This is a genomic window from Microbispora sp. H10885 (assembly GCF_014161415.1).
GTDB classification, from domain to species: Bacteria; Actinomycetota; Actinomycetes; order Streptosporangiales; family Streptosporangiaceae; genus Microbispora; species Microbispora triticiradicis.
Genome location: NZ_JABBWY010000004.1, coordinates 459,653 through 572,784, shown reverse-complemented (window position 1 = coordinate 572,784; position 113,132 = coordinate 459,653). Strand labels below are relative to the sequence as shown.

Below are 113,132 nucleotides of genomic sequence, written 5' to 3'. Positions count from 1 at the left end.
CGCCTGGTCGCCATCCCGTCCGTCGCGTTCCCCGGCCACGCCGAGGCCCCGGTCCTGGAGGCCGCGGCGCTCGTGGAGCGCCTGCTGCGCGCGGCCGGCCTCCCCCACGTCAGGCAGATTCCGGTCGAGGGCAGCTTCCCCGCCGTGTTCGCCGAGGCGCCCGCCCCCGACGGCGCCCCGACCGTGCTGCTGTACGCGCACTACGACGTGCAGCCCTCGGGCGACCTCGCCCTGTGGCGCACCCCGCCCTTCGAGCCCACGATCGTCGACGGAGCCGTGTACGGCCGTGGCGTCGCCGACGACAAGAGCGGCGTCATCATGCACGTCGCCGCGCTGCGCGCCTTCGGCGGCCGGTTCCCGGTCGGCGTGAAGGTCATCGTGGAGGGCCAGGAGGAGTACGCCGGGGAGCGTCTGGAGGACTTCGTCGCGGCCAACCCCGAACTGCTGCGCGCGGACGCCATGGTCATCGCCGACGTCGGCAACCCCGAGGTGGGCGACCCCGCCCTCACGACCTCGCTGCGGGGCATGGCCGCGTTCACGATCGAGGTCCGCACGCTCGCCGAGGCCCTGCACAGCGGCGCCTTCGGCGGCGCCGCCCCCGACGCGCTGGCCGCGCTCATGCGCATGCTGAGCGCGATGCACGACGACAACGGCGTGGTACGCGTGCCGGGCCTGGAGCCCGGCGCCTTCCCCGGCGAGGCACTGGCGGAGGAGGAGTTCCGCGGTCTCGCCGGTGTGCTCGACGGCGTCTCGCTCGTCGGGGACGGCTCACTCGCCGACCGCCTGTGGGCGTCGTACGCGATCACGGTGACCGGGCTGGACGTGCCGACCGTGAGCGGCGCGATCAACGCGGTCCAGGCCGTCGCCCGGGCCCGCGTCACGATCCGCATCCCGGCGAGCGGGAGCGCCAGGCAGGCGCTGGACGACGTGATGGCCTTCCTGGAGAAGGTCGCGCCCTGGGGCGTCAAGGTCTCCTTCGGCGACTTCGTCACCGGCTCCGGGTTCCAGATCGAACCGGGCGGCCCGGCCATGAACGCCGCCGAGCGGGCGCTGGAGCGGGCGTTCGGGCGGCCGCCGCGGCAGGTCGGCCAGGGCGGGTCGATCCCGCTGGTCGCGGCCCTCGCCCGGCAGTTCCCCCAGGCCGAGATCCTGCTCTACGGCGCGGAGGACGACGGCGCCTCGATCCACGCCCCGAACGAGCGGCTGGTGCTGGAGGAACTGCGGCGGACCATCGTCACCGAGGCCCTCTTCCTCGCCGACTACGGCGGCTGGCACGGCGCTTCCTGACCACGGCGCTTTCTGACCACGGTCGGTAGCGCGGGTGCGGGAAGGCCCGGCGGCTGAGGGGGGCCGCCGGGCCTTCCGTTTCCCTCGCATTCCCTCGCACGTGCCTCCTCGCACGTGCCGGAACGTCCTACTGGTAGTGGATGTCTGAGGCGCTGTAGAGGCAGTTCGTCCCGTCGGCGCCGCTGCCGATCTCCGTGGGCTCGCTGCCCTTGGGCACGCCCTTGTACTTCAGGCAGACGATCATCTTGTGGTTCGGGTCGTTCTTGATCGTGATGTTCGAGAAGCGCGCGGTGTCGCCCCAGTTGGTGTTGATGCCCGCGAGCGCCTTGCCGGGGTAGGTCGCCACGATGTTCGACATCTGCACGTGCCGCTGGTAGGAGTTCGTGCAGTTGCCGCAGGCGCGGTAGAGCTTGCCGAAGTTGTCCACCTGGAAGTTCCTGATGACCATGGTGCCCGGCCCGTTGTGCTGGAACACCTTGTCGGAGGCGCTCCTCGCCCCACCGCCGTCGATGGTCATGACCTGCGACGACGAACTGCCCAGCAGGGTCGCGGCGTCCTCGCCGACGTCCTCCCACCAGACGTTCTGCAGGGTGCAGCTGCCCAGGCAGTGGACGCCGTCCGCGCCGGGAGAACCGATGATCACGTTCTTGAGCGTCGCGCCGTTGGCCAGCTCGAAGATGGGCTTCTGGCTCTCGCTCTGCCCGCCGTCACCCATGGCGCCACTCGCGTAGTAGCGCCTCAGGTTGCCGTCCATCGTGCCGGAGACGCTGATCGTGCTGGTGACCGCCTGCGATCCGTTCGCGCTCGGCCAGCCGGACGGCGGCGTCGGGTTGCTCGTGGGGGTCCCCGTGGGGGTGGAGGTCGGGGTGCTGGTGGGGGTCCCGCTCGGGGTGGAGCCGGTGGGCTGGAGGGTCCATTGTTTGGTGGCGACCGAGTCGCAGGAGTTCTGCTGGACGAGGGCGCCGGAGGTGGTGGAGTTGTCGGCGGTGTTGAGGCATTTGTCGCTGTTGGCGTTGACGATGCGGTAGGTGGATCCGGAGGCGGTGAGTTCCCAGGTTTGGGAGGTGGCGCCGGTGCAGGTTTCCTGTTGGACGGCTTTGCCGGCGGAGGTGGAGGCGCCGGTGACGCCGGCGCATTTGCCGCTGTTGCCGGCGGTGAGGCGGACGCCGCTGCCTTGGGCGGACAGGGTCCAGGTCTGGTTGGTCGTGCCGGTGCAGGCCGAGACGGTGAGTTGTACGCCGTCGGAGCCGCTGCTGCCGGGGACGGTGAGGCACAGGCCGCTGGCGCCGTTGACGATGCGGTAGGCGCCGGTGGTGGGTGCGGCGTTGGAGACGCCGGTGAACACGCCGCCGACCAGGGCGACGACCCCGGCGACGGCGCCGGCCACCCCGGCTGCGTTTCTGGTGCTCCTTCTCAAGGCCGAGCTCCTTGCGTGTCGTGCAGGACCCCTGACCGAGGGGATGAATCCTGGTCCCACGAGGAATTCATGGACGTGAACGACATTCATGAATCGGAACTGACTTCAAGTTACGGAGCACGCGGATACGGGTCAATGCACCGCACCGGGCATCTCACCGCCCGCTCCGGCCGCCCGCAGGTCTGACCAGGTGAGAGCCGAAGTGCCGCGGCCATCGCGGTGAAAGTTTCATGAAACACGCGTGTGACGCTCCCGGCGGGCGCGCCCCCGCAACGACCACCGGCCGCCGTCGTGGACACGACGGCGGCCGGTGTGCGGGAGGGCTCAGCGCGCGCCGGCGCCGGCCGTGACGACGGACTTGACGCTCGACGGGGTGTCGAGGGAGTAGGAGTAGGGGATGGAGGCCACGCTGCCGCCGGCGTCCCCGCTTCCCGAGCCGACCAGGTAGTTGTTGCGCGCCACGAGGTTGCCCGGGGCCGACGACCCCTCACCGCGGTGGTAGGGATCCTGCACGTTCTCGAAGTAGTTGCTCTCGACCAGCACACCCGCCCCCTCGGTGGAGGCGACGCCGTACCCGCTGTTGCGGTTGTAGTAGTTGTTGAAGACATGCACCGGGTTGCCGAAACGCACGCGCGGATGCCGCTGGGTGGTCCCGTCGAACCAGTTGTGGTGGTAGGTCACCCGAAGGTGCCCGCGGTCCTCCGCGCCGTTGTCGTCGCTGTGACCGAGCAGCATCGTCTTGTCGTGGTTGAAGAGGCGGTTCCACGACACGGTCACGAAGTCGCTGGCCCGCTTGACGTCGATGGCGCCGTCATAGCCGTGTGACAGTGTGTTGTGGTCGATCCACACGTTGGTCGAGTACTGCACGTTGATCGCGTCGTCGCTCCAGTCCCGGAAGATCAGGTTCCGGATGATCACGTTCTTGGCCTCCGACACGTTCAGGCCGCAGCCGACGATCGTGGCCCCGGAGGCGCCGACGATCGTCTTGTTCGACCCCACCCTGAGCATGCCCGAGCACGAGATCGTGCCGGACACCCGGACCACGGAGGCGGTGGTCCCCTGGATCGCGCTCGTCAGGGCCGAGGCGCTGCTGACCGTGACCGTGCCCGCGTTCCCGCCGCCGGTGGTTCCGCCGTTCTGAGTGGCCCATCCGACCAGGCCGCCGCCGTTGCCGCCCGGGGTCTGGGACGGGCTGGGCGACGGACTGGGCGACGGACTGGGCGACGGGGTGCGTGACGGACTCTGCGACGGGGAGGGCTGGCCGGACGGCGATCCGGTGACCCCGCCGGTGCAGGACACCCCGTTGAGGGTGAACGCGGTGGGCACGGGGTTGGACGAGCCCGACGTCCCCTGGAAGCCGATCGAGGTGCTGCCACCGGTGCCGATCGACCCGTTGTAGGAGAGGTTCGTCGCGGTGACACCGGCGCCGCTCTGCGCGTACGTGGCGCCCCAGCCGCTGCTCACCGTCTGGCCGGCCCCGAAAGACCAGCCGAGGGTCCAGTTGGACAGCGGGTCGCCGAGGTTGGTGATCGCGATGTCCGCGACGAACCCGCCGTCCCACTGCGAGGCGACCTTGTAGTCGACCCGGCAGCCCGAGGCGGCGTTCGCCGCCGAGGAGGTCACCCCGACGAGCCCGGCGGCGGCCGCGGCCACCGCGGTGACCGCTCCAAGCAACGCCGCGTGATGTCTGCGCACGGACATCTTCCTGTCCCCTTTCGACCCAAGGATGATGAGGACACCGGTCCAGCCGACCGGCGTTCGAGCAGGCAGCGCCGAGAGGAGGCGCGCGGATCCCAGGCGGCGACCTCGTTCGGCTACATGGATGCGGTTTACATACGGGTGGTGGTGGCGTGAACGTAACCACGAGGACGGGACGGGTCAACGAAGCGCTTCGACAGCGCGGCCGCATCCCGCGAACTGCCTGACAGGGGGCCTCATCGGCCGGAGCGCGCACCTGAAAGTTGCAGGTTCGAGACGCGAAGCCGCGCCCGGCCGCGTACGGGAACATGACCGTGGTGTTAGCGGGGCGAGATGATCGGCAACTAAGGTGATCCGCCGTTCGTCGGGATTAGTACCGGTATCCCGTTGACATGAAGGAGATCCGTGTATCCCCCACCGCAGCAGAAGCGCCGCCGCAGCGTGGCCCCGTTCATCGTCGCGGTCATCGTGGCGGGAGCGCTCATCGTCGGCCTGAAGACGGTGTTCGGCGGGATGCCCGACGTCGGGAAAGCCTTCCGCGGCGACGCGGGCGGCGACTCGGCCGGACGCGCCTGCGGGGACGACGGGATCACCCTGACCGTCTCCGCCTCCAGCGACAAGGCCGAACTGCTCCGCACGATGGCCAGAAGCTACAGCGGCCACGAGGTGGACGGCCGGTGCGTGGATGTCGTGGTGAGCTCCAAGGCGTCCGGTGACGCGATGCAGGCGCTGGCGCGCGGCTGGAACGCGCGGCAGGACGGGCCGAAGCCGGACGTGTGGGCGCCCGCGTCCGCCGGGTGGGTCGCCCTCCTGCGGCACCGCGTCGAGGGCGGCGACCGGCAGTCGCCGGCCTCCGCCGACAACCCCACGATCGCCAAGTCGCCGCTGGTCATCGCGATGCCCAAGCCGATGGCGCAGGCGCTCGGCTGGCCGTCGAAGAAGATCGGCTGGTCGGACGTCCTCGATCTCGCCGACGACCCGAAGGGCTGGGCGAAGTACGACCATCCCGAGTGGGGCCGGTTCCGCCTCGGCAAGACGAACCCGAACTTCTCCACCTCGGGCCTCAACGCGACCGTCGGGGCCTACTTCGCCGCCACCGGGCTGTCGGGCGACCTCACGGAGCGGGACGTCACCGGGGCGAAGGCCCGCGACTTCGTCAAGGGCGTCGAGCGGTCCATCGTGCACTACGGCGACACCACGCTGACCTTCCTGACGAACCTCCAGCGCGCCGACGACGCGGGAACGGCCATGTCCTACATCTCCGCGGTGACCGTGGAGGAGAAGTCGGTGTGGGACTACAACCAGGGCAACCCGACCGGCGACCCGAAGACGCTCGGCGACCACGCGAAGCCGAAGGTCCCGCTGGTGGCGATCTATCCCAAGGAGGGCACGCTCTTCTCCGACCATCCGTACGCCGTGCTGTCCTGGGCGGACGCGGCGAAGAAGGCCGCGGCGGCCGACTTCCTGAAGTACCTGAAGGCGTCCGACCAGCAGAAGGAGTTCGCGAAGTACGCGTTCCGGTCGTTCGACGGCAAGCCGACCGGCCACATCACGGCCGCCGACGGCCTCGACCCCAAGCAGCCGGCGACCACGCTGAGCACCCCGACCCCGCAGGTGCTCGACCGGATGCTGCGAAGCTGGGCGGAGCTGCGCAAGCCCGCCAACGTGCTGATGGTGATGGACGTCTCCGGCTCGATGGGCGCCGACGTCTCCGGCACCGGCAAGACCAAGCTCGACCTCGCGAAGCAGGCCGCGGTCAACGCGCTGCCCCAGTTCGGCCCGAACGACCGCGTCGGCCTGTGGATGTTCTCCCTCAAGCAGGACGGCGAGAAGGACTACCGCGAGCTCGTCCCCATGGGCAGGAACAACCAGTCGCGCCTCAAGAGCCGCATCCAGGGTCTGATCCCCAGCGGCGGCACGGGCCTGTACGACACCGCCCTCGCGTCGTACCAGGAGGTGCTGCGGCACCAGAGCGGCGACGCCATCAACGCGGTCGTGTTCCTGACCGACGGCAAGAACGAGGACAACAACTCCATCTCCCTCGACGACCTGCTGCCGCAGCTGCGTCAGGAGACCGGCCAGGACACGGTGCGCATGTTCACCATCGCGTACGGCGGCGACGCCGACCTCGACGTGCTGCGGCGCATCTCGCAGAGCACCGACGCGGCGGCCTACGATTCCCGCAAGCCCGTGAGCATCGACCAGGTGTTCACCGCCGTCATCTCCAACTTCTGACGATCTCCGACTTCTGACCGGGAGCCCCCTTGTCCCGCTTCACCGAGGAACTGCGCGACCCCTGGGCGCTGCTCCTGGGCGCCACGGCCGCCGGCGCGGCCTGGGCGGTCGACGTCCATCCGGCGGGGGCGGCCGTCGCCGGCGTGGCGGTGTGGCTCACCAAGGCCTTCGCCTCCGCGTGGCAGTCCACGGGAGACGAGAGCCGCCCCGAACCGCAGGAGCCGCCGGTCGCACGCGGCAGCGTGGAGGAGGCCTGGCTGCGGCGGGCCGAGCGCGCCGCCGGGTCGTTCGCCGACCTGGCCGGCTCGATGCGCGGGCAGATCCTGCTCGACCGGATCGCGGACATGCGCCCGCAGGTGGACGACACGGTCGGCACGTTGCGGCGGCTGGCCGGGCACGCCTCCGTCACCGGGTCCGCCCTCGCCCGTTTCGACCCCCGTTTCCTCGACCAGGAACGCGCCCGGCTCACGCAGGCCCGCCGTACGGCACGTCAGGAGGTCGCGGGCGAGCTCGACCGGTCGATCGCCGCGCTGGACGCGCAGCGTGAGGTGTACGGCCGGCTGTCGGGCGCGCGGGAGCGGGTGCTGGCCCGGCTGGAGTCCGGCGCCATCAGCCTGGAGGGCCTGGTCGCGCGGGCCGTCGAGATCTCCGCCATGACCGCGACCTCCGGCGGCGCGGACGGCGGCGGCCAGGCGCTGCACGACCTGACGACGGAGCTCGAACTCACCCGGCAGAGCCTGCACGAGGTCGAGGAGGCGACCCGCCGCGACCTCGGCCCCTGACGAAGGCTCAAAAGGGCGGTGCGAAGGGCGGCTCAGAGGGCGGCGCGAAGGGCGGCTCAGAGGGCGGCGAGGAGGCGGGCGAGTTCCTTCGGGCCCGCGTTGCCGCCCGTGCAGACGACGGCCACCCGCCGCCCGGCGAACTCCTCGCGCCGGGCCAGCAGCCCGGCCAGGGCGGCCGCTCCCGCTCCCTCGGCGAGCGTGTGGGCCTCGCCGAGCAGCATCCGCTGGGCCCGCAGGATCTCGTCGTCGCCGACCAGGACGAAATCGTCCAGCCGGTCCCGCATCACGGCCTGGGGCGTCGCGAACGCCGAGCCCGTGGCAAGGCCCTCCACGACGGTCTTGACCGGCCGGTTCACCAGGGCGTTCAGCCGCCACGAGTCGTGCGCGGCGGGGGCCTGCGCCGACTGGACGGCGATCACCCGGCAGCCGGGCGCGAGCGCGGCCGCGGCCAGGCACGCCGCCGCGGCTCCGGTGCCGCTGCCCACGGGCACGAACACCGCGTCCAGGTCCGGCCGGGCGGCGAACATCTCGGCGTAGAGCGTGCCGACCCCGGCGATGATGTCCGGCTCGTCGGCCGGGCCGATCAGCCTGCGCCCGGTGCGCTCGGCGAGATCGCGGGCGTGCCCGGCGGTCTCCACCATCGTCGCGCCCCGGACCTCGACGGTCGCCCCGAGCGCCTCGACCGCCGCTACTTTGGCCGGGTTCGGGTTGTCCGGCATCAGCACCGCGCAGGGCACGCCGTACAGGCGGGACGCGTACGCGATCGACTGGGCGTGGTTGCCGGTGGAGTACGTGACGACCCCGCGACCGCGGTCGGCCATCCGGGCCAGCAGCGTGATGCCGCCGCGCACCTTGAACGCTCCCGTGGGCTGCACGTTCTCGTGCTTGACGTACACCTCCACGCCGACCGCCGCGTTGAGCACCGGATAGGACCACATGGGCGTCTCAGGGAGTTGGTGGGCGATGAGCCGCCTGGCGTCCAAAATGTCGCGAATGCCTGTCATGCGTACCAGCGTGGCCCACGGCCCGATGTCAGGTCCAACTCATGTTCCGCGATGATTCCATCGACGGGATCGATGGGTTCAGATCCCGGCGAGGTAGCCGGTGAGCTCGGCGACGGACGACGTGTCGATCCCGATGTACCCGTCGGGCCGCACCAGGACGTACCCGGTCTCGCCGTAGGCGGCGCGGATGTGCCCGCCGTCGTCGAGGAGGTCCCGGCCGATCCGGTAGGCGGGCACTCCTCCGGGTACGGGTCCGGCGCCCAGGCACAGCAGGGTGGGCTGAGGGCCGCGGAACACGTCGAAGAGGCGGATCCGCCGGCCGTCTGCGGTCGCGCATGCCGCGTCCGGAGCGCGGTCACCGCCCCGCGCGCCCGCCGCCAGCGGGCCACCGCGGTAGGACAGGTCCAGCTGGCTCGTCCGCTCGTCGTGCTCGATCTTCCTGCCGTCCAGCAGTTCCGTGCTCAGCCCGAGGGCCCGGCGCGCGACCGGCCGCCGTTCCGCCTCGTAGGTGCCGAGAAGCGACTCGGGCGCTCCGGACAGTACGCGGGCCAGCTTCCAGCCCAGGTTGTAGGCGTCCTGCACGCTGGTGTTCAGCCCCTGGCTGCCCGCCGGGGAGTGCACGTGCGCGGCGTCTCCGGCGATGAACACGCGACCGGAGCGATAGCGCTCGGCGAGCCTGATGGCCACCCGGTACACCGAGGGGGCGGCGAGCCCGGTGACGGTGAGACCACGGCGGCCGGTCCGCTCTCTGAGCAGGCGCTGGAACCCCGCGAGCGTCAGATCCGGCCTCTCGTCCCGGGTGATCGGCGCGCTGAACCGGAAGCAGGCCGAATGGGGCACCGGCCACACGCTGGCCCTCACCTGCTTCCTGATCGGGTTGACCCAGACCTGCCAGGCGTCGCGGCGCAGCCCGCCGACCTCGACGTCGCCCAGTAGGAGGCGGGTGTCCTCGCGCGTCTCCCCGGCGAAGCCGATGCGCAGCGTCTTCCTGACGACGCTGCGTCCGCCGTCCGCGCCCACGAGATAACGGGACCGGATCGTCTCGCCGGAGCCCGTGACGGCGGTGACCTCGCCGGCGTTCTGGGTGAGCGCCGTCACCTCGGTCCCGTAGTCCACCTTCCCGCCGAGCTCGGTCAGCCGGTCGCGCAGGATCCGCTCCGTACGCCACTGCGGCTGGATGACGACCGACGGGTACGGCACGGCGGGAGACGGGGCCACGGGCTTGTGCGCGTGCTTCCTGAACACCGGCACCCTGCCGACGTACACGAGGAGGGGCGGATGCGCCCCGGCGGTCTCCAGGATCGGGCCGACGACGCCGAGATCGTCGAAGACCTCCAGGGTGCGTGGCTGCAGTCCGTTGCCGCGGGTGCCGACGGAGAAGCCCTCCGGCCTCTTGTCCAGGACCCGGACGGCCACACCGCGGCGGACCAGGTCGATGGCGAGCGTCAGTCCCGTCGGGCCGGCGCCCACGACGACGACGTCCGTGGTACTCGCGCCCGGAGCGGAGGACGGCCGGTTCACCGGCGGCCCGCCGTCACGGCGGGCGCCGCCGCCTGCTCGTCCTGCCAGGTGAAGGAGTGCGTGCCGGAGCCGGTCCGCTCGCGGCGGCCGTCCCCCAGACGCACCCGGGCGGTCGCGCCCGCGGGAATCGTGACCTCCAGCGTGACCGTCCCGCCGTCCCGCCGCCAGGAACTGGACGCGGCGCCGTACGGCGTCTCCACCGTCGCGGAAGCGTGGGTGAGGCCGCCTCCGGCCAGCGGGCGGACGCCGATGACGCGGTATCCGGGCTCGTCGGGTGTCAGGCCTGCGACATGTTCGGTGAGGAAACCCGCCACCGCGCCGTGGGCGTAGTGATTGTGGGACAGGGTGCCCCTGCCGTGCCTGTCGTATCCCTCCCAGGTCTCCCACACGGTGGTCGCGCCGCGTTCGACCTGTGCCAGCCACGAGGGGGGCGTGTCCTGCAGGAGCAGGGCGTAGGCCAGGTCGGGGCGTCCGCCGTCGGCGAGCACGGGAAGCAGCATGGACGTGCTGAGGAGGCCGGTGCCGGGATGCGCCCCGGCCCTCTGGACGAGCTCCACCAGACGGGCGAAGGCGGCCGGGCGCCGCTCCTCCTCCAGCAGGTCGAACGCCAGGGCGCGGACGTAGTCGTCCTGCCCGTCGGCGCCGACGCGGCCGTCGGGACGGACGAAGGCGGCCTGCCAGGCCGTGCGCACCCGCCGTGACAGCTCGGCGTAGTGCGCGGCGTCGGTGTCGTGGCCCAGCACCTCGGCGATCCGCGCCATCAGCCGCGTGGAGTGGGCGAAGTAGGCCGTGGCCACGACCGGGCGGTCGAACAGGAGGCGGCGGAGCTGAGTGGCCGTCCTGTGCTTCGGCCTGAACCACTCTCCCAGGTGGACACCCGAATCGAGAACGAACCTCTCGTGGCGCCCCACCCGCCTGCCGAACCAGCGCGCCCAGCCCGCCCGGGTGCGGGCGGTGCGTTCCAGGTGGCCGATCCAGCGGCGCATGGAGCCGTACTGGCGATCGAGGACGCGCTCGTCGCCGTAGTAGCGATAGAGGGTCCAGGGGAGCAGGACGCTCGCGTCGCCCCAGCCGACGGACCCGCGGACGACCCGGGCGAAGGCGGGAGGGCCGCCGCTGAAGACGGACGTCTCGCTGGGGATCATCGGCGGGATCCGCCCGTCCTCGAACTGCTCCAGGGCGAGGTTGCGCAGGTAACGGCGCAGGTAGGCGTGCGCGTCGACCAGGGTGGCGGCGGTGGGGGCGAACACCTGGGCGTCGCCGGTGTATCCGGACCGCTCCCGCGTGGGGCAGTCGGTGGCGGTGTCGGCGAAGTTGGCGCGCACGCTCCACAGGACGTTGCGGTGCAGCCGGTTCAGGCGTTCGTCCGAGGCGTGGAAGACGCCGGTCTGGGGCACCGCCGTGGACAGCACGAGGGCTTCGACGTCGTCCGGCGCCACGTCGTGGTCCAGGCCGTCGATCTCCAGGTAGCGGAAGCCCCGGGTGGTGAACCACGGCTGGTACCAGCTCCGCCCGCCGCCGAGCGTCACCTCGTCGCGCTGCTCGCTGACGGTGCCGTAGAGCACCACGTAGCCGGTGTCGAGTTCGCCGTCGGGAGCGAGCAGTTCGCTGTACGTCAGCCGCACCCGGACGCCGGAGGGCCCGGACAGCCGGACGCGGGCGACACCGGCGAGGTTCTGGCCGAAGTCCACCAGTTGCCGGCCCGAGGGAGAGCGCCAGATCCGCCGGGGACGGAGCCGGTCGATCAGCCGGACCCGTTCGACCTCCTCGGCCACCAGCCCGCGCGCCGCCGTGGGGAGCACCCGGGCCGGCCCCATCCGCGCCGGCGGCCGATCGCCCGTCAGCCAGTCGGCATCGGGGACGCGCAGGTCGACGCGCTCACCCGATTTCGGATCCGAACCCAGGATGCGCCCCGGTCCGGCGTGCCAGCTCCGATCGGTGACGACGACCACGCTGCTGCCGTCCGCCAGTTCCAGCTCGATCTGCGCGAAGCCGGCCAGTTGGTCGCCGTAGACCGCGCGGCGCTCCGCGACACCCAGATGACCGCGGTAACGCCCGTCCCCGACGGCCATCGCCACGATGTTGGCGCCGGCCCGGAAGTGCGCGGTGACGTCGTACGTCTGGTATTCGACGATGTGGTCGAGCGGTGTCCACCGGGGCACGAGGGCGTCACCCGTGACGTCCTGGCCGTTGACGAAGAAGCGATACCAGCCCAGCGCGCTCACGTACGCCCGGCCTCGCACCACCTCCGCGGGCAGTTCCGCCCTTCCTCGCAGGTAAAGCACGGCGTCGTCGCCACGCGGAGCCGGTGGGCCGCTGATCCAACCGGCTCGCCACCCGGACGGATCCAGCATGGCCGTCTCGAACCAGGCCGGCTCACTCCACGCGCCGCCGGCGCCCGAGTCGTCGGTCACCCGCACCCGCCAGAAGTAGCGGCGGCCCGACTCCAGCGCGGGCCCCGCGTAGACCGCGCCGAACGGCCGGTCATCGGCGATCCGGCCGGAGTCCCAGAGCACCCCGTCGTCGAATCCGTCGCGGGTGGCGACCTGGATCAGGTAGCCGGTCTGCCGGACATCCGCCCGAGCGGCGCTCAGCCGCCAGGAGAACTCCGGGGCAGGGGTGCCGAGGCCCAGCGGCAGGGTGCGGGCGTCGGTCTTCAGGTCATGGATCCGGAGCGGCACGATGCTCCCAAAGAATGCACAGCGGTCACGGGCAGGCACTTGCTGAAACGAACCGTCCACGAGCCTGGAAATCGGGTTCCGCACGGAAGCTAGCACAGGCCGCCCCCATTCCCAATACGCAGGCCTCGCCAATTGGATTCTGCAGGTATTTCAGCAGGAGATTCTGCGGATATTTCTGCGGGAAACGGCCGCCGGCCGATAAGCGAGCCGTTGACGACCTGGCAGGACACACCTAACATGCCGCGGATGAACAGGTATCTGCAGGACACGGAGCGGCCGGCGGACAGTCGCGAACACCCGGACCCCCCGCCCGTTCGAATTTCGAATGCAATTGCTCTCCGTATCGCGGACCGCACCTGGTATGCGGCCTGCGTACGCGACTATGATCCGGACCAGGGGCACACCGGAACCGATCACCTTCTGCTGCTCTACACGGAGGCCCCGCCACCGCCGAAAGGAATGCTGCCCGCCCTCCCGCCCGGCGACCTGCCTTTCCGGATTCATTCGGAATGCCTTTTCGGGGATGTCTTCTCGGGCGACCGGTGCGACTGCGGCGGGCAACTGGACGCCGCGAGGCGGGACATCGTCGCGCACGGGCATGGAATGATCTTCTACCTGCGTCAGGAAGGCCGGGGCATCGGCCTTTTCGACAAGGTACGTAGCCTGCTGCAGGACGGCGACACCTATCAGCGGAACCTCGCGGTGGGCGCCCAGGAGGACGCCCGGCGCTACGATCTGGCCGCCCGGGTCCTGCTCCACCTCGGCGTCGGGCGAGTCCGCCTGATGTCCGGGAATCCGGAGAAGGGCTCGGCCCTGACGCGGGCCGGAATCGAGGTGTCGCTGCACACCGAAATCGATCGGCCGCTCTCCCATGAGGCCGCGGGGGAGGTCAGCGCGAAGATGGCACGGGGATATTCGTACAGTTTCAGGGGCACGTTCGGCGGCACGGCGGAGACCTCGTGACAATCGCGCGTCACCCGCTTCCGGCCGTGACGTCCGCGGACGCGCGCCGTGACAGGAGCCGCGTCGCCGTCCTGCCGGTCGGCAGCTTCGAACAGCACGGGCCGTACCTGCCCCTGTCGACCGACACCGTGATCGCCCAGGCGATCGCCGACCGGATCTGCCTGGACTACGACCTGTTTCCTCTCCCTCCCGTCACCATCTCGTGCTCGCACGAACACTCCGCTTTCCCGGGGACGCTCAGTCTCCAGGCGACGACCCTGCACTCCGTGGTCTCGGACATCTGGAAATCGCTGGACCGGGACGGATGGACGGGACTCGTCATCGTGAACGGGCACGGCGGGAATCACGTTCTCTCGAATCTCGCCCAGGAACTGAACGCGGACGCCCCTCGTGTCGTGCTCTTCCCGACCGGCCCGGACCTGGAGGCCGCCGGCCGTGCGGCCGCACTGCAGGCGGAGGTGGGGAGGACCGACATGCACGCCGGGGAGTTCGAGGTCTCGCTCCTTCTGCACGTCGCGCCTCATCTCGTGCGCCCCGGCTACGAGGCCGCCGACTGGGAGACCGAGGAGTGGCGGTCCGGGCTGCACCTACGCGGGATCGAGCCCTACGCGCCGCAAGGGGTGATCGGCCGGCCCTCCGCGGCGTCCGCCGAGAAGGGCAGGGTGATCCTCGACAGTCTCAGCTCGTCATGCGGGCGCCTGCTGGCGTACCTTTCCGGCAACCCCGTCGGAAGGCGTTCGAGGAGACCGACAGACATGGCCGACAGATGACGATCGACGTCGTACGACTGCGTGTCCTCGTCGCGCTGGCCCGGGCGGGCACGGTGACGGCGGCGGCCCACGAGCTGCACTACTCGCAGTCGTCGGTGAGCCACCACCTCGCCCGGCTGGAGGCGGAGACCGGCGCCAAGCTGGTGCAGCGGGTGGGGCGCGGCGTCCGGCTGACGGAGGCGGGCCGCCTGCTCGCCGAACGCGGCGCCGAGATCCTCGGCCGTCTCGACGCGGCGTCCGCCGAGCTGTCCGCGCACGTCGGGCTGCGGGCCGGGCGCGTACGGCTGGCCGCCTTCCCCTCGGCCCTGGGCACGTTCGTCCCCGCCGCCGCCCAGCGGCTCGCCAGGGAGCATCCCGGGCTGGACCTCCGCCTGATGGAGGCCGAGCCGCCCGAGGCGCTGCGCCTGCTGCGGGCGGGCGAGGTCGACGTGGCCGTCGTCTTCCGGTACGGCGGGACCGGCCCCGAGGACGACGGCGTCCGGCTGGTCCACCTGCTCGACGATCCGAGCCTTCTCGTCACTCCCGGCCTTGTCTCTTCAGGGGCCGCCACGGGAAGCGAACTGGGCGCGGACCTGGCGGCGTACGCCGACGCCCCCTGGATCGCGGGCTGCGAGCGGTGCCGCGCCCATCTGCTCGCGCTGTGCGGCGAGGCGGGCTTCGAGCCGCGCGTCTCGTTCACGACGGACGACTACGTGGCCGTGCAGGCGATGGTCGCCGCCGGGCTGGGCGTGGCGGTCCTCCCCCGGCTGGCGCTGTCGGCCCATCGTCATCCGGACGTGCTGACCTCCGAGCTGCCGGGCCCGGCCCGCCGGGTCCACGCCGCCACGTACGGCGAGCCGCCCGACCCGCCCGCCACGGCGGCCCTGGTCGCCGCCCTGCTCCGGGCTCAGCTCGGCGCGGGCGACGGCGCCGGGGACGGCGTGGGGCCGTCGTTGTCCAGCTCCGTGGCGCTCCAGACGGCGGTCCCGGTGCCGGGCAGCTGACTGATCTTGGACAGGAACGTGGCGGTGCCGTTCGACGAGTCGGCGTCCTCCTCCGCGAAGACGAGGAGCGTCTGCCAGGTGCTCCACGTGTCCGCGGGGAAGAGCAGCCGGGGGCCGATCAGCAGATCGGAGTCACCGGACAGCCGCTCGCTGTCGACGGTCACCCAGCCGTACGACGGCCGGCCGCTGAGCCGTACGTGGATGACGGCCGAGCCGCCCTCGGGCACGGCGATGTGCGACGGCGAGACGATGACGCCCGGCGTGGGGGTGACGGTGGGGGTCGGCGACGGGCTCCACGAGGAACTGGAGATTGTTCCCTGAGCGGCGACGGCCGCACCCGGACCGGCGAGCCCGGCCGCGGCGGACGCCGTGGCCACGACGGCCGCGAGAACGGCCGCACGACGCAGGCGGGCGGGGGCGAGTCGCATCGACACCTCCACGAGGAAGACGCAGGACCATCCGGCGATCACCGGCGGTGCTCCCAGCGTCGTTTCTTCTCCGCGGCATGTACAGGAACCGCGGCCTGGCGCTCTCGTCCCACCGGCCGCCCAGCGCGCCGCCGGGCCGGTCCACCTGGGCGAACGCCGCCCGAGACGGTCGCAGGCGGCCGGGCGACGCGGCCGCGGGCCGGTGAAAGATTCAGCCGGCCCGGCGAAACTCCGCCGCGGCGTTCGGGCCTTCCGCACAGGCGGCGGCGAGTTCGTCCAGGGACAGGCCCAGCGCGGCGGCGAGCGCGGCGACCGTGAAGAAGGCCGGGGTCGGCGCGCGGCCGGTCTCGATCTTGCGCAGCGTCTCCGCCGACAGCCCGGCCGCCGCGGCGACCTCGATCATGCTGCGTTCGCCACGCGCCTGCCGGAGCAGGGCGCCGAACCGCTCCCCCCGCTGCCGCTCCTCGGAGGTCAGGGGCACTCTCACCATGACTGTGATACTAATACCGGGATACTTATACCGGTATAGTTATTGGTGCCACTTGGAGGGGTGCGTCATGGTGGAGATCAAGACCGACGCCGCGCTGGACGCGATGCGGGAGGCGGGGCGCGTCGTCGCCCGCGCGCTCGACGCCGCGCGCCGGACGGCGGCCGTCGGGATGCGGCTCAGGGAACTGGACGAGACGGCGCGGGAGGTGCTGCGCGAGGCGGGGGCGCGTTCGCCCTTCCTCGGCTACCGGCCGCACTTCGCGCCGAGCCCGTTCCCCGCGGTGATCTGCGTGTCCGTCAACGACGCCATCGTGCACGGCGTCCCGGGCGACTACCGGCTGCGTGACGGGGACGTCGTGGGCGTGGACTGCGGGGCGGAACTGGACGGCTGGACGGCCGACGCCGCCGTCACCTTCGTCGTCGGCACTCCCCGCACCGGTGACGTGGAGCTGATCGACACGACACGGCGGGCGCTCGACGCGGGGATCGCCGCCGCGACCGTCGGCAACCGCATCGGGGACATCTCCGCGGCGATCGACGCGGTCGCCCGCGACGCCGGGTACGGCATGCCGAGGGACTTCGGCGGCCACGGCATCGGCCGCCGGATGCACGAGGACCCGCCGGTGCCCAACCACGGCCGCCCCGGGCGGGGTTATCCGCTGCGGCACGGCCTGGCGCTGGCCATCGAGCCGATGTTCATCGCCGGCGGCCGGGACGGCTACCTCACGGCGGCGGACGGCTGGACGTTGCACACCACCGACGGCAGCCGGGCCGCCCACATGGAGCACACGATCGCGATCACCGAGGACGGCCCCCGGGTGCTCACCCTGCTCTGACGGGGCGCCTGGCCGGGCACTCTGACCGGGCGCTCTGACCGGGCGCTCGCGAAAAATCGGGATGCCCGCACGAGGGCGGCGTCCGTACGATCCGGACATGCCTACGCTGCCCGCACTCGCCCTCTTCGCCGCCGCCACGCTCGCCCTGCTCGTGGTGCCTGGACCCGCCGTGCTCTACATCGTCACCCGCAGCGTCGCGCAGGGCCGTACGGCGGGGCTGGTGTCCGTCCTCGGCGTCCACGCGGGCTCACTGGTGCACATCGCCGCCGCCGCGCTGGGGATCACCGCGCTGCTCGCCGCGTCGGCCACGGCGTTCGCCGTCGTCAAGTATCTCGGCGCCGCCTACCTCGTCTACCTGGGCGTACGCAAGCTGCTGCGGCGGTCGGAGACGGAGGCCGCCGAGGTCAGGGTCGCCTCGCGCAGCCGCCTGTTCGGCGAGGGGTTCGTGGTCAACGTGCTCAACCCGAAGACCGCGATGTTCTTCCTGGCGTTCCTGCCGCAGTTCGTCGATCCCGCGCGCGGGCCGGTGGCGCCGCAGGTGCTGGTGCTCGGGGCCGTCTGGGTGGCGCTCGGCATGGCCAGCGACGGCACGTACGCGCTGCTGGCCTCGGTGCTGGCCGGGCGGCTGCGGTCGTCGGCGCGGGCCCGGCGGCGGCTCGACCGGGGCAGCGGCGTCGTCTACCTCGGTCTCGGCGTCGTCGCCGCCCTGGCCCGCGAGGGCGCCGCGAAGGCCTGACCAGCAGGTCGTACGACCCGGGACATTTGTACTGCCGGAGTCGGGATCGGCGAATCTGTCCGGCGGAACCGGGTTCCGGGAGGCTTGAGGCGCGGGAAGACACCAGCGCCCACCCCCGGAGGAGCCGCGCCGATGACGCAGACCCTGACCTCCCCTGCCCCCGCGGCCTTGTCGCCGGACACCGCTCAGCCGCAGAGCAACCTCCGCCGGATGCTCGTCCCGCTGGCGCTGGACATCGCCGCGCCGCTCGCCTGCTACTACGTCCTGCACGGCGCGTTCGGGCTGAGCGAGGTCGCCGCGCTCGCCGTGAGCGGGGTGATCCCGGCCGTCCGGGTGATCGCCGGGATCGTCCGCGAACGGACCCTGAACGGCATGGCCGCGCTGACGCTCGTGGTCAACGTGGCGGGGATCGCGCTGAGCTTCCTCACCGGCGACGCCCGGATGATGATCGCCAAGGACTCCGGTCTCAGCGGAGTGCTCAGCCTGGCGATCCTGCTCTCGGCGTTCACGCGGCGGCCGGTGATGACCGCGGGCATGCGCCCGTTCGTCACGAAGGGGAACGCGGCGAAGGAGGCGGCCTGGGAGCGGCTCGCGGAGGGCTCGGCCCGGTTCCGCCGGGCCGAGCGGAGGTTCAGCGCGATCTGGGGCGGCGTGCTGCTCGCCGAGTGCGTGGTCCGGCTGGCCGGCGCGTTCACGCTGCCGGTCGCCACGATGATCTGGCTGTCCAACGTGCTGCTGATCGCCGCCATCGCGCTGGGGCTTGTGCTCGCGGGCGCGTTCGGTTCCGGGCCGATCATGGGGATGGTCGGCATCGAGGCCAGGAGTGGGCGATGAGAGGCAGAGGCATCAACTACGACACCGGTTTCCTCCCGGGCGGGCACACCTCGCGGGAGCGCTTCGACCCGGAGACGGTCCGGGAGGAGATGCGGGTCGTCGCAAGGGAGCTGAACTGCACCGCCGTACGCGTCACGGGGGGCGATCCGGAACGGATCGGCGTCGCCGCCCGGCACGCCGCCGACGCCGGGCTTGAGGTGTGGTTCTCGCCCTTCCCGTGCGAGCAGACGACGCGGGAGCTCGGGCCGTTCTTCGCCGAGTGCGCCGAACGGGCCGAGGACCTGCGGCGTGACGGCGCGGAGGTGGTGCTCGTCACCGGTTGCGAGCTAAGCTTCTTCGCGGCCGGGTTCCTGCCAGGGGAGGACTTCTTCGACCGCATCTCCCGGCTCGGCGGAGGGGACCCGGAGACGCTCGCGCGCTTCGCCGAGATCCCCGGGCTGCTCAACCCGTTCCTGGCGAAGACCGCCGAGGCGGCCCGGAAGGTGTTCGGCGGCCGGGTGACCTACGCCTCCGGAGACTGGGAGGACGTCGACTGGGGCCCGTTCGACGTCGTCGCGGTGAACGCCTACCGCGACGAGCGCACCGCGGGCACCTACCGCGAGGATCTCCGCTCCCGGTTCCGGCACGGCAGGCCGGTGGCCGTCACCGAGTTCGGCACGTGCGCCTACACAGGGGCAGGCGCACGTGGCGGCATGGCGTGGGCCATCGTCGACGACACGGCCCAGCCGCCCCGGCTGAACGGCGACTACCTCCGCGACGAGGGCGAGCAGGTCCGCTACCTGCGCGAACTTCTCACGGTGTTCGAGGAGGAGGGCGTGGACACCGCCTTCTGGTTCACCTTCGCCGGCTACAACCTGCCGCACCACCCGGATCCGCGCCGGGACCTCGACCTGGCCTCCTACGGGGTGGTCCGCGTCCTGGAGGACGGCCGCCGGGAGCCCAAGGAGGTCTTCGGGGCGCTCGCCGCCGCCTACGCCGCCTCCTGACCCACCTTGTGAGCGCGGCGGCCCTGGATCATGGCGTGGGTGCCGCTGGTACGCCAGGCGCGGCCGGTCGCGTCCAGCTCGGCCACGGTGTGCTCGGGCACGCCGACGAGCGCGTCCGACTTCAGCGTGCGAAGCGCGACGACCGGACCGGGGAAGTAGCCGGTGACCGCGGCGAACGGGGTGGCCGGGGGCCACATCCGGTCACCGGTCAGCCTGCGGTAGTTCAGGTCGCCCTTCATGATCGTCAGGTCGGCCGCCGCGAACTCGCCGCGCAGGTCGTCCGGCATGTCCGCGTACGGCAGCGGGGCGCACGCGAACGGATGCGCCCGCAGCGTGAGCCGCCCGTCCTCCGTCGCCGCCCAGAGCCGGGCGCCGGCCTCTCCCGCCCGGCCGGGGGCCGCGGCGAGCCGTCGCAGGCACGCGAGCACGTCGGACGGCGTGGCGTCGGACACGAAGTAGGGGACCGGCTTGACGTGCAGCGCGACCTCGCTCGCCTGCCCGTGGGCGAGGAGATGGTCGGCCAGCACGAGATCGGGCAGCAGCTCCCGCCCCGCGTTGTCGGCGACCAGGCAGATCCTCGCCGGGGCCAGGTCGCCGAGCAGCGCGCGGAGCAGGGGGCCGTCGTCCACGACCAGGCCGGTGGCCCGCTCGCCGCCGCCGGCGCCTGTGGCGCCGTGGGAGAGGTCCGCGCGGTTGCCCCAGAGTGAGCCGAGCAGGAGCGCCTCGGCCCGCTCGTCCGGGGACAGCGCGGCGGTCTCGTCGAGCGCGGCGAGCTCTCCGTCCACGTCCGGCCCGTCGAGCTCGGCCTGCTTCAGGGGGCCGAACGGGTCGACCCCCCGCCACGGGCCGTCGCCGAAGTATCCGGTGGCCTCAAGCAGCTTCCGGTAGAAGTAGCTCTCGGCCCACAGGAACGGCGCGTCGACCCAGCGGCCGCCGATCTTGCCACGGCCCCACTCGGCCCAGGCGGCGCCGTCGTGCGCGGACGGCTCCAGCGGCTCCATGACGTCGCGCTCGACCTCGCCGAGGAGCCGGTCGAGCGCGCGCCGCCGGTCCGGTGTGTACGGCAACGCCTCCCTGACCTGCTTGATGAGGACGGGATGCCGCTCCCGGAACACGCTCAGCGCGTACGAGCCCGGGACGTTGCCGAGGATCGGCGCGGCCTCCGGCGTCTCGTCCAGGGCATCGTCTCGGGCATCGTCCAAGGCACGGCTCATCCGGCGTCCTCCCCCGCTCGTGACACTCCACCGTCAGTAAAGCGCAGGGGGCCGCACGAGCCGCATCGCCCCCTCTGCTCACGCGTTAAAGTCAAATTTCATGACAATGTGGGATTGCGGCCATACCACTGTCGCCGTAGTTTCCCGGTATGGATCTGGAGATCCGCCACCTCAGGATCGTGCACGCGGTAGCCGAAGCCGGGAGCGTCACGAAGGCGGCCACCCGGCTAGGCCTCGCCCAACCATCCCTCACCGCCCAGCTCAAACGCATCGAACGCTCACTCGGAGGGCCGCTGTTCGAACGTGACCGCAACGGCGCCCGCCCCACTCCCCTCGGTGAGATGGTGCTGGCCCGCGCGCGGGTGCTGCTGCCCGCCGTACGCGACCTCCAGGAGGACGCCGTACGGTTCGCCAACACCTCGGTCAAACTGCCCGGCTACCGGCTCGGCGCCACGCACGGCCCCATACTCGGCGGGCTCGTCGAACGGCTGACCGCGGCGCAGCCCGGGATCCCGATCACCACCCGCACCTCCTGGTCGGCCGACGAGCTGACCGGGCTGGCCGCGGCCGGCCGGCTCGACTTCGTGCTCCTCGGCAGGTGCGGCGACAGCCCTCCGCCTCCGGCCGACGCGATGAGCTGGACCACGGTGGGCATGGACCCGGTCTTCGTGCTCCTGGGCGAGGAGCACCCCCTCGCCGGGGAGAAGGAACTGGAGCTGTCCCGCCTCGCCGACGAGCGCTGGGTGGTGGCCCCGGGGGACGGGTGCTTCTCCGACTGCTTCGCCACCGCCTGCGCGCGTGCCGGGTTCGTGCCCGAGTCCATCTACGAAACGGACGTGGGCACCTGCCTGCACCTGGTCGGCGTCGGCAAGGCCGTCGCCCTGTGCCAGGCCACGTTCCAGCTCACGTCCGGACTCGTGATGATGCCGCTGGCGGGGGCTCCGCTGGGCTGGCGGCACCTGCTCGGCTGGCACTCGGGATCGATCGGCGCGCGGGCCGCGCCGGTGGTGGCGGCCCAGGCACGAGCCGCGTACGCTGACGCCGTCAGGCGCAGCTCACGCTACGCGGACTGGCTCGTCACCAATCCTGACTATGGTGCCGTGCCGTGACATCCTTCGCGGAGGAGCTTTCCATAACGCCGTGATAGGGGCGAACTGATAGATCCGCGTGACGCGGATGGTCGGTTACGTTGACGGCACCCCCCGAAGACAAGGAGAGCCCCACATGCTCCGCAGACGCACGGTAACCGCCGCATGCGCCCTGGCCGTCACGGCCCTCGCCACGGTCGCCACCCCGGCCCTGGCCGAGCCGAGCAACTCCTCCGCCTCTTCCATCGGCACTCCGTCGCCCGGCATGATCGAGGCGATGCAGCGCGACCTCGGGCTCAGCGCCGACCAGGCCAACGCCCGCCTGGCCAACGAGGCCAAGGCCATGAACACCGACGCCAAGGTCCGGGCCACGCTCGGCGACGCCTACGCCGGATCCTGGGTCTCCGGCGTCACCTCCGACAGTCTGATCGTCGCCACCACCGACGCCTCGAAGGCGGGCGCCATCCTGTCCGCCGGCGCGCAGCCGACGGTCGTCTCCCGCAACCTGGGCGCCCTCGACGCCACCGCGGCCGCGCTGGACAAGGCCGCCGCCGGCGCGCCCGCCTCCGCCGCCTCCCTCTGGTACGTCGACGTGCGCACCAACAGCGTGGTCGTGCTGGCCTCCGACACCGCCGCGGCCGAGAAGCTCGTCACGGCCAGCGGCGCCGACAAGTCGGCCGTACGCGTCGAGCGGTCGGGCGAGGCGCCGCAGACCTTCTACGACGTCCGCGGCGGCGACGCCTACTACATCGGCAGCTCGGCCCGCTGCTCGATCGGCTTCTCCGTGCGCAAGGGCAGCACGCCCGGGTTCGTCGACGCCGGGCACTGCGCCACCGCCGGCAGCACCGTGTACGGCTACAACCACGTCCTCATGGGCACCTTCCAGGGCTACTCGTTCCCCGGCAACGACTACTCCTGGGCGGCGGTCAACAGCAACTGGACCGTCAGGCCCTGGGTGAACAACTACAGCGGCGGCAACGTCGTCGTGAAGGGCTCGTCCGTGGCCGCCGTCGGCTCCTCGATCTGCCGGTCCGGCTCGACCACCGGCTGGCACTGCGGCACCGTGCAGCAGCTCAACGCCAGCGTCCGCTACTCGCAGGGCACGGTCAGCGGGCTGACCCGCACCAACGTCTGCGCCGAGCCCGGCGACTCCGGCGGCTCGTTCATCTCCGGCAGCCAGGCCCAGGGCGTGACCTCCGGCGGCTCCGGCAACTGCTCCAGCGGCGGCACCACCTACTTCCAGCCTGTCAACGAGATCCTCTCCGTCTACGGCCTCACCCTGGTCACCGGCTGATCACCAGCTCAGGAAGGCTCCCCCGCCCGACCGGCGGGGGAGCCTTCCCGCGTTCCGCCGCCGCGCCAGACGGGCATCGGCCGCTCGCCGACGGCGACCTCGTAGGCCGCGCGGGCCAGCAGACGGGTCGAGTCGAGCGTCGGCAGGGCGGAGACCTCGGGCGTGATCAGCAACGGGATCTCGGTGCAGACGAGGGCGACCGCGTCGCAGCCGCGGGCGGCCAGCCGTTCGATGACCCGGAGGTACTCCCGGCGCGACGCCTCGCTGATCACGCCGTTCACCAGTTCCGTGAAGATGACCTTGTCGACCAGGTCGCGGTCACCGGCGTCCGGCAGTTCGGCGGCGATCCCGCGGGCGGCGAGCGCACGGGGATACAGCGGGCCGTCCATCGTGAACCTGGTGCCCAGGACGCCCACGCGCGTGCGCCCCTCGGCCGCCGCCTGGTCCGCGACGACCTCGGCGATGTGCAGGCCCGGCAGCGGCAGGTCCGGTCCCGGCGCCTCCAGAGCCAGGTGGGCGGTGTTGTCCGGGCAGACGAAGAAGTCGGCGCCGGCCCGCGCGAGCCGATCGGCGCTCCTGGCCAGGGTGGCGCGGACGGTCGCGTGGTCCCCCGCCTCCCAGGCGGGCATGCTGTAGCCGAAGGCGATGTAGTCCAGGGTGATGTCTGGATGCTCGTTGCGGCCGGTCCGGTGGAAGCCCTCCTCGCAGAACGTGAGGAAGCAGAGGGCGGCTCCTCCCGTGCTGTGCGCGAGAACGCCGAGATGCCTCACGACGGCTGCTCCGAATACTCGAACCGCTCCGGCCGCTCCGGCCGCTCCGGCCGCTCCGGCCGCATGAGCCAGCCGCCGACGAGGAGGAACGCGAGACCGACGATCAGCGAGACAAGCGGGATCGTGGTCTTCAGCAGCGCGATCTGGTTCATGTTGTCCCTGGCCGTGCGGACGAGCGAGCCGACCGTCTCCGGGGTGTAGGTCGCGGTGCCGACGAGGGCGGGGGTGCGCTCGACGCCGTCGCCGGTCTTCAGCACCTCGTGGCGCCGCTGCTCCTGCTTCACCGGCAGGCCGGTCTCGGGCTCGACCCAGAAGGTGGTCGTGCCGTCGTACACGCGCTCGGCCTGCTTGTCCCCCTTCCCCTTCATCCCGAGCACGGTGGCGGGCACCTTGAGCGTGTCGGTGACGGTCGGGGGGATCTTCTGCACGAACCGGTAGACCCGCAGCCCGTCCAGCACCTCCTCCCCGGCGAACTCCGCCGGGAAGGCCTGCTTGGCGGCGGGGTTGTAGACCGGGTAGGTCTTCTTCTCGACCCCGAAGGGGAACAGGAAGATCTGCCCCTGCAGCCGCACCGGCGTCTTGTCCACGTTGACCTGGCAGCAGTTGACCCCGGTGCCGTCGTACTTGTTGAAGGCGCTGCGGAACAGGCTGAAGGAGATGCCGCGGCGTTCGTTGGTGACGTCGTTGACGTTGGTGAACTGGTCCCACACGACGTGGTCGCCGGCCGACTCCGCCGTGTCGCCGCGGGTGGTCACGGTGATGGCGAGGTTCCCGGTGAGAACCTTCATGTCGGCGACGCTGAAGTAACGGGCGTTCGGCGCGCTCAGTTCCGTCGTGCTGTCCTGGTCCGCGGGCGCGTGCACGAGCCGGTCCGCCGCCCAGAAGCGGAGCAGCGGGGCCAGCACGACGAAGAACACCCCCAGCGCGAGGAGAACGAGTCCACCGGTCCGTCTCATCAAGTCCTCCGGGATCTCCCCAGTACGGCCTGGAACCTGTTATGCCGAATTCGTCTGGTTGGCCCGCGTATCGTAGTGCGGGCTCGTGACCGCCGCCAGCGACGGCCGCCAAATCGATAAGAACACGTTCTATTTACGGACGTCCGCGGCGCCGGGCCTGAGATACAGTGTGCCGATCGTACGCCTATGTGCCGGAGTGATCAGTTTTGACCGCCACGCAGGTCGACCTCGACACGCCCGCGGGACCGGTCCCCGGCGACGGCGGTCATCTGAACTCCCTCGACGGAATCCGGGCGGTCGCCGCGCTACTCGTGCTGACGCTGCACGTCGCCTCGGTCACCGGGGAGATGTACGGGGACACACAGTTCTCCTGGCTCGTCGCCCACGGCGACGTGGGCGTCGCGATCTTCTTCGTGCTCTCCGGCCTGCTTCTCTACCGCCCCTGGGCGGCCGCCCTCCTCGGCTCGGGGCGACGCCCCGACGTACGCGTATACCTGTGGCGGCGTGCGCTCCGCGTGCTTCCGGCCTACTGGGTGGCCGTGATCGCCGGGCTGGTCGCGTTCCATTCCGCGCGGCTGGGCTCGGTGCGGACGTGGGTCGAATGGCTCGGCCTGCTCTCGATCTACGATCCCGACCCGTGGTGGACCGGGACCGGCCCCGAGGGGCTCTACCAGATGTGGACCCTCCCGGTGGAGGCGACCTTCTACCTGGCGCTCCCGCTGTTCGGTGCGGGGGTCGCGTACCTCGCGACGCGCCGGGACGGTGACGTGGACCGGAGAGGTTCCCGCGCCCTGGTGGCGCTCGCCCTCCTCGGCTCGGTCTCGTTCGCCTACATCGCCCTGACCTTCTGGCCTGCCTGGAAGCCGACGATGGGCATGCACCTGCCGCGCTACCTGCTGTGGTTCTCCCTGGGCATGGCCATCTCCCTGCTCGCCGCCTGGGCGCAGGCGCGGCCGAGCGGCCGGGTGAGCGTGCTGTGCCGCGCCCTCGGGTCCTCCGCCGGCGCCTGCTGGCTGATCTCCGCGCTGACCTTCGTCGTCGCCAGCACCGAGCTGACCGGCCCCAGGACCCTGAGCGGGGACACGTTCTGGGCCTCGTGCTTCAAGACCGCGCTCTACGGGATCACGGCGGTCTTCCTCGTCGCGCCCCTGGCGCTCTCGGACGGACGGCCGAGCTTCGCCGACCGGGCCCTGGGCAACCCGGTGATGCGCTTCCTCGGCCGTGTCTCCTACAGCCTGTTCCTGTGGCACGTGCTGGTGATCGCCGCTCTCTACCGGCTCGCGGACATGAAGCCCCTAACGGGCGGGTTCTGGCCGGTGCTGCTCGTGGTCGTGCCCGTCTCGGTCCTGGTCGCCGTCCTGAGCCACTTCCTCGTCGAGCAGCCCGCCCGGCGACTCGGGCTTCAGCTCGGCCGCCGCGGGCGCCGCGAGCGCGACCAGTAGCGCCGCGACAACGGGAAGGCAGAGCAGTTGCGCGGCCCGCTGCTGCCAGGAGTCGCCCCACGAGAGGGTCGCCAGCACTCCGGCGGGCACGAGCAGTGACACCACCGACAGCGACACCACAGGCAGCGACACCACAGGCAGCGGCGACCGCAGGAGACGGCCGAGCACCGGTCTTCCCCACAGGGCGGCGAGAACGCAACCGGTGACCACCGCGAGGCCCGCGGGACCGGCGATCCACCACCCCGCCGCGGCCGCCGCCGCGGGCAGCAGCCGCCGGTCCACCGCCCCCGCCCGGGTCCGTACGGCCCGCGGGGCGCGCAGCCGGACCGGACGCGTCGCGAGGCACACCACCAGGAGCAGACCGGCGAGGCCCGCGACCAGCACGACGCGGTAGGCCCGGTCGGGCGTGTAGTCGAGCCGGACGACCCCCGACGTGCCCGCGGGGACCCGCCACGCCTGCCGCCAGCCGTCGATCCGCACGGCCGTCAGGGCGCGCCCCGCCACGGTGGCGGTCCAGCCCGGGTTGAAGTTCTCCCCCACCACCAGGTAGGCGTCGGCCTCCGCCGAGACGGACACTGTGCGGCGCGAGGCGCCCCAGGACTCGACCGAGACCCTTCCGGAGGGCTTCGAAACGGTGGGGGGTGCTGAGTCCGGTACGGCAGAGTCCGGTACAGCAGAGCCCAGCACGACGGAGTCCACCCGGAACGGGTCCAGCGGCACGGCCCGGATGCGGTTGGCGCCCGCGGCGACGCGCACCTCGCCGCAGGAGGTGAAGCGCAGCGGGCGCCCGGTCAGCACGTCACCGTAGACGCCCTCGACCCGGGTCGCGACCCGCTCGCCGCCGATCGTCAGAGCGGGCCCGAAGCCGCAGTCGAGCGTGAACGGAACCCCGGCGATGTCCGGCAGCGGCCGGACCCCGTCGACCAGCACGTCGGTGACCTGCAGCGGCGGGGCCGCCGGGGAGAACTGGATGCGCAGGCGGTCGGTCTTCACCGGGCGGAACCGCACCTCGCCCTCGTCGTCGAGCCAGCCGCCGCGCACGCTGCCGTCGCCCGCCGTGAGCAGCACCGACGTCCACGGGCGCGCTCCCCTGGGGCGCTGGACGACGATCCGGCCGACCGTCCTGGCCTTCGCCCACCGGATCGACAGCTCCGGATGGCGGTCGTTCTCGCCGCTGATCCAGGTGGTGCGCGCGTCGCCGTCGAAGGCCGACCTGGCCGCCGCCACCGGCTGGTCGACGGCCACACTCGACCCGCTCACCCGCGGAAATTCGGTCAGTCGCGCGTACCGGTCGATGGCGGCGGCGTCCCGCAGCACGGCCCGGCCGGTCAACGTCGGAGAGCCGGCGGCGGGGACGGTGACGGTGTGGTCGAAGGTGTAGCCCTCCTCTCCCTGCCGCTCCGCCGACGGCTGACACAGCCACCGGACCGGCCCGAGCACGCAGGGCGGCTCCTCTCCCGCCGCCCGCGTCATCACGTACGTCGTGGGCGTCCCGGCGGTCCGCCCGGACACGTCGGGCGACCGGTACGTCCGGCCGGGGGCGAGACCGGGAACGCTGATCTCCGCGATGCCGACCGAGCTGCCGAAGGGGGTGCCGGACGCGTCCTCCGGCTGGTCGGCCAGCCGCAGGACGCGCAGCCGCAGCCAGGACGACGGCCCGTCGGGCACCCGCAGGCTCTGGGCGTCACCGGTCTCCGACACATCCGTGAGGTCCTGCTCGACGCGGCCGGCCGCGGTCTCCACGGCGACCCGGACGGGCGGCGGCCCGAGGACCGGATCGGCGACGAACCGCACCCCGATCCGGGTGAGCCGCAGCGGCCGCTCGAAGTCGATCCTGATCCACTGGCCGAGCGGCCCGTCCGTGCCGCCCGACCGCCACATCGTCCAGGGGTTCCCGTCGAGGGCGGCGTACGGGAGACGGCCGGGCGACTGCGGCATGGCGATCGTTCCCGGGTCGGAGGCCGACGAGGAGGCCGACACTCCCGCTATGCCGGTGTAGGCGGCGGTGGCGGAGAACGGCGCCCAGCCCGGCTCCAGGTAGTCGTCCACGACCCCGGTCCTCGGCGGCGACTCCCCGTCGGCGAGCGTCGGCGAGACGCCCCTCCGGATGGTGCCGAAGTGCCGCTGCCTGCGGCGGAGCGAGTCGGTGACGACGGCCTCGCGGGCGTCGCCGGGGTCCGCGTTCAACACGGTGGGCCGCCCGCTCAGCAGGCCGTGGTCGGCCAGGTCGAGCAGCCCCTCCGGAGCGCCGTACACGCGCAGCAGGTCACCGGCCGGGAGCAGCGAGACGACGCCGGCGGCGCCGCCGACCTCGTACACCTCCAGCGCGGGGTAGGCCGGGTCCTGGCCCAGCACGGCGTCGTCCATGTCCCAGCTCGACCCGACGTCGGGGCCGAACGAGGCGACCCTGGAGATGCCGCCGGTGTCGGCGAGCGCCTGGTGCACGCGGGCGGGAAGGGTGCCCTCCATGGCGCGGCGGTCCAGGTCATTGCGCACCAGGAGGAACCGGACGCCGAGGCGGGCCAGCACCTCGCGCAGGCCCGGGGACCCGCGCCCGGCGGCCACCTGCCGGTCCACCGCGTCGAGCACCCTCGTGAGCCCGGTCGAGCCCGCCGCCCCGATCTGCCGCTCGGCCCAGCGCACCGTGAACAGCTGCTGCATGGGCTCGTCGAGCGGCCGTCCCCAGGTGTACTCCCCGAACGCGGACCCGGGCAGCGCCAGCACCGCCTGGTCGCCGGCCCGTCCGTTCAGCCATCGGGCGGCCTCGTGCCAGTAGCCGGGGATCTCCCGGAACGTCCCCGGCCCGGCCAGCCCGAGCTGGAGGACGGGCAGCGTGATCCCCGCCAGCGCGGCCACCACTCCGGCCATGAGGAGCCGCGCCCTGAACTGTTCCCTGAATTCGGGACGCCGTACGGCGGCGAGCGCGTGGGCGACGCCGAGGGCGAGCGGCAGCCGCACCACGGGGTCGAACTTGCGCAGGTTCCGCAGCGGCGCGAGGGGACCGTCGATCAGCTCGCGGACCGCCGGGGCGAGCGGCGGCTCCAGCGCGCCCAGGTGACCCGCCGACATGACGAGCAGCCCCGCGAGCAGCGTCAGCGTCAGGAACAGCCGGTGCGGGACGTCGGCCCGCAGCACGCCGGCCAGCCCGATCGCGGCCAGCAGGCACGTCGCTACGGCCGCCCAGGTCGCGTGCGTGAGCTCGAAGCCGACCGGCATTCCCGGGCCCGCACCACCCGTGATCGAGGCCACCCAGTCCGCGGTGCCGCGCAGGATGTTCGGCAGCGAGGTCACCTGGGTGGTCGTCGCCGCGCTCTCGGTGTAGGGCAGGAACGAGAACGCGTACCTGCCCATGAGCAGCAGCGGGACGGTCCACCACAGGGTCGCCGCGGCCACTCCCGCCAGCCACCAGGCCAGCAGCCGCACCCGCCGGACCTCCCGGTCGCGAGTGGCGACGAACAGCACCGGGACGACGAGGACCGCGCCCACCGCGACCGCGTTGACCCCGCCGCACAACGCCACCGCGAACGCCGAGCGGGCCGCGCAGACCACCCGGTTGCCGCCCCGCGCGGCGGTGACCAGAGGCAGCAGGATCCAGGGCAGCAGCGCCATCGGCTGCACCTCGGCCGACAGCACCCCGAGGTCGGACACCGCACGGGGCGCCAGCGCGAAGGCGAGCGCGGCGACGAGGCGGGTCTCCGGCGTCCCGATCCCGAGCCGGGCCGCGAGCCGGTTCATCCCGGTGAGGGCCGTCACGGCGAGCAGCGCCATCCACAGCCGCTGGACCACCCACCCGTCGAGCCCGAGCAGCTTCCCGCCCAGGAAGAACTGGCCCATCGGGAAGAGATAGCCGGAGACCTGGTTCTGCAACTGGCCGAACTGCGCCGGGTCCCACAGGCCGAGCGCCCGCCCGAGGAACGCCGCGGGCGCGACCGTCAAATCGATCTTCGTGTCGGCCAGCAGCTCACCGGGCCTGGTGCGGAACACGAGTGCGACGAGCAGGAGTGAGGCGGCCAGCAGACGCAGCCGGTTCCGCATCCGGGCGCTGCTCATGGGGCCGCTCGGGTGGCTGTCCGTGTGGCTGTCCGTGTGGCTGTCCGTGTGGCTGTCCGGCGGGCTGCTCATCGGCCCTTCCGTGGCGCGTCCGGCAGGAGCCCGGCGAACATCGCGGCGCTGCGGTCCCAGGTGAACCCGGCCGCCCAGGCGCGGCACTCCCGCGCGACGTCGGCCGCCCGCGCGGGGTCGGACAGCAGCGCGAGCGCCTCCGACGTCACCTTCGCCAGCGACCGGCCCTCCCCCGCCAGCCAGCCCGTACGCCCGTCGCGTACGGCGTCGCGCAGGCCGTCGACGTCGAAGGCGACCGTCGGCACGCCGAGCGCCGCCGCCTCCAGCACGCTCAGCCCCCAGCCCTCGCCCTGGGACGCGGACAGATGCGCCCAGGCCCGGCCGACGAGCCGCTCCTTCTCCTCCTCAGGGACGTGCCCGTGCAGCCGTACGACGTGGGTGAGCCCGCGCTCGGCCACCAGGGCGGTGAGGCGCCCGAGTTCGGGACCCCGGCCGACCAGGTCGACGGTGAGATCCGGCCACTCCGCGCGGAGCGTCTCGGCGAGGCCGACGACGAGCTCCATCCGCTTGTGGGGCACCATCCTCCCCACGCAGACGAGGGAGGGCCGCTCGGTCCGTTCGTGACGGGCCTGCCGGGGCGGGTGCCCGCCGTTGGGCACGACGGTGATCGGCCCCGTCCAGGCGAGCCTGCGCCGCATGGCCTCGACGGTGGACGGGGAGACCGCCACGCAGAGGTGCCGCCGGTAGACCCGGCGGGCCGCCGGGCCTTCGAGGAACCGTCCCAGCCGGGCGAGCCAGCCGGGGAAGTGCACGCCGAACTGCGCGTCGTGGACGTGGTGCACGACGCACAGCACCCGCACCGACCGCGGCACGAACAGCGGGGTGAAGAACGGGATCCCGTTCTGGCAGTCGATCACCACGTCGAACTCGCGGCGGTGACGCCACAGCCACGCCGCCGCGCGGGCGTACACGGTGAAGGTGCCGCCGCCGCGGACGATCCTGATCCCCGCCACGCTCTCGGCGGCCGCCTGCCCGGAGCCGCGCGCGGTGCGGAACGTGAGGTCCGCCCCCCGCTCCGCGAGCCGCCTGCCGATCTCCCAGGCGTACGCCTCGGCGCCCCCGGCCCGCTCGTGCCAGGGATCGCGCCAGTTGACGAGGGCGACACGCAGGCCGGCGCGGCAGGGGTCAGGCGGTGACGGAGGAAGCATGATCGGATGACGCGTGCTCGGAGGCTGTGTGATCAAAGGACAGGGAGAGACGGGGGCGGGCCGCGCGGCCGCCGGGCCGCGTCCTGACCCAGATGACCGCGATCTGCAGGAAGACCCCCCAGCTGTGCCGCCAGCACGAGAACGTCGAGCCGCCGACGTCCCTCCACGCCACCGGGATCTCCCGGACGCCGGCCCCGAGCAGGTGCACGTGGGCCAGCAGTTCCACGTCGAAGGCGAATCCGGTCGTGCGCAGCCGCCGGGCGGCCCGGCGGCCGAGGTCGCCGTGGAAGAACTTGAACCCGCACTGGGTGTCCCCGATGGGGCCGGTGACCCGGCGGGCCAGAGCCCGGAAGACCCAGGCGCCCAGCCTGCGCACCCGGCTGTGCCGCGCCTCGACGACCGAGCCCGGCGCGGCGCGGGAGCCGATGACCGCGGGCTGCCCGGCGCCGAGCAGCCGGACCACCGTGTCGAGGGCGGCGAGGTCGGTGGCCATGTCCACGTCGCAGAACCCGATGAGAGGTGCGGTGGTGGCGAGCAGCCCGGCCCGGACCGCCGCGCCCTTGCCGCGCGTCTCACAGCGGATCAGCCGGATCGGCGTCGTACGCGGGGGCAGTGCGCGCACGACGTCCGGCGTCGCGTCGGTGCTGGCGTTGTCCACGACGACGATCCGCGCGGGGTACGGCAGCGCGGCGAGTCTCTCGCACAGCTCCGTCAGTCCCCTGGCGATCCGCGCCTCCTCGTTGCGGGCGGGGACCACGATCTCCAGCAGGGGACGGGCCTCCTGCCGAGGCTGGGAAGCGGGCACGGCGGGGCGGTCAGCGGCTGCCGTAGTTGTACAGGGGTTTGTTCACCGGGCTCGGAGCCGTGTCGGCCACGTTGACCAGGCCCACCGTGGCACCCACGGCGAGCAGACCGCCGACGGCCACCGCCAGAAGCACGCGCATGGAAGGGCTCCTCACTCGACCGTTTCACCGACGTCTGACGATCGACGCCTGACGACACTAGAACCAGATTCTCTTACCATAAGGTAGATATACGAAAAAGAGACAAACCAGCCCAGGATAACGACGAAGGCCGGCGGGCCCGTATCCGGCGCCTGCTCAGGGGCGTCGACGGCGTACAGCGCGGCGTACCTGCCGGTGTAGACGGGCCGGGCGCCCCGGAGCCGCGAGTGGAACTCGTTCCAGTTCGATCGGTCGCCGTCGAGCACGACGAAGCGGAATCCGGCCCGCCGCAACCCCTCGGTCAGCGGAGCCCCCGACCGCACCAGCGGCGTCAGCTCCTGGGCACGCGGGTCCTCGGCGCCGACCACCCCGCCTCTCGCGCCGTCTCTCCCTCCGTCCCCCACCCGCACCATGTCGTTCCACACCACCCGCCGGGTCAGATATCGGGGCAGCGGGTCGAGCACCGAGCGCCGCGCGTTCCAGTCGTAGGCGCGGTACGCCTCCCACGGCAGCAGCAGCACGTCCCCCGGGACGGGGTCGGCGGCGACCCGGGCGCGCACCTCGTCGAAATCCCGCGGGTACGGCACCGCCGCGAGCCTGCCCAGACCACCCAAAGCCAGCGTGGGGAGCAGCAGCAGCGGCGCTCCCGCCGCCACCACGCTCGTCACCACACTGGCCACCGAACTCACCGGCGCTCCCCGTAAGCGGGCCGCGACCGCCCCGAGGCCGAGCGCCTGCGCCAGCGCGAGCGGAGCCACGTACTGCTGGGCGTCCCGGAGAACGGCGAACCCCGCCCAGTGCGTCACCAGCACGCGCAGGGCCGCCCGCCCCGCCTCGGTGACGCCCAGCGCGGCCACTGCGAACCCCGCCACCGCCGCCACCGCCAGACCCGGCCGCGCCGGAACCCCTCTCCCCAGGGCGAAACCGGTCAGCGTCACGACGACCGCCGCCAGGCGCAGGATCTGCGGCAGCGTCGCGCCGTACCCCGGTGGCACTGCCTCGGCGTTCCAGATCCCGGACAGCACGAGGAGGCTGCCGAGCGCCCCGAACGGCGTGTCCGCGCGGGCCGCGAACGCGTCGACGCCCGCCGGGTCGCCGGGCACCCCTCCCGGCCGCACCAGGCTCGGCACCAGCCAGGGCAGGCTCAGCACGACCCACGACACCGCGAACACGCGCAGTGGTCTCCAGGGTGTTCCGTTGCGGGCCCTGTCACGCGCGTACGCCGCCACGGGCGCGGCGGTCACGAGCGTGACGATCATCGCCATGAAGCCGCCGGCCGCCGCCGGCAGCAGCGCCACCACGATCGCCCGCCGCCCTCCGCCGGACACGGCGCGTACGACCCAGGGCAGCCCCGCGTACCCCAGCAGCAGCGCCCAGTGCCCGAGCAACAGCCGTTCGGCGACGAAGGGGTTCCAGGTGTAGAACACGGCGGCGGCCACCCGCGCGGTGGGCGGCCACCGCTCGGTCAGGGCCGCCATGCCGCAGCAGGCCAGCACGAAGATCCCCAGCAGGACGGCCTTCTGGACCAGCGCTCCGGGCAGGACGAGGCCGAGCGCCGCGACCAGCGCGTCGCTGGGGACGGCGCGGGGCAGCGTGCCGGACAGCCCGAAGGCCGCCGCGCCGAACCCCGGCTCCGGGACGAACACGAGGTCGTAGGCCAGCGTGAACCCGGGCCCGAGCACCGGGCCGAGAGCGAGCACGCCGACCAGCAACCCGCCCCAGATCGGCCAGCGGCGTCCGGCCGCGTCCCAGAAAGACATGTCTCCAGTTCCAGTAGCGGCCGGACGACGGGGACTACTTGCCCGGCTCGGGGTCGCGGGGCAGGCCCAGCAGGCGCTCGGCGATGATGTTCAGCTGCACCTCGGTCGTGCCACCGTAGATCGTCATCGCGCGGGTGGCGAGCACGGCCCGGTTCCAGTAGCCGGCGTCGCCGAGCCTCCAGTCGGCGGCGGTGACGGCGGCCGGGCCGATCAGCGACACCGCCGCCTCCGACACGTGCTGGGCGTGCGCGGTGGACAGCAGCTTGCGCACCGAGGCGTCGGCGCCCGGCTCGTCGCCCGCGAGCTGCCTGAGGGTCACCCGCAACGACAACGCGTTGATGGAGTGCGCCTCGCAGACGACCCCGGCGAGGTCCTGCCGTTCGGCGGGGGTGAGCTCGCGGCCGAGCCGGCCCGCTAGGCCGAGCAGGTCGGGCACCGACGCCCCGGTGCCGCCCGAGCCGGACGACAGGCTGACCCGCTCGTTCGACAACGTGTTCCTGGCCACCCGCCAGCCGTCGTTCACCTCTCCGACGACCATCTCGTCCGGCACGAAGACGTCGTCGAGGAACACCTCGTTGAACAGGTTCTCCCCGGTCATCTCGGTCAGCGGCCGTACGGTGACGCCGGGCGCCTTCATGTCCACCAGGAAGTAGGTGATGCCGTCGTGCTTGGGCCTGGAGGTGTCGGACCTCGCGATGCAGATGGCCCATTCGGCGACGTGCGCGACCGAGGTCCAGATCTTCTGCCCGGTGAGCCGCCAGCCGCCCTCGGCCCGCTCCGCCTTCATCTGCAGCGAGGCGAGGTCGGACCCCGCCTCGGGCTCGGAGAACAACTGGCACCAGACCAGCTCACCGCTCAGCGTGGCGGGCAGGAAGCGCTCCTGCTGCTCCGGCGTGCCGTACGTGACCAGCGACGGCACCACCCACGCGCCGATGATCATCTGTGGTGGCCTGATCCCGGCCGCCCTGACCTCCTGGTGGATGAGCACCTGCTCCAGCGGTGAGGCCGCGCGGCCCCAGGGGCGGGGCAGGTGCGGCATGACGAACCCGGCCTTCGCAAGGGCCCGCCGCTGCTCGGCGCCCTCCAGGGCGGCGATCCCGGCCAGTTCCGCCCGGATCGCCTCGCGCAACGGCCGCGACTCCTCGGGCAGGTCGATCTCCATCTCCCGGGTGACGCCCTTCAGCGCCAGGGCGGCCACCCGATCGGACCATTCGGAGGACGCGCCGAGCAGCGCGCGGATCGTCAGCGCGCGACGGTAGTACAGGTGCGCGTCGTGCTCGAAGGTGTAGCCGATGCCCCCGAAGATCTGGATTGCGTCCCTGGCGCACTGCACGGCGGCGTCGGGCGCCATGACCGCGGCGATCGCGGCGGCGTAGTCGCGCTCCGCGCCCTCGGCCCGGGTGGCGTCCCAAACCGTGGCGCGGGCCTGCTCCAACGCCACCAGCATGCGGGAGATCTTGTGCTTGACCCCCTGGAACTGGCCGATCGGCCGGCCGAACTGCACCCGCACCTTGGCGTAGTCGGCCGCGGCGGCTACGCACCAGGCGGCCACCCCCGCAGCGTCCGCGCCGAGGACGATCGCGGCCGCCGTGAGCACCTCGTTCCTGGTCAGACCGGTCAGCACGCGCTCGGCGGGCACCTCGAGCCCGGACACCTCGACCATCGCCACGCCGCGGGTGAGGTCGAGCGGCCGGACCACTGTGATCTTCGCCTGGGCGGCGTCGATCGCCACCCACTCCTCCCCGGTGTTCGTGGTCACCGGGAGCACCAGCACGTCGGCCACCCCCGCGCCGAGGACGTGCGCGGCGGTTCCGCTGATCGTGAGCCCGCCCCCCTCGCTCTCACCGGTCGCCTCACCGGTGATCTCTCCGGTGATCTCACTGTCGAGGGCCAGCGCGCCGGTCAGCGACCCGTCGGCGAGCCCGGGCAGCACATCCGCCCGCGCCTTTGCCTCGGAGGCGAGGATCGCGGCGCCGGCGAGGATGGTCGGCACCATCGGGCCGGGCATCATCCGCTCCGACAGCGCCTCGATCGCCACCGCCGCCTCCAGCAGGCCGTAGCCGGAGCCGCCGTACTCCTCGGGCAGGTGCAGCCCGAGCAGCCCCTGGCCGGCGAGGGCGGGCCAGAAGGCGGGACGCTCCTCCGCTCCCGGCTCGGCGCCCGGCTCCGCGCCCTGCTGGGCTCCAGGCCGAACTCCAGGCCGGGCTCCCGGCTGGGCGAGGACGCCGACCACGTTCCGTACGACGTCGGCGGGCACGGCCCGCTCGGCCCATCCGGTCACCGACTCGCGGAGCGCCTCATGCTCCTCGTTCAGCCCGATCGCCATGTGATCCTCCAGCTTCGACTCCGCGTAGAACCATATTCTAGAGGAATATTCGCCAACGGGTCCGGGGCCGGTCATGACCCGCCCGCACGGCGGCGCGCCGCCTTGCGGCCACGATCACCGCAGGTAGACAGGGGCTATGCAGCTCTCACGGAAGGTCCTCCGTACGGCCGCCGGCACGGCCGTGGCGGCGCTGGTCGTCGGAGGGTGCGCGCCGCGGACCCCCGGCGCCGAGACCACCCCGCCCCCTGCGGGGACGGCGCCGAGCACCCCACTCGCGCCCCCGCGGGCGGTGGAGCTCGAGTCGGCCTACGAGCAGGTCATCAAGAAGGTCCTTCCGTCGACCGTGCAGATCACCACCGGGCAGGCGCTGGGCTCCGGCATCGTCTACGACACGGAGGGACACATCCTGACGAACGCCCACGTCGTGGGTAACGCCACGGAGTTCCGGGTGACGCTGGCGACCGGCGGCAAGTCCAGAAAGGCCCGGCTCGTGAGCAGCTATCCGGCGGGCGACCTCGCGATGATCCGCGTGGAGGACGCCCACGGGCTGACACCCGCGACGTTCGGCCGCTCCGCGAACCTCAAGGTCGGGCAGATCGTGCTGGCCATGGGCAACCCCCTCGGCTTCTCCGGCAGCGTGACCGACGGCATCGTGTCGGCACTCGGCCGCACCGTGACGGGCGAACGGCACGCCGGCGGCGGAGCCGCGACCATCACCAACGCCGTGCAGACCTCCGCACCCATCAACCCCGGCAACAGCGGTGGCGCCCTGGTCGACCTGTCCGGGCAGGTCATCGGCATCCCCACGCTGGCCGCCGTCGACCCTCAGCAGGGCACCGCGCCCGGCCTCGGCTTCGCGATCCCGAGCGACACCGCGACCGACGTCGCCCGCCAGATCATCAGGTACGGCCGGGTCGTCAACACCCGCCGGGCCGCCCTCGGCGTACGGGTCGGCACCGCGGTCGACGCGAACGGCGACCCGATCGGCGTGGTGGTCGGCTCGGTGACCCCAGGAGGCGGCGCGGAGAAGGCGGGCATCCGCCCCGGTGACGTGATCGTGCGGGTCAACGGCACCGCGACCCCCACCGCCACCGCCCTGTCGCAGATCATGGCCACGCTCCGGCCGGGAGACAGCACGCGGGTCGAGATCCTGCACCCGGACGGCACCAGAAGCACGGTCTCGGCCGTGCTCAGCGAACTGCCCGCGGGGCAATAAGCCGTAATCCTGACAAAGTGGTGTGAGATACCGGGAAATCGCTTGGAGCGAGCCTCCGCGCGGTTGTTACGGTCGGGGGCGTGATCTCCCCCGAACTGACCCGGTTCATCGCCGGGCTGCCCAAGGCAGAGCTGCACGTTCACCACGTCGGCGCGGCGTCACCCCACATCGTGGCCGGCCTCGCGGCGCGCTACGAAGGCTCGACGCCCGTGCCCGCCGATCCCGCCCTGGTCGAGAAGTTCTACGACTTCCGCGACTTCGCTCATTTCCTCCAGGTCTATCTGCAGGTCGCGGACCTCATCAGGAAGCCCGAGGACCTGTGGACGCTCATCCACGGCGTCGGCGGCGACCTGGCCGCCCAGCGGGTGCGATATGCCGAGCTCACGATCACCCCGTATCCCCATCTGGCCCGCGGCTTCGCGCCCGAGGAGTTCTGCGAGGTGATCGAGGACGCCAGACGCCGGGCCGAGACGGACTTCGGCACCGTGCTGCGCTGGTGCTTCGACATTCCCGGCGACTTCGGGATCCCGGCCGCCGACCAGACTCTCTCCCTCGCACTGGACCAGCGGCCGGACGGGCTGGTGAGCTTCGGGCTCGGCGGTGGGGAGAACGGCGTGCCCAGGGCGCTGTTCGCACCGCACTTCGCCGCGGCCCGCGCCGCCGGGCTCCATTCGGTGCCGCACGCCGGTGAGGTCACCGACGCACAGTGCGTCTGGGACGCCGTACGGGATCTCGGTGCGGAGCGGATCGAGCACGGCATCCACAGCGTGCAGGACCCGGCGCTGCTGGAGCACCTGGCCGAGCACCAGATCACGCTGGACGTCTGCCTCACCTCCAACGTCCGGACGGGGGCCGTACCGGACCTGGCGCGGCACCCGCTGCCCACGCTGGTCGCGGCCGGGGTGCCGGTCACGGTCAACACCGACGACCCGCCCATGTTCGGCACCGATCTCAACCAGGAGTACGGCGTCGCGGCGGAACTGCTCTCGCTGGACGCCGACGGGGTGGCCGACCTGGCGCGCACCGCCGTCCGGGCGTCCTTCCTCGACGGCCCGGGCAAGTCGGCCCTGCTCAGGGACATCGACACCTACGTCGCTCAGAACTCGTCGGCGCCGCTCACCTGAGTGATCTCGAAGATGTGGCGAGAGGCGGCGCAGACGGTCTCCAGCACGTGGATCGGGAGATCGTCGGCCGAGTAGGCGGCGCGCACGATCCGGACCACCCACTCGCCGGGGCCGAGATCGAGCGTGACCGCCTCGTCCCCTTCCGCGGGCCGGGCGATCAGATGCTCCTCCGCCCGGCCGAAGCGGTGTCCCAGTGCCTCGATCGCCGCCTGAAGGCTGGGGCGCAGGAAACCGGGCTCCACCAGTGGCGTCCCCCCGAACAGGTCGAGCCGCAGGAAACTGGTGGCCACCCGCACCGGCACCTCGTCGGCGAGCAGCAGCTTGCGCCGGGCCAGCACCGGCGTCCCGGGCTCGACCCGCAGGCCCGCCGCCACATGCGCCGGCGCGGGCTCCGGCCCGACGTACAGCATCGTGCGGCCGGCCCGCACCCCCTGCCGCTCGGCCTCGGTCAGGAACAGCGAGGCCGAGGCCCGTACGGCGGGCTGCGACGGCAGTGACCTGCGCACCACCACCCGCGGCTCCCCCGCACGCTCCGCGCCCGGCTCTGCCAACCGCTCCCCCACCTGCTTCCCCTCCTGGCTCCTGACATGGGACTCCCTCCCACGCACGCCACGACTCTAGGCCCCTCCGCGCGGCCGCGCGGGCACCCGGGTGCCGGCGGCGAGGTGGTCCTGCAGGTCGGCGTGGCGGAACTGGTAGACCGGGCCGACCACCCGCAGCAGCCCCAGCCGGTGCGCGTCGTCCAGGAAGTCCATCAGGTCTCTCGGGCACTTCCCCTGTTCGGCCAGGTGCCGGCTGGTGATCAGGTACGCGGGCCACGCGCTGTGGCGGAGCATGGTGAGCCCGAACCCGAGCGCCATGAAGGCTCCGGACAGGACGCCGAGCCTGATCCCGAACCAGGGTCCGTTCGCCAGCCCGGCCACCAGTCCGGTGAACACCCCGCCCCCGGCTCCCGGCACCGCGGCGCACAGGACGGCGAGAGTACGACTCGCCCGCCAGGCGTGGTACGGCGTGGTCGCCGCCGTGAGAGGGGTGGGCTGCTGCATCCACTGGATGAGCACGAGGCCCGGGCCGAGCGCGAGGCCCGCCCAGATCCCGGCCTCTATCGCGAGTCCGGGCTGCGCGTCGGCCACGAGCGCCACGCCGGAGACGCTGACCATCCCGATCAGGATCCTGAGCAGGAGCACGATCGTGATCTGCCGTGCCAGATCCCGCACCCTGCCGCGGAACTCGACGCTGACGTGACCGGGTGTCCCGGTGAACCCGAGCAGGGTGGTGGTCATCACCCCCAGTCCCGCGCCGAAGCCCACCGGAAGGGTGACCAGCGGATGGAGCCCCGCGAACGCGGCGACCATGCCGAAGAGCACGCCGACGACCAGGCAGGTGGTGGTGGCCGCCCGCCTGCGCTCGTCGGCGTCGAGCACCAGCCCGCCCAGCCGCCACCAGGCCAGGTCGCGGGTGCCGTTCCTGGAGAGCACACGGGCCAGGTAGCTCAGGTGGCGGCGCGTCTGGCCGGCGTCCCACACATGCCTCGGCGTCAGTTCGGGCGGCCCGGCGCGGCCGGTCGGCGACGCACCGGGCGAACGCGCGGCGAGAAGCACCGGGATCAGGCCGTCCCACAGATGGCCCCGCAGTTCGTCGGGATCCTGCCCCAGCCGCCCGGTCAGCGGGGCCGGATCGGCCTGGGGGTCGATGTAGACGGCGCGCAGGAGCCACAGACCGAGAGGGGCTGCCGTCAGTTGTGACAACCCCTTCAGCTCTCCGGTACGCAGGCCGTCCAGGACGTTCTCCCAGACCGGGCCGGGCGCCGGCGGCAGGCAGGTGCGCAGGTACCCTTCGGCGTCGGCCGGGGTGAGCGGCGCCGGCGCGATGACGGCCGCGGACGGCAACGGCTGCTTCGCGTCCTCGACGGCCTCGGCCAGCTCCTCCGTACGGCTGGTGAGGATGTACGACTCGGCCGCGTCCAGGGAGGCGTTGAGCGCCCTGACGATCGCGGCCCGGTGCGGGCGGGGCAACTCGTCCAGGCCGTCCATGACGGGCAGGATGTGGCCGCCCCTGACGAGTTCGAGGGCGACCCCGGAGCCGAACTCCGCCGAGCCCAGCGCCTCGTAGTCGCGCTCCAGGCTCCTGGTCAGCCAGGAGTGCAGGTCCCCGGCCGCGGGATCCCAGCTCGACAGCGACAGCAGCACCGGCACGGGATCGGCCGGGTCGCGCCCCTTCCCCGTCAGTTCCAGCAGGAGCTGGATGGCCAGGGTGGTCTTGCCGGCACCGGGACCGCCGGTGATGACCAGACGACGACGCCGGAGCTTCAGGAAGTCTCCGGCCAGTTCCGCGACCGCGTTGCCGACGCCTTCGAGGCTCCCCTCGCCGATCAGGTGCCGGTGGTGCAGCAGGCCGGTGTCGTCGGTGAGCCGCCAGACCACCGGAATCGGGTCGGGCTCCAGTCCGCGGATCATCGATTCGGCCCGCCACGCGTTGCGCACCAGGGCGACGAGGGTGTCCTTGGCCGCGGACACCTGATCGGGACGGGCCGCACGGGGCGCGGCCCTGTTCCGCGCCCATCCCAGCACCGCCATCCCCGAGGTCACGGCGGCCAGCGCGACCGCCACCGCGTCGGCGACGTTCGGCGACTCCTTCGAGGACACGGCCCTGACCACCACGACGACGGCCGCGCCCAGGGCGGCCACGCTGAGCGCGGCGGCCGGGAGCACGATCCACGATCTGCGCCGGTTCACCCGCACATGATGGCGATCCCCTGGTGGACGGATCCGCCGATCGGCACTAACCGTTACCATCCGGATACTCCGGGCGGCAATTCGGCTGCCCGAAACACGGCCGGCCATCGCAGAAGTCGCCCGGACAACGCGAAGGCCCACGGGAGCGAGCATCCGCTCGCGGCCGTGGGCCCTCGTGTCCGGTGGAGGTGGCGGGAATCGAACCCGCGTCCTTCAACACCAAGACAGGACTTCTCCGGGTGCAGCCTGTTGTGCTTTTCTCAGCCCCGGCGATCACACAGGCGAGTCGCCGACGGGCTCAGTCACTGTTTGTTTTCCCGTACGGCCCCGTGACCGGGTCGGACGGTTGAGCCTCCTAGCGATGTCAGTTCCGGGCCGGAGGCACTCCCGGGCTGACAGAGGTTTTTCGCTGCTTAGGCGGCGAGAGCCAGGGAAGCCTGGCTCACCTCAGTGCTCTTCTTATTGGCACTTAATTGTCGCGGTCACAGTGTTGACGGGGTTATGTCCGCAGTCCCCGACCCGCTTCTCCTGACTTGCAATGCCGAAGTCGAAACCGGTCACCCCCTGGTCGAGATCTCAGGCTGAGAGCCGGACCCGAGAGCCCGGCAACACAAGCTTACTCATGACAACAGCCGCGACGCGACTTCGATTCCTCCCGCCGGAACCCGCCGCGCCTCACCGGGACCCGCCGGGACGCCGAGGCCCCCGGGGCGCGGCGTGACGCGGCGCCCCGGGGGCCGACCGGCAGGGTCGAGCCGGTCCGGATGGCAGGGCTCCCCCCGAGATGGAGCCCTGTCCTCATCACGACGACTGGGCCCGCAACCCCCCGAGCGGGTCCCAGTCACCTTGAAAGACGCCGGTCGGGCCCCCGATGGTTGCTCGCGCTCCCCGGTTTTTCTCAGGTAGGCACTGTCTCGGGTCAGCTCTGTCTCAGGTCTGCGGCTGGGCGCCCCGGAAGAAGCCTCCCGCGACCGCCGGAGCGGCCTGAAGGTCACCGCTTTCCACCAGGACGGCGAGCGCCACGTCCCCCTGCCAGCCGACGAACCACGACAGCCTCGTCCGCTCCTTCTTCTCCGCCTGGGTCACCTGGGCCGCCACTCCGTACACGGGTTCGCCGGGGGCGGTGGCGGGGGCCGCCGCGCCCGAGGTGACGCCGGCCCGCATGAGCGTGCGCAGCTTGGCCGTGACCGCCGGGTCGAGCGTGGCCGGCGTGACCGCGGCGGACCCGCCCGCCTCCTCCACCGCCGGGTCGGGGGCGGCGGGCGAGGTGACCAGTGTCGGGGGGCGCCAGGTGCCGGACTTGACGGCTCCCGCGACCAGGGCCATCGCGAGCGGGCTCACCTTGGCGCCCTGCCCGGCGATGATCTTCGCGACCGCCGCGTCGCCCTGGGCGGCGGGCACCGAGCCGCTGAAGGTCCGCAGCGGCAGCTTCCAGCCGGAGCCGATCCCGAACTGCTGCGCGCTGCGGCTGATCGCCTGGCCGTTGATCCGCCGGGCCAGCGACGCGAGCGCGGTGACGCAGCCCTGGGCGAAGTCGGTCTGGAAGCTGGGGACCGTCACTCCGTCCACACCGGGCTGCTGGAAGCGCGCCCCGCCCACCGTCCGGTCGGCGCTGCACGGCACCTTCTGCTTGGGGTCGAGGCCCGACCTGAGCAGTCCTTCGGCCACGACGATCGAGAAGGCGGTGCCGGCCGCGTACCTGCCCGCGAGCGCGTCCCGCTCCTGGTGAAGCTGGTTGGTGGAGACGGCGAGCACCTCGCCGGTGGACGCCTTGACGGCGACGAGAGCGGCCGGGCGGGACCCCGCGACGGCGGCGTCCCCGGCGCTCTGCAGACGGCTGTCGATCGTGGTGCGGACCGGCTCGTTCTCCCGCCCGGGCCACGCCTTGAGCTCCTTGACCTGCCGCCCGGTGGCGTTGTCCAGGATGACGACCCGGGTCTCGGTGGAGCCGGTGAGCTGGTCCTGGTAGGCCTTCTGCAGGCCGTCCCTCCCGAGGGTGTCGCCGGCCCGCTGCGGCCCGCCGAGCCGCTGCTCCGCCTCCGGGGTGATGGCCGTCACGACCCCGACGATCTGCGTCGGCGACTTGGGCGCCACCGGCGCGTTGTCGATCTCGAACCGCAGCCCGCCGATGGCCTCCAGCTTGGACTTGAGCTGGGCGAACTTCGTCCGGCCGAACGTCGCGAGCGGGACGAAGTCCTGCGGCGGCGACGACAGGATGCGGCTCAGCAGCCGGTCCTGGGCGAACCCGGTGATCTTCGACAACTGCTCGCACAGGTGGGCCGGGTCCTTGACCTCGGCCGGGGTGACCCCCGCGACGTGCAGCATCGTCTCGTCCTGCAGGGGCTCGCCCGCGCGGTCGAGGATGGGCCTACGGCCCTTGGGGACCGTGGCGACCGCGAGACGCTGCCCGGCGTGCAGGTCCGGGTGGATGACGCTCGGCGACCACCGCACCTTCCACTGGCCGCCGGCCAGGTGCAGGGGCAGGGTGCCGTCGTACTGCCAGAGGGGGTTGTTCTCCCCGAGGTCCACCTCGGCGTGGTAGGCGGCCTGCGCGGCCTCGCCGTCCTGGCTGATCCCCTTGAGGGAGAAGCGGACCGAGGCGGCGTCCAGCTGGAGGCGGGCGTCCTCCAGCGCCTTCCGTACGGCCGCCTGGTCGCCGTCGGCCCGCCGTGCGGCGGCCGCGTAGTCCCCGGTCTGCCAGCCGACGAGGAAGTCGCGCACCGCCTCGTGGGGCGACGGCTCCTCGAAACAGCCGGTGAGCAAGGGCGCGGTCAACCCCAGGGCGAGCGCGGCCCGTACCACTCTGGCGCGCACGGTCTAGCGGCCCCCCCGCCGGCGGACGGCGTTGGACATCGCCCGCGACATCTCCCGGCTGGCCTGCTTCTCCATCAGCGTCTGGCGCTTGTCGTAGTCCTTCTTGCCCCGGGCGATACCGATCTCGATCTTCGCCCGGCCGTCCTTGAAGTACATCGACAGCGGGATCAGGGTGAGGCCCTTCTCCTTGAGCGTCGCGTCGATCTTGCCGATCTCCTTGCGGTTCAGCAGGAGCTTGCGGGTGCGCCGGGCGGCGTGGTTGGTCCAGGTCCCCTGGCTGTACTCCGGGATGTACACGTTGATCAGCCAGGCCTCGCCGCCCTCGACCGAGGCGTAGCCGTCGGTCAGATTGGCCTTGCCCGCCCGCAGGGACTTGACCTCGGTGCCGGTCAGCACGAGCCCGGCCTCGTAGGTGTCCTCGATGAAGAAGTCGTGCCTGGCACGCTTGTTCTGGGCGATGAGCTTGCGCCCGGTCTCACGTGGCATAAGGGGAGCCTACCGTCGCCGAGAAGGGCGAAAACGAGCTACGGGAAGCTACGCGGTCCGCGGAACTCACACCCGCAGGTAGCGGCGCAGCGTGACGAACGACGCGAAGACACAGATCAGCACGCCGATGGCCATGGTGCCGGTGATCACACCGGCGACGGTGTCCCAGCCGAGGGGCGCCACCATGTACGTCTGGATCTCCTCGAAGATGAAGATCTTGACGAGGATCAGCAGGACGCCGGACAGGACGCCGCCGATCAGACCCGCGATCAACCCCTCCATCACGAAGGGAAGCTGGATGTAGATGTTGGACGCGCCGACCAGCCGCATGATCCCGGTCTCCCTGCGGCGGTTGTACGCCGACAGCCGCACGGTGTTGCCGATCAGCAGGGTGGCCGCGAAGACCATCAGGATCGCGATGCCGAGCGCCATGTTGCGCAGGGTGTCCATGAAGCCGAAGACCGACTGGAGCAGGTCGCGTTCGTTGACGACGTTGGAGACGCCGGGCTGCCCCTTGAGGTTGCTCGCGACGACCGCCGCCTTCTCCGGGTCCTTGAGCTTCACCCGGAAGGACTCCGGCATGTCCTCGACCTTGGTCACCGACAGCAGCAGCGTGTTGTTCTCGGTGTTCTGCCAGTTCTTGTACGCCTCGGCCTGAGTCTCGAACTTCACCGACTCGACCTCGGGCAGGCCCCGGATCGTCTGCTCCAGGCTGCCCTTCTCCTCCTGCGTGACCGCGCCCTTGTTCTTGCACGCGTCGAAGGGCGAGCCCTTCACACACAGGTAGACCGACAGCTCGACCTTGTCGCTCCAGAAGCCGGTGAGCTTCGAGACCTGAGAGTTGATCATCAGTCCGACGCCCAGCAGCGCCATGCCGACGGCCACGGTCACGATCACCGCGATGGTCATCGTGAGATTGCGCCGAAGGCCGATCCAGACCTCGGAGAAGATGAAGTTGGCCCGCATGGTCCCAGTTACTCCTAATACGCCTGGCCGTACACGCCGCGCGACTGGTCGCGGACGATCTTGCCGTCCTCGAGCTCGACCACGCGCTTGCGCATGGAGTCGACGATCGCCGCGTCGTGTGTCGCCATGAGGACGGTCGTGCCGGTCCTGTTGATTCGGTCGAGCACCTTCATGATGCCGATGCTCGTGGCGGGGTCGATGTTTCCGGTGGGCTCGTCCGCGAGCAGGATCATCGGCCGGTTGACGAACGCGCGGGCCATCGCGACCCGCTGCTGCTCGCCGCCGGACAGCTCCTCGGGCATCCGGTGGGCCTTGCCCTCCAGGCCGACGAGCTCGATGACCTCCGGCACGACCTTGCGGATGAACCGGCGCGGCTTGCCGATGACCTCCAGGGCGAACGCCACGTTCTCGTAGACGTTCTTGTTCGGCAGCAGCCGGAAGTCCTGGAACACGCAGCCGATGCGGCGGCGCAGGTGCGGCACCTTGAAGTTGGACAACTTCGCGAGATCCTTGCCGGCCACGTGGATCGAGCCGGAGTTGGGCCGCTCCTCCTTCAGGACCAGCCGGAGGAAGGTGGACTTCCCCGACCCTGACGGACCGACCAGGAACACGAACTCGCCCTTGTCGACATCCACGCTCACGTGGTCGAGGGCGGGCCGGTTTTGGTTCGCGTAGACCTTGGTGACATTATCGAAATGGATCACGGGCGCATCACGGCTAGCCAGTCTAGGGGGTGGGACGGCCGGTACGGGGGTCGCCGGTCACTTTGCTGTCGATCGACGTTCCGTTTGGCCGAAGGCCAGTCTAGGGGTAACACTGGCATGGAACGTCCATAACGGAAACAAAACGATTAGCCCTCGAGCGATGGGCCGGTAAAGCTGCTATGAGCTGCGAACATCTGATCTGCGCCGCCTGCGCGGGCCCCGTGGTGGAGGGCCGCTGCCCCGTCTGCCGCGAAGGCCGCGCCAAGCTGCACAACCACGGATTCCTGGGGCTGACGCCCCTGACCATCACGTTGATCGTGCTCCTCGTCCTGGCCCTGGTCGCGACGGTCGGACACGTCAGCGGTTATTAGAACCGCCGTCTCTACTGGGCGTCGCCGGCTTCCTGGCGGCGCATCCAGCGGATCTCGCCCTCGATGAACTCGTCGAGGTCGCCGTCCAGCACGGCGGAGGGGTTGCCCGCCTCCACCCCCGTGCGCAGGTCCTTCACGATCTGGTACGGGTGCAGCACGTAGTTGCGGATCTGCGTGCCCCATGACGTCGTCGACTCGCCGCGCAGCTCGTTCATCGCCGCGGCCTCCTCCTGGCGCTTGCGCTCCAGCAGCTTGGCCGAGAGGACGGCCATCGCCGTCGCGCGGTTCTGCAGCTGGGACCGCTCGTTCTGGCAGGAGACCACGATCCCGGTCGGGAGGTGGGTGATCCGCACGGCCGAGTCGGTCGTGTTGACGCCCTGGCCGCCCGGCCCGGACGACCGGTAGACGTCGATGCGCAGGTCGTCCTCGTTGATGTCGATGTGGTCGGTCTGCTCGACCACCGGGACGACGTCCACGCCCGCGAAGGAGGTCTGCCGGCGGCCCTGGTTGTCGAACGGGCTGATCCGGACCAGCCGGTGGGTGCCGTGCTCGCCCCTGAGCGTGCCGTACGCGTAGGGGGCCTTGACCGTGAAGGTCGCCGACTTGATGCCGGCCTCCTCGGCGTAGGAGGTCTCGTAGACCTCCGCCGGGTAGCCCTTGCGCTCGGCCCACCGCAGGTACATCCGCAGCAGCATCTGCGCCCAGTCGGCCGCGTCGACGCCGCCCGCCTGGGAGTTGATGGTCACCAGGGCCTCGCGGGCGTCGTACTCGCCCGCCAGGAGCGTGCGCACCTCCAGCGCGCCGACCTCGGCCCTGAGCGCGGCGAGTTCCTTGTCGGCCTCGGCCAGCGCGTCCTCGTCGCCCTCCTCGGCCGCGAGCTCGAACAGGACCGGGAGGTCCTCCAGACGGCGGCTCAGGCCGTCCACGCGGTTCACCTCGGCCTGGATGTGGGAGAGCCGGCTGGTGACGCGCTGGGCCTGGTCGGGGTCGTTCCACAGGTCGGGCGCGGCAGCCTGCTCCTCCAACTCGGCGATCTGCTTGCGCAGGGCGTCGAGGTCGAGCACGTCCTGGATGCCTCTCAGCGTGCCGCCAAGCTCGTTGATCTCTTCGGCTGGATCGATGACTGCCACGTCTGTAAAGGGTACGCGAACCGGAGACCCTGTCAGGCAGCGCGCCTCGGTAGCATGTGCATCGATCGCATCGGGAGGCTGGCGTGAACGGGGTCGTTCGGAGTGCGCTGGCCCTCGCCCTCCTGGCGTCCACGGTCCTCGCCTGCTCGGGCGGGGAGCCGCCGCGGGCCCCTGCCGCGGCCGTCTCCACCGTTCCGGGCGACGGGCACGACGGGCGTGGCGCGAGCCCCGCGCCGTCCCCCTCACCCTCGGCGTCGCCGAGCCCGCCCGCGGTGACGCTGAAGGACGCCTCACGGGCGCTCGACACGTTCCTGGAGACCGACGAGGTGCTCAGGGCGGCCCACGCCGACCGTTGGGCCTACCAGCTCACCCAGGACGGCCAGCGCCCGATCACGATCGCCGAGATCCGTACGCAGGGCGGCAGGCGGCCCGCCAGCTACCACTGGGACCACCGCACGGTGCTCGTGCCCCGGCAGAGCGGCGCGGCCCAGTGGTTCGCGGCCACCGCCGAACGGCACGGCGGGCCGGGCGGCGCCCGCACCGGCGTGTTCACCTTCGTCCGGCAGGGCCAGGACGGCCCGTGGCGCAACAGCTTCACGTCGCTGCTCAATCCCGGCGAGAAACCGCCCGCGGTCGAACTCGACGCGGAGGGGTACGCCATCGCCCTGGGGTCGCGCGACTCGTCGGTGGCGATCAGTCCCAACCTGATGGGCCCGCTGCACGCGACGGTCGCCGAGGAGGGCCCCAAGGGATACGCCTCCGGGCTGATCGCCCCCGGCCCGCAGACCACCGGCTTCTACGAAGAGATCGGCAGGACCAAGGCGAAGGCGAAGGCCGACGACTGCATGGCGTACGAGTCGATCTTCGCCTCCGCGCCGAACTACCCGATCTTCGCGCTGCGCACCCGCGACGGCGGCGCGCTGACGATGTACACGCTGATCCGGACGTCCTCGTGGATCACCAGCGCGCAGGGGCCGGGCCAGGGCCAGGGGGTGAAGTGCAGCGAGGGCCGCCCGGTGGCGGTCCCCGCCGCGGCCCGCTGGCTGCTGAGCCCCACGAAGGACCTCATGATCCACCAGAAGCGGCAGATCGTCGAGACCCAGCAGTACGTGAGCGCGGTGCCGCCCAAGGCGTCCACCGCGCCCGTGCACGTCGTCGGTTACCAGGGCGTCGTCACCGGCGGCTTCAACCGCTGACCCGGACCGCCGAAGGCGGCTACGCCTCCGCGTGCGGCAGGTTGCTGGTGGAGACCAGCGTCCGCACCGCGCGCAGCGCGACCGACAGCGTCGCCAGGTCGAAGGTGTCGCTCTCCCAGATCTCCGACAGCGTCTGCCTCGACCGGGTCACCGCGGCCTGGTTGGCCTCCGTCCAGCTCGCCAGCCGTTCCTCCGGCGACAGGCCCGGCCGGCTGTGGATCAGCACGTCCCGGGTCAGCGTGGCGTGGGCGGCGTACAGGTCGTCGCGCAGCGCCGACCTGGCCATCGAGTTCCACCGGCTGTCGCGCGGCAGCGCGATCACCCGCTCCCGCAGCCGGGCGAGCTGGAGCCGGTCGGCCAGGTCGAAGTAGACCTCGGCCACCTCGCTCACCGGCCTGCCGGTGTACGTCGCGATCTCCACGAGGTCGAAGGTGGAGTAGGCCGGCACCATCGCCGCGACCCGCTCGGCCAGCTCCCCGGGCACGCCCCTGGCCGTGAAGGAGTCCCTGCGCTCCTCGTACGCCGCCAGGTCGGGGCCGGTCAGCAGCTTCGGCAGGTGCGGCAGCAGGCCGCCCGCGCCGTCGATGAAGTGCCGCGCCGTGGAGGCGAGGTCGAGCGGGGGGCGGCGGTTGCCGAGCAGCCAGCGGGTGCCGCGCTCGGACAGCTTGCGGCCCTCCAGCAGCATGGCGAGCTGGGTCGCGGTGTCGACCTCGTTGTCCAGCGCCTCGACCTGCCGGACGAACGACGGCAGGTCGAAGACCTCGCGGGTGACCAGGTAGGCCCGCACGATGTCGGGCGCGGAGGCGCCGGTCTCCTCGCCGAACCGGAAGACGAAGCTGGTGCCGCCGAAGTTCACCACGTCGTTCACGATCCGGGTCGTGATGATCTCCCGGCGGAGCGGGTGGGAGTCCATGTACGGCCGGAGCCGGTCGCGCAGCGCCGAGGGGAAGTACGACACCAGCCACGACGCGAGGGACGGGTCGTCGGGGATGTCCGACTGCAGCAGTTCCGCGTCCACGACGAGCTTGGTGTAGGCCAGCAGCACGGCGAACTCGGGGTTGGCCAGCCCCAGCCCGGCCTGGCGCCGCTCGGCGAGCACCTTGTCCGACGGCAGGAACTCCAGCTCCCGGTTGACCAGCCCGGCGCGCTCCAGCCTCCGCAGGTAGCGGGAGTGGATGTGCAGCATCTCCGGCGCCTGGGCGCGGGCCGCCGCGAGCACCACGTTCTGGGCGTAGTTGTCCTCCAGCACCAACCGGCCGACCTCGTCGGTCATGTCGAGGAAGAGCAGGTTGCGCTGCTTGTCGGTCATCTCGCCGTCGCGGACGACCTGGTCGAGCAGGATCTTGATGTTGACCTCGTGGTCGGAGGTGTCCACGCCGGCCGAGTTGTCGATGAAGTCGGTGTTGATCAGGCCGCCGTTCAGCGCGAACTCGATCCGGGCGCGCTGGGTGAAGCCGAGGTTGCCGCCCTCGCCCACGACCTTGCAGCGCAGGTCGGCCGCGTTGATCCGGAGCCCGTCGTTGGCCTTGTCCCCGGCGTCCGCGTGGGTCTCCGACGACGCCTTGACGTACGTGCCGATGCCGCCGTTCCACAGCAGGTCGACCGGGGCCCGCAGGATCGCGTTGATCAGGTCGTTGGGGGCGAGCGCGGTGACGCCGTGGGGCAGGCCGAGCGCGGCGCGCGTCTGCGGGGAGAGGGGGATCGACTTGGCGGTGCGCGGCCACACGCCGCCGCCCGCCGAGATCAGCGACCTGTCGTAGTCGGCCCACGAGCTCCGGGGCAGCCCGAACAGGCGCAGCCGCTCGGCGAAGCTCCGCGCCGGGTCGGGGTCGGGGTCGACGAAGACGTGCCGGTGGTCGAAGGCCGCCACGAGGCGGATGTGCTCTGACAGCAGCATGCCGTTGCCGAACACGTCGCCGGACATGTCGCCGATGCCGGCCACGGTGAAGTCGGTGGTCTGCACGTCCACCCCGAGCGTGCGGAAGTGGTACTTCACCGACTCCCAGGCGCCCTTGGCGGTGATGCCCATGGCCTTGTGGTCGTAGCCGACCGAGCCGCCGGAGGCGAAGGCGTCGCCGAGCCAGAAGCCGTACTCCTTGGCCACCCCGTTGGCGATGTCGGAGAATGTCGCGGTGCCCTTGTCGGCGGCCACCACGAGATAGGTGTCGTCGCCGTCGTGCCGCACCACGTCGGGCGGCGGCACGACCTCCCCCGCGACCAGGTTGTCGGTCAGGTCGAGCAGGCCGGAGATGAACTGGCGGTAGCAGGCGACGCCCTCGGCCATCATCTCGTCCCGGCCGCCCCCGCCGTTTTTGAGCTGGGGCGGGTTCTTGACGACGAATCCGCCCTTGGACCCGGTCGGCACGATCACGGTGTTCTTCACCATCTGCGCCTTGACCAGGCCGAGGATCTCCGTGCGGAAGTCCTCCATGCGGTCCGACCAGCGCAGGCCGCCGCGGGCGACCTTGCCGAAGCGCAGGTGCACGCCCTCGACCCGGGGCGAGTACACGAAGATCTCGTACTTCGGCCGCGGCAGCGGCAGCACGCTGATCGCCTGCGGGTCGAACTTCAGCGAGATGTACGGCTTGCGCCTGCCGGTGACGAACTGGCTGCCGGCCGCCCCGGCGTCCCGCCCGTCCGTACGGTCCGCCTGGAAGACGTTGGTGCGCAGCGTCGCCTGGATCATCTCCAGGTACGCCCGGAGGATGCGGTCCTCGTCGAGGGAGGCCACCTCGTCCAGCGAGGCGAGGATCTCCTCGGTCAGCGCGTCGCAGACCTCCGGCCTGGCGTCGTCCGGCCGCCGGGGGTCGAGCCTGGCCTCGAAGAGCCGCACCAGCAGCCGGGCCAGCCGCACGTTGCCGCGCAGCACCCGCTCGATGTACGACTGGCTGAACGTGCTCCCGGCCTGCCGCAGATACTTGGCGTACGCCCGCAGGATCTCGGCCTGCTCCCAGGTCAGCCCGCCGGCCAGCACGAGCGCGTTGAAGCCGTCGTTCTCCACCTCGCCGCGCCACAGCACGCCGAACGCGTCCTGGAACAACCGCTTGAACTCGTCGCGGTGCACCTCGTCCGAAGGGGTGTAACGCAGGCCGAAGTCGTAGATCCAGGCGTCCTTGGTGGCGGGGTCGTGGTCGCGGTCGATCTCGTACGGCCGCTCGTCCACCACCTCGACGCCCATGCGCTGGAGCAGCGGCAGCACCCGCGACAGGGAGATCGGCGCGCCCAGCCGGTACACCTTGAACCGGCGCTCCCCCTCCGCCGCGCCGTACGGCTCGTAGAGGTTCATGCCGATGGCGTTCGGCTCGTCGCCGAGCGCCTCCAGCCGCTTGAGGTCGGCGACCGCCGTACGGGCCGGGAAGTCGGCCTTGTACCCCTCGGGGAAGGCGACGCCGTACCGGCGCAGCAGCGCGGGCGCGTCCTCCTCCGGGCACAGCTCGTTGATCGCGTCGGTGAGGTCGTCCTCCCAGGAGCGGGTGGTGGCGGCCAGCCGCGCCTCCAGCTCCTCCAGGTCGACCGGCGTCTCGCCCAGCGGCCTGCCCCGCTCGCCGCGGATCACCACGTGCAGCCGGGCCAGCGCCGACTCGCCGATCGAGGTGCTGTAGTCGAGCGAGGTGCCGCCGAGGGCCTTGAGCAGGATCCGCTGCATGTCCAGGCGGACCTTGGTGGTGTAGCGGTCGCGCGGCAGGAAGATCATGCAGGAGATGTAGCGGCCGTAGTCGTCGCGGCGCAGGAACAGCTTGACCTGCTTGCGCTCCCGCAGCCGCAGCACGCCGAGCGCGATCGGCAGCAGCTCGTCCACGGGGATCTGGAAGAGCTCGGCGCGGGGGTAGGTCTCCAGGATCTCGATGAGGTCCTTGCCGTCGTGGCTGTCGGGCGACAGCCCGGCCCGCTCCAGCACCTCCGCGAGCTTGCGCCGCAGGACGGGGATGCGGGAGATCGACTCGTTGTACGCCACATGGGTGAACAGCCCGAGGAACCGGCGCTCGCCGATCACCTCGCCCTCGGGGGAGAACTGCTTGACCCCGATGTAGTCGAGGTAGTGGGGCCGGTAGACGGTCGCCCGGCTGTTGGCCTTGGTGATGATCAGCGCCTGTTTCTCCCGCGCCTTCGCGCGGACCTCCGGCGGCAGGGCCGCGAAGCTGTCCGACCCGGCCTTGTCGGCCCGCAGGATGCCGAGCCCGGTGCCGGGCAGGGCGCGCAGCGCCGCGCCGCCGTCGGTGTCCTCAAGCCGGTACTCCCGGTAGCCGAGGAACGTGAAGTGGCCGTCGGCGAGCCAGCGCAGCAGCTCCATGCTGTCCTCGACCTGCGCGGTGTCGAGCGGCGGCGGCTCGGCCGAAAGATCGTCGGCGGTCCGCACGGCGAGCGCCCGCATCTTGGCGAAGTCCTCGACCGCGCAGCGCACGTCCTGCAGGACCCGCTGCAGGTCGCTTTCCAGCTCCTTGAGCACGGCGGGATCGGACTGCCGGTCGATCTCGACGTGTATCCACGACTCGCGGATGATCTGCCCGGTGACGTGCTCCTGGTCCGGGCCGAGCAGCTTGCCGGTCATGTCCCGGCGCACCCGAATCTGCGGGTGGATGAGCAGGTGCGTGCCGATCTCGTGCCGGTCCAGCTCGGTCGTCACCGAGTCGACCAGGAACGGCATGTCGTCGGTGACGATCTGGATCACCGTACGGCCCGGATCCCAGCCGTACTCTTCGAGCGTGGGGGTGTAGACGCGCACCAGGGGGCGGCCCTGCGGACGGTTCTGCGCCAGGTGGCGGTGGGCCGTCGCGGGCCCGTACACGTCCACCGGGTCGCGGTCGGCCAGGTCCTCGGGGGGAACGTTCCGGTAGTACCGCCGCAGGAAGGTCAGGGGGTCCTCCCCGTCCACGTGCGGCGCTCCCGGCGCGTGTGCGCAGGTGTCGGCGGCGGTGCGGAGAAGCGCGTCCAGCGCTTCATCCGATTCCTGCCGGTTCAGCGCCATCTCGAGCGGCATGTCGCTAACTCACTCCCTTGTGAGGATTTCAAAGCCAGGCCCGTAGTTCCCATAGGAGGGGGAAGAAGTGCAAACGCGTCCGCCCCCGGAGATAAGGTGCCCCAGACGAGCCGCCGGTACCGGATTTCGTCCCGATTTGGCGCTCGACCATCTGTACGTGTCGCATCCGCCACAGGGCGGTCGTCTCGTCATGGGTGAGGAGATCCTCGGCCAGGTCCCACAGATCGTCATGCGATCCCCGGTCGCGGGCCACGGCCAGCAGGGAGTCCATGATCTCCTCGTCGGAGACCGGCAGGCCACGCTGGGAGAGGGCGGTGAGATAAGCATCCCACAGCGTGGGCTCGGCGAGCCGACGCCGCAGCCTGGCGATTTCCGCGTCGCCCGCGCCCCGCAGCCTACCGAGGTACGAGGGGTCCTTGGCCCCCGACAGGAACTCGAGCTCCCGGAACTGCACCGACTGGAAGCCGCTCGCGGGGGCGAGCACCGACCGGAACTCCAGGAAGTCCTGCGGCGTCATGGTCTCCATCACCTGGACCTGGTCGACCAGGACCTTCTCGACCGCGTGCACCCGGCGGAACAGGTGCCTCGCCCGCCACAGGGCGCCCTCGGTCATCGCGTCCCTGATCCGCTCCAGCTCGTGCAGCAAGAGCTTGAACCACAGCTCGTAGACCTGGTGGACGGTGATGAACAGCAGTTCGTCGCTGGCCCCGGACCGCTGCTCCTGCTGGGCGAGCAGCTCGGGCAGCCGGAGGTAGCCGCCGTAGGACAGGCGCCCGCCCTCCTCGCCGAAGCTGCGCGGAGGGGGCAGCACGTCCCCGGACCCGGCCCGGCCGTACGGCGTCGCAGGCATGCGCCACTCCTCCACGATGGGCACGTCCCTTTTTCCGATCCCCATTGACCGAAAGCCCGGCACCACCGCACCCGATATCACCCCATGACATCACAGACGTCAACTCGGCGCGCACCGGACCTAGCTGGAGGTCCGGGCCCGGCCGGGGCGGCGGGAGACGGCCACCCCCACCAGGCACAGGGCCCCGCCGGCCAGCGTGAGCGGGCCGGGAACCTCGTCGAGGAGCAGCCACGACATGAGCACCACCAGGGCGGGCACGAGGTAGGTGGTCGCGCCCATCCGGCCGGCCGTCGTGCGGGCCAGGGCGAACGCCCAGGTGGTGAAGGCGACGGCGGTCGGGCCGACGCCGAGATAGAGCATGTTCAGCGTCGCCGGCAGCGGGGCGCGCGCCGCCTCGGAGACGAGGACCCCCGCGAAGGGCAGGCAGGCCGCCGCCCCGATCAGGCAGCCGAACGTGGTCACCTGCAACGCCCCCGCGTGCCGGAGCGCCGGCTTCTGGACGACCACCCCGCCCGCGTACGCCGCCGCGGCCAGCAGGCACAGCACCACACCGAGCAGGGAGGACCGGCCGCCGCCGGACATGGAGAGCCCGACGACCGCCGCGCCGGCGAACGACACCGCCATGCCGACGATCAGCGGGCGCGGCAGACCCTCGCCGAGCAGTCTGCCGCCGAGGAGCGCGATGAGGATCGGCCCGATGTTGACCAGCAGCGCCGCCGTGCCCGCGTCCACCTCCCGCTCGCCCCAGTTCAGCAGGACCATGTAGCCGCCGAACCAGAGGATTCCCGAGCAGACGATCCCCGGCCAGGCGGCACGGGCCGGCCACCCCGGCCGGCGGACCAGCGTGATCACGCCCAGCACGAGGGCCCCGGCGAGGAGCCGTCCCAGGGCCAGGGCTCCGGGAGAGTAGGCCTCTCCGGCGCTGCGGATGGAGACGAAGGCCGAAGCCCACAACAGGACCGTGACCCCCGCGGCCGCGAGGGCGGCGCGAGCCGCGGGACGGTGGAGCTCTTGGCCGCGGTCGACGCGCGTTTCGGTTCTCACCCGGCCAACGTTAGGACCAGGACGTTTCGCCCGATAACGAATTATCCGCGAGCCGGTTGGCAGCCCCAGGAACCAGACGAGAACCCCGAACCGGACAGCGGTCCCGGAAGCCGGACAGCGGTCCCGGAAGCCGGACAGCGGTCCCGGGAGCCGGACGGCCCGGCGTTCCGCCCAGTCGCGTCGCCGCGGGCTCTGTCGCCACGGACTCTTCGGTCGCGAGCGCAACGTGGGTGCCGCATCCTGGGGCCATGCCGTCCACGCCGTCCACGCCGTCCACGCCGATCATGCCGTCTTCCGGGCGGGTCACCTCCGGTCTGGCCGCGCTCGCCGCACTCCTCGCCGACGAGACGCGGGCGCGGTTCTGCCTGGCGCTGCTCGACGGCCGGGCCTGGACGGCGGGCGAGCTGGCCCGGCACGCCGGAGTGGCCCCCTCCACCGCCAGCGCGCACATCGACCGGCTCGTCGAGGGCGGGCTGCTCACCGCGGAACGGCAGGGCCGGCACCGCTACGTACGGCTGGCGGACGCCCAGGTGGCCCACCTGATCGAGGACCTCGCGGCGCAGGCCGCACCCGGGCACGGGCGGCCGGACCGGCCGCGTACGCTGCGGGCCGCGAGCGCGGCCGGGGCGCTGGCGCGCGGCCGCACCTGCTACGACCACCTGGCGGGCCGGCTCGGCATCGCCGTCACGGAGGCGTTGACCGAACGCGGGTTGCTGCGCCAGGACACCGGCTTCGCGCTCACGGACGCCGGTCTGCGCTGGTTCGCCGACCTGGGAGCGCCCCTCGCCCCGTCGGGCCGGCGCCCGCTGGCGCGCGGGTGCCTCGACTGGACCGAGCGCAGGCCGCACCTGGCGGGGCTCGCCGGAGCGGCGCTGTGCCGCCACGCGCTGGAGACGGGGTGGTGCGTGCGGATCGGCTCGACCCGCGCCGTCCAGGTCACCCCCGAAGGCGAACGCGCGCTGGCGGAGCTGCTCGGCCTCCCGGCGGCGGCTCTGCGCTGACCGGGCGCTGACGGGGGTAAGCGCTGACGGGGGGGGAGGCGCCGACCGGGGTGGGCGGAACGCCGGGAGCCGGCCGGTCAGGGAATGGTGCGTTCCGAGGGGATGGAGCCGTCCTTGAAGGCGTCGAGCATGCCGGGCAGGTCCTGTGTCTCCAGCAGTTCCGCCCGGCACGGCGCGCAGTCGTCGAGGTGCCGCTCGAACTCCTCGGCCTCGTCGTCGTCCAGCACTCCCAGGGCGTACGCTGCCACGTCGAAGTGCGGCGACGACGCGGACATCAGCTGGCCACCCCCCTCTCCTTCAGGGCCGTACGAAGTGCGCGCAGGGCGTAAAAGAGCCTCGACTTCACGGTACCCGGTGGGATGCCCAGAACTTCGGCCGCTTGGCTTACTGTCCGGTCGCGTAAGTATGTCTCTTCGATAACTTCCCGGTGCTGGGCGGACAGGTTCCGCAGCGCGTCCGCGACCACGATGGCCGCCAGCGTGCGGTCCGCGCCGTCCGGCACGGCAAGGCTGTCCTCCTCGGGAGCCTCCACCTCCCTGGGCCGGACGCCGCGCCGGCGGCGTCCGTCGATCACGATGCGGCGGGCGACGGTGAGGAGCCACGCCCACAGCAAGTGGGGCTCCCATGTCAGCTTCGCCGAGTTGCGCCAGGCACGCACCAGCGTCTCCTGGACGACATCCTCAGCCCATTGCAGGTCGTTGCCGGTCGTCTTGCGCACCTGACGCAGCAGCGGACCGCCGAACTCGCGGTAAAGCTCCCTGATCAGGAGTTCCTCTCGATCGGGGTCGTCGTAGTCATTGGAATCCAGACGCACGAACCGGCTGTCGAGTTGTCGACGCACGGCCACATATTTGCACCAGCGTTAGTTGTTCGTACACCACATCCGTAACTCCAGTTATTTCTGACTACGTCCTGAACCGCCCCCGGCGACGCCGCGTACCTCCGACCGAAGGTCACGAAAGGAGGCACGATGCGGTTCCGTTTCGGGGAACTCCTGGTGCTCGGCGTCTTCCTCTTCGCGGCGGCCGTCACGGTGATCGTGGTCGTCCCCAGGAGCGCGTCGTCGGCCCAGGCGGGCTGGACGCAGACCCCCTACGGCCCGCTGGGCCCGGCCGACCGCGACCTGCTGGTCAGGGTGCGCTGGGCGGGGCTCTGGGAGATCCCCGCCGGGCGCTGGGCCCAGGACCGGGCCGGCAGCGAGAAGGTCAAGGACGTCGGCAGGCACCTCGTGGAGGACCACACCAAACTCGACGCGCAGGTCAGAGAGCTCGCCGCCAAGCTCGGCGTCCCGCTGCCGGACCAGCCGAACCCGGACCAGCGGGGGTGGCTGGACGAGATGGCCGCCGCACGCGGCCCCGAGTTCGACCGCGTCTTCGCGGACCGCTTGCGTAACGCCCACGGCAAGGTGTTCACCTTCGTCTCCGCGGTCCGCGCGGGCACCCGCAACAGCCTGGTTCGCGACTTCGCCGGGCAGGCCGTCGACGTCGTGATGAAGCACATGACCCTGCTCGAAGGCACGGGTCTCGTCGACTACTCCACCCTCCCCACCCCCACCGTCTAGAAGGTGCATCCATGCGAAAACGGCTCATTCTCGCCATGGCGGGCGTGCTGCTCGGAGGCTCGCTGAGCCCGCTGAACCCGCTGATCGGTGGGGTCCGGCCCGCCCTCGCCGACCACTGCGATCCGTCCGTCCAGGGCGCGGGGTGCGAGGACGTCGGCCCGGCTCTGGAGGACTTCGCCGACATCCGGCGGGTGCCGCCGGGCGACGGCGGCGTACGCGCCGGGCGCGGCTCGTTCACCTCCCGCTGCGGACGCAACGAGAACGGCCACCGCAACTCCGACAACCACATCGTCGCGCCCGGGGTGTCGAACGGCGCGCACCACGTCCACGACTACGTCGGCAACCTCACGACCAACGGGTCCTCCACCGACGAGAGCCTCGCCGCGGGCGGCACGACCTGCCGGCTCGGCGACAGGTCCACGTACTTCTGGCCGGTGCTGCGCAGCCGGCAGGGCCTCGGCGCCCAGCCGTCCGCCTCTCCCTCCCCCTCCGCCTCCCCCGCCGACGTCCAGGACGCGACGGCGGAAGACGTGGCAGCCGAGAACCCGGCAGCACAGGACGTGGCAGCAGAGGAAGCGACGGCGGAGGACGTGACGGCGCGGCACACGGAGGAGCCGGGCGGCGCGGCCGAGGGCAACGTCGGCACGATCCTCCTCGCCCGGTCGGTCACGCTGCAGTTCCGCGGCAACCCCGTCAGCAGGGTCGTGGCGATGCCCCGGTTCCTCCGGCTCATCACCGGGGACGCGAAGGCGGCCACCAACGGCGGTGCCAACGCCCGCGCCCAGTGGACCTGCACCGGCTTCACGAACCGGCTGACCGGGAAGTATCCGCTCTGTCCCCGGGGCAGCCTGGTGCTGCGCGTGCTCGACTTCCCCAGCTGCTGGGACGGCCAGAACACCGATAGCGCCAACCACCGGACGCACGTCGTCTTCCCCGCCCGGAACGGCGCCTGCCCGGCGGGCACCCGGGCGATCCCGCAACTGCGCATGACCCTGGCCTACTCGGTGCCGGGCGGGCCGTCGTTCGCGGTGGACAGCTTCCCCGAGCAGCGGCACAACCCGATCACCGACCACGCCGACTTCGAGAACGTGATGCCCGACCGGCTGATGCGGTCGGTGGTCACCTGCATCAACCGCGGCCTGCGCTGCTGAGCCGCGCCCCGATCGTGCCGTTCCCCGCCCGGTCCTCACGCAGGCCACCCCCACCCGAGGGCCCCACCCAAGTGGGCGGGGAACGGCGCCTCCACACCCCCCAGGCAGTACGACGGAGGAAATCAGTGCCCAACAGAGGGGCTTCCCGGCACACCCGGCCGAATCCCGGCCTCGACCTCGAACGGCGCGGCGTACGCGTGGGCCTCGGCGTCGTGGTCGCCGTGGTCATCACCGGCGGGCTGGCCGCCACCCGGACATCCGGCGGCTCGGCGTTCCTGGCCGAGGCCCAGTCGTTCCTCACGTTCTACGCCGGCGTCTTCTCGCTGGTCGGCCTCACCACCACGGTCGCCCTGGGCCTGGCGGCGACCGACCGCGTGATCCTGCCCATCGCGCAACGGGTGCGCGTGCAGCTCGTCCATCGGGCCATGGCCCTGCTCGGCATCGGCTTCCTCATCGTGCACATCGGCATGAAGATCGCCGCCGGGCTGGTGCCGCCGTACGGGTCGGTGGTGCCGTCCACCAACGTGTACGTCTCGCTGGGGGTCGTGGCCTCCGACCTGTTCATCGTGATCGTCGCGACCGGCGTCATGCGGGGCAGGTTCGCCCAGGCGGAGCGGCCCTGGCTGTGGCGGGGGCTGCACGACCTGGCCTACCTCGCGTGGCCGGTGGCGATCCTGCACGGCCTGACCGCCGGCCGGGCCGCCGCACCGTGGGTCACCTTCAGCTACGTGGCCTGCCTGGCGGCGGTCGGCGCCGCCCTGCTGATCCGCCTCGCGGCCGCCACCCGGCCGGCCCGGCAGGCCGCGACCGACGAATGGAGCGCCGCCCCCGCCGCCGTCACCACCACCGGCACCGGGCGCCGTACGGTCCGCGAGGAGGACAGCCGGCGCCCTGGCGAGCGAACCGCGCGGCCGGTCAGGCCGCAGACGCGGCCCGAGGTGGCCGTCCTCGCCCGCACCGGCACCGATCCCGCCGCCCTCGACGTCCCCCGCTACATCCTGCGGGACGTCTCAGGCGGTCTCCCGCACGACGTCCTGAACGACGTCCTGAGTGATGCTCCGCCCACCCCCCAGGAACCCCGCCTCCGGAGGATCGTGTGATTCCCTACCGCGTCTCCAACGTCCGGCGGCTCGGCCCGTCCCGGCTGACCGCCGGGCTCGACGAGCATCGCAGGCTCGACCTCAACGCCCATCACAAGTACCACGACCGGCTGCCGGGCCAGACGGTCGACGCGCTCATCTCGATGGCCGAGGAGGTGGACCTGCGGGGCCGGGGCGGGGCCGCGTTCCCGTTCGCGCGCAAGCTACGCGCCGTGTCCGCCCGTGACGGCGAGACCGTCGTGCTGGTGAACGCCGCCGAGGGCGAGCCCGCGAGCCTGAAGGACAAGACCCTGCTCACCCGGGCGCCGCACCTGGTGCTGGAGGGCGCCCTGCTCGCGGCCAGCGCGCTCGGCTCCCGCGAGGTGGTGGTCGCGGTCGGCGCGGGCGAGCTCGCCGAGGCCTCGGTCACCGCCGCCGTGGCCGAGCGCGGCCTGACCGGGCTCGTACGCGTCGTGGCGATCGAGGAGCGGTTCATCTCCGGCGAGGGCGGCGCGCTCGTCCGCGCCGTCAACGGCGAGATGGGGCTGCCGCCGGGCCGCAAGGTCCGCTCCAGCGACAGCGGCGTGTACGGCCTGCCGACCCTGCTGTCGAACACCGAGACCTTCGCCCAGCTCGCCGTGCTGGCCGAGCTGGGGCCGGAGGAATACGCCGCGGTGGGCACCGTGCAGGAGCCGGGGACCATCCTGCTGACGGTCGGCGGCTCGGTGGGCGCCCCCGCGGTGGTCGAGGCCCCTCCGGGGGTGCCGCTGGCCGACGTGCTGGCCCTGTGCGAAGCGAAGATCGGTGACGGCCTCCTGCTCGGCGGATACCACGGCACCTGGATGTCCGCCGAGGCGGCGTGCGGCACGGTCCTGTCCCGGCGCGGCGCGAAGGAGGCGGGCGGCGAACTGGGCGCGGGAATCGTGGTCGTGCTGGGCGAGGACACCTGCCCGCTCGGCGAGACCGCACGCGTGGCGGGCTACCTCGCCGCGCAGTCGGCCGGGCAGTGCGGCCCGTGCCGTCTCGGCCTGCCCGACCTCGCGCGGGCCTTCCGGCAACTCCAGGACGGCGACCCGGACGGCCCCGAGGCAGTCCGCCGGGCGGCGGCCGCCGTGAAGGGCCGGGGCGCCTGCTTCCACCCGGACGGCTCGGCCCGGTTCGTGCTGTCGGCCCTGGACGCGTTCGCCGACGACGTGGAGGAGCACCGCTTCCACGGCGGCTGCGGACGGGAGACGAAGGGCGTGCTCCCCCTGCCCGTGGAGGAGGCGCGGGACGTCCGGCTCATGGTCGACTGGACCCGCTGCCAGGGCCACGGCCTGTGCGCGCATCTCGTGCCGGAGCTGGTCAAGCTGGACCACCACGGCTTTCCGGTGTTCATGGACACCGGCGTCCCCTCGTGGCTGCTCGGCGACGCGCAGAAGGCGGTGGAGATGTGCCCCGCGCTGGCCCTGCGGATCGGCGCGAAGTGAGACCCGACACGAGGGACGAAGTGATGACACTGTAACCAACCGGACCGGATCAGCACGCGTCTCACGAGGTAGATCACCACCTCGGGAGTACGACCATGATCGACAGACGGAGCTTCCTTCGTGTCTCGGCCCTCGCCGGGACCGCCGCCTTCTCCGGCGCCTTCTCGGGCACGGCGTTCGCCGCCGGTCCCCGTCCCGCCGACTGGTCCGCGCTCGGCCGGGGACTGGACGGCAAGCTGATCCGGCCGGGCGACGCGTCGTACGACAACGCGCGCCACGTGTTCAACGCGGCCTTCGACTCCGTACGGCCGGCCGGGGTGGCGTACTGCGCGACGGCGGCCGACGTGTCGGAGTGCCTGGCGTTCGCGCGGCGGTTCGGCGTGCCGGTGACCTCCCGGTCGGGCGGCCACAGCTACGCGGGCTGGTCCACGGGCGCCGGGCTGGTCGTCGACGTGTCGCGGATGAGCGGCGTGTCGTACGCGGGCGGCCACGCCACGGTCGGCGCCGGCGCTCGGCTCGTGGACGTGTACGCGAAGCTGGCCGCGCACGGGGTGAGCATCCCGGCGGGCTCCTGCCCGACCGTCGGCGTGGCGGGTCTCACGCTGGGCGGCGGCATCGGGGTGGTGTCGCGGCAGTACGGCCTGACCTGCGACGTGCTGGAGTCCCTGAAAATCGTCACAGCCGACGGGAAGACGCTGACCTGCTCGGAGACCGCGCACCCGGATCTGTTCTGGGCCTCCCGGGGTGGCGGCGGCGGCAACTTCGGCGTCGCGACGTCGTTCACCTTCCGCACGCACGGCACCCGTCAGGTGACGCTGTTCTTCCTGCACTGGCCCTGGTCGAAGGCGGCCGCCGTGCTCAAGGCGTGGCAGGCGTGGGCGCCGTCCGCGCCCGACGCGCTGTGGTCCAACTGCCACCTGAACCACGACCCGTCTCCGGACGTGATGGTCGGCGGCCTCTACCTCGGCGGCAAGGCGGCGTGCGAGAACCTGCTGCAGAAGCTCGCCGACCGCGTCGGCTCCGGGCCTAAGACCCGTTATGTCGCGGTCTCGGCGTACGACCACGCGATGATGGTGGAGGCGGGCTGCTCGTCGCTGACGGTGGCGCAGTGCCACCGTCCCGGCACGCTCCCCGGCCAGAACCCGAGCGGAAGGCTCGTCCGCGACTCGTTCACCGCGAAGTCGCACTTCGCCTACACGCCGCTGTCGTCCGCCGGGATCAAGGCGCTGCTGGCCCAGGTCGCCGCGCCGGGACGGCACTCGGTGCTGCTCGACGCGCTCGGCGGCGCCGTCGCCCGGGTCCGCCCGGACGCGACCGCCTTCCCGCACCGCAAAGCGCTGTTCAGCGTGCAGTACTACGCCCACAAGTCCGGCGCCGCCGCCTGGACCCGCGCCGCCCACGCCGCCATGCGGCCACACTTCGGCGACCACGCGTACGTCAACTACGTCGACCCGGAACTGACGAACTGGCGGCAGCAGTACTACGGCGCGAACGCCGCGCGCCTCGCCGAGGTAAAGGCGGCCTACGACCCCGGCCGCCTCTTCCGCCTCCCCCAGGGCATCTGACCAGGCCGACCGGGACGCGGGGCGACGGCTTCGAAGGCCGGCCAGTCCAGCGGCTCGTCCCACACCCGGTTGGCCATCGCGGCCAGGTGGATTCCCGTACGGGTGATCTCCGCCTGGGAGATGCCACGGCGCTTGGCGGCTTCCTTGATGACAGCGAGGTCTTCGGGATCGGCACGGACGGCGATCTTCTTCATCGGCATGGGCCACCTCTCATCGGATCACGTTGTCCGGCCGATCCAGCCATACATGTTGACCCTCCGAGGTGACGGTCAGCCCGAAGCGATCCCGGCCGGGGCTTCCCCACCCCACCCAGCGCAAGAAAGCCTCTTCCACCTCGTTCCACAGGTCGCGCGGCCCCCGCTGATGCACCGCCGCCCGCTTGTAGTCGGGCGAATAGTGCACCTGCGCGTCTGAGTCACCCGACCACACCCACAGGTGGAACTCGCCGTCGTCCTCATCGGTGTGTGTGGCGTCGACGCCGGGCAGCAGGCCCGCGACGGCGATGTCCGCCCCGAACGACGACCGCACCACCCGGCGTGGGTCCAGGTCGGTTCCCGAGTCCCGGAAATCGTCGGAGTAGGCGGGAAGCACAGAGCGCTGGGAACGCAGCATCATGAAGGCGCAACTTCCATGAAAGCGGCCCACCGCGGTGCCATCCCCGGTGACGGTGAGCTTGAGCATGTGTCCGGCCTCCCAGCCGGGCATCCAGGGCAGCACGATCACCCCGCCGGGCCGGGTCTGCTCCACCCACGCCTGGGGCACCTTCCGCACGCCACACGTGACATGGACGCCGTTGTAGAGCGTGCCCTGCGGCCATCCCTCCGCCCCGTCGCCGAGGACCAAGTGCGGCGCGTATCCCGCCGCCTTGAGGTTGACTGCCGCGGTGGCGTGAACGGCGGGATCGATCTCGATGCTGGTCACGTTGGCGTCGCCGAGCCGATACGCCAGCAGTGCGGCCGTCCAGCCCGTTCCCGTGCCGATCTCCAGAACCTCATCGCCCGCGTAGGGGCCAAGCAGATCGAGACCACGAGCGACGATGCCCGGAGCGGACGAGGAGGAGGTGTAATCCACCCCGCCCTGCCCCGCTTCGTCGATGTCCAGGTTCCCGTCATCGAGTTGCGTGATGATCGGGGCGTTCTGCTGGTAGATCGCCGCGAACCAGCCCTTCGGATCGCTCTGGCGGTCGATCACGAATCCCTCGTTGCCGTCCTCGGGAGCGCACCAAGCCCGGTCAGGGATGAACAGGTGACGCGGGACGGCTTCCAGCGCCTGCCTCCACTCCGGATCCAGGTCGCCCAGTCCCGCGAGCATGGCGGCGACATGCTCCTCCTCCAGCTTCATTTACCGCCGCCCTTCTCGTGCTTGCCGCCCTGCCCCGGGCGGACACCGTCTCCGGTCGGTTTGGGCGTCTCGACCGGGCGACTCGACGGCCGCTGACCCTCATGCTTGCCGCCACCCTTACCCTGATCTGCCATCGCGCGCTCCTCCCCGCAAGCGGCATGCCCCGAACTCGCAGGTCAGCCGTAGGACGTTCTTGGAACATCGATACGGCCCAAGCTTGAGGGAATGCGCTGGGACGTCGAAACTTCATCTGGGACGGATAGCGGGACGTCTTTTGGAGCTATAAACGTCCCCATGGCGGTGAACGAGCGCTTACGAACGGCCCTGCTCAACATGGGGATGACGGGCAGGCAACTGGCCGAGGTCATCGGCGTCGATCCCAAGACCGTCGAACGATGGGTCAATATCGGACGAACCCCGCATCCGGCCATCGCCCACAGAGCCGCGCTCGCGCTCCGGGAAGACCTTGCCTACCTTTGGCCCGAAACCGAGCAAGGACGCCGGAGAAGACAAGGCACGAGTGACATGGTGGTCGCATACCCGACGCGCGCCAACGCCCCCTTCGACCTGTGGCGCACCGTGTTCGAGCAAGCCGAGCAGGAGATCGGCATCCTTGTCTATGCCGCAATTTTCATCCACGAGTCATGGCCGGAATTTTCGGAGCTACTCACCACGAAGGCCCAGGCAGGATGCCGAATAAGGGTCATGCTGGGCGACGCGGACTCACCCGTCATCCGAACACGCGGGCAGGAGGAAAAGTACGGCGTCCAGGAGAGTGATCGTGGCTCGCACCGAGTACTACGACGACCCGGCGGCGCCCGAACCGAACAGCCTTGTCGTGGGCGTCTCCGCTGTGGTCAGCGATGAGAAGGGCCGCATTCTGATGCAGCGCCGGGCCGACAACGGCCTGTGGGCACTTCCCGGAGGCGGGATGGACCTGACGGAGTCAGTCCCGCAGACCGCCGTACGGGAGGTGAAGGAAGAGACCGGTTACGACATCGAGATCACCGGCATCGTCGGCTTGTACACGGACGCCCGCCACATCATCGCGTACACCGACGGCGAAGTACGCCGGCAGTTCAACGTCTGTCTCACCGCCCGCCGTACGGGTGGCGCCCTCACCGTCAGCGACGAGTCGACCGAAGTACGCTGGGTCGCCCGGGACGAGCTAGCACAACTTCCCATGCACGAGACGCAGCGACTGCGGATCACGCATTTCCTGCAGAACCGCAGCCAACCCCATATCGGATAATCCCGGCTCGGGGCGGAGCCGGGATCCGAGCACCGCGCCGTCGCACTGGGACGACGAAGGACGATTATGACGCGGCTCAGATTGTTTGATATCCGACCGATATCGGCCAGGAGCTGCTGCTGCATCTGGCATTTGATTTGACGGAATTGGCAACCCAAGGGCCGTAAACCGTGGTGTAGCCACCGCTACTGTCTTGACAGAAGAGCACGACCCGTGTCTGAGTCACTCCGGTTCCGCTGCACGTCGCCCAGCCGGTGCCGCCGACAACGCCAATCTGCGCGCTGGTGCTGCAGGTGGGCGCCGCCAGGGCGGGAGCAGTGGGTGACATCAGCGTCGTCGCGGCGGCGATCGCGGTCATCGCGGCCGCCGAAACGCCGAACTTCTTGATACGGCCCATTAGTTGCCTCCCTCGGTGCCGTGTTTGCTTCTTGATGGTAAGCACAGCTTTTGAGGGATATCCATAGGGGCTGGTATGCGATTTGAATGAGCGGTTTACGGGCTGGCTGCAGGGCCGAAGATTGAAGTCCGCAACGGGGAATCAATTCGTCGGTGGCCCGGCGGCGAGGCGGTCGAGCCATTCGCCGAGCACGTGGCGTTCTCCGTCCGTGAGGGCCGTGGCGTCCGGCAGGGTGGCGCGCAGCGCCATCGCCGCCGCCGCGGGCCCGGGGGTCTCGACGGCGGGGGCGTCGGTGGTGATGGCGGCTATCGCCGCGTCGCGGGCCACCTCGGACAGGCGCATGTCACGCCGTTCCTCCGGCATGGCGAGCAACGTGAAGACGACGCCGGTTCCGGCGGAGTGCACGAGGTCGGCCGCCAGGCGCTCGCCGACCTTCAACCGGCCTGCGGCGGCGATCGCGCGGATGCGCTCCCCCAGCATGCGGAAGGCGACGACCGAGGCGGGCGACCGGCGCCCCGGCTGGGGATCGCCGTACATGAGCGAGAACAGGGCGGGGTTGGCCAGCCCGAAGCCGACGTGCAGGTCCCACCCGGCCCGGAACTCCTCGACCGGATCGCCGGCGGGCGGCCGGGCCTTCTTGTCCCGCAGATATGAGGTGAAGCCGAACTCGGCGACCGCGTCGAGCAGGCCCTCCTTGTCGCCGAACAGGCGGTAGATCGTCGGAGCCTGGGTGCCCGCCGCGGCGGCCACCGCCCTGGTCGAGAGGGCGTCGCGGCCACCACTCGCGAGCAGCCCCGCCGCGACCGACACGATGTGCGCCCGCGTCCTGTCGCGGGCGGCCGTCTCGCTCCCAGGATCACTCATGCTTCCAACGATAGCAAGGAGTTGCTATCGGCGATTTTCCAGTGTTAGCGTTCCAGAGATATCACCGATAACACAGGAGCAAGTTGTGATCATCGTCACCGGAGCGACCGGCCAGCTTGGCCGCCTTGTCGTCGAGCACCTGCTCGCGCGGGTCCCCGTCGAACGGATCGGCGTCAGCGTGCGCGAACCCGGCAAAGCCGAAGACCTCGCTGATCGAGGCGTACGCGTCCGGCAGGGCGACTTCGACGACCCCGGGAGCCTGGCGTACGCGTTCGAGGGCGCGGCGCGGGTGCTTGTCGTCTCCGGCCCGGCGGACGCCGCCCCGCACCGCACGGCGATCGAGGCCGCCACGGCCGCGGGCGCCAAGCGCATCGTCTACACCAGCCACATGGGGGCGAACCCGGCCTCTCCCTTCCTCCCGATGCCGGCCCACGCCGAGACGGAGCGGGACCTGAGCGCGTCCGGGGTTCCGTTCACCGCGTTGCGCAACGGCTTCTACGCGGCCACCATCGTCCAGGTCATCGGCCAGGGGCTCCGGGACGGTCAGATCGTCGCACCCGCCGACGGGCCGGTCTCCTGGACGGCCCACGCCGACCTGGCCGAGGCGGCCGCCGTCGCGCTGACCGAGGAGGGCGGGCTCGATGGGATCACGCCGCCGCTGACCGGCCCCGAGGCGCTCGATCTCACGGACATCGCCGCCGTCGCCTCCGAACTGACCGGACGCGAGATCACCCGCGTCACCGTCCCGGACGACGAATGGATCACCGGCGTGGTGTCGCGCGGCGTCCCCGAGGGGCAGGCACGGTTCCTGCTCGGCATGTACGAGGCCAGCCGTCAGGGGGAGTTCGCCGAGGTCGGCCCGGCCCTCGGTGAGGTGCTCGGCCGTAAGCCGACGGCGTTCCGCGACGTGCTCGCGGCCACGCTCACGCCCTGACCGGCCGCCGTATTCGGCCCGTTTCCGCCCGTTCGGTTCGCGTGATCATTAGATTACGTCGGACCGAGCGTTTCCAGGGAGTGCGGACATGGGCAGGCGCAAGTACCGGGACGAACGTCGTCACTACAAGTACGTCGAGGCCGTGGTGCTCGACCGCGTTCTCGACGAGAACACGCAGTCGGTGCTACGGATGCTGCCCGGGCAGCCCCTCGTGACCGCGACCTCGTTCTCCGCGTCCGTGGACTGGGAGGACTACACGCGGGAGATGGAGCAGTTCGTCGAGCGGACCTTCGACGCCTGGCTCTTCTTCGAGAACGTCGGTCCCCGTTCGGTCGCCTTCCGGATCCCCGGCACGGCGCTGTCCGCGGAGGCGGTCGCGCCGTACGCGCACGGGAACATACTCGAAGGCCTGAGCGTGGAGACGAGAGACGACGACCTGCTCCTGCGGTTGCGCATGTACGCCGAGGACTCCGAGTTGTTCAACCTGCACGAGACCGGCGCGGGATGGCTCAAGGACATCCTCCCGGTCCGTGCGGAACTGATGTCGGGCACCCTCGACGCCCTGGAGCTGGCACCGGTGGTCGGCACCCACTGGGACGAGATCGAGCGCGACGTGTCCGCCGAGTATGGGCTGTCGAAGGCGTCCCGCACCCTGGCCGCGTACCTCCAGGTCGCCCCGGAGGAGCTGAAGCGCCTGGCCGCCAGGCGGACCCAAGCCCGGCAGACGGAGTTGCCCCCGGGGTGGCTGTCCAGCTGTTCCGATCTCGAACCGGTGGCCCGGTGGGAGTTCGCCGCCGCGGAACCACCCAAGTCCTTCCAGATCACCCTGGGCCGGCTGCCGAGCGGCTGCGAGTACGGCGACTGGTACGTGACGGCGACCGAGCCGCGTGGCAAGGATCTGGCCTTCCGCGCCGAAGACGACGCGCGCAAGGGTTATCACGACGAGGCGCTGCGGCTGCAACGGCTCAACGACCCCGGTCGCTGGCGGCAGCTCGACCAGACCGGGTGAGCCGCTCCGGGCCCGGAATACGCGGACCGTATCGGGAAACTTTCACCGGCCGGGGCCGCCCACCAGCGCGTCGATAGGGCCTGCGCCGCCGAAGCATGGTCAGCGGAAAACGGCGAATCTACGATGACCTCGCGCCCCAAGATCGTGCTCGTAAGCGGGGATCGGTTCCCGCCCTGTCGCTATTCACCAGGCCCTCATAGGAGGCGCGGATGGCTCAGCACGATGAACCGTACGGACAATCCCGGCGTGGTTCGCTCGCCGGCCGACTGCTGATACCGGTGGCGCTCGTCGCCATGGGGATCGGCCTCAGCCCGGCGGCGGCCCACGCCGACACCTGGCGGACGGCGACCGGCTCGGCATGGGGCCAGACGCAGTCCTCGGCTTCGGCGGCGGCCCAGGCGAGCGCGCGTACCGCCCTCACCCAGACGGCCGCCCAGCTCGGGGAGGTCTGCACGAACGTGACCTCCTCGGCGACCCTCTCGTACACCGTGCCCAGCGGGGGCGGCTACGTGTACGGCGGGACCGCGACCGGCCTGTGCGCTCCCGCGCCGCCACCGCCGTCCTACACCGTGCCGCGCACCGCGACGGCGCGCGGTGAGGCGAGCACCTACTCGGCGGCCGTGCAGAACGGCGCGGCGGCCGCCCGAGCCGCCATCCTCGCGGCCGGAGGCGACTGCACCGGCTACCAGACGACCGGCGCGACCAACGTGTACACGGCTCCCACCGGAAGCTGGTACATCTACGACGTCACCGTGTCCGCTCTCTGCGTGCACTGACACCTCTCGGCGATCGCGGGGCGCGAATCGTCGGCGAGAGGCCCCCATAGCTGGCGATTCGCGGCGTTATCAGGCGTAATCTTTTCCGGCGACCTCACCATGGCCAGATATAAAGTGTCAGGAAAACATGTGAGGAGGCCGAAAATGCTGGTCGAATGGCTGGCAGCGGTGGCCGCGGCGGGCGGGACCGCGGTGGTTCAGGCCGCGGGCACGGATATGTGGATGAGCGTGCGGCAGCGAGCGGCAAAGGTGCTCAGCCGCGACGATCCCGACCGTGAGCAGGCGGAACTGATGCGGCTGGATCAGACCGCGACGGAGCTCGCCTCGCTCGCCCCGGGGGAGGCGGCGCTGATACGGGCCCGGCAGGAGGCGTCCTGGACGGCCCGATTCGAGATGCTGCTGGAGAGTCTCGGCGAGGCCGAACGCGAACGGGTCGCCCGCGAACTGAACGACATCGCCGACCAGGCTCGTCAGGCATCAGTGGGGGGAGTGTCGGGGAACATCTTCCAAGGACCGGCCGCATTCCAGGTCGGTGACCACAACCGTCAGGACAACCACTTCGGGCCGAGGGCATGAGCCGCGACTCCGAATCAGGTGGAGACGGAGTATCGGGAAACATCTTCCACGGCCCGGCCCCCTTCCAACTCGGCGATCGCAACGTCCAGATCAATCACATTCACCAGGCGACGCCGCATCGCCGCCCGCTGGTCCTCGCGGGTGCGACGCTGTCGACCCGGGAAGAACTCGCCGCCGTCATCCGCCGCGACTGGGCCGCCGCGAGGCGTCAGTTCTTCGAGGGCGCGGCCACAACCGGCGCGCCCTCCGACGGTTGGCTCGGTCTTCTCGCCTGGCTACGCGATCTCGACGGTCTCACCGCCGGCGACCTGACCGCTCAGATAGAACTCATCGACCATCGGCTCCGGGACGACGCTCTCCCGGCCGACCTGAAAGTGCTTCACCTGCTGGGCTGGCTCGATCCGGAGGGAGAAGCCGTCTGGCGGGGAACGGTCGTGACCCCAGAGTCGCTTTCCGAGGCCTGCAGGATCGGTCGTTTGCGAGAAAGCGGCCCCGAATGGGAGCTCTACCGCGACCTCTGCGAGGGCGGCCTGCTGGACGCCCTGTCGCGGTTCAGCCGACTGAGCGCGCTGCGCGGAACGCAGCGGGCCTGGGACGAGGTCTGGGGTTCGTGGCGGCGGCTGGCCGCTCAGGTTCCCGGACTGCCGCCCGAAGGCCGGGAATGGGCCGAGAGCGGGGCGCGCGGGCTGTTGTTGGCTGCCCTTCTGCCCTACTCGGAGACCAGGACGTGGTTGCGCGCCGGCTGCGAGCGAGTGGCGCCACCCCCCACCGGCGAGATCGAGTGGTACGACTGGTTGCGGGCGCGGGACGGCGGCTCGGACACCCCTGTCGGATGGCTCGTGCGCGCCGACTTCACTGCTTTCGCCGCGGCCCAGGCGGAACAGCGACGTCGGCAGGCGGAAGCCGACCGGCAGAACCAGCGGATACGGACCACGCTGGACGCCGCCTCCGCTCTGCGGCAGCGGCAGTGGGCCGACTACGAGGGCCGGCGGCTCTCGCCCGCCGCCCGGCTGGAAGCGGTCGTCCGCGCGACGCTGTGGCTCGGGGCCTGGGGCGCGGCCACGATCCCGGTGGCCTGGATCATGTGGGGCTGGATTCGGCCGGATATCGCCGCGACGCTGTCCTGGTATCTCGTCACGCTGACCCTGGCCGCGTACGCGGGCTGGCTGCCAAGAGTCATCCGGCTCGGCGCGGCGTACCAGCCTCCACTGGGGCGCGTGCGCGAGTGGGCCGAGGAGGCCCGAGCCGACCGCGGGAGCATTCGGAGGGGTCTGTTCAGAGCCGGCCTCGTGGTCGGATTCGTGCTGTTTTTTGGGGTGCTCCTTCATGACGTCGGCGTCATCGTGACGACGATTCTCCTCACGCCGCTGCTGGGCGCGGCGTTTCATTTCGCCCGCATCGGGGCGATCCGCGACTGGGCGGACGATCACCGGGAACGACTGCGGGACTACCAGTCCGGGCGGGCAGGCTCCGGCGTTGCTCAGGACATCTCCGAAGGTGTTCGATCGCCGTCAGCCAGAGTCCGGGCCGACGCCTACCACGCGTTCATGCGCCAGTTCACCGGCCTCGACCACAACAGAAGAGACGAGTAGAAGACGAGCGCCTGGCTCACCGTGGCGGCGATCAATAGGATCCGTGACGACCTGATCTTTCGGGACATCTCAGCGGGGGCGAGCGATGTCGCACTCTGGTACAAACGGCGGCGAGGCGGGGAACTTACCCTCCGGCCTGCGTACGGGCGATCCCCGCGAGGTCGGGCCGTACCGGCTGGTGCGCAGGCTGGGCGAGGGCGGCATGGGCGTCGTCTACCTCGGCGAGGCGCCGGACGGCACGCGGGTGGCGGTCAAACTGCTCCACCACACGATCGCCGCCGACCCCGGCTTCCGCCGCCGGTTCCGGCGCGAGGTCGAGGCGGCCAAGCGGGTGGCCCGCTTCTGCACCGCCGCCGTGCTGGACGCGGAGGTCGACGGCGAGACCGTCTACCTGGTCACCGAGTACGTCCCCGGGCCGACCCTCCGGGAGGCCGTCGAACGGGACGGGCCGCTGCGCGGCTCCAGCCTGGACGGGCTCGCGGTCAGCGTCGCGACGGCGCTGCGGGCCGTCCACGCGGCGGGCATCATCCACCGCGACCTGAAGCCGGGCAACGTCCTGCTCTCCCCCATCGGGCCGAAGGTCATCGACTTCGGCGTGGCCCACGTGACCGACACCGGCACGCACAGTAGCGCGGTCGTGGGCACGCCCGCGTTCATGTCGCCCGAGCAGTTCGACGGCCGCGCGCTCACTCCCGCGTCGGACGTCTTCGCCTGGGCGGGCACGGTCACGTACGCGGGCACCGGCCGGGCGCCGTTCGGCAACGGGCCGCTCCCGGTCGTGCTCAACCAGGTCATCAACGGGGAGCCGAGACTGGACGGCCTGGACGGGCCGCTGCGCCCGCTGGTCGAGCGCGCCCTGGCCAAGGACCCGGCCGTACGGCCGACCGTGCAGGAGATCCTGGACGCCCTCACCGGCTCCCGGGCGGAGCCGGAGGCGTGGGTCACCACCCAACCGGGCGGGCGGAGGAGCCGTCGCGGGCTGGTGGCCGGGGCCGCGGCCGGGATCGCCGGGCTGGCGGTGATCGCGACGGTGGCCGCCGTACTGCTCACCGGGGACGACCCGCCCTCCCCGGGGACCTCGGTGACGTCCACGCGCTCCGCCGCGGTGGCCGGAGACGACTCCGCACTCCGGACCGGCGCGTCCTCCACCCCGGCCGCGTCACAGGCGCCTCAGGCGGACGGCGGCGACGACCCCGGAAAGGGAAACCCGCTGCGCGAGCCCGGCGTACGGTTCGCGTACCAGGCGGACCCGGACGCGCGGCGCCAGGCGAACATCTGGAGCGCGCAGGGCAGGAAGGCCGACGCCGCGCTGATGCGCGCCCTGGCGGCGGTGCCGCACCCCGTGAACCCGAACATGCCCGCCGACGAGGCCGGCCGTACGGTCGCGTCCGCCATGCGGGCGGCCACCGCGCGTCACGCCGTCGCGGTGATCGTGACCGACCAGGTGCCGAGGAAGGACTGCTCCCAGTGGGGAGAAGCGGACGAGCGGGCGTACCGCGCCTGGATCGACGTGGTGGCGAAGGCGATCGGCTCGGGCCGGGCGGTGGTCGTGCTGGAGCCGAACAGCCTGACCAGGATTCCGGGATCCGACAGTTGCCCGGCCGGGGGCAGGGCGGCGGCGGCCGAGCGCTATCGCGAGCTCGGTTATGCGGTGAACCGCCTGCGGAGGCTTCCGCACACGGCCGTGTATCTCGACGGCGGCATCGAGGGCTGGCCGGGCATGGCCGACATCGCCGACCGGCTGATGAAGGCCGGGGTGGGGCGAGCTGACGGCTTCTACCTGAACACCTCGGACTACCAGGAGACCGACCGGCTCCTACGGTACGGGGAGAGCCTGTCCCTGTGCCTTTATGTGAAGACGAACGACCCCGGGAGCTCCTGCACCGGCGCGGAGCTCGGCGCGGTGCCGGCCGGAGCGCCGCTGACCCACTTCGTCCTCGACACCAGCCGGAACGGCAGGGGCGGGTGGAAGCCGCCGAAGGGCAGGTACGCCGACCCGGAGAAGTGGTGCAATCCGCCGGGCGTGGGCGTGGGACCCCGCCCGACCACCGAGACCGGCGGCGAACTGGCCGACGCGTTCCTGTGGCTCCGCGCCCCCGAGATGTCGAACGGCCAGTGCACCCGCGGCGGCCCGGGCCCCGAGGACCCCGAGTGGCATCAGGTGGACCCGGTCGGCGGCACCTGGTGGCCCGCCCTCGCCCTCGACCGCGCGAAGAACGCCGTCCCCCCGCTGCGCTGACTCACTTATCGGTGCTGTTGACCTTGCGCAGCCGGGCCCGGACCGTACGGCGGACCAGCGGGCCCATGTCGTCCAGCGCCGCGACCAGGCCGGCGAGCTGCTCCAGGCTGTCGAACGCGCGCTTCGCGCCGTCCTCGTCGACCCCCTCGTACAGTTCGAGGCCGACGAAGGCGGCGGCGGTGGCGCGGGCGAGCCCGGCGACGTCCACGAACTCGGCGATCGGGGTGCCGGTCAGCACCCTTTGGAGCACCTCTTCGACCTCGGCGACCCACATGCCGAGGCCGGCCGCGGTGGCGGGGGCGAGCCTGCCGTCCATCTGGCTGCCCGCGAGCATCTGGGCGAGGACGGCGAGGTTCCCCGCCTCGCGTTCCTCGGCGTGCAGCGAGCGGCCCAGGTCGAGCAGTTCGCGCAGCGAGGTCACGGCCGCGAACCGCTCGCGGTAGACCGTCACCCGCTGCTCCGAGCCGTACCGGAGGGCCGCGGCGAGGAGGTCGTCGACGGTGCCGAAGTGGTAGAAGACCAGCGCCTGGTTGACCCCGGCGGCGGTGGCGACGGCCCGCGCGGAGGCGCCCGCGATGCCCTGCGTACGCAGGGTCTGCAGCGCTCCTTCGAGCAGCCTCGTGCGGGTGTCGCCCATCGTCACTCCCTCAGCGGCGTACCTCTTCGCGCCGCGGCTTCACCGTAGCGGGTACGCCGTGCTCCACGACGTCGACGTAGCGCGCCCGGAACGTCCCCCAATAGCCGAACAGCGGGCCGAGCTTCGCGTTGGAGACGGTGACGCCGACGCGGAACAGCCCGGCGTCGTCGTCGTACGACTCCCTGACGACGGCGGTCCCGGTCACTGAACCGGGGAGGCGGCAGGAGACGAGCCCCTCGTGCAGGCGGAACTCGCCGGACCGGATGACGAGGCCCCCGTGCTCGTCCACCGACATGTCCAGGTCGACCGCCAGGTGCTGGTGCGAGCCGAGGTAGTCGACGATGCCCCGCCTCTCGTGGTCGTACACCATCGTGGCGTCGAACCGCCGCCGCCGTCGGGGCAGGTCGAAGGTGCGGACGAAGGTGACGGTCTCGCGGCCGTGGGAGTCGACGTACGGGTAGTTCTCGATGGTGAACGGCACCCGCCGGCCCTGCTCGGGGACCAGGATGTTGCGCCGGGTGCCCAGGGCCAGGAACGGCCGGGTGAACGCGGCGTGCCAGATGTGGTCCATCGTTCCGGTGCCGACGCAGGCCCGCCCGCCGGTCACGCTGACGCCGAAGCGGCGGCGTAACTGCGGGTGCAGGCGGGCGAAGTCGGCGCCGAGGGTACGTTCGAAGATCGAGGTCATCGCGTCTCCAGTTCGGGCAGGAGGGCTTTCGCCGCCATTGGTTCGGGCGGGCGGCTGGTTGAGCTGGTTGGGCGGCTTGTTGGGCGACGTAGGCAGCGGCGGGCCGCGGGGGTTCCGGGCAGCGGCGGCAGGAGGATCGCCAGCGCCGCGACCAGTACGGCGGCTGCGGGCGGGGCCAGTGCTGTGGCCGTGGCGGTGACGAGCACGCGTACGCACACCTCGGCGAGGGCCTGCCACAGGGAGCGTTCGGGCGTTCTTCCTGTCTCCAGCCAGAGCCGGAGCCGGTCGAAGGACCACGCCGTCGCCCAGCCGATGAGCGGCCGGAAGACGAGGTCCACGGCCCGGCCCCAGCCGGGGCGGTAGCCGTACCGGGTGAGGAAGCGGACACCGTCGGGGGTCTGGACGTATCGCCAGTAGCCGGAGCCCGAGCGGATCGGCGAGAGCGGATGCGCCGAGGCGAAGCGCAGCGCGGACGTCCTGTCGTCGGGATCGCGGCGGTCCCCGGCCGTGACGCCGGCACCAGTGATGGCGAGGCCCGGCAGCAGCCGTACGGCGTACCGGAACCACTGGGGTTCGCCAGCGGCGCGCGGCAGGTAGTCGATCCCGCTGAACCGCAGATCCCACCGTTGATGCTGGTCAGGGGTCTGCGTCAATTCCCAGAGAGCACCCATGTCCGCCCGGACCAGACACTCGACGTACACGAAGCGACCCACAAGCCACCTCCACAGTTTTGAGCAGTCGCTCAAATGCGAGAGTAGGCCTATTTGAGCACTCGCTCAAGTTGCCTGGTCAAGGCGCCCTTACGCCAGGGCGAAGGCGGCAGGGTCGTCGGCCTTGCCGCCGCGCCCAGCTCTGAAAGCGCCTACCCGATCACGTTCGCCGGGGAGTCGAGCCATACGTGTTGACCCTCCGGCGTTACGGTCAGACCGAACCGCTCACGGCCCGGGGAACCGGAGGAGACCCACCACAGGAACGCGGCCTCCAGTTCGTCCCAGAGATCACGCGGCCCCCTCTGGAGAACGGCCACGCGCTTGTACTCAGGCGAGTAGTGCACCTGAGCATCGGAGTCGTCCGACCACAGCCACAGGTGGAACTCGCCGTTTTCCTCGTTGGCGTGCCGGCCGTTCAGGCCGGGAATCATGCCCGCGACCGCCACATCGGCACCGACCGAGGAGCGTACGATCCGGCGGGGGTCCAGATAGGTCGACGACTCCCGGTAGTCGCCCGCCAGCTCGGGTAGGCGCCGCCGTTGCGACCGCAGCATCATGAAGGAACAGCCCCGGTAGAACCTCCCCACAGCCGTGCCGTCCCCGGTCACGGTCAACCTGGTCAGGTGACCGGCCTCCCACCGAGGCATCCAGGGGAAAACGATCAGGCCCGCCGGACGCGTCTGCTCGACCCAGGCATGGGGGACCTCATCGACGCCGCAGGTGACGTGGACGCGGTCGTAGGGCTTGCCATCCGGGCACCCGGCGCTCCCATCCCCCAGGACGAGCCGAGGGAGACGCCCGGCGTTCTTGAGGTTCAAGGTCGCCGCGGTGAGGACGGCCTGATCTATCTCGACACTGGTGACATTGCCGTCGCCGAGGCGATGGGCCAGCAGGCCCGCCGTCCAGCCGGTTCCCGTACCGATCTCCAGGACTTCGTCACCGTCGTAGGGATCGAGCAGGTCCAGGCCCGCCGCGACGATGCTGGGCATGGAGCATGACGAGGTGTAGTCCCCGCTTCCCGCGCTCAGGTCGGTCGTCCCGTCGTCAAGCTGGGTGACGATCGCCGTGTTCGAGTAGACGGCGTCCATCCACCCGCCCGGGTCGGCGGTCCGGTCGATCAGATAGCCCGGCTTGTCGTTAGGCGAGCACCATGCCCGGTCGGGGATGAAGAGGTGACGCGGCACCGCCCGCATGGCGTCCGCCCATCGCGAGTCGAGGTCCTGGAGTTGTGCGATCAGATGCGCGCTGTTCGTCACTTGCCCTGGGGCTTCTCGTGCTGACCGCCGCCGGTGTTGGGGCGGTCGCCGTCAGGGGTCGGCTTCTCGGGCGTGAAGGGCTTGCTCGACGGTTTCTGCCCCTCATGCTTCGGCATGCGATGAACTCCTTCGTTCAGGGGGACCTCGTCGTCTGCCTGTCCGGAGCGCTCGGCCGACAGGTGGCGTACGTACATCTGAATGCGCTCGCGGTCCTCGGGGAAGACGCTCTCCCACTCGTCGTCGAGTTCGAACCACTTCGGCGGCTGGCCGGTCTGCCCTCGGAGGGGTACGTCACGGTCAGTGATCATGACTACGACAGGCCCAGCGCCGGCGACCAGTCCGCACGGTAGGAACGTACGGACACTGCTACCGCTACCGAAAAGTCGGAACAACGTCGAGCGGGGCATCGAGTCAGTCCTCCTGAGGTGAGGGCCCGAAACGGGTCACGAGAGCATCGAGCGACGCGCACAGTAACGGGCCGCACACACTTGGCGCTCCCGGTCAGGATGCTCCCCTATCGACGCCGCCAGCAACATGGTTGAGCAAACTGCTCGACGAGCGGTTGCAACCCCCTGTGGCGACTCGTCATGCCACGCCGGAAGCGTTCGATTGCGGTACCGGCATGTTTCGGGCGATAAGGGGAACACAGCCGCGCGAACTACTCGTCGGCGAACAACTCGCCGCGCTCGTCCCGGACCCGGACCGGTAGCGGCGGCTGCCGCCTCAACCGGTTCGCCGCTGCGAGCAATCGGTCCAGTTCCGGCCGCGACCGCGATACGGCTATCGCTGTAAGGGCGGTGCCGGGTGTAGAACCTTAGGGTGATCCACGACGGCAGCAGCCTCATCGAGAACGAGCTCGACTCACAGATCAGAAGAGCGGCGATGGCCTGGCTGGATCAGCGATGCACAGAGGACAACCCCTTGGTCCGCCGTGATGAACTGCTGAACGACTTCTACTTCGAGGGGACTCGTCTTCCGCTCGTCGATCCCAACCGTGGTATTCGGAAGCCACGATCGATGGTCGCGGCCCTGTCGATTCTCACGACCTTCACACCGCCAGGACGCCGTTCGCCCTACGAAGACGCACCAGCTAGGGATGGCTTACTTCGGTACAAATATCGCGGCGAAGATCCCCAACAGCCAGACAACATCGCACTGCGGCGGGCATATCAATGGAAGTTGCCTCTGATTTGGTTCTACGGCGTGGCGACTGGCATCTACTTGCCGCGCTACCCTGTTTGGCTCGTTGGAGATGAGCCACAGCACCTGCAATTCGCCGTCGCACTTGACCAAGCGCAGCTCTTCATTCCGCACAACGCGGAACTGGATGGCGACCAGCGGCGCTACGTCGAACGCCTCACCCGCCAGCGCCTTCACCAGCCCGTCTTCCGGGAACGCGTTCTTCAGGCGTATGAGAAGAGTTGTGCGATGTGTCATCTACGACACGTCCAACTACTGGATGCAGCCCACATCCTTCGCGACAGCCACCCTCAAGGCATCCCAGCAGTTTCTAACGGCCTCGCTCTCTGCAAGATCCACCACGCCGCCTACGACAAGAACGTCCTCGGAATACGGCCTGATCACATCGTTGAGGTTCGGGCGGACGTACTGGAAGAGATCGATGGCCCCATGTTGCGCTACGGCCTGCAGGAGATGAACGGGCTCAGCTTGAGCTTGCCCCGGTCGCGCCGGGACTGGCCTGATGCAGGTGCGCTTGAGGAGCGCTACGAGGAGTTCCGCCTGACGGCGTAGATCAAGCTTAGAGAGCTCGATCGCCTGGCCAAGCGAGATGATTGCGTCTGGTGAACGACCATGGGTCCCGGCAGCCGCTGGCCAAGATCGCGCACCTACTCTTCCCTCTTCCCTAGAACCTAAGTGTTCGCCAGAATGCCGGCATGGCGAAGGTCAGAGATTTTTTCGAGGACAAGAAGCGCTCCGACTCGCATCCCACGGTCGTGGACTGTGGGTATCAGGTGGTTCACACGAGTGAGGGCGTGTTCCTGCAGCTCAGCACTTACGGGTCCGACCAGCGGCAGACCCAGAAGAAGACCAGTCAGACCCTCCAGTTCGATCGCGACCACGCCGAGCAGCTTCTCCGCGTAATCATGTCCACCTTTCCCGGCCTCCAAGGAACTGCGATGGGAGAGCGCCCCTAACCTGCCGCCTGATCCGCCCAGGCTCCACGACCGGCCAACCACAGCTCGTTCACGTGATAAGCGAAGCGGTCGTAGAGGCCGTCGTCTTGGTAGCGCTTCAGGTGCAGCATTGGCGAGTCGTGGCCGACCAGCTTGGCCAAGTGTGGGGTGACGAGCATCTCGTCGTCGAACTGGAACACCGACAGGGCGATGTGCTCGTCGCCGAAGCGCGCCTCGATGCCGGACACACCCTTGAGTTGCTCCAGCTCGGCAAGAGTCATGCGGATGCGGGTGGACACCGTCAGCGGCACCGCTTCGATGTCCTCCCGACGGCGGGTCACGTCGCTTTCGGGGTTCCCGATCAGGAAGCGGATCTTGCAGCCCTGCTCGGCCTTGCGCTTAAGAAGCTTCGCCAGGTTGGGATGTTCCAGCCAGAGAAAGTAGTTGGTGTACCCAGCGAGGGTGATGTTCGACTGCGCTTCAGTAAGCAACGTCCGCCACACGCTCTTCGGACAGGCGGAACGGTAGGGGTAGACCGTAACTATCTCCCGATCAGGTCCAATCTTGACCGTGTTCCGTATCGCCTCGGGCCATAACACGGACTCATCCACCCCCAGAGCATCGGCCGCCGCCCACCGGTGACGCGGGTGCGGGACACGCGCTTCGTCAGCCAGCCAGCGGGACACCGTCTTGATGTCCACCTCGCACCGCAATGCGAGGTCCCTTTCGGTAAGTCTCGCATCGGTCATTGCTTGCCGTAGAGAGTCGTTTGACACGCGCGACCTCGAATCGAGAGGACGTTGAGGACGCATCTGGGCGGTAACGCAAAACGTCCCGCACGTCCTAAGAACGGAGTGTAAATGATCCGATACCAAACGTCACGCTGTGGCCATGCGCACGACAACCTTGAAGGAACTGCAGGCCGCGTTCCCCGGCTGGACAATCTGGCGAAGCTCCGCGGATCGCCTCTGGGCCACGCGCAATCGGCAGCTCACCGACGTGGAGTTGGACCACGGGCTGAGCCACACGATCGACGGAGACGACACGCACCAACTCGGTGAACAGCTCCGCGACCAAGAGCGACTCGCTTCGAAGATACCGCCCCGATGAGCGCCCCGCCGTCTGCCCTGCGAGCATCCGCCGTCAAGGCGCTCAAAGCCCTCAGCCAGTTCGAGAACGCCTGTCCGGGGCTGCACGTGGCTCCCGAGCAGCCCGGGCACCTCGTGATCCGGTGGATGTGCGAGACCCGGCGCAGTGTCTCTGTCCGGGTCGTGGCCCACACCTGCGACGACTGCTCGCCGGTGGCGTACGAACTGTGCGCCTCCGGCGGGCTACTGTTGGTCCGCCGTACGGACCGGAGCGGCGGCCAGCCGAAGATCCGCGAGACCGAACGCCTGCCGCACGCGCGGATGCGCCCGCTGTGGACGGAACTGCTACTCGGCCGCGCCCGATGACCCCCATTACCGGAACCGCACCGACTGCTCACGTAGGGTCCGAGCTGGCGTCGATCGACTGACGGCCGGCCCAGTGGCGTCCGCCGAGTCGAGGGCGCCCATACCCCGGACCCCGAATGGCCGGCCGTTACTGTGCGGTCAAGGATGATCCCCCTCGTTCTCTGAGGCCCGAGCCGGTTGGGCTCCCGACCGGACTCGGCTCGTCAGCACGACGGCAGCGTCGTTACCTGTTTGTTATCAACATGCGTTTCCGCCTACCGGGTGGCTACATGCGGGTGATTTGTCCTGATTTGGATCTACTTTCCAGATTCTAGAGGCAAGAATCAATATTAGTTCCAGTTGTACATCAGTGAGGCAGTCACTAGAGTGCCGAGCAGGCCGCAGCGGTGTTGAGCACGGACACAGGACGGCCTTCTAACCAAGAAGCCGTCCTGATAGGCCACCAGACATGAATGTCAAGGCGCGGAAACTTTGGGGCGCTCTCCCCCCAGCCGGGCTGGCCGTTGTTGTGAACCTCGCTACCGAGTGGAAGCACAACCTGCTTGCCTGGGCCGCCGTACCTGTCCTTGCAGTCCTGGGGGCATGGGTCGAAACGATGGTTGATAAGGGGCGACAGCACAGGGCCGCCAGGAGCAAATGGCAACCGCTTCCAGTTGTCCTGCACTACGACGAGCGGAACGGAAGTGCGCGCAGGACCGTGTCGACGACCAGTGAGAAGGTTGCGACCGAGTTTCTCAAGCGGGTTCCCCTTCCGCTTGAGACGCCTCTCGAATCGACAAAACAGCAGCTCAAGCAGCTTTAGACAAGGAGGTCTGGCCCTATGCCCAAGTCTCGCTTCCAGTACGAACTCCCGGACCATCGAGTTGAGTACGGCGTTGAGGTGGACATTGACTCACTCAAGATCGACGAAGATGCGCAGCGCGGACTCAACCTGAAGCGGGCAAAAGGCATCGCTGATGGCCTGATCGTGGACGCGCTCGGCTCGATCGTGGTCTCTGAGCGCACCGACGGCGGCCGGTACGTGGTTGACGGCATGCACCGCACTGAGGCCTGCAGGCTCCGAGGCCTCCGGACCATCAAGGCGGAGATTCACTATGGCCTCACCCAGCAGCAGGAGGCGACTCTCTTCCTGATTAAAAACCGAGAGTCTGCCAAGGTCAGCACGCTGGACGAGTACAAGGTCGGGCTGACCGCCGGAGACGCGCTTTGCGTGGACGTCGACCGAGTGCTCGACAGCCACGATCTCAAGCTGGGTTCAAGTTCCACCAATAGTGTGGGTGCGGTCTCGGCTGTCCTGCGCATCACCAAGCAGTACGGGCCAGAGGTTCTGGACCGAACCTTGAAGGTAGTTCAAGCCGCCTGGGGCAGGAACAAGGAGTCCTGGGACGGCGTGATTCTGGGTGGCGTGGCGATGTTCCTACATCGCCACGGTTCCGGCATCGATGACGATGATCTCGCGAAGAGGCTGCTCAAGCGGGGTATGGCGGCACGCTGGCGCTCTGAAGCATTGACGCGGGCCTCAAACGGCGGTTACAACAACAGCGGCACTGGATCGCGGGAGAGCCAGTGCTATCAAATGGTTGTTGAAGCTTGGAACAAGGGACGCAGCGCCAATAACCGCATCGGTTGATTCGCGACTGTTCGTCACTTAGTGAAGTACAGGTTGCACTGTGGGTCATCTGAGGCACGGCAGAGACGAGTACCTACCGGCGGCCTCAACCAGCCCTCGTACACTTCCTGGTGACCCACGGCCCTAAAGGCCGTTCCCATCGGCCGAAGTGCCAAGGGAGACTTCTGCGCGCGGGTGCCAGGCCCAGAGGTATTCGGGGCCGTCCTGGATGACCAGGCTGATGTGGTTAACCGTCACCTCGCAGTCCGGCAAGTGACGGCCCAGGGTTGCGATGACCGGTTCGGCGGGCTGTTCTGCGCTGCTGTAGGCGATGGTGACGTGAGGTGTCCAGGGATCGGTGCCCAGGACACCATCACGGCCGGTCGCGGTACGCGTCGCAGCCCGTACAGCGTCAAGCATCGGCGTCAGGGCCTCCGCAGGGCGTGCTTCCACGGCGATGGCCTCGGGGTGATAGAGCACGCGTCCGAGCGCCACGGTGATGGGCTGCACCCCCACCAGGAGCTTCCGGGCCTCGGCGACCAGGGTGGTGAGCTGCACGTCCGTGATCTCGTCCGTCAGGCCGACGACGAGCGTTGTCAGGTGCAGCCATTCGTACGGCACCAGATCGAGCCCGTCTATTCCGGCCAGCCGTCGATGGGCCTCGCTCACTATCGCCCGGACTTCAGGATGGTCACGAAACAGAACGTGCCAGTAGATCCGTCCCTTTCCGGGAGGGAGCATCTCCCGTCTCCCCCAGCGGTCGGCCATGAGCTTCGGCAGGGGGCTCAAGAGCCCTCCCCGGAGCCGACCGCCGACAGGGCGGCGGAGGTGAAGTCGCGGATCTGCTCCCGGAGGGACGCTACGACGCCAGAGCCGAGGAAGCGCCGGTCATCCAGCCGCGCGTCCAACTCCACCAGGTAGTTCGTCACCGTGGACATGCGGAATTCCGGCGGCATGTCCATCACGGGCGCGATCTGCTCGGCGGCGCCGTAAAGGTCGCCCATCATCGCGTAGGCGTTGGCCGCTCCGAACCTGATCTGTGCCCAGGTGGCGGGTACGCGTGGATCCCCGGAGGCCCACGCTGACTCCGCCATACCGGCGGCCTGGAGAGCCTCCTCAGGATTGCCGGCCTGGAGAGCCACCGAGAGCGCGTACAACGCCTGCCGTGGGCGGGGGCATGACCATGGCGATACGTCCGAGTCTCGGGTCTGCTGGCCCTGGGCGGCTTCTTCGGCACGCCGAAGGGCTTCTCGTGCCCGTGCCCGGTCGCCGAGCAGGCCCGCCGCGTTGGCCTCCTGGCTCGCGAGCAGCACTCGCAGCGGGGTCGGCGGGCTGCACTCGTACCCTCGCCGCGCGAGGTCAGCCGATGCAGCGAAGCGACGCCGCCACCGTTCGGTCTTCGCCTGTGCGCTCAGCGCGACGGCCGGGCTCGTGCCTGCTTCCTCGGCACACATGACAGCGGCCGTGCCGTGAGTCATGGCCGCAGCGTTCCGGCGCAGATCCCCGAGGAGGATGCAGGTGTGCGCCAGGAGATCGGCCTCGATGCGGAACAGTTCGCGCGTCTGACGAAGCCTCTGCCTGCCACCACACAGCAGCGTGCGGGTGTGCCGCTCAAGGCGGACAACATCAGAAAGCACGCGTTGAGGAGGAACGTGGGCGTGAGTTTCGCCGACGCGCTGCGTCTCCTCGGCGAGCACGCTGATGGTCCCGTCGCCCGCGTTGGTCTGCTCGGCCCAGGCGACGAGATCGATCACATCGCTTCCGCAGGGCGAGCTATCGACTGCGGCGACCGACTCTCCGAACAACTCAGTCTCGGTGAGCGCGAATGCTCGGGCGTACAGCACGCGGTAGGGGTCGCCGGGCCGGTTGTGCCCGGCCTCGTACGCCTTGATGCGGCGCACCATCGTCTCCCGGGAGGGCAAACGCGGCCGGATGTTCTCGTCGGCGGCCTCCACCAGACGGCGGGCCATCTCGCGCTGGCTCCACAACCGGTTGCGCCGCTCGGCCCGCAGCCGTACGGCCCATGCGGGAAGGTCATCGCTCATCGAACGCACCTCTGTTCGGATCCGCGGTGACCCTCAACTCCCCTGGTGTCCGCCTCTGTCGGAGGCATTCGCCAGGGCTGCGGTGGGTCTCCCGGAGATGGTCAGCTTCCTCAGTGACAGGCAGTAGATCGGGTTCACCCAGGCTTAGCGCCATGGCCAGCAGCGATTGCGTCGATGTGGCGGGCGAGTTCGAAGTCCTTGGCGGTCAGGCGGTTGCCGGCGTCGTGGGTGGTGATCAAAAAGCGGATGCGCTGCCACGTGATGTGGATGTCGGGGTGGTGGCCGATTTCCCGGGCCTTGGCGGCGACGTACATCGCCAGGTGGACGCACTCGTGGTACGTGTGGGTGAATGTTCGGACGATGGTCTCACCCTGGCGCTCCCATCCGGGCAACTCGCTCAGGCGAGCGGCTATCTCCTCTTCTGACAGCGGCTCAGGGGGCATCCGGTGTCTCCATGTCCGACGACGTCAGGCGAACTGGGCGACAATACCGGCCAGTTCGCGGCCGGGACCAGTGCCGGCCCAGGCGGTCGCGTGCCGCGAGACGGCCTTGATCTCCTTGCGCAACCGGGCCGACCCGGTCCCACCGACGACGGACGCGGGCGGCTGACGCGATCTGGACGACGCGTTCCGGCTCGGGAAGGGCAGCGAGAGCGGCGGCCTGACGCGCCCAGAAGACGCCGTTGTCGCGACGCGCCGATTCCGGAGCGGTGCCGAGAATCCGATCCCACAGGGCGACGGCCTCTCGGTACGCACCCAGCCGCACATACGCGGTCGCTCGCTGGACGTCGATGTACCCGAGAGTGCGACGGCAGGCGTTGCCCCAGGGGTATTCGTCGTCGACCCGGTCGACGAGCACCGCCGCCCGGTCCAACAAGCGGTCGACGAGATCCTTGTCTCTGGCGGGCAGCATCGAGTGTCCGTGCGCCTGGTGGACCAGCGCGAGGATCCGTACCTTCGGGCACAGCCTGGCCTCGTCGGCCAGGGCCGCTTCCGTGTAGTCGACGACCGTGCGCCCGTCCTCGAAGTCGACCGCGAGCATCGCCTTGTTCGTGAGCGCGTAGCTGATGAGCTGCGGGTCCTGCGAACGATGCGCCATGTCGAGGGCGACGGCCCGCCATGCTCCAGCACGGCCCAGGTCACCGGCGTCCTGATAGAGCCAGCCGAGCAGGGCCGCGTACGCGACGCCGGCTCCCAAGAGGCCGCGGCGTATGGGCGCGTCGGCGGCTTGCGCGAGCTGCCTAATGAGCTCGGCCTGCGTCGCGACGGTCGGGATGAGGTGGCGAGGGCCGAGCCACATGTCCGCCTTGTAGTGGCCGGGAAGCTGTTCGAGGAAGTACATGACGACCTCCGGGGCTACGGGACCGTGATGGGGTACGTCGGCGTCTGCCGGGTCCATGGGGATGTCGTATCGCGCCACGACACACTGACGCGACCTCACAACGCCGCAACCTTCGTCGGCGTCGCGGGAACCACACCCACGGTTCTCGCCGAACAGGTCGGCCTCGGCGAGCCCGAGGGCTCGGGCGTACAGGACACGGTAGGGGTCGCCGGGCCGGTTGTGCCCGGCCTCGTACGCCTTGATGCGGCGCACCATCGTCTCCCTTGAGGGCAACCGCGGCCGGGTGCCCTCGTCGGCGGCCTCCACCAGCCGGCGAGCCATCTCGCGCTGGCTCCACAACCGGTTGCGCCGCTCGGCCCGCAGCCGTACGGCCCACGCGGGAAGGTCATCGCTCATCGAACGCACCTCTGCTCGGATCCGGGGGTGATCCTGGCCGACCCTCAGTTTCCCTCATCCGCACCTGTGCCGGGGAGGTTACGCAGCGCTGTCATGGCAGGTGCAGCGTAAAGATTTCGGGCCCGCCGGACGGCGGCACGCCGTACGAGGGCCCCCGACCAGGAATCGAGGTCAGAGCCGTGCCAGACAGGAAAACCACCGCGTCAGCCGGGGGTTGGCGGTTGATGACGAGCGATCGCGGACGATTCTGGGCGACCCGTGAGCGGCCGTTCTCCCCGGCGGCCGAGGCGGCGGGCGCCGCCCGGACCGTCGACGGCGACGATCTGACCGAGCTCTGCCGGGTCATCGCCGAGCAGGAGAGCTTGGCCGACATTGCGTCGGCCGGGTGACGAACTCCTGGACGTCTGTCCAGGGCTGCATGTGGCTCCCGAGCAGCCCGGCCATGTCGCGATCCGGTGGATGCGCGAGACCCGGCGCAGTGTCTCGGTCCGGGTCGTCGCCCACACCTGCGACGACTGCTCGCCGCTGGCGTACGAACTGTGCGCCTCCGGCGGGCTGCTGTTCGTCCGCCGTACGGACCGGAGCGACGGCCGGTTGAAGATCCGCGAGACCGAACGTCTGCCGTACGCGCGGATGCGCCCGCTGTGGACGGAGCTGCTGCTCGGCCGCGCTCTATAAGACCCTCGCGTGGTCGGTCAGTCCAGGACGAGGAACTGCTTGCCGTCGATCAGTTCGCGGACCGCGTCGAGGTGGCCGGCGTGGGTCGCCGTCTCGACGAGGACGTGGAGGATCGCCTCACGCAGGTCGCTTGGCGGCTGGTCGTCGCGGTAGTCCGGCCACCAGCGCGGCGCCTGGTCCGGGGCGCTGGAGGCGATCACCTCGTCGGCGCGCGCCGTCTCCTCGCGGTAGAGGTCGAACACCTCCGAGGCGGGCCGGTCGCCGGGCACCTGCCAGGCGTCCGCCGGGGTGGCGAGCGAGGCCACCGCGTCGGGATCGCCGCCGAAGACCGCACGGAACCAAAAGCGCTCGACGTCGATGGCGAGGTGGCGGACGAGGCCGGCCGGGGTCCAGGCGGACGGAAGGACCGGACGCCGGAGGTCGGCCTCGTCCAGGCCGTCCACCATGTCGAGGACGTGCCTCCGCTTCCAGTTCAGGTATCCCAGGAGGGACGAAATCTCACTCGACGCCGATGACGTGCTCACGTTTGATCTCCCGGATGAAGAGCGTCCAGCAGCCGCTGGAGGGCCGCGCGGTCGCCGGTGATCTCCGCCCCGGCCTGGCCGGGCGGCGTTCCGTCGATGACCAGGGCCTTGAGGACGGCCGGATCGGTTCGCAGGGCCGCGTCCCACCGGTCCGGCTCGCCCCGGCGGATCGCGAGTTCGCCGCCGGACACGCGGAGGGTGAAGACGTCTTCCCCGACGTCGACCAGGAACGTGGCATCGAGGTCGCCCAGCCGGACGGCATCCAGATGGCTCTTCACGGCGAGCATCAGGGAATCGGTCCCCAGAGGTGCCGTCGTCTCCTTCGGGGGAGAGTGACGGCCCCATCGGCCCAGGTGGACAAGGATCGGCTCCAGGTCGTGGCCCCACTCGGTGAGCTCGTAGACCCACGCGCGAGCCGGCGGGCCCAGTTTGCGCCGCCGAATCACCCCGCCCTCCTCCAGATCGCGCAGCCGCTGCGAGAGCACGGTGGGGCTGGCGTTGGGCAGGCCGCTCTGCAGGTCGCTGTAGCGCTTGGGGCCGAACAGCAGGTCCCGGACGATCATCAGCGCCCAGCGCTCACCGAGCAGGTCGAGAGCGCGCGCGGCGGCGCAGGGGTCGCCGTACGTGCGTGCCGTGGTCACGTCGCTCATCCTACTCATCCCGGAGCGGACGCTTGCTTTCCCGTAGTCCAGTGACAGCGTCAGCCGGGCGAGCTGTGGTACGCCTCGACCAGCCATTCGCCGCCGTGCCGCATGAGCATCCAGGTCGCCAGCTCCCACCGGTCGGCCGGGGGCTCCTCCTCCCCCGCGAACGCGGTGGCACTCCGCGTGACCACGAGGGCCACGTCCGGGCCGAGGAACCGGACGCTCTCCGGCGTGTGGACGCGCCTCGACCCCTTCAGCGGCCCCGCGAAGGCGGCGCCCATTGCCGACCGGATGCCGTCCCTGCCCCGCAGGTGGACCCCGGGCAGGATCACGCTGGCGTCCGGCGCGTACCGGCCGGCGAACGCGTCGCCGTCGCCGTCCGACCACGCGGCCGACGTCGCCGCGAACAGGGCCCGTACGGCGCGCTCCTCGGCGTGCAGGTCCGAACTCATCTCATCCTCCAACAGTCCCGAGGAAGGCCGCCGCATGGTCGCGGGCGAACTCGGCGAAGCTCGTGGGCCGCACCCCGAAGGCCCGGTGGGTCTCCAGCCGTACGTGGGACTCGGGACGCCGCTTCCGTTCGGCGAGAAGCTCACGCAGGATCCGTACGGACGGCTCGGGCGTCCCCGCCTCCCTCCACTCGCGCAGCTTGTCGTCCAGGGGCAGCTCCACATGGCGGAAGGCGGTTCCCGTCGCCTCCGTGATGTGCTCGACGATCTCCTTCATCGTCAGCGCCTCCGGGCCGGTCATGTCGTACGCCCTGCCCTCGTGGCCAGCGGAGGTCATCAGCGCGACCGCGACCTTGGCGACGTCCTCGATGGCGACGGGCGACAGCCTGCTGTCGCCGATGGACATGCGCAGCTCCCGCCGGTGCGGATCCACACCTGTGGAGGTGCCGGGCAGGTAGAACTCCATGAACTGGCTCGGGCGCAGATGGGTCCAGGCCAGGCCGGACGCCTCAAGGTGGCGCTCGATCTCCAGGTGCTCGCGCGTCCCCGTGAAGCTGCCGGGGTCGAACCCGACGCCGGACTCCTTGCCGGAGTACTTCACGATGTGCGGCACGCCCGCAGCCCTCGCCGCGTCGATGAACACGCACTGCGTCTCCACCATCCGTTCCCTCGGCGAGGAGATCAGGAGCACGCGCTCCAGGCCGCGCAGAGCGGCCGTGAGGGTCTCGGGGCGCAACATGTCGCCCTCGACCACTTCCACCCCGGGCAATCCGTGTAGCTTCCGGGCCTTGTCCGGATCTCTGACCAGCGCTCGGACAGGAACGTCCTGCCGCGCGAACTCCCTGACGACGATCGACCCACTGAGCCCCGTCGCTCCGGTGACAAGAATCATGGCTACGACGGTAGTGCTCACTACTACAGAAAAACAAGTAAGTAGTATTAGTTACGTATCACTTGAAGGTGCGACTAGGAGCCTTCCGACCAGAAGAGCTGCAGGCGAGCCAGCGCCTCACCCCTCGACATCCGGGCGACCTCGGTATCGGTCAGCCCTACTCGGTGAATGAGGAGGTGCACGAGATCCGCGGGAAGCGCCTCTGGCGGCGCCTGGGGGCCTCCCCGGTCCGGCACGATCCCGTCCCGCGCACAGGCCCAGAACTCCTCCTCGGAGACCTGGAGTTGGTCTCGCAGGATGTGAGCCCAGATGCCCGGACCATAGGTCGTGCGGTCAGGTGGATGCGAGATCCGCGTCCGGAGGATGCCGCCCGCGGGAAGGTCCAACTCGTAGGTGATGTGATGAGTGCCTGTACGTCCCCGCGCATCCCGAATCCGCCGCCAGCCCTCGTTCTTGCAGAAGCGCTCGTGATCCTCACGGGTTGGCTGCGGCCACGTCATGGAGCCACCCCGATCAGCCACTCCCGTAGCTGCTCGTCGCTGCTCAGACAGATCATCTGTACCAAACCCCAGTTATCCCTGTGGTTGGGGGCATCAAGAAGATGGTCTTGCCAGTCCTCCGCGTATTCCCGAAGAGCGTCGATCATCTCGTCGATCGCCTCATCGAACGTCGATCCGTCCGCTGCAACCGGAAGACCGGGGATGAAGGCCGACCACCCACCGTCCTCCGCCACTACCTGAACATTGGAGGGGCAGATACGGGCGAGGAAGTAACGGAGGCGCTCACCGTCCACCACGGCGGCCGTCCGATCGTCTCGGCGGACGGTCGCGCTCCGACCCCGCTCGGCTGCATCAAGAAGCTCCTTGAGCTTGGCCCGGGCCTCCGTGTAGCTGGCGAAATGCACTCCCATGCCAGTCCCCTTTCCTCAACGCCAGTATCGGACCCCCTTAGAAGTACGTCAAGTACGTGAAGTACTTGCCGCGTGGCGAACCCTATGCCCCTGCGGGTTTCACGCTCAGCGGGCTTCCAAAAAATGGTTTGTCGGGGATGAGGCGGGTTGGGATGCTCGGCCGGGCAGGTTCGGAGAGGAGACCGCGAAGTGGCCGTCACCGCGTCTGGCACGCCGTACGAGTCCGAGCCGGAAGTCCGCACGGCGGCCGGCGTCCTGCGCGGCGGCCGGGAGGCGGGGCTGGCAGTCTTCCGCGGCATCCCGTACGCCGAACCGCCGGTCGGCGCCCTGCGGTTCGCCGCGCCGCGGCCGGTGCGCGGCTGGGGCGGTGTGCGTCCGGCACTCGCGTACGGCCCGCCGCCCCCGCAGTCCGGCCTGCTCGGCGGGTCCCAGGACACCGTCGGCGACGACTGGCTGACGGTCAACGTGTGGACACCGGAACCGGATCCGGCGGCGGGGCTCCCGGTGATGGTGTGGATCCCCGGCGGTGGTTACGTCTCGGGCAACGCCGGCCTCCCGGAGTACGACGCCGGGCGCCTGGCCGCGAGCGGAGTCGTGGTCGTCACCCTCAACTACCGCCTCGGCATCGAGGGTTTCGCGCTGATCGACGGCGCTCCGGCCAACCGGGGGCTGCTCGACCAGGTCGCGGCCCTCCAATGGGTGCGGGACAACATCCGGGCGTTCGGCGGCGACCCTGACCGGGTCACGGTCTTCGGGGAGTCGGCGGGCGGCGGATCGGTCGCCGCGCTGCTCGCCATGCCGCGCGCCGCCGGGCTCTTCCGCCGGGCGGTCGCGCAGAGTGTGCCGGGCACGTTCTTCTCCCCCGAGCTGGCCGCCGACGTCGCCGCCGCCTGCGCCGCCGAGCTGGGCGTACGGCCCACGGTGTCCGGCTTGTCGGCGGTGGACCCGGCCCGGCTGCCCGCCGCAGGCGACGCGATCTCGGCGAAGATAACTCGGTGGCGGGAGCGCTGGGGACAGATCACCCATCGGCCGATCCCGTTCGCTCCGGTCGTCGACGGCGACGTCCTCCCGGCTACCCCGTGGCAGGCGCTGGCCGGCGGCGCGGCCCGGGACGTCGATCTTCTCGTCGGGCACACGCGTGACGAGCACCGGTTGTTCAGCCTGATCGACGGCGTGCTCGGCCAGGTCACATCCGAGCAGACCGAGACCGCTCTGCGCATGCTCGCCCCCGGTTCGGACGGCGCGCGCCGCTATCGGGAGGCGTTCCCCGCCGCTACCGACGAGGAGCTGTACGAACTGGTCAACGGGGACTGGCTGTTCCGCATGCCGAGCCTTCGCCTCGCCGACGCGCAGATCGCCGGGGGCGGGCGGGCCCACCTCTACGAGCTGACGTGGCCCGCCCCGGGGCTGGGCGGCGCCCTCGGCGCCTGCCACGGCCTGGACGTGCCGCTCGTGTTCGGCAACCTGAGCAGCGGACAGCCCGCCATGCTGATCGGCACCCCGCCCTCCCCGGCGGCGGAGGAACTGTCCGCGCGCATGCGTACGGCGTGGACGGCCTTCGCCGCGCACGGCGACCCCGGCTGGCCTCCGTACGACGCCGAGCGCCGCCTCGCGCAGCTCTTCGACACGCCGTCGACGGTCACCGCCTATCCGGAGGAGGCCTCGCGGCTGCTGTGGCGGGACCACGCCTTCGCGGCGCTCCCGCTGCTCGCGCCCTAGGGAACGAGCGGCCGCGCTCACACTCCGCCGGTGACCTTGACCGCCTGCCCGGTGATGCCGGTGTTGGCGGCGGAGCCGAGGTAGACGACGGCGCTGGCGACCTCGGCGGCGTCGAGCAGGCGGCCGATCGGAGCCAGCGCGCTGTAGTGCCCGCCCGCCTGCTCGACGATCGCGCCGTTGGTCTCCGTCCTGGTGAGGCCGGGCATGACGACGTTGGACAGGATGTCGCCGTCCTTGCCGAGCCCGAACGCGGCGGACCTGCTGAAACCATGCAGAGCCGCCTTGGCCGCGCCGTAGTACTCACCACCGGCCATGCCGTCCACCGCGATGGCAGAGGAGATGTGCACCAGCCGGCCCCAGCCGCGCTTTCGCATGGACGGGACGACCGCCCGGCTGAGCCGGAGCGCGCCTTCGACGTTGGCCCGGATCGTCTTCTGCCACCTCTCGTCGGACACGGCCTCGAAGGAGCGGTCTCCATCCGGCTCGGTGGCGCCCCAGTGCACCGCGTTGTTGACCAGCACGTCGATGCGGCCGGACCACTCGATCACGCTCTCGACCAGAGTGCGGGCCGCTTCGTCGTCGTCCAGTTCGTACGGCGCGACGAGCGAGCGCCCGCCGATCTCCTTGGCGACCTGCTCAGCACCCTCCTGGGAGTGGTGATAGGTGAGCACGACGTCGGCCCCTTCGGCGGCGAACCCGCGGGCGATCTCGCGGCCGATTCCGCCGGAGGCTCCCGTCACGATCACCGTACGGCCGGTGAGTCCCAGATCCATTTCGACGCTCCTCATCACAGTGGAAACCCAAGGATCCGGCGGCGGCGACCGTCGGAGGGAGGCCGGGCCGAGGCTGGCCCCGGCAGGGCCACGATCGGATACGGGGTCACTCGGTAGCCTGCGAATCGTGAGCGACAACAGTCTGGGCGAGTTCCTGCGGGCCCGTCGCGAGGCCGTCACCCCCGCCGAGGTCGGGCTACCCGGCGGCGGCCGACGCCGTACCCCGGGCCTGCGCCGTTCCGAACTGGCCGCGCTCGCCGGGATCAGTGTCGAATACCTGACCCGGCTTGAGCAGGGGCGTGATCGTCACCCCTCGATGCCCGTGCTCGCCGCCCTCGCCGACGCGTTGCGCCTGTCCGCCGACGAGCGCCTCCGCCTGCTGAACCACTACAAGGCGGCCGACGGCGCCGGTCGGCTGGTCGGCGTGTGCCAGAGGCCGCCCGCGCAGTCGGTGCGCCCCACCGTCCGGGCGCTGCTCGACCGGCTCGAACCCGCCCCGGCGCTGGTGATCAACCGGCTCGGTGACGTGCTCGCCCACACGGACGGCTACGAGCGGCTCACCGGTCCCATCGGGCTGCTGGACCATCGGCCGGCCAATCTACTGCGCTACCTGTTCGCCGACCCGAGGGCCAGGGCCGCCTATCCGGAGTGGGAACGGGTGGCCGACGAGCGGATCGCCAACCTCGGCCTGGGCCTTCGCCAGGAGGACCCACACGTCGGCCATCTCGTCGACGAGCTGACCCTCGCGGTGGGCGCCCCCTTCACCGACCGGTTGAAGGCTCCATCCAGCCCGAGCCGCACCGGCGTCGAACGGCTGACGCATCCGCAGGAGGGCGAACTGCGGCTGTCCTACGAGACCCTCGGCCTGTCCGACGACGACAGTCAGCTCCTGATCGCCTATCTCCCCGCCGACGACGCCACCGCCGCGCGGCTCGACCGGCTCACCGGCCGCCACCCCGGAGCCCTCCGCGCCGTCGGCGGCTGATGATCTCAGCGCTAGTGTCGGAGAGCATCGAGGGAAGGCGGCAGGGTGAGCGCGCTTGAGGTACGACTGCGGCCCGTGACAGAAGACGATCTCGAGATGTTCCGGCGTTTCCTCACGGAGCCGGGGTTGATCGGCCTGGACTGGACGGGGTTCCGCGACGCGCAGGCCCCGGCACGGCGCTACGCCAAGGACGGGTACCTGGGCGAGGATGACAGCAGGCTCATCGTCGAAGCCGGCGACACGGCCGCGGGCTTGGTGAGCTGGTCGGCGCGAGGCTTCGGCGTTTCCCGATACTGGGAGATAGGGATCGCCTTGCTTCCGGACTGGCGCGGGCGTGGAATCGGCTGGCGCGCTCAGGCGATGCTGTGCGACTACCTGTTCACTCACACCCCTGTCGAGCGCATCGAGGCGGCCACCCATCCGGAGAACATCGCGGAGCAGAAGTCGCTCGAGAAGGCCGGCTTCACGCTGGAGGGGGTCCTGCGTGCGGTGGAGTTCCGTGCCGGTCAGTGGCGTGACGGCTGGATGTACAGCAGGCTGCGAAGCGATCCGTATCCGCCTGATCCATGAGCGGAGCGTCGGCGCACTCAGGCCGCGCGATGCTCGTCCACCCGGTCGAGCCATTCCGCGACGAGGGCGGTGAACAGGCCGAGCTGCTCGTGCGGCAGCGCGTGACCGGCGCGGTCCAGGACGGCGAACGTGGCACGCGGATACCGCTCCACCAGCTCCCAGGGACCGGCGTACCCCACGGTGGAGTCCTGGCGTCCGGCGAGGATCAGCACCGGGCCGGGGTACGGGGGCGTCTCCACGGGAGCGTCGCTCAGTCGCCATCGGTCGGAGATCCGCTCCAGGCCGTCGCCGTCGGCGAGGGGCAGGGCCGGAGCCACGTACTCCCGGAACCGCTCCACCATGGCGGGCGTCCGCACCACGAAGTAGTCGCGGAACTGGGCCTGCTCGTCCGGGCTCAGCGCGTCGGCCACGCCGGCCGAGCCGTGCAGCACGGCGTGCGCGGGCACGTGGCGTATCTCCTCACCGATGGGGCAGACCAGCGCCAGTCCCGCGACCCGCTCCGGGCGCCGGTCGGCGACGGCCCTCGCGAGGTACGCGCCGAAGGAGTGGCCGACGACCGCGATCGGCTCGTCTCCGACCAGAGCGTCGACCAGGCCGAGCACGACATCGAGGGTGTCGTCGGAGCCACGGAACCAGTCCGGCAACGGGGTGCGCCCCATTCCCGGCAGGTCCGGATAAATGCGCCGATAACCGGGCCGGTCACGGAACACGGGCTCCAGCGCGCCGGCCATCTCCCGATGGTCCACGCCCGCACCGTGCAACGCCAGAACGGGCTTTCCGCCGCCGTGCTCCACGACGCGCACCGGAACACCGCTGATCTTCACGTCCATCACCACACCCTAAGGAGCCCGCCAGAACCCGACCGAGAGAAATGATCACGCCCGCCGTTCCGGACTGGTCTGGGCCTGGTGGCTGACGTGGCTGGTCAGCATGTGGGTCGCCAAGGGAGCGGGCCGCAGATATCTGAACGCCGAGGAACTGCCGGAGATGCGCGAGGCCGCGCTGTTCGACATCGCGGTCAACGCCGCGTACGTCGTCACCGCCGCCCTCGCCGTCGCGGTCGTCCTGTCGATCACGCGCTTCCAGGAAGACCGCCGAACCGCCCCGGCGCCAATGCCGTCCACCGTCTAGAAGCCTGATCACTCGGTGTTCGCGTGGGCCTGCCTCGCCTGCTCGTCCGTGACGTGGTGCCGCCGGGCGAGCTCCAGGCAGACACAGTCGAGCAGCAGGTGCGTGCACTGGTCGAACAGGCTCGACAGAGGCTGCACGGTGGCCGCCTCGCCCTCGCGCCGGTGCTTGGTGGCGGCGGGCACGTGCAGGACGTGCCGCGCGCCGGTGGCGAGGGGCGACGACGGCGCGGTGGTGACCGCGAGGACCTCCCCGCCGCCGTCGGTCACCGCCCGTGCCGCGCGTACGGTGGCCGCCGTCGTGCCGGACCCGGAGACGGCGACCAGCAGGTCACCCGGCCCCGTCGACGGCGTGCAGGTGTCGCCGACGAAGTACGCCGTACGGCCGAGGTGAACGAGGCGCATGGCGAACGCCCTGGCCATGTAGCCTGACCTGCCCTCCCCCGCCACGAAGATCCGCGGCGCGTGGTCCAGCAGGTCGGCGGCCGTCTCCAGCGTGGCCGGCTCGACCTCGGCCAGGACGCCGGCCACCTCCGACTGGACGACGTCGAGAAGAGTGCGGGCGGTCATCGCGTTCCTTCCACCGGTCGGTCCGCCGCGAGGAGGGCGTCCAGTTCCACGCGGGTGGGCATGCCTTCGTTGTCGCCCTTGTTGCCGGTGGCGAGCGCCCCCACGGCGCACGCGCGCCGGAGCCGCTGCTCCTCGTCGAGACCATCGAGCAGGCCGCTGACGAACCCGGCCGCGAACCCGTCGCCCGCCCCGATGGTGTCCACCGTGGTGACCCGGAACGGCGGGCAGGTCCACGACCCCTCAGGCGTGAACAGCATGGCTCCCGCCGCGCCGAGCTTGACGGCGACCCCGCGCGCTCCCCGCGACAGGTAGTGACCGGCGATGGCCTCCGGCTCGCGCCGCCCGGTCAGCGCCTCGCCCTCCGCGACGCCGGGCAGCACCCAGTCGGCCCGCGTGGCCAGGTCGTCCACGAGGCGCGTCATCTCGCCGTGGTCCGGCCAGAGGGTGGGACGCAGGTTCGGGTCGAAGGTGACGCTCGCCCCGGCGTCCCGCGCCGCCTCCATCGCCTCGTACGCGAACCGGCGGGCCGTCGTGGACAGCGCGGGCGGGATGCCGGTCGCGTGGAGGTGCCGGGCCGACGCCACGTAGGCGAGCGTCTCGGGGGACGGCGCGAGCAGCGACCCGGCCGACCCGCGGCGGTAGTACACGTAGCGGGGGTCCCCGACGAGCACGCGTTGCTTCAGCTGGATGCCGGTGACCGCGTGGTCCTCGGCGCGCACGTGCGTGTCGTCGATGCCCTCCTCGCGCAGGCGGGCGCGGGCCGCGTCCCCGAGCGGGTCGTCGCCCACGCGGCCGACGTATCCGGTCCGGTGGCCGAGCCGCGCCAGCGCGACCGCGACGTTCAGCTCCGAGCCCGCGAGCCGCCGTTCGAACAGCGTGGCCTTCTCGAGCGGGCCCACCTCGGTGGCCACGAAGTTGCCCATGATCTCGCCGTACGTGACGACGTCGGGGGCGCTCACGGCCGCGCCATCGGCGCGCGGGCAAGAAAGCGCCCGGCGCCCCTCTCCCCCGCGAAGTTCCCGTCCTCGACCACCAGCCGGCCTCCGGCGACGACGTGCCGGGCGAGCCCGGTGCCGCTCGACCGCTCGTACAGGGAGAAGGTGGCGGGCGAGACGGGTCGCAGGTCGGCACCGGTCCAGGCGTGGGCCGGGTCCCACAGGACGAGGTCGGCGTCGGCGCCGACCGCCACGCGGCCCTTGCGCGGGAACAGCCCGAGCGCCCGCGCGGCGCGCTCCGCCGAGACCTGGACGAACTGGCACGGATCAAGCCCGCGCACGTTCATGGCCTCGTTCCACAGCACCGGCGTACGGGCCTCGATGCCGGGGGCGCCCGCCGGGATGTGCCGGTGGTCGTGCTCCCAGCCCCGCTTCGCGGAGGTGTCGTACGCGCAGTGGTCGGAGCCGACGGAGACGACCGTGCCGTCCGCGATCCCCGACCACAGGTCGAGCCGGTCGGCCGCGCCGCGGATCGGCGGGGAGATCACGAAGCGCCACGCGTCCTCGCCGGTGAACACGCTCTCGTCGTGCGCGAGGTAGTGCGTGCAGGTCTCGGCGTGGACGACCGTCCCTGCCCGGCGCGCGAAGCGTACGGCGTCGAGCGCGTCGGAGCCGGAGACGTGGAAGATGTAGACCGGCGTGTTCAGCCGCCGGGCGTACATCGACACCATGTGGATGGTCTCGGCCTCGGCCAGCCCGGGGCGGCTGTGGGGATAGTCCGCCAGGCCCAGGTGGCCGGAGCGGACCTGGTCGTCCAGCGCGCTGGTGAGGATCTCGTGGTTCTCGGCGTGGAAGCCGGGCAGCCCGCCGTTCGCGGCGATGGCCCGCATCAGCGTCCAGGCGGCTCCGTCGTCGACGCGCCGGTCCTCGTACGTCGTGTACATCTTGAACGACGTGAAGCCCTCGGCGATGACCTTGCCGATGTCCTCGACGTTCCGGGCGTCGGACCCCGTGAGGATCGGGTGGAACCCGAAGTCGATCACCGCGTCGGCGGCGGCCTCCTCGACGCGGGCGCGGCAGCGCGCGGCCAGGCCGCCCTCGGCGGGCGGGACGAAGTCCATGATCGTGGTCGTCCCGCCGAGCACCGCGGCCCGGGTCGCCGAGTGCCAGTCGTCCACCGTGACGGTGTCGTCGTACGGCCAGGCGACGTGGGTGTGGGTGTCGATGCCGCCGGGCATGACGAGCAGCCCGGTCGCGTCGATCTCCCGCTCGGCGGCGGCCGGAGAACCCGGCGCGAGGAGGGCGGCGACCCGCCCTCCGGCCACGCCGACGTCCAGCGCCGCACGGGCGTCGCCGTTGACGACCTCACCCCCGCGGATGAGCAGGTCGAAACCGGGCTTCATGCCGCTTCCTCGGGCTTGACGGCCAACGCCTCGATCTCGAACAGCAGGTCGCCCGCCAGCACGACGCCCACCGTGCTGCGCGCGGGCAGCGGGTCGGAGAAGTGCTTGCGGTAGATGGCGTCGAACTCCGGGAAGTCCTCGATCCGGGTGAGGAAGCAGGTCGTCTTCACCACGTGCGACAGGTCGAGCCCGGCCGCCGCGAGCACGGCCTTGAGGTTGGCGATGGCCGACTCCACCTGCCCGGCCAGCGTGGCCGGCAGTTCGCCGGTCACCGCGTCGCGGCCGACCTGTCCCGCCGTCACGACGAGGCGGCCGGCCACGATGCCCTGGGAGTAGGACGCGCTCGGCGCCGCCGCGGCGTCGGTGATGATCGGGGTGATAGTGGTCACGGATTCCTCCAGGGTCATGTGCCGCCGCCGATGACGGGGCTGTGGTTCTTGAGCAGCAGTTCGATCGCCAGGCGCGTGGACGGGGCGACCACGGCGCTGGCGTCGGCGATGAGGCGGTTGATGTGGCGGACCATGGCCGCCTCCGCCGCGTCCGGGTCGCCGGCCCGGATGGCACGCATGATCTCCTCGTGCTCGTGCACGGAGTGCATGGTCGTGCCGCGCCCGGCGGTGACCATGTCGAGGACGTGCTCCAGCATGTCGAAGCGGGGATCGAAGATCACCATGGCGACGGCGCGGAGCATCGTGTTCTCCACCGTCGACGCGAGCGCCTTGTGAAAGTTGGTGGAGACGTCGCGGCGCCGCTCCTCGGTGTGGACGGACCGCTCGTACTCCTCCATGACCGACTGCAGGCGTTCGACGTCCTCGCCCGAGACCGACGTCGCCGCCTCCCGGACGATCTCGCGTTCCACGCCGCGCCGGGCGACCAGCAGGTCGCGCACGTCCTGCACCGTACGGATCTCCAGGGAGCCGATCTGCTGGTGCCAGGTGACCTCGGCCGCGGCCCGCTGCGCGAGCGCCCGCCCGGCCTCGGACACGACCCGTCCCCTGCCGTCCATGGAACGGGTGAGGCCCTGCTCGTCCAGCCGCCGCAGCAGCCGGTTCACCGTCGACTCGCTCAGCGGCCGGTTGCCGGCCTCGATGCGGCGGCCGAGCTCCCGCGCGCCGAGCGGTTCCGGCGAGTTCGCGATGGCCCGGAGCAGCTCCAGGGCCCTCGGCTCCAGCGAAGCGTGGACGGAGGCGTGGGGGCCGGCCTGCAGGGGATCGCCGGCCTCGGCGTTACTGCGCTGTGTAGCCACCGTCGACCGTCCATGCCGTGCCGGTGACGAAGGCCGCCGCGTCGGACAGCAGGAAGCAGATCGTGGCGCTGATCTCCTCCGGCCGGGCGACGCGGCCCAGCGGCACCCGCGACGCCGCCAGGTCGTACCCCTCCCCGGTCTGCGCGAAGCCCTCGCGCAGCATCGGGGTGTCGACGGGCCCGGGGCAGACCGCCACGGCGCGGACGCCGCTGTCGCGGGCGTCGACGCTCATCGCGCGGACCAGGTTGATCACCCCGGCCTTCGCCGCGCAGTAGGCGACGTTCTCCGGGTAACCCACGAGCCCCACCTGCGAGGCGACCGCGACCAGCGCGCCGCCGCCCGCCCGGCGCATCGCGGGGACGGCGGCCTTCGCGAGCAGGAAGACCGAGGTCAGGTTGACCCGCAGCACCTCGTTCCAGGTGTCCAGGCTCATGGAGTCGACCGTCCCGGCGCGGGTGATCCCCGCGCAGGCGACCGCGCCGTTCACCAGGCCGAAGGTGTCCTCCCCCGCGCGTACGACGTCCAGCACCTGGCGCTCGTCGGCGGCGTCGGCGACGACGGGCAGCACCCCGTCCCCCGCGAGCGCCTTGACGTCCTGCGCCCGGTCCACGGCGACCACCCGCCCGCCGTGTTCCAGGACGTCGCGGACGGTCGCGGCGCCCAGCCCGGAGGCCGCGCCCGTCACCACCACCACCTTCCCGGCAAGGTCGGCCGTCATCTCGATCCCCTCGTTGAATTCGCGTTGATGATGTTCGACAGCGACAGTGCCACGATCAAGAGCAGCTTGTGGGGTAGAGCAGCTTCTTGATCTCCGGCGAGTCGACGTTGTCGGCGGTGACGATCGCGTTCGGCACCACGTTGTCGAAGGCGGCCCCCTGCGGCACCTCGCCGCGGATGTCCTGGACGAGCCGGGTCAGCGCGTCGTACCCCTGGGTGTAGGAGCCCTGCGCGACGAGCGCGTCGAGCGTCCCGGCGCGCAGCGCCGAGACCAGCGTCGGGCCCGCGTCGTACGCGATGACAGTCATCTTGTCGTTGTCGACCTTGGCGGCCTGGAGCCCGGAGACGGCTCCCATCGCACCCGACTCGGAGGTCGCGAAGATCCCGACGATGTCCGGGTTGGCGCCCAGCGAACTCTGCACGATGGTCGCCGCCTTGGTCGGGTCGTCCTCGTAGTACTGCGTGCCGAGGATCTGCAGGTTCGAGCCGGAGTCCTTGAGCGCCTTGACGAACCCCTCGGCGCGCTCGTTGGTCACCGGCAGGCCGGGCCGGGTGTCCAGCACGAGCACCTTCCCGCTCTGCCCCTTGGCCCGCTTGAGCAGTTCCTCCGCCGCCAGCGCGCCGCCCGCGTTGTTGTCCCCGCGGAACTGCGCTTTGGCCACCTTCTCGTTCAGCGTCGCGTCGGTGGTGACGACCGGGATCCCGGCGTTCACCGCGAGCCTGATCGGCGCGACCATCGCGGCCGGGTCGGCCGGTACGAAGATCATGCCGTCGGGGCGCCGGTTGACCACCCCTTCGAGGACCGGGGTCTGGTCGGCGGCGTTCATGCCCCGCGACGGCCCGTCGGCCTTCACCGTGATGTCGCCGCCCAGCTTCTTGGCCGCGTCCTGCGCGCCGCACTGCATCGCCGTGTAGAAGGGCAGGCCGTTGTACGTCGTGAGAAGGGAGATCTGCAGGGGGCCGGGCTTCTGCTCGGCGGTGGCGCCGCTCGTGCCGCCCGCCGCGCCGGTGTCACCGGACGAGCCGCAGGCGGCGGAGGTCAGGGCTATCGCCGTCAGCGCGGCGGCGGCCAGCACACTGGTGCGTACGTTCATGGTGGTTCTCCGTGTTTCGGCGCGTATCTCGGCAGGGGGAATCTCGGTGGGGGGCTACTTGCCGCGCAGCTGGTCGAGCCAGACAGCGATGATCAGAACGGCGCCGATGGCGATGTTCTGGTAGAAGGACGAGACGCCGACCATGACGAACCCGGCGAGCAGCATGGTCGGGATGAAGGTGGCGAGGACCGAGCCCAGCACCGAGGCACGTCCGCCGAACAGGCTCGTCCCGCCGATGATCACGGCGGACAGCGCCTGCAGCATGGTCGTCTCGTGCCCGGAGATGGCCGTGGTGCCGAACCGGGTGATGTCGAGGAAGCCGGCGATCCCGGCCATCAGCCCGGAGATGACGAAGACCGCGATCGTGCTGCGCTGCACGTTGACGCCCGCCCGCATGGCCCCGTCGGAGGAGGAGCCGATGGCGAGGGCGTGCCGGCCCGCGCTGGTCTGCGACAGGACGACGCCGGCCACCAGGGCGACCACCACCGCCAGCACCAGTGGGAGCGGGATCCCGGCGATCGAGTTGAGCCCGAAGGACGTCTGGACGTCCGACGGAATCCCGGCGACGTTCGACCCGTTCGTGAGGACCTGTGCGGCGCCGGTGGCCACGCCCATCGTGCCCAGCGTGACGACGAAGGAGTTGACCTTCAGTTTGGTCACCAGGAGCCCGTTGACCAGCCCCGCTATCCCTCCCACGACGACCGCGGCGAGCGCCGCGACGGCGATGGCGGGCCCGGCACTGGGAAAGGTCCCCGAGGCCGACGGTGGGCCGGCGATGTCCACGGCCACGGTGCCCGCGACCACCGACGACAGCACGAGCGTGGCGCCGACGCTGAGGTCGATGTGCCCGGCGCCGAGGACGAAGGTCAGGCCGACGGCCAGCAGGACGAGCCCGGCGCTGTTGCGCCCGACCGCCTGCAGGTTGGTGGCGTCCAGGAAGCGCCCTTCGGGCGAGATGATCGTGAAGACCACGACCAGCGCGACCAGCGCGACCACGATGTAGGCGGGGGTGGACCGCATCAGCGCGCCGGCGCGGGCGCGGTTCGACGGGGCCCGGAGTGTCGGTTGCGTCGCGGTCATGCCGGCAGGCTCTCCTCACGTGGGTCGTTCTGCTCGCCGAGCATCAGCGCGACGATCTGGCCGATCTTCAGCTCCCGCGCGGGAAGGTCGGCCACCACCCGGCCCAGCCGCATGACCACGATCCGGTCCGCGACCTCCAGCACCCTCGGCAGGTCGTGCGAGATGAGGACCACGCCGAGGCCGCGGTCGCGGGTCGCCCTGATGGTCTCGATCACCATCTGCGACTGCCGGGCGCCGAGCGCCGCCGTCGGCTCGTCCATGATCACCAGACGCCCCGCGCGGGAGACGGCGCGGGCGACCGCGACAACCTGGCGCTGTCCTCCGGACAGGTCGCCGACGGGCAGGGTCACGTCCTGGAGGGTGGTGATGCCGAGACTGTCCATGAGCTCCCAGGCGCGCTCGCGCATCGCCTTCTTGTCCAGGAGGCCGAGCCGTCCCAGCAGGCCGGGACGGCGCAGCTCACAGGAGAGGAACAGGTTCTCGGCCACCGACAGGTCGGGAGCCATCGCCAGGCCCTGGTAGACCGTGGCGATGCCGTGCTCCATCGCGGCCTTGATCGACCCGAGCGGCATCGGGCGGTCGTCCACCCTCACCTCGCCGGCGTCCGGCAGGTGGGCGCCGGAGATGCAGGAGATCAGCGTGCTCTTGCCGGCGCCGTTGTCGCCGACGAGCGCGACCACCTCCCCGGCGTGCACGGTGAGCTCACCGTGCCGCAGCGCCTGCACGTGGCCGAAGGACTTGGCGAGCCCGGTGGCCCGCAGCACCGGAGGTTGCCGGTCGGTCATCGGTCATTCCTCCGCGGCGCGGAGATGGGTCTGGGGCAGCGACCGCAGGTGGTCCAGCACCTCGGCCTCGGGCAGCACGTCGCCGTAGCGGGCGTCGATGTCGAAGAGGTTGGCGGCGTGCGCGGAGGGGCTCCGGTCGCCGACCGCCTCACGCGGGACGATGACGTGGAATCCCCGGTTGAACGCGCTCTCGGCGGTCGCCCGGATGCAGCCGCTGGTGCTGCACCCCACCACGATCACCGTGTCGGCCTTGGCGGAGATCAGCATCGCGTCCACGTACGTGCCGAAGAACGCCGAGGCGCGCGGCTTGACGACGAGCGGCTCCTCGGGACGGCGGCCCATCTCCGGCCGGAGCGTGACCCGCTCCGTGCCGTGCAGCATCAGCTCGCTGTGCGGCGTCTTGCGGCGGACCACCTCGCCGATCTCGGCCAGGCTCGGGTCCCACGCCATGGTGGTGAAGATGATCGGCAGGCCCGCGCGGCGGCCCTCCTCCAGGATGCGGACGATGCTGTCGGACACCGCCGACAGGTCCGAGCCGATCCGCTCCTCCGGATCGGCCCAGGCCCCGGCCATGTCGATCACGAGGATCGCCGGCCGCTCGCCCCATCCGACGCGCCCGGCGAAGCCGGCGGCCTCGTAGAAGGCGCGCAGGTCCGCGTTCTCCAGGCTGTGCGCGTACGTCTCGTTGACAGTGGTCACTCGAACCTCCTCGCGGGCGGCTCTCGCCCGTGGGCCCCGACCCTGCCACCCACGGGAAGCGTGTGTCAATAGCGACACATCAAATGACCTGTTCTGCGGTTTCATGGTCAGGAAGGTGATTTGTGTGTCACAGTTGACACACTTGCGGTGTGAGGGAAAGGATCGGCGATGGACGTCCTGCTGACCGGTGGAGGGGGATTCGCGATGGCCGTCCTGGCGGCCCGGCTGCGGGCGGACCCCGGCGTCCGCCTGACGCTGCTGGACCGGTCGCCCCTGACCGCCGACCCGGGAGTGCGGGTGGTCCAGGCCGACGTACGGGACCGGGAAGCTCTGCGGGAGGCGCTCGCCGGGGGGTTCGACGTGGTCGTGCACGGCGCCGCGCTGACCCACGTGCCGAGCTGGGAGCAGGCCCGCCCGGCCGGCCCCTCCGCGTCACCGGGCGCACGCTGCGGGCGTCCTTCGACTGGCTGAACGCCGAGGACGCCGCCGGCCTGGAGCTCGATCTCGATCCGGACGCGCGCCTCGGCAGGGACGCGGCGAGCGACGTCTCCCTGGCCCGGCGGACGCTGTCCTGGCGGCCCCGGCCCTTCCGCGAGCAGGCGTCGTCCTACTTCGCCTGGGCGTCGCGCAACCCCGCGATGTTCCGGCCTGCGAGCACGCCTCTCCCGCGGTGACCGCGGACCGCCCGAAGCCGGATCAGAGCGAAATCAGAGCCAGCCGTGCTCGTCGGCGATGAGTGCGGCCTCGGCGCGGGTGCTCGCTCCCGTCTTGCCGATGGCCGCGGACAGGTGGTTGCGTACGGTCCCGGCGGACAGGTGCAGGCTCCGGGCGATCTCCGCCACGGTGCCGCCCTGCCGGGCCGCGCGCAGGACGTCGCGCTCCCGCGCGGTCAGCGGGCTCGACCCGCTGGCGAGCGACTCGGCGGCCAGGGCGGGATCGACCACCCGCAGGCCCGCGTGGACCCGCCGCACCGTGTCGACCAGGTGCTCGGGCGGCGCGTCCTTCACGACGAAGCCCGAGGCGCCGTTCTCCATCGCACGGGCGAAGTAGCCCGGCCGCCCGAAGGTCGTGCAGATCACCACCCGGCAGGACGGGAGCGCGGCGCGCAGGTCGGCGGTGACCGCCAGCCCGTCCATGCCGGGCATCTGCACGTCCAGCAACGCCACGTCGGGCCGGCTGCGGCGGGCCGCGTCGACGACCTCCTCACCCGAGCCGACCTGCGCCACCACCTCGATGTCGGGCTCCAGCGCCAGCATCGCCGCCAGCGCGCCGCGCACGAGCGCCTGGTCGTCCGCGAGCAACACCCTGATCACGCGCTCCCCCTGATCACACGCCCACCCGGATCACGCGCGGCTCGCCCGCAGCCGGAAGCCGCCCGCGGGCAGCGGGCCCGCCTCGATCCGCCCGCCGACGGCACGCAGCCGTTCGGCCAGGCCGGAGAGCCCGTTGCCCGGCTCCACCGCGTTCCGCCCGGGGCCGTCGTCGCGCACCTCCAGCCAGTCGTCCCCGAGCAGCACCTCGCACCGGGTCGCGCCGCTGTGCCGGATCACGTTGGTGACCCCCTCCCTCAGGACGTACGCGAAGGGCCCGGCCAGTTCGGCCCTGACGTGGTCGGCGGACGGCGGGAGGACGGCGCCGATCCCGGCGGCCCGCAGCGCGGCGCGAGCCCCCGCCAGCTCGGCCGCGAGGGACGGCCGGCGGCGGCCCGACACGGTAAGGCGCACCTCGCCGTGCGCCTGCCGGGACAGCCGCTCGACGTCGCGCAACTCGGCCAGCGCGCGTTCCGGGTCGCCGCCGCTCTCCAGCACCCGGCGGGCCAGGCCGCTCTTCACGGTTATCGTGGTGAGGCTGTGGCCGAGCACGTCGTGGAGGTCCCTGGCCAGCCGGTCGCGCTCCGCCGCGGCGGCCAGCGCCGCGATCTCCTCGTGGGCCTGGCCGAGCTGGACGACGAGCCGGATCAGCAGCGTCACGGCCACCGGGATCACGATCCCGGGGACGAGCCCGCCCACGTGCCCCCAGTCGACGGGACCGAGGGACACCTGGAGAGCCAGGGTCACCAGCCCGAGCAGCACGCTCCAGCGCGCCGGGAGCAGCCAGACCGCCACGACGAGCGCGAAGCCGAACACGCCCGTGTGGCCGAGGCGGAGCGGGCCGTCGCGCAGCAGGGCCGCCACGACCGCCAGCGCGAACAGCGTTCCGACGAGCGGGATCCGCCGCCGGGGCGGCAGGCGGACCCCGCCGACCATGGCGCCGAGCCAGCCCGCCGCGTACAGGAGCGTGACGGCTCCGAGCGCGACGCGCACCACCGGGGCCTCCGGCCAGACCCGGCCCGGCCCCAGCGACTCCCACAGCAGCCAGAGCAGGACGAGCGACAGCACGGCGACGCCACGGATGCGGGCCGCACGGGAGACCGGCCGGGCCGGGGTCCACATCGGCCAGGCCGAACGCCCCCATACGCCCTGATCGCCCTGATCGCCCACGTCGGTCAACCCTAGGCCTGAGCGGCGCCGTGGCGATACCGGACGGCCACGGCGGCGCCGAGCACGAGCGCGTACGACGTCAGCACCAGCGCGGCCCGCCAGGTGTCACCGCCCAGGGTGGTGGCGTGCCCGACCCGCGCGAGCCAGTAACTCGGCAGGACCCTGGCCACCGTCGCGAGCGCCCCCGGGAACGTGCTCACCGGGATGAACAGCCCGCCGACGAAGCTGAGCAGCAGCACCACCGCCCCCTGGTACGCCTGCAGGTTCCGGGCGGTCGCGAGCTGGCCGATCAGCAGGCCGAGCAGGGCGAACGGCACCGTGCCCGCCCACACGCCGAGCACGGCCGACACCCACCCGCCGGGAGACAGGTGCACCCCGCCGGCGAGCGCGGCGACGAGCGACACGCCCGCCACCGGCGGCAGCGCCACGACCATCGCGACCGACCCCTTGGCCAGCAGATAGCCGCCGCCGCTGAGCGGGGTGAGCCGCAACTGGCGCTGCCAGCCGATGTCGCGCTCCACCGCCGTGCGAGCACCCGTGTCGAGTGCCGCCTTCATCGCCCCGAACGCCGCGACACCGCCCATGACGTACGACGCGGGAGCCCCGCGGTCGGCGAAACGGTCGGCCATCAGCAGGTACAGCCCCACCGGCAGGGCGACCGCGAACAGCAGGAACTTCGCGTCCCGCAGCGTCCGCCTGATCTCGAACGCGAGATACCCGGTCATCGCGCGGCCTCCGTCTCCTCGGCCGGTGCCCCGGTCTGCGCTCCGGTCGGCGTTCCGGTGAGGCGCAGGAACGCGTCCTCCAGGCCCAGCGCGCCGACCTCGACGTCCCGGGCGTCCGGATGGCGGGCCAGCAGTTCCCGCACGACCAGGTCGGAGTCGACGCAGCGCAGTTCGGTCCTGCCCTCGCGGACGTGCACCGCCGTCACGCCGGGGAGCGTGCCCAGGTCCTCGGCGCGGGCGCCGGGCACGACGGCGGTCACCGTACGGCCGGACACCTCGGCCATGACCGCCGGCACCGGGCCGTCCGCCACGATCCGGCCCGCGTTCATCAGCACGACCCGGTCCGCGTACGCCTCGGCCTCCTCCAGGTAGTGCGTGGAGAACAGCGCGGTGCGGCCGGTTCCGGTGAACGCGTGCATCGACCGCCAGAACTCCCGCCGGGCCGTGACGTCCATCGCAGCCGTCGGCTCGTCGAGCACCAGCAGGTCCGGGCCGGACACCAGCGCCATGGCGAACCGGACCCGCTGCCGCTGACCGCCGGACAGCCGCGCGGCCCGCCGGTCGGCGAGGTCCGCCACCCCGGCGCGGCGTAGCGCCTCCTCGACGGGTGGCGGTGTCCGGTGGAGGGACGCGATCAGCGTCACGGTCTCCCCCACGGTCACGTCGTCGAGCAGCGCGCCCTCCTGCGGCATCACGCCGATCACGCCGCTTCGCACCGCCTCGCGGGGAGACGCGCCGAACACGGCGATCTGCCCGGCGTCCGGACGGACCAGCCCGACGATCATGTCGATCGTGGTGGACTTGCCCGCGCCGTTGGGGCCGAGCAGGGCCACCACCTCTCCTGGACCCACGACCAGGTCGATCCCGTCGACCGCGCGGGTCCCGCCGTACGCCTTGCGCAGCCCCGCGACCGACAGTGCGGGGGCGCCGTGATGAAGGTTCATACGGCGAGCCTCCACCGCCGCCCCGGCGCGTACCTCCGCCGTCTGTCACGACCCGGCCACGACAGATGTCACGACCGGCCGCGCCTGCCCCGGACCTCGCACCGTCCGATCGCTAGATCGGATCTAGCGGCCGGGTGACCGGGATCTGGCGCCTCCTCCGTGAAGGACTGAACGGAACGGAGACGACAGATCATGCGGGACCGCACGACGGACCTGGCGATAGAGACATCGGGCCTGGTCAAGATATTCGGCAAGAACCGAGCCGTGGACGGGCTCGACCTGAGGGTGCCCGCGGGCACCGTGTACGGCGTGCTCGGCCCCAACGGGGCGGGCAAGACGACCGCGGTCAAGATGCTGGCGACCCTGCTGCGCCCGGACGGCGGCGAGGCGAGGGTCTTCGGCCACGACGTGCTGCGCGAACCCGACGCCGTACGCGCCCGGGTGAGCCTGACCGGCCAGTACGCCTCGGTGGACGAGGAGATGACCGGCACGGAGAACCTCGTCCTGCTCGGCCGGCTGCTCGGTCACCGGAAGGCCGCGGCCAGGGACCGGGCCGCGCTGCTGCTGGAGGCCTTCGGGCTGACCGACGCGGCGGCCCGGCAGGTCAAGACCTACTCGGGCGGCATGCGCAGGAGGCTGGACATCGCGGCCAGCATCCTCAACACGCCCGACCTGCTGTTCCTGGACGAGCCCACGACCGGCCTGGACCCACGCAGCCGCAACCAGGTCTGGGACATCGTCCGGATCGTGGTCGCCCACGGCACGACCGTGCTGCTCACCACGCAGTATCTCGACGAGGCCGACCGGCTGGCCGGGCGCATCGCGGTCGTCGACCACGGCCGGGTGATCGCCGAGGGCACCCCCGGTGAGCTGAAGTCGTCCGTAGGCGCGGGCATGGTCCACGTACGGCTGCGCGATCCCGCGCAGCGGCCGGCGGCCGAGCGCGTGCTGGCCGGGGAACTGGGCACCGCCGTCCATCTGGAGGCCGATCCCGTGGCGCTGACCGCCCGCGTCGCGGCGGGGGACGCGGACGCGGGCGCCGAGCGGGCCTCCCGCGCCCTCGGGTCGCTGGCCGCCGCCGGAATCGTCGTCGACGACTTCTCCCTCGGCCAGCCCAGCCTCGACGAGGCGTTCCTCGCGCTGACCGGCGCCGGGGAACGCGCCGAGGAGCACGGCGGGGGAAGCGGTGGGGCAGGCGCCGGGGACCACGGCTCCGCTCCGGCGGACCGGCCCGCCGCCGGACCCGGCAGGCCCGCCGGGCACGGGTCGCACGAGACCCACGAGACGCACCACGACACGCACGAGACGTACGAGACGCGGGAGACGACGGTATGAGCGCCACGACGACCGAGACCGGCACGTCCTTCGTTCCCGCGGCCGAGACGCTGGGCGCGGTCCTGGCCCCGGGGGCACGCCCACCGCGCCCCGGCGCCCTGTCGGCCTCGATGACCTTCGGCTGGCGGGCGATGCTGAAGATCAAGCACGTGCCCGAGCAGCTCTTCGACGTCACCGCGTTCCCGATCATGATGACGCTGATGTTCACCTACCTGTTCGGCGGCGCGCTCGCGGGCTCGCCGACCGAGTACCTGCAGTTCCTGCTGCCGGGCATCATGGTGACGAGCGTCGTGATGATCACGATGTACACCGGGGTCGAGGTCAACAAGGACATCGAGAAGGGCGTCTTCGACCGCTTCCGCACGCTGCCGATCTGGCGGCCGTCCACGATGGTCGGCTACCTGCTGGGCGACATGTTCCGCTACACGATGGCGGCGACGGTCATCCTCGTGGTCGGCCTGGTGCTGGGCTTCCGCCCGCAGGGCGGCGTCGTCGGGGTCGTGGCCGCGATCGCCCTGCTGGTGGCCTTCTCGTTCGCGTTCTCGTGGGTCTGGACGATGTTCGGCCTGCTGCTGCGCAGCGAGAAGTCGGTGATGGGCATCAGCATGCTGGTGCTCTTCCCGCTGACCTTCCTCAGCAACGTCTACGTCGACCCGGAGACGATGCCGGGCTGGCTGCAGGCGTTCGTGGGCGTCAATCCCATCTCGCACCTGGTCACCGCGGCCCGCTCGCTGATGGCGGGCGCTGCCGACACCGGGGAGATCACCTGGGTGCTGGTCAGCGGCGCGGTGTGTGTCGCGGTCTTCGGCGCGCTGACCATGCGCCTGTACAACCGCAGGTGAGACGGAGGGTCACAGCCGCCAGGCGATCTCGTGATCGGGCTGGTACCGGCAGGTCGCTCCGGTGGAGACGGCGCCGCGCAGATGGGCGGCCAGCGCGGGGTGGAGCCCGTCGAGCTTGCGCAGGACGTCGCGGATCCGGGCGGTGACGGCCTTGCGGGCGCGTTCGGCCTCGTCGCCGAGGCGGCGGTCGCGCCCGCCGAGGCCCGAGGCGGCGCGCAGTTCCGCCAGCAGCGCGGCCCGCTCCCGGTCGAACTCCGCCGCCCTGCCGTCGTCGCCCCGCTCGACGGCCCGGTCGATCTCCTCGTCGAGCAGGGTGAGCCGGTGCCGGTAACGGGCCTTGGCCTCCTCGTCGAGGACGGCGTCGCCGCCCAGCCGCCGGGCGGCGACGACGATCCGGCCGCCCTCGGGGGCGAGCAGCAGTACGGCGGGCAGGTCGGCCCCCGGGTGGCTCAGCAGCCTGTGGAGGTCGCGCAGGCCCTTGGCGTCGGGCAGGCGCACGGTGCGGTCCGCGAACGTCAGCGTCCAGACCGCGCCGTCCCGCCGGAACTCGTCGCCGACGCCGGGCACGGGACCGGGCGTACCGTCCCGCGCACCACCCGACGTACGGCCGGGTGAGCGGGCGGACGGGGACGCGCGCCGCCTCGCCCGGCGGGCGCGCTCCACGACGTGCCGCATGCCGAGCCGGTCCGCTTCGTTCTCCACGTCGGCCAGCAGCTTGCCGGCCGACTCCGCGTCGTCCGGACGGCCCCGGGCCAGCAGCGCCTCCGCGAGATGTGCCCGCGCCTCGACCGACCAGGGGCGGGCGAGGAGGAGGTCGGCGGACCGCCGGGCGGCGGTGAACCCCTCGATCGCCTCGTCCCACCGCTCCTGCGCCGCGTCGACGAGGGCGCGCCAGAAGACCATCGGGCCGCCGATGTCCCAGCCGTACATCGAGACCGCCCAGATGCCGGCGTACGGGTCGAGATCGGCCCGGGCCTTGTCGCACAGCCGCGGATCGCGCGACCACGCCGCGATCATGGCCTGGAACCGCAGCCACAGGGGCCGGGCCGAGCGCGGGCACGGCTCTCCCCCGGCCGTCGCGTCGCGATAGTGACGCAGCGCGGCGCCGCCGTCGCCGCGCAGCAGCGCGGTCATCCCCTCCAGCAGCCCCGGACAGGGATGCCGGCTCCGGCGCAGCACGCGGTGCACCTCGTCGAGGTCGTCGAACCTGCCCTGGAGCAGCCGTACGGCCCAGCGGTGGTGATGCAGCATGTAACCGAACTGGTCGTGCCCGTGCTGCCAGGTGAACCCGGTGAGCTCGTCGAGCACGCTCTCCGCCTCGCCGAAGTCGCCGGTGAGCGCGGCGATGATGCTCCGGTCGGCGAGCGTGGCCATGTCCATGCGGGGCAGGTCGCTTCGGCGGCCGAGCACGACGAACTCCCGGAACTGGGCGAGATATCCCGGGTCGCCCTGTTCGAGGAGCGCCACCCAGCGCAGGGCGGCGGCGACGCTCTCCATCTCCACGTCGGCCGTGCGCCGGGCCAGCGCCTGCACCTCGCCGGTGAGCTCCGCCCGCTGCGCCGCCGTGCCCGGGCCCCAGATCGCGGCGTGATAGGCCCACA

Annotated in this window: 109 protein-coding genes, 1 other RNA gene and 2 pseudogenes (2 of these 112 running past the window's edge); 47 read left to right on the top strand and 65 right to left on the bottom strand. The window is 71.2% G+C overall.

The features are described from left to right. On the top strand, positions 1-1,287 hold the 3' portion of the coding sequence (locus HHX37_RS13805; protein WP_182885626.1) for a M20/M25/M40 family metallo-hydrolase. Its footprint begins 66 nt before the window's first position; 1,287 of the gene's 1,353 nt are visible here — the last part of the coding sequence; its start codon lies off the left edge, out of view; its stop codon occupies positions 1,285-1,287. A gap of 127 nt (positions 1,288-1,414) precedes the next feature. On the opposite strand, the gene HHX37_RS13800 is transcribed toward HHX37_RS13805, so the two are convergent. After that, a complete protein-coding gene (locus HHX37_RS13800) occupies positions 1,415-2,704 on the bottom strand; it encodes a pectate lyase (RefSeq protein WP_259406410.1) in 1,290 nt (429 codons plus the stop codon). Positions 2,705-3,028: 324 nt separating this feature from the next. Beyond that, positions 3,029-4,405 carry a cellulose binding domain-containing protein gene (locus tag HHX37_RS13795; protein WP_182885624.1) on the bottom strand — a complete coding sequence of 459 codons (1,377 nt, stop codon included), beginning with the start codon at positions 4,403-4,405 and terminating at the stop codon, positions 3,029-3,031. A 402-nt stretch (positions 4,406-4,807) separates the two neighbouring features. Between HHX37_RS13795 and HHX37_RS13790 the strand changes: the two genes are divergently transcribed. Further along, positions 4,808-6,637, top strand: a complete 1,830-nt coding sequence (locus HHX37_RS13790) for a substrate-binding and VWA domain-containing protein (RefSeq protein WP_182885623.1) — start codon at positions 4,808-4,810, stop codon at positions 6,635-6,637. Positions 6,638-6,666: 29 nt separating this feature from the next. After that, the gene (locus HHX37_RS13785; protein WP_182879878.1) at positions 6,667-7,419 is read left to right on the top strand and encodes a hypothetical protein; all 753 of its coding nucleotides are present in this window, start codon (positions 6,667-6,669) and stop codon (positions 7,417-7,419) included. Between the two features lie 56 nt (positions 7,420-7,475). On the opposite strand, the gene HHX37_RS13780 is transcribed toward HHX37_RS13785, so the two are convergent. The 3 genes from HHX37_RS13780 to HHX37_RS13770 all read right to left on the bottom strand — a co-directional run bounded on the left by HHX37_RS13780 (position 7,476) and on the right by HHX37_RS13770 (position 12,625). Further along, the gene (locus HHX37_RS13780) at positions 7,476-8,423 is read right to left on the bottom strand and encodes a threonine ammonia-lyase (RefSeq protein WP_138460283.1); all 948 of its coding nucleotides are present in this window, start codon (positions 8,421-8,423) and stop codon (positions 7,476-7,478) included. A gap of 78 nt (positions 8,424-8,501) precedes the next feature. Beyond that, the gene (locus HHX37_RS13775) at positions 8,502-9,944 is read right to left on the bottom strand and encodes an FAD-dependent monooxygenase (protein ID WP_182885622.1); all 1,443 of its coding nucleotides are present in this window, start codon (positions 9,942-9,944) and stop codon (positions 8,502-8,504) included. Next, on the bottom strand, positions 9,941-12,625 hold the full coding sequence (locus HHX37_RS13770; RefSeq protein WP_182885621.1) for an alpha-L-rhamnosidase: 2,685 nt from the start codon (positions 12,623-12,625) through the stop codon (positions 9,941-9,943). The genes HHX37_RS13775 and HHX37_RS13770 overlap by 4 nt, the downstream gene beginning before the upstream one ends. A 246-nt stretch (positions 12,626-12,871) precedes the next feature. On the opposite strand from HHX37_RS13770, the gene HHX37_RS13765 reads away from it, so the two are divergent. Genes HHX37_RS13765 through HHX37_RS13755 form a run of 3 tightly spaced genes read left to right on the top strand, consistent with a single transcriptional unit; the run spans position 12,872 to position 15,341 of the window. After that, the gene (locus tag HHX37_RS13765; protein WP_182885620.1) at positions 12,872-13,588 is read left to right on the top strand and encodes a GTP cyclohydrolase; all 717 of its coding nucleotides are present in this window, start codon (positions 12,872-12,874) and stop codon (positions 13,586-13,588) included. After that, complete coding sequence (locus tag HHX37_RS13760) at positions 13,585-14,358, top strand: creatininase family protein (RefSeq protein ID WP_310740362.1); 774 nt, start codon at positions 13,585-13,587, stop codon at positions 14,356-14,358. Before HHX37_RS13765 ends, HHX37_RS13760 begins: the two co-directional genes overlap by 4 nt. Beyond that, positions 14,355-15,341: a LysR family transcriptional regulator gene (locus HHX37_RS13755; protein ID WP_182879873.1), complete on the top strand. Its 987-nt coding sequence runs from the start codon at positions 14,355-14,357 to the stop codon at positions 15,339-15,341. The genes HHX37_RS13760 and HHX37_RS13755 overlap by 4 nt, the downstream gene beginning before the upstream one ends. Here HHX37_RS13755 and HHX37_RS13750 read toward each other — a convergent pair. Beyond that, entirely contained in the window at positions 15,245-15,811 is a 567-nt protein-coding gene (locus HHX37_RS13750) for a hypothetical protein (protein WP_182879872.1), read from the bottom strand. The genes HHX37_RS13755 and HHX37_RS13750 overlap by 97 nt on opposite strands. Positions 15,812-15,846: 35 nt before the next feature. Here HHX37_RS13750 and HHX37_RS36655 point away from each other — a divergent pair, with 35 nt between their 5' ends. Next, positions 15,847-15,975, top strand: a complete 129-nt coding sequence (locus HHX37_RS36655) for a hypothetical protein (RefSeq protein ID WP_259406409.1) — start codon at positions 15,847-15,849, stop codon at positions 15,973-15,975. A 5-nt stretch (positions 15,976-15,980) separates the two neighbouring features. Here HHX37_RS36655 and HHX37_RS13745 read toward each other — a convergent pair whose 3' ends face one another. Next, the gene (locus HHX37_RS13745) at positions 15,981-16,259 is read right to left on the bottom strand and encodes a helix-turn-helix domain-containing protein (RefSeq protein ID WP_182885619.1); all 279 of its coding nucleotides are present in this window, start codon (positions 16,257-16,259) and stop codon (positions 15,981-15,983) included. A 67-nt stretch (positions 16,260-16,326) separates the two neighbouring features. On the opposite strand from HHX37_RS13745, the gene map reads away from it, so the two are divergent. The 4 genes from map (at position 16,327) to HHX37_RS13725 (ending at position 19,650) form a co-directional block, all read left to right on the top strand. Next, positions 16,327-17,094: a type I methionyl aminopeptidase gene (gene map, locus HHX37_RS13740; RefSeq protein WP_182879870.1), complete on the top strand. Its 768-nt coding sequence runs from the start codon at positions 16,327-16,329 to the stop codon at positions 17,092-17,094. Positions 17,095-17,191: 97 nt separating this feature from the next. Further along, on the top strand, positions 17,192-17,830 hold the full coding sequence (locus tag HHX37_RS13735; protein WP_182885618.1) for a LysE family translocator: 639 nt from the start codon (positions 17,192-17,194) through the stop codon (positions 17,828-17,830). A 132-nt stretch (positions 17,831-17,962) separates the two neighbouring features. Next, positions 17,963-18,664, top strand: a complete 702-nt coding sequence (locus tag HHX37_RS13730; RefSeq protein WP_220502835.1) for a VC0807 family protein — start codon at positions 17,963-17,965, stop codon at positions 18,662-18,664. Further along, on the top strand, positions 18,661-19,650 hold the full coding sequence (locus tag HHX37_RS13725) for a hypothetical protein (RefSeq protein ID WP_182885617.1): 990 nt from the start codon (positions 18,661-18,663) through the stop codon (positions 19,648-19,650). Before HHX37_RS13730 ends, HHX37_RS13725 begins: the two co-directional genes overlap by 4 nt. Here the strand turns inward: HHX37_RS13725 and HHX37_RS13720 are convergent. Beyond that, positions 19,635-20,852, bottom strand: coding sequence for a damage-control phosphatase ARMT1 family protein (locus tag HHX37_RS13720; RefSeq protein WP_259406408.1), 1,218 nt, complete (start codon positions 20,850-20,852; stop codon positions 19,635-19,637). The two genes, HHX37_RS13725 and HHX37_RS13720, sit on opposite strands and share 16 nt — an antisense overlap. 161 nt (positions 20,853-21,013) lie before the next feature. On the opposite strand from HHX37_RS13720, the gene HHX37_RS13715 reads away from it, so the two are divergent. Next, the gene (locus tag HHX37_RS13715; protein WP_111699443.1) at positions 21,014-21,973 is read left to right on the top strand and encodes a LysR family transcriptional regulator; all 960 of its coding nucleotides are present in this window, start codon (positions 21,014-21,016) and stop codon (positions 21,971-21,973) included. Positions 21,974-22,088: 115 nt separating this feature from the next. Then, positions 22,089-23,246, top strand: coding sequence for a S1 family peptidase (locus HHX37_RS13710; RefSeq protein WP_182885615.1), 1,158 nt, complete (start codon positions 22,089-22,091; stop codon positions 23,244-23,246). 8 nt (positions 23,247-23,254) lie between these two features. On the opposite strand, the gene HHX37_RS13705 is transcribed toward HHX37_RS13710, so the two are convergent. Beyond that, positions 23,255-24,016, bottom strand: a complete 762-nt coding sequence (locus HHX37_RS13705; RefSeq protein ID WP_182885614.1) for an aspartate/glutamate racemase family protein — start codon at positions 24,014-24,016, stop codon at positions 23,255-23,257. Further along, the gene (locus HHX37_RS13700) at positions 24,013-24,972 is read right to left on the bottom strand and encodes a DUF3068 domain-containing protein (RefSeq protein ID WP_182885613.1); all 960 of its coding nucleotides are present in this window, start codon (positions 24,970-24,972) and stop codon (positions 24,013-24,015) included. The genes HHX37_RS13705 and HHX37_RS13700 overlap by 4 nt, the downstream gene beginning before the upstream one ends. A 206-nt stretch (positions 24,973-25,178) precedes the next feature. On the opposite strand from HHX37_RS13700, the gene HHX37_RS36650 reads away from it, so the two are divergent. After that, the gene (locus HHX37_RS36650; RefSeq protein ID WP_259406407.1) at positions 25,179-26,414 is read left to right on the top strand and encodes an acyltransferase family protein; all 1,236 of its coding nucleotides are present in this window, start codon (positions 25,179-25,181) and stop codon (positions 26,412-26,414) included. A gap of 2,079 nt (positions 26,415-28,493) precedes the next feature. Here HHX37_RS36650 and HHX37_RS36645 read toward each other — a convergent pair. The 6 genes and pseudogenes from HHX37_RS36645 to HHX37_RS13675 form a co-directional block, all read right to left on the bottom strand. Then, positions 28,494-30,449, bottom strand: a pseudogene (locus tag HHX37_RS36645) (alpha-(1->3)-arabinofuranosyltransferase family protein); the annotation flags it as partial. A gap of 83 nt (positions 30,450-30,532) precedes the next feature. Beyond that, complete coding sequence (locus HHX37_RS13690; protein WP_182885611.1) at positions 30,533-31,684, bottom strand: glycosyltransferase family 4 protein; 1,152 nt, start codon at positions 31,682-31,684, stop codon at positions 30,533-30,535. Continuing rightward, positions 31,662-32,489, bottom strand: a complete 828-nt coding sequence (locus HHX37_RS13685) for a glycosyltransferase (RefSeq protein ID WP_182885610.1) — start codon at positions 32,487-32,489, stop codon at positions 31,662-31,664. Before HHX37_RS13685 ends, HHX37_RS13690 begins: the two co-directional genes overlap by 23 nt. A 10-nt stretch (positions 32,490-32,499) precedes the next feature. Next, positions 32,500-32,628 carry a hypothetical protein gene (locus HHX37_RS36640; RefSeq protein ID WP_259402704.1) on the bottom strand — a complete coding sequence of 43 codons (129 nt, stop codon included), beginning with the start codon at positions 32,626-32,628 and terminating at the stop codon, positions 32,500-32,502. Positions 32,629-32,639: 11 nt separating this feature from the next. Further along, positions 32,640-34,388, bottom strand: coding sequence for a hypothetical protein (locus HHX37_RS13680; RefSeq protein WP_182885609.1), 1,749 nt, complete (start codon positions 34,386-34,388; stop codon positions 32,640-32,642). A gap of 34 nt (positions 34,389-34,422) precedes the next feature. Continuing rightward, positions 34,423-36,714: an acyl-CoA dehydrogenase gene (locus HHX37_RS13675; protein WP_182885608.1), complete on the bottom strand. Its 2,292-nt coding sequence runs from the start codon at positions 36,712-36,714 to the stop codon at positions 34,423-34,425. Between the two features lie 136 nt (positions 36,715-36,850). Between HHX37_RS13675 and HHX37_RS13670 the strand changes: the two genes are divergently transcribed. Both HHX37_RS13670 and HHX37_RS13665 read left to right on the top strand, forming a co-directional pair. Next, the gene (locus tag HHX37_RS13670) at positions 36,851-37,930 is read left to right on the top strand and encodes a S1C family serine protease (protein WP_182885607.1); all 1,080 of its coding nucleotides are present in this window, start codon (positions 36,851-36,853) and stop codon (positions 37,928-37,930) included. Between the two features lie 80 nt (positions 37,931-38,010). Continuing rightward, a complete protein-coding gene (locus tag HHX37_RS13665; RefSeq protein ID WP_220502834.1) occupies positions 38,011-39,054 on the top strand; it encodes an adenosine deaminase in 1,044 nt (347 codons plus the stop codon). Here the strand turns inward: HHX37_RS13665 and HHX37_RS13660 are convergent. From HHX37_RS13660 to ftsE, 7 genes are all read right to left on the bottom strand, one after another. Then, positions 39,027-39,662 carry a GntR family transcriptional regulator gene (locus HHX37_RS13660; RefSeq protein WP_182885606.1) on the bottom strand — a complete coding sequence of 212 codons (636 nt, stop codon included), beginning with the start codon at positions 39,660-39,662 and terminating at the stop codon, positions 39,027-39,029. The two genes, HHX37_RS13665 and HHX37_RS13660, sit on opposite strands and share 28 nt — an antisense overlap. A 9-nt stretch (positions 39,663-39,671) precedes the next feature. Then, on the bottom strand, positions 39,672-41,789 hold the full coding sequence (locus HHX37_RS13655; RefSeq protein WP_182885605.1) for an NACHT domain-containing protein: 2,118 nt from the start codon (positions 41,787-41,789) through the stop codon (positions 39,672-39,674). 180 nt (positions 41,790-41,969) lie between these two features. After that, positions 41,970-42,354: a transfer-messenger RNA gene (gene ssrA / locus HHX37_RS13650) on the bottom strand. A 365-nt stretch (positions 42,355-42,719) separates the two neighbouring features. Next, entirely contained in the window at positions 42,720-44,603 is a 1,884-nt protein-coding gene (locus tag HHX37_RS13645) for a penicillin-binding transpeptidase domain-containing protein (RefSeq protein ID WP_182879857.1), read from the bottom strand. 3 nt (positions 44,604-44,606) lie between these two features. Next, a complete protein-coding gene (gene smpB / locus HHX37_RS13640) occupies positions 44,607-45,089 on the bottom strand; it encodes an SsrA-binding protein SmpB (protein WP_111699430.1) in 483 nt (160 codons plus the stop codon). Between the two features lie 66 nt (positions 45,090-45,155). Beyond that, the gene (ftsX, locus tag HHX37_RS13635; RefSeq protein ID WP_111699429.1) at positions 45,156-46,055 is read right to left on the bottom strand and encodes a permease-like cell division protein FtsX; all 900 of its coding nucleotides are present in this window, start codon (positions 46,053-46,055) and stop codon (positions 45,156-45,158) included. A gap of 14 nt (positions 46,056-46,069) precedes the next feature. Continuing rightward, entirely contained in the window at positions 46,070-46,759 is a 690-nt protein-coding gene (gene ftsE, locus HHX37_RS13630) for a cell division ATP-binding protein FtsE (protein WP_111699428.1), read from the bottom strand. A 179-nt stretch (positions 46,760-46,938) separates the two neighbouring features. Between ftsE and HHX37_RS13625 the strand changes: the two genes are divergently transcribed. After that, positions 46,939-47,130: a hypothetical protein gene (locus tag HHX37_RS13625; RefSeq protein WP_111699427.1), complete on the top strand. Its 192-nt coding sequence runs from the start codon at positions 46,939-46,941 to the stop codon at positions 47,128-47,130. An 11-nt stretch (positions 47,131-47,141) separates the two neighbouring features. Here the strand turns inward: HHX37_RS13625 and prfB are convergent, their stop codons facing one another. Beyond that, complete coding sequence (prfB, locus tag HHX37_RS13620) at positions 47,142-48,260, bottom strand: peptide chain release factor 2 (RefSeq protein WP_111699426.1); 1,119 nt, start codon at positions 48,258-48,260, stop codon at positions 47,142-47,144. A gap of 83 nt (positions 48,261-48,343) precedes the next feature. Between prfB and HHX37_RS13615 the strand changes: the two genes are divergently transcribed. Then, positions 48,344-49,456, top strand: coding sequence for a hypothetical protein (locus HHX37_RS13615; RefSeq protein ID WP_182885604.1), 1,113 nt, complete (start codon positions 48,344-48,346; stop codon positions 49,454-49,456). A gap of 19 nt (positions 49,457-49,475) precedes the next feature. Here HHX37_RS13615 and HHX37_RS13610 read toward each other — a convergent pair whose 3' ends face one another. The 3 genes from HHX37_RS13610 to HHX37_RS13600 form a co-directional block, all read right to left on the bottom strand. Further along, on the bottom strand, positions 49,476-54,434 hold the full coding sequence (locus tag HHX37_RS13610; RefSeq protein WP_182879855.1) for an NAD-glutamate dehydrogenase: 4,959 nt from the start codon (positions 54,432-54,434) through the stop codon (positions 49,476-49,478). Positions 54,435-54,462: 28 nt separating this feature from the next. After that, entirely contained in the window at positions 54,463-55,284 is an 822-nt protein-coding gene (locus HHX37_RS13605; protein WP_111699471.1) for a tryptophan 2,3-dioxygenase, read from the bottom strand. Between the two features lie 120 nt (positions 55,285-55,404). Further along, a complete protein-coding gene (locus tag HHX37_RS13600; protein ID WP_111699423.1) occupies positions 55,405-56,328 on the bottom strand; it encodes a DMT family transporter in 924 nt (307 codons plus the stop codon). A 284-nt stretch (positions 56,329-56,612) separates the two neighbouring features. On the opposite strand from HHX37_RS13600, the gene HHX37_RS13595 reads away from it, so the two are divergent. Beyond that, positions 56,613-57,329 (top strand): ArsR/SmtB family transcription factor, encoded by a 717-nt coding sequence (locus HHX37_RS13595; RefSeq protein WP_182885689.1) that lies wholly within the window; start codon positions 56,613-56,615, stop codon positions 57,327-57,329. Between the two features lie 77 nt (positions 57,330-57,406). On the opposite strand, the gene HHX37_RS13590 is transcribed toward HHX37_RS13595, so the two are convergent. Together HHX37_RS13590 and HHX37_RS13585 are read right to left on the bottom strand one after the other, a co-directional pair. Then, on the bottom strand, positions 57,407-57,604 hold the full coding sequence (locus HHX37_RS13590; RefSeq protein WP_111699420.1) for a zf-HC2 domain-containing protein: 198 nt from the start codon (positions 57,602-57,604) through the stop codon (positions 57,407-57,409). Beyond that, positions 57,604-58,176: a sigma-70 family RNA polymerase sigma factor gene (locus HHX37_RS13585; RefSeq protein WP_244301792.1), complete on the bottom strand. Its 573-nt coding sequence runs from the start codon at positions 58,174-58,176 to the stop codon at positions 57,604-57,606. Before HHX37_RS13585 ends, HHX37_RS13590 begins: the two co-directional genes overlap by 1 nt. A 123-nt stretch (positions 58,177-58,299) precedes the next feature. On the opposite strand from HHX37_RS13585, the gene HHX37_RS13580 reads away from it, so the two are divergent. The 5 genes from HHX37_RS13580 to HHX37_RS13560 all read left to right on the top strand — a co-directional run bounded on the left by HHX37_RS13580 (position 58,300) and on the right by HHX37_RS13560 (position 64,154). Next, positions 58,300-58,890 carry a DUF4142 domain-containing protein gene (locus HHX37_RS13580; RefSeq protein ID WP_111699419.1) on the top strand — a complete coding sequence of 197 codons (591 nt, stop codon included), beginning with the start codon at positions 58,300-58,302 and terminating at the stop codon, positions 58,888-58,890. 11 nt (positions 58,891-58,901) lie between these two features. After that, complete coding sequence (locus HHX37_RS13575) at positions 58,902-60,041, top strand: DUF1996 domain-containing protein (RefSeq protein ID WP_182885603.1); 1,140 nt, start codon at positions 58,902-58,904, stop codon at positions 60,039-60,041. Positions 60,042-60,166: 125 nt separating this feature from the next. Further along, on the top strand, positions 60,167-61,141 hold the full coding sequence (locus tag HHX37_RS13570; protein WP_182885602.1) for a hypothetical protein: 975 nt from the start codon (positions 60,167-60,169) through the stop codon (positions 61,139-61,141). Further along, the gene (locus HHX37_RS13565) at positions 61,138-62,589 is read left to right on the top strand and encodes an NADH-ubiquinone oxidoreductase-F iron-sulfur binding region domain-containing protein (protein ID WP_310740361.1); all 1,452 of its coding nucleotides are present in this window, start codon (positions 61,138-61,140) and stop codon (positions 62,587-62,589) included. Before HHX37_RS13570 ends, HHX37_RS13565 begins: the two co-directional genes overlap by 4 nt. A gap of 95 nt (positions 62,590-62,684) precedes the next feature. Continuing rightward, on the top strand, positions 62,685-64,154 hold the full coding sequence (locus HHX37_RS13560) for an FAD-binding oxidoreductase (RefSeq protein ID WP_182885601.1): 1,470 nt from the start codon (positions 62,685-62,687) through the stop codon (positions 64,152-64,154). Here HHX37_RS13560 and HHX37_RS13555 read toward each other — a convergent pair. Both HHX37_RS13555 and HHX37_RS13550 read right to left on the bottom strand, forming a co-directional pair. Continuing rightward, on the bottom strand, positions 64,112-64,354 hold the full coding sequence (locus tag HHX37_RS13555) for a CopG family transcriptional regulator (RefSeq protein ID WP_182885698.1): 243 nt from the start codon (positions 64,352-64,354) through the stop codon (positions 64,112-64,114). The genes HHX37_RS13560 and HHX37_RS13555 overlap by 43 nt on opposite strands. A gap of 10 nt (positions 64,355-64,364) precedes the next feature. Beyond that, complete coding sequence (locus tag HHX37_RS13550) at positions 64,365-65,495, bottom strand: methyltransferase domain-containing protein (RefSeq protein WP_259406406.1); 1,131 nt, start codon at positions 65,493-65,495, stop codon at positions 64,365-64,367. A 294-nt stretch (positions 65,496-65,789) separates the two neighbouring features. On the opposite strand from HHX37_RS13550, the gene HHX37_RS13545 reads away from it, so the two are divergent. Beyond that, positions 65,790-66,362: a helix-turn-helix domain-containing protein gene (locus tag HHX37_RS13545; protein WP_182885600.1), complete on the top strand. Its 573-nt coding sequence runs from the start codon at positions 65,790-65,792 to the stop codon at positions 66,360-66,362. Beyond that, positions 66,277-66,747 carry an NUDIX hydrolase gene (locus HHX37_RS13540; RefSeq protein WP_182876176.1) on the top strand — a complete coding sequence of 157 codons (471 nt, stop codon included), beginning with the start codon at positions 66,277-66,279 and terminating at the stop codon, positions 66,745-66,747. Before HHX37_RS13545 ends, HHX37_RS13540 begins: the two co-directional genes overlap by 86 nt. Before the next feature lie 76 nt (positions 66,748-66,823). Here HHX37_RS13540 and HHX37_RS13535 read toward each other — a convergent pair whose 3' ends face one another. Together HHX37_RS13535 and HHX37_RS13530 are read right to left on the bottom strand one after the other, a co-directional pair. After that, positions 66,824-67,144, bottom strand: coding sequence for a hypothetical protein (locus HHX37_RS13535; protein ID WP_182885599.1), 321 nt, complete (start codon positions 67,142-67,144; stop codon positions 66,824-66,826). Between the two features lie 141 nt (positions 67,145-67,285). Then, positions 67,286-68,008, bottom strand: coding sequence for a TetR/AcrR family transcriptional regulator (locus HHX37_RS13530; protein WP_182885598.1), 723 nt, complete (start codon positions 68,006-68,008; stop codon positions 67,286-67,288). A gap of 85 nt (positions 68,009-68,093) precedes the next feature. Here HHX37_RS13530 and HHX37_RS13525 point away from each other — a divergent pair, with 85 nt between their 5' ends. The 6 genes from HHX37_RS13525 to HHX37_RS13500 all read left to right on the top strand — a co-directional run bounded on the left by HHX37_RS13525 (position 68,094) and on the right by HHX37_RS13500 (position 75,134). Continuing rightward, a complete protein-coding gene (locus tag HHX37_RS13525) occupies positions 68,094-68,942 on the top strand; it encodes an NAD(P)H-binding protein (RefSeq protein ID WP_182885597.1) in 849 nt (282 codons plus the stop codon). Between the two features lie 88 nt (positions 68,943-69,030). Then, positions 69,031-69,951, top strand: a complete 921-nt coding sequence (locus tag HHX37_RS13520) for a hypothetical protein (RefSeq protein WP_182885596.1) — start codon at positions 69,031-69,033, stop codon at positions 69,949-69,951. 209 nt (positions 69,952-70,160) lie between these two features. Beyond that, positions 70,161-70,727 (top strand): hypothetical protein, encoded by a 567-nt coding sequence (locus tag HHX37_RS13515; RefSeq protein ID WP_182885595.1) that lies wholly within the window; start codon positions 70,161-70,163, stop codon positions 70,725-70,727. Positions 70,728-70,871: 144 nt separating this feature from the next. Beyond that, positions 70,872-71,303 carry a hypothetical protein gene (locus HHX37_RS13510; RefSeq protein ID WP_182885594.1) on the top strand — a complete coding sequence of 144 codons (432 nt, stop codon included), beginning with the start codon at positions 70,872-70,874 and terminating at the stop codon, positions 71,301-71,303. Next, on the top strand, positions 71,300-72,895 hold the full coding sequence (locus HHX37_RS13505; RefSeq protein ID WP_182885593.1) for a hypothetical protein: 1,596 nt from the start codon (positions 71,300-71,302) through the stop codon (positions 72,893-72,895). Before HHX37_RS13510 ends, HHX37_RS13505 begins: the two co-directional genes overlap by 4 nt. Before the next feature lie 85 nt (positions 72,896-72,980). Further along, positions 72,981-75,134, top strand: a complete 2,154-nt coding sequence (locus HHX37_RS13500; RefSeq protein ID WP_182885592.1) for a glycoside hydrolase family 6 protein — start codon at positions 72,981-72,983, stop codon at positions 75,132-75,134. 1 nt (position 75,135) lies between these two features. Here the strand turns inward: HHX37_RS13500 and HHX37_RS13495 are convergent, their stop codons facing one another. The 4 genes from HHX37_RS13495 to HHX37_RS13480 form a co-directional block, all read right to left on the bottom strand. Next, positions 75,136-75,771, bottom strand: a complete 636-nt coding sequence (locus tag HHX37_RS13495) for a TetR/AcrR family transcriptional regulator (RefSeq protein ID WP_182885591.1) — start codon at positions 75,769-75,771, stop codon at positions 75,136-75,138. A 10-nt stretch (positions 75,772-75,781) separates the two neighbouring features. Then, on the bottom strand, positions 75,782-76,459 hold the full coding sequence (locus HHX37_RS13490) for a DUF4166 domain-containing protein (protein WP_182879841.1): 678 nt from the start codon (positions 76,457-76,459) through the stop codon (positions 75,782-75,784). After that, a complete protein-coding gene (locus tag HHX37_RS13485) occupies positions 76,456-77,112 on the bottom strand; it encodes a hypothetical protein (protein ID WP_220502832.1) in 657 nt (218 codons plus the stop codon). Before HHX37_RS13485 ends, HHX37_RS13490 begins: the two co-directional genes overlap by 4 nt. A gap of 209 nt (positions 77,113-77,321) precedes the next feature. Continuing rightward, the gene (locus tag HHX37_RS13480) at positions 77,322-78,425 is read right to left on the bottom strand and encodes a methyltransferase domain-containing protein (RefSeq protein WP_310740360.1); all 1,104 of its coding nucleotides are present in this window, start codon (positions 78,423-78,425) and stop codon (positions 77,322-77,324) included. Positions 78,426-78,544: 119 nt separating this feature from the next. On the opposite strand from HHX37_RS13480, the gene HHX37_RS13475 reads away from it, so the two are divergent. The 3 genes from HHX37_RS13475 to HHX37_RS13465 all read left to right on the top strand — a co-directional run bounded on the left by HHX37_RS13475 (position 78,545) and on the right by HHX37_RS13465 (position 80,581). Next, positions 78,545-78,775 (top strand): hypothetical protein, encoded by a 231-nt coding sequence (locus HHX37_RS13475; protein WP_182885590.1) that lies wholly within the window; start codon positions 78,545-78,547, stop codon positions 78,773-78,775. 469 nt (positions 78,776-79,244) lie between these two features. Then, on the top strand, positions 79,245-80,177 hold the full coding sequence (locus HHX37_RS37710; RefSeq protein ID WP_220502831.1) for an HNH endonuclease: 933 nt from the start codon (positions 79,245-79,247) through the stop codon (positions 80,175-80,177). Positions 80,178-80,320: 143 nt separating this feature from the next. Beyond that, entirely contained in the window at positions 80,321-80,581 is a 261-nt protein-coding gene (locus HHX37_RS13465) for a hypothetical protein (RefSeq protein ID WP_182885589.1), read from the top strand. Here HHX37_RS13465 and HHX37_RS13460 read toward each other — a convergent pair. Further along, positions 80,578-81,261, bottom strand: a complete 684-nt coding sequence (locus tag HHX37_RS13460; RefSeq protein ID WP_310740359.1) for a hypothetical protein — start codon at positions 81,259-81,261, stop codon at positions 80,578-80,580. The genes HHX37_RS13465 and HHX37_RS13460 overlap by 4 nt on opposite strands. A gap of 405 nt (positions 81,262-81,666) precedes the next feature. Here HHX37_RS13460 and HHX37_RS13455 point away from each other — a divergent pair, with 405 nt between their 5' ends. The 3 genes from HHX37_RS13455 to HHX37_RS13445 all read left to right on the top strand — a co-directional run bounded on the left by HHX37_RS13455 (position 81,667) and on the right by HHX37_RS13445 (position 83,644). Further along, on the top strand, positions 81,667-82,014 hold the full coding sequence (locus HHX37_RS13455; protein ID WP_259406404.1) for a hypothetical protein: 348 nt from the start codon (positions 81,667-81,669) through the stop codon (positions 82,012-82,014). Positions 82,015-82,462: 448 nt separating this feature from the next. Next, positions 82,463-82,816 carry a hypothetical protein gene (locus HHX37_RS13450; RefSeq protein WP_182885587.1) on the top strand — a complete coding sequence of 118 codons (354 nt, stop codon included), beginning with the start codon at positions 82,463-82,465 and terminating at the stop codon, positions 82,814-82,816. Between the two features lie 18 nt (positions 82,817-82,834). Continuing rightward, positions 82,835-83,644, top strand: coding sequence for a ParB/RepB/Spo0J family partition protein (locus HHX37_RS13445; RefSeq protein ID WP_182885586.1), 810 nt, complete (start codon positions 82,835-82,837; stop codon positions 83,642-83,644). A 123-nt stretch (positions 83,645-83,767) separates the two neighbouring features. Here the strand turns inward: HHX37_RS13445 and HHX37_RS13440 are convergent, their stop codons facing one another. The 4 genes from HHX37_RS13440 to HHX37_RS13425 all read right to left on the bottom strand — a co-directional run bounded on the left by HHX37_RS13440 (position 83,768) and on the right by HHX37_RS13425 (position 87,405). Beyond that, the gene (locus HHX37_RS13440; protein WP_182885585.1) at positions 83,768-84,412 is read right to left on the bottom strand and encodes a 2'-5' RNA ligase family protein; all 645 of its coding nucleotides are present in this window, start codon (positions 84,410-84,412) and stop codon (positions 83,768-83,770) included. Next, positions 84,409-85,668, bottom strand: a complete 1,260-nt coding sequence (locus HHX37_RS13435; RefSeq protein ID WP_182885584.1) for a helix-turn-helix domain-containing protein — start codon at positions 85,666-85,668, stop codon at positions 84,409-84,411. The genes HHX37_RS13440 and HHX37_RS13435 overlap by 4 nt, the downstream gene beginning before the upstream one ends. A 134-nt stretch (positions 85,669-85,802) precedes the next feature. Further along, positions 85,803-86,111, bottom strand: a complete 309-nt coding sequence (locus tag HHX37_RS13430) for a 4a-hydroxytetrahydrobiopterin dehydratase (RefSeq protein ID WP_182885583.1) — start codon at positions 86,109-86,111, stop codon at positions 85,803-85,805. Next, positions 86,101-87,405 (bottom strand): helix-turn-helix domain-containing protein, encoded by a 1,305-nt coding sequence (locus HHX37_RS13425; RefSeq protein WP_182885582.1) that lies wholly within the window; start codon positions 87,403-87,405, stop codon positions 86,101-86,103. Before HHX37_RS13425 ends, HHX37_RS13430 begins: the two co-directional genes overlap by 11 nt. Positions 87,406-87,629: 224 nt before the next feature. Between HHX37_RS13425 and HHX37_RS13420 the strand changes: the two genes are divergently transcribed. Together HHX37_RS13420 and HHX37_RS13415 are read left to right on the top strand one after the other, a co-directional pair. Next, positions 87,630-87,794 (top strand): hypothetical protein, encoded by a 165-nt coding sequence (locus HHX37_RS13420; protein WP_167521428.1) that lies wholly within the window; start codon positions 87,630-87,632, stop codon positions 87,792-87,794. Positions 87,795-87,825: 31 nt separating this feature from the next. Continuing rightward, positions 87,826-88,083 (top strand): hypothetical protein, encoded by a 258-nt coding sequence (locus tag HHX37_RS13415; protein ID WP_310740358.1) that lies wholly within the window; start codon positions 87,826-87,828, stop codon positions 88,081-88,083. Between the two features lie 17 nt (positions 88,084-88,100). Here the strand turns inward: HHX37_RS13415 and HHX37_RS36630 are convergent, their stop codons facing one another. The 6 genes from HHX37_RS36630 to HHX37_RS13390 form a co-directional block, all read right to left on the bottom strand. Beyond that, entirely contained in the window at positions 88,101-88,607 is a 507-nt protein-coding gene (locus HHX37_RS36630; RefSeq protein ID WP_310740357.1) for a DinB family protein, read from the bottom strand. After that, on the bottom strand, positions 88,604-89,248 hold the full coding sequence (locus HHX37_RS36625) for a winged helix-turn-helix transcriptional regulator (RefSeq protein WP_310740356.1): 645 nt from the start codon (positions 89,246-89,248) through the stop codon (positions 88,604-88,606). Before HHX37_RS36625 ends, HHX37_RS36630 begins: the two co-directional genes overlap by 4 nt. 59 nt (positions 89,249-89,307) lie before the next feature. Next, the gene (locus tag HHX37_RS13405; RefSeq protein WP_182885579.1) at positions 89,308-89,703 is read right to left on the bottom strand and encodes an SgcJ/EcaC family oxidoreductase; all 396 of its coding nucleotides are present in this window, start codon (positions 89,701-89,703) and stop codon (positions 89,308-89,310) included. Position 89,704: 1 nt separating this feature from the next. After that, positions 89,705-90,592, bottom strand: a complete 888-nt coding sequence (locus tag HHX37_RS13400) for an SDR family oxidoreductase (protein ID WP_182885578.1) — start codon at positions 90,590-90,592, stop codon at positions 89,705-89,707. A gap of 74 nt (positions 90,593-90,666) precedes the next feature. Beyond that, positions 90,667-91,092: a cytotoxic translational repressor of toxin-antitoxin stability system gene (locus HHX37_RS36620; RefSeq protein WP_182885577.1), complete on the bottom strand. Its 426-nt coding sequence runs from the start codon at positions 91,090-91,092 to the stop codon at positions 90,667-90,669. Next, positions 91,089-91,502, bottom strand: a complete 414-nt coding sequence (locus tag HHX37_RS13390) for a prevent-host-death protein (protein WP_182885576.1) — start codon at positions 91,500-91,502, stop codon at positions 91,089-91,091. The genes HHX37_RS36620 and HHX37_RS13390 overlap by 4 nt, the downstream gene beginning before the upstream one ends. 189 nt (positions 91,503-91,691) lie before the next feature. Between HHX37_RS13390 and HHX37_RS13385 the strand changes: the two genes are divergently transcribed. Next, positions 91,692-93,221, top strand: a complete 1,530-nt coding sequence (locus tag HHX37_RS13385) for a carboxylesterase/lipase family protein (RefSeq protein WP_182885575.1) — start codon at positions 91,692-91,694, stop codon at positions 93,219-93,221. A 17-nt stretch (positions 93,222-93,238) separates the two neighbouring features. On the opposite strand, the gene HHX37_RS13380 is transcribed toward HHX37_RS13385, so the two are convergent. Further along, positions 93,239-93,994, bottom strand: coding sequence for an SDR family NAD(P)-dependent oxidoreductase (locus tag HHX37_RS13380; protein WP_182885574.1), 756 nt, complete (start codon positions 93,992-93,994; stop codon positions 93,239-93,241). A 127-nt stretch (positions 93,995-94,121) separates the two neighbouring features. On the opposite strand from HHX37_RS13380, the gene HHX37_RS13375 reads away from it, so the two are divergent. Continuing rightward, positions 94,122-94,979 (top strand): helix-turn-helix domain-containing protein, encoded by an 858-nt coding sequence (locus HHX37_RS13375; RefSeq protein WP_182885573.1) that lies wholly within the window; start codon positions 94,122-94,124, stop codon positions 94,977-94,979. 45 nt (positions 94,980-95,024) lie between these two features. Next, complete coding sequence (locus HHX37_RS13370; protein WP_182885572.1) at positions 95,025-95,549, top strand: GNAT family N-acetyltransferase; 525 nt, start codon at positions 95,025-95,027, stop codon at positions 95,547-95,549. 17 nt (positions 95,550-95,566) lie between these two features. Here HHX37_RS13370 and HHX37_RS13365 read toward each other — a convergent pair whose 3' ends face one another. Then, complete coding sequence (locus HHX37_RS13365) at positions 95,567-96,379, bottom strand: alpha/beta fold hydrolase (protein WP_182885571.1); 813 nt, start codon at positions 96,377-96,379, stop codon at positions 95,567-95,569. A 37-nt stretch (positions 96,380-96,416) separates the two neighbouring features. Here HHX37_RS13365 and HHX37_RS13360 point away from each other — a divergent pair. Beyond that, a pseudogene (locus HHX37_RS13360) lies at positions 96,417-96,680 on the top strand (DUF4328 domain-containing protein); the annotation flags it as partial. An 8-nt stretch (positions 96,681-96,688) separates the two neighbouring features. Here the strand turns inward: HHX37_RS13360 and hxlB are convergent. Genes hxlB through HHX37_RS13310 form a run of 10 tightly spaced genes read right to left on the bottom strand, consistent with a single transcriptional unit; the run spans position 96,689 to position 105,205 of the window. Continuing rightward, on the bottom strand, positions 96,689-97,246 hold the full coding sequence (gene hxlB, locus HHX37_RS13355) for a 6-phospho-3-hexuloisomerase (protein ID WP_182885570.1): 558 nt from the start codon (positions 97,244-97,246) through the stop codon (positions 96,689-96,691). Next, positions 97,243-98,205: a sugar kinase gene (locus HHX37_RS13350; protein WP_182885569.1), complete on the bottom strand. Its 963-nt coding sequence runs from the start codon at positions 98,203-98,205 to the stop codon at positions 97,243-97,245. Before HHX37_RS13350 ends, hxlB begins: the two co-directional genes overlap by 4 nt. Further along, a complete protein-coding gene (locus HHX37_RS13345) occupies positions 98,202-99,584 on the bottom strand; it encodes an amidohydrolase family protein (RefSeq protein WP_182885568.1) in 1,383 nt (460 codons plus the stop codon). The genes HHX37_RS13350 and HHX37_RS13345 overlap by 4 nt, the downstream gene beginning before the upstream one ends. After that, on the bottom strand, positions 99,581-99,973 hold the full coding sequence (locus tag HHX37_RS13340; RefSeq protein WP_220502830.1) for a RidA family protein: 393 nt from the start codon (positions 99,971-99,973) through the stop codon (positions 99,581-99,583). Before HHX37_RS13340 ends, HHX37_RS13345 begins: the two co-directional genes overlap by 4 nt. 14 nt (positions 99,974-99,987) lie before the next feature. Next, a complete protein-coding gene (locus tag HHX37_RS13335; protein ID WP_182879824.1) occupies positions 99,988-100,830 on the bottom strand; it encodes an FCD domain-containing protein in 843 nt (280 codons plus the stop codon). Next, positions 100,811-101,548, bottom strand: coding sequence for an SDR family NAD(P)-dependent oxidoreductase (locus HHX37_RS13330; RefSeq protein ID WP_182885566.1), 738 nt, complete (start codon positions 101,546-101,548; stop codon positions 100,811-100,813). The genes HHX37_RS13335 and HHX37_RS13330 overlap by 20 nt, the downstream gene beginning before the upstream one ends. A 55-nt stretch (positions 101,549-101,603) precedes the next feature. Continuing rightward, complete coding sequence (locus HHX37_RS13325; protein ID WP_182885565.1) at positions 101,604-102,641, bottom strand: ABC transporter substrate-binding protein; 1,038 nt, start codon at positions 102,639-102,641, stop codon at positions 101,604-101,606. Between the two features lie 54 nt (positions 102,642-102,695). Further along, positions 102,696-103,721, bottom strand: coding sequence for an ABC transporter permease (locus HHX37_RS13320; protein ID WP_182885564.1), 1,026 nt, complete (start codon positions 103,719-103,721; stop codon positions 102,696-102,698). Beyond that, positions 103,718-104,506 carry an ATP-binding cassette domain-containing protein gene (locus tag HHX37_RS13315; RefSeq protein ID WP_138460336.1) on the bottom strand — a complete coding sequence of 263 codons (789 nt, stop codon included), beginning with the start codon at positions 104,504-104,506 and terminating at the stop codon, positions 103,718-103,720. The genes HHX37_RS13320 and HHX37_RS13315 overlap by 4 nt, the downstream gene beginning before the upstream one ends. A 3-nt stretch (positions 104,507-104,509) precedes the next feature. Further along, the gene (locus HHX37_RS13310; protein ID WP_182885563.1) at positions 104,510-105,205 is read right to left on the bottom strand and encodes an isochorismatase family protein; all 696 of its coding nucleotides are present in this window, start codon (positions 105,203-105,205) and stop codon (positions 104,510-104,512) included. Positions 105,206-105,373: 168 nt separating this feature from the next. Between HHX37_RS13310 and HHX37_RS13305 the strand changes: the two genes are divergently transcribed. Then, positions 105,374-105,676, top strand: coding sequence for an NAD-dependent epimerase/dehydratase family protein (locus HHX37_RS13305; protein ID WP_182885562.1), 303 nt, complete (start codon positions 105,374-105,376; stop codon positions 105,674-105,676). Positions 105,677-105,912: 236 nt separating this feature from the next. Here HHX37_RS13305 and HHX37_RS13300 read toward each other — a convergent pair whose 3' ends face one another. The 4 genes from HHX37_RS13300 to HHX37_RS13285 are packed head-to-tail and all read right to left on the bottom strand — an operon-like array spanning position 105,913 to position 109,354. Continuing rightward, positions 105,913-106,518, bottom strand: a complete 606-nt coding sequence (locus HHX37_RS13300; protein WP_182885561.1) for a response regulator transcription factor — start codon at positions 106,516-106,518, stop codon at positions 105,913-105,915. A gap of 30 nt (positions 106,519-106,548) precedes the next feature. Continuing rightward, positions 106,549-107,685: a sensor histidine kinase gene (locus tag HHX37_RS13295; RefSeq protein WP_220502829.1), complete on the bottom strand. Its 1,137-nt coding sequence runs from the start codon at positions 107,683-107,685 to the stop codon at positions 106,549-106,551. A gap of 11 nt (positions 107,686-107,696) precedes the next feature. After that, positions 107,697-108,410, bottom strand: a complete 714-nt coding sequence (locus tag HHX37_RS13290) for an ABC transporter permease (protein ID WP_182876208.1) — start codon at positions 108,408-108,410, stop codon at positions 107,697-107,699. Next, a complete protein-coding gene (locus tag HHX37_RS13285; RefSeq protein WP_182885560.1) occupies positions 108,407-109,354 on the bottom strand; it encodes an ABC transporter ATP-binding protein in 948 nt (315 codons plus the stop codon). Before HHX37_RS13285 ends, HHX37_RS13290 begins: the two co-directional genes overlap by 4 nt. A 192-nt stretch (positions 109,355-109,546) precedes the next feature. On the opposite strand from HHX37_RS13285, the gene HHX37_RS13280 reads away from it, so the two are divergent. Next, entirely contained in the window at positions 109,547-110,689 is a 1,143-nt protein-coding gene (locus tag HHX37_RS13280; protein ID WP_182885559.1) for an ATP-binding cassette domain-containing protein, read from the top strand. After that, entirely contained in the window at positions 110,686-111,531 is an 846-nt protein-coding gene (locus tag HHX37_RS13275) for an ABC transporter permease (protein ID WP_182876211.1), read from the top strand. Before HHX37_RS13280 ends, HHX37_RS13275 begins: the two co-directional genes overlap by 4 nt. 9 nt (positions 111,532-111,540) lie before the next feature. On the opposite strand, the gene HHX37_RS13270 is transcribed toward HHX37_RS13275, so the two are convergent. After that, positions 111,541-113,132, bottom strand: the final stretch of a protein-coding gene (locus HHX37_RS13270; RefSeq protein ID WP_182885558.1) for an ATP-binding protein. It continues 1,684 nt past the right edge of the window; only the last 1,592 of its 3,276 coding nucleotides appear in the window; its start codon lies beyond the right edge, outside the window — the gene reads right to left on this strand; its stop codon occupies positions 111,541-111,543.

Coding starts and splice junctions, on each gene's coding strand:
- HHX37_RS13795 (WP_182885624.1), bottom strand. CDS start 4,405: ATGTCCGTGCGCAGACATCACGCGGCGTTGCTTGGAGCGGTCACCGCG.
- HHX37_RS13780 (WP_138460283.1), bottom strand. CDS start 8,423: ATGACAGGCATTCGCGACATTTTGGACGCCAGGCGGCTCATCGCCCAC.
- HHX37_RS13765 (WP_182885620.1), top strand. CDS start 12,872: ATGAACAGGTATCTGCAGGACACGGAGCGGCCGGCGGACAGTCGCGAA.
- HHX37_RS13755 (WP_182879873.1), top strand. CDS start 14,355: ATGACGATCGACGTCGTACGACTGCGTGTCCTCGTCGCGCTGGCCCGG.
- HHX37_RS36655 (WP_259406409.1), top strand. CDS start 15,847: ATGTACAGGAACCGCGGCCTGGCGCTCTCGTCCCACCGGCCGCCCAGC.
- HHX37_RS13745 (WP_182885619.1), bottom strand. CDS start 16,259: ATGGTGAGAGTGCCCCTGACCTCCGAGGAGCGGCAGCGGGGGGAGCGG.
- map (WP_182879870.1), top strand. CDS start 16,327: ATGGTGGAGATCAAGACCGACGCCGCGCTGGACGCGATGCGGGAGGCG.
- HHX37_RS13735 (WP_182885618.1), top strand. CDS start 17,192: ATGCCTACGCTGCCCGCACTCGCCCTCTTCGCCGCCGCCACGCTCGCC.
- HHX37_RS13730 (WP_220502835.1), top strand. CDS start 17,963: ATGACGCAGACCCTGACCTCCCCTGCCCCCGCGGCCTTGTCGCCGGAC.
- HHX37_RS13725 (WP_182885617.1), top strand. CDS start 18,661: ATGAGAGGCAGAGGCATCAACTACGACACCGGTTTCCTCCCGGGCGGG.
- HHX37_RS13715 (WP_111699443.1), top strand. CDS start 21,014: ATGGATCTGGAGATCCGCCACCTCAGGATCGTGCACGCGGTAGCCGAA.
- HHX37_RS13710 (WP_182885615.1), top strand. CDS start 22,089: ATGCTCCGCAGACGCACGGTAACCGCCGCATGCGCCCTGGCCGTCACG.
- HHX37_RS13700 (WP_182885613.1), bottom strand. CDS start 24,972: ATGAGACGGACCGGTGGACTCGTTCTCCTCGCGCTGGGGGTGTTCTTC.
- HHX37_RS13690 (WP_182885611.1), bottom strand. CDS start 31,684: ATGCTTCCTCCGTCACCGCCTGACCCCTGCCGCGCCGGCCTGCGTGTC.
- HHX37_RS36640 (WP_259402704.1), bottom strand. CDS start 32,628: ATGCGCGTGCTTCTGGCGGTGGCCGTCGGCGGTCTGCTCGCCGTGGGT.
- HHX37_RS13680 (WP_182885609.1), bottom strand. CDS start 34,388: ATGTCTTTCTGGGACGCGGCCGGACGCCGCTGGCCGATCTGGGGCGGG.
- HHX37_RS13675 (WP_182885608.1), bottom strand. CDS start 36,714: ATGGCGATCGGGCTGAACGAGGAGCATGAGGCGCTCCGCGAGTCGGTG.
- HHX37_RS13670 (WP_182885607.1), top strand. CDS start 36,851: ATGCAGCTCTCACGGAAGGTCCTCCGTACGGCCGCCGGCACGGCCGTG.
- smpB (WP_111699430.1), bottom strand. CDS start 45,089: ATGCCACGTGAGACCGGGCGCAAGCTCATCGCCCAGAACAAGCGTGCC.
- ftsX (WP_111699429.1), bottom strand. CDS start 46,055: ATGCGGGCCAACTTCATCTTCTCCGAGGTCTGGATCGGCCTTCGGCGC.
- HHX37_RS13625 (WP_111699427.1), top strand. CDS start 46,939: ATGAGCTGCGAACATCTGATCTGCGCCGCCTGCGCGGGCCCCGTGGTG.
- HHX37_RS13610 (WP_182879855.1), bottom strand. CDS start 54,434: ATGCCGCTCGAGATGGCGCTGAACCGGCAGGAATCGGATGAAGCGCTG.
- HHX37_RS13605 (WP_111699471.1), bottom strand. CDS start 55,284: ATGCCTGCGACGCCGTACGGCCGGGCCGGGTCCGGGGACGTGCTGCCC.
- HHX37_RS13595 (WP_182885689.1), top strand. CDS start 56,613: ATGCCGTCTTCCGGGCGGGTCACCTCCGGTCTGGCCGCGCTCGCCGCA.
- HHX37_RS13590 (WP_111699420.1), bottom strand. CDS start 57,604: ATGTCCGCGTCGTCGCCGCACTTCGACGTGGCAGCGTACGCCCTGGGA.
- HHX37_RS13580 (WP_111699419.1), top strand. CDS start 58,300: ATGCGGTTCCGTTTCGGGGAACTCCTGGTGCTCGGCGTCTTCCTCTTC.
- HHX37_RS13575 (WP_182885603.1), top strand. CDS start 58,902: ATGCGAAAACGGCTCATTCTCGCCATGGCGGGCGTGCTGCTCGGAGGC.
- HHX37_RS13560 (WP_182885601.1), top strand. CDS start 62,685: ATGATCGACAGACGGAGCTTCCTTCGTGTCTCGGCCCTCGCCGGGACC.
- HHX37_RS13555 (WP_182885698.1), bottom strand. CDS start 64,354: ATGCCGATGAAGAAGATCGCCGTCCGTGCCGATCCCGAAGACCTCGCT.
- HHX37_RS13550 (WP_259406406.1), bottom strand. CDS start 65,495: ATGAAGCTGGAGGAGGAGCATGTCGCCGCCATGCTCGCGGGACTGGGC.
- HHX37_RS13545 (WP_182885600.1), top strand. CDS start 65,790: ATGGCGGTGAACGAGCGCTTACGAACGGCCCTGCTCAACATGGGGATG.
- HHX37_RS13535 (WP_182885599.1), bottom strand. CDS start 67,144: ATGGGCCGTATCAAGAAGTTCGGCGTTTCGGCGGCCGCGATGACCGCG.
- HHX37_RS13530 (WP_182885598.1), bottom strand. CDS start 68,008: ATGAGTGATCCTGGGAGCGAGACGGCCGCCCGCGACAGGACGCGGGCG.
- HHX37_RS13520 (WP_182885596.1), top strand. CDS start 69,031: ATGGGCAGGCGCAAGTACCGGGACGAACGTCGTCACTACAAGTACGTC.
- HHX37_RS13515 (WP_182885595.1), top strand. CDS start 70,161: ATGGCTCAGCACGATGAACCGTACGGACAATCCCGGCGTGGTTCGCTC.
- HHX37_RS13510 (WP_182885594.1), top strand. CDS start 70,872: ATGCTGGTCGAATGGCTGGCAGCGGTGGCCGCGGCGGGCGGGACCGCG.
- HHX37_RS13505 (WP_182885593.1), top strand. CDS start 71,300: ATGAGCCGCGACTCCGAATCAGGTGGAGACGGAGTATCGGGAAACATC.
- HHX37_RS13500 (WP_182885592.1), top strand. CDS start 72,981: ATGTCGCACTCTGGTACAAACGGCGGCGAGGCGGGGAACTTACCCTCC.
- HHX37_RS13495 (WP_182885591.1), bottom strand. CDS start 75,771: ATGGGCGACACCCGCACGAGGCTGCTCGAAGGAGCGCTGCAGACCCTG.
- HHX37_RS13490 (WP_182879841.1), bottom strand. CDS start 76,459: ATGACCTCGATCTTCGAACGTACCCTCGGCGCCGACTTCGCCCGCCTG.
- HHX37_RS13475 (WP_182885590.1), top strand. CDS start 78,545: ATGAACTCCTTCGTTCAGGGGGACCTCGTCGTCTGCCTGTCCGGAGCG.
- HHX37_RS13465 (WP_182885589.1), top strand. CDS start 80,321: ATGGCGAAGGTCAGAGATTTTTTCGAGGACAAGAAGCGCTCCGACTCG.
- HHX37_RS13455 (WP_259406404.1), top strand. CDS start 81,667: ATGAGCGCCCCGCCGTCTGCCCTGCGAGCATCCGCCGTCAAGGCGCTC.
- HHX37_RS13450 (WP_182885587.1), top strand. CDS start 82,463: ATGAATGTCAAGGCGCGGAAACTTTGGGGCGCTCTCCCCCCAGCCGGG.
- HHX37_RS13445 (WP_182885586.1), top strand. CDS start 82,835: ATGCCCAAGTCTCGCTTCCAGTACGAACTCCCGGACCATCGAGTTGAG.
- HHX37_RS13435 (WP_182885584.1), bottom strand. CDS start 85,668: ATGAGCGATGACCTTCCCGCATGGGCCGTACGGCTGCGGGCCGAGCGG.
- HHX37_RS13430 (WP_182885583.1), bottom strand. CDS start 86,111: ATGCCCCCTGAGCCGCTGTCAGAAGAGGAGATAGCCGCTCGCCTGAGC.
- HHX37_RS13425 (WP_182885582.1), bottom strand. CDS start 87,405: ATGAGCGATGACCTTCCCGCGTGGGCCGTACGGCTGCGGGCCGAGCGG.
- HHX37_RS13420 (WP_167521428.1), top strand. CDS start 87,630: ATGACGAGCGATCGCGGACGATTCTGGGCGACCCGTGAGCGGCCGTTC.
- HHX37_RS13405 (WP_182885579.1), bottom strand. CDS start 89,703: ATGAGTTCGGACCTGCACGCCGAGGAGCGCGCCGTACGGGCCCTGTTC.
- HHX37_RS13400 (WP_182885578.1), bottom strand. CDS start 90,592: ATGATTCTTGTCACCGGAGCGACGGGGCTCAGTGGGTCGATCGTCGTC.
- HHX37_RS36620 (WP_182885577.1), bottom strand. CDS start 91,092: ATGACGTGGCCGCAGCCAACCCGTGAGGATCACGAGCGCTTCTGCAAG.
- HHX37_RS13390 (WP_182885576.1), bottom strand. CDS start 91,502: ATGGGAGTGCATTTCGCCAGCTACACGGAGGCCCGGGCCAAGCTCAAG.
- HHX37_RS13380 (WP_182885574.1), bottom strand. CDS start 93,994: ATGGATCTGGGACTCACCGGCCGTACGGTGATCGTGACGGGAGCCTCC.
- HHX37_RS13365 (WP_182885571.1), bottom strand. CDS start 96,379: ATGGACGTGAAGATCAGCGGTGTTCCGGTGCGCGTCGTGGAGCACGGC.
- hxlB (WP_182885570.1), bottom strand. CDS start 97,246: ATGACCGCCCGCACTCTTCTCGACGTCGTCCAGTCGGAGGTGGCCGGC.
- HHX37_RS13345 (WP_182885568.1), bottom strand. CDS start 99,584: ATGAAGCCCGGTTTCGACCTGCTCATCCGCGGGGGTGAGGTCGTCAAC.
- HHX37_RS13330 (WP_182885566.1), bottom strand. CDS start 101,548: ATGACGGCCGACCTTGCCGGGAAGGTGGTGGTGGTGACGGGCGCGGCC.
- HHX37_RS13325 (WP_182885565.1), bottom strand. CDS start 102,641: ATGAACGTACGCACCAGTGTGCTGGCCGCCGCCGCGCTGACGGCGATA.
- HHX37_RS13320 (WP_182885564.1), bottom strand. CDS start 103,721: ATGACCGCGACGCAACCGACACTCCGGGCCCCGTCGAACCGCGCCCGC.
- HHX37_RS13315 (WP_138460336.1), bottom strand. CDS start 104,506: ATGACCGACCGGCAACCTCCGGTGCTGCGGGCCACCGGGCTCGCCAAG.
- HHX37_RS13305 (WP_182885562.1), top strand. CDS start 105,374: ATGGACGTCCTGCTGACCGGTGGAGGGGGATTCGCGATGGCCGTCCTG.
- HHX37_RS13290 (WP_182876208.1), bottom strand. CDS start 108,410: ATGACCGGGTATCTCGCGTTCGAGATCAGGCGGACGCTGCGGGACGCG.
- HHX37_RS13285 (WP_182885560.1), bottom strand. CDS start 109,354: ATGAACCTTCATCACGGCGCCCCCGCACTGTCGGTCGCGGGGCTGCGC.
- HHX37_RS13280 (WP_182885559.1), top strand. CDS start 109,547: ATGCGGGACCGCACGACGGACCTGGCGATAGAGACATCGGGCCTGGTC.
- HHX37_RS13275 (WP_182876211.1), top strand. CDS start 110,686: ATGAGCGCCACGACGACCGAGACCGGCACGTCCTTCGTTCCCGCGGCC.